The following is a 115,343-nucleotide window of genomic DNA, read 5'->3' on the forward strand; positions in this document are numbered from 1 at the left end:
CGGTAAAATTCACGATAGCGGGCATCACCGGGATAGCCGGATTCAGCACTCCATACTTGTTGGGCAGACTCCATATCGCGCGCAAAGGCGGCCACGCCGGTTTTCGGGCAGTATACAGGGGCATAGATGCCGTATTTCGGGCGCGGAGTACCATGCAAGACACCGTGTGATTCCATAAAGTAAAAGCGAATGCCTTCATCGCGCAAGAATTTATCGTCTCCGGGGTTGTAGGCACATTCACCCAACCAAATACCGCGAGGACTTTTGCCAAAGCGTAAGCGGTAGTCATTAGCGGCGATTTTTACTTGGGCATTGACGCTTTCTTTATGCACCATCAAAGGCAAATATCCGTGTGTAGCACCACAGGTAATGATTTCCAATTTGCCCATATCTTGGAATTTTTTAAAACCTTCCAATACGTGGCAATGGTACACGTTTTCAAAGAGGTGTTTGAAGCGGCGGAATTTGTCCAAATACATATGGGCGACGGCTTCAAATTCGGTTCCTTTAGTGCGTTCAATTTCTTTTTCAGAAAGTTCTAAACGTTGGTTTAAGTAATGTTGAAAACGGCTGATTAAAAGCGGGTCGCTCATCATATTGCACAAAGGCGGCGTGACGGACATTGTTAAGCGGAAATCTACCCCTTCGGCCGTCAAGTTTTCAAACACATTAAGCAAGGGAAGGTATGTTTCTACCATCGCTTCATAAAACCAGTCTTCTTCCAAAAAGTCAGGATATTCCGGATGTTTGATAAACGGTAAATGAGCATGTAAAACAAGTGCTAAATAACCTTTTTCTTGTCCCATAATTATTTCCCCTGTTCGCGCGCGGCTTTGATATGTACTTGACGCGTTTTGGTACCGGCTTTGTTAGAAGCCTTGATGGGCAAATCCAACACTGCGCCGGCAGGCAAGGCCTGACGCAAAGAGAATTTGCCGTTTTGTAATTGGATTTCTTTTCCGTTGATAGTGACAAAGGCATTCGGAGAAGCAGAACCGTATACGATAATTTCGCAATCGGCCTGCAACCAAATATCTTCATCTTCTTCGGTCTGTACGGCAGCCGGAACGGTATGCAAAGCAAAAGAAGACCAAGAACTCATAGCAGAAGAAGGTGCATTACCGGCTCCGGCCAGTTCGGTCAATCTCCAGCGTTGGTCAATTACTTGCATAAGTTCGCTGGCACCGATGCCAATGCGGTCTGCACCGGAAAGTTGCAACAACTTAATAAAATCGCCTTCCACACACATCCATCTGTCATCTACCAAGTCAGACACTTTGCCCGGAGGCAAGGTCATTTGGTTGCTGCGAGTAAGTAAAATAAATTGCCCTTGCGCAGTGATATAACCTAAATCAGCGATATAACTATGTCCCGGCTGAGGGGCATGAATATACCAACTGCCGGCTTCAAAAATAACGTTCATGTCATAATAAGCGCGGGAGTTGGTGCCATCAAAATATTCCACTCCGGTGACATCGTGCAAACGGATAACGGCGCGAGATTGGTCAATTACTTGATGCCCGTATTGAGCGCGCACATAATCAAAAGTTTCGTGCGTAATTTCCCAGAACAAAAACAACCAAGAAGGATCCTTCGGTAATAAATAACTTTCCGTAGTACCGTATCCGCTCGGGATATCACCCAATTCTTCCGGTACGGTGGGCCGCACTTGATGAAATGCAGCAGAAGATAAATTTTTCTCCATATCAAACCTCAACCTATATAATATTTATTATGTTCTATTCTATTTTACCATTTTTGGAGGGTTTATAGGATGTTTTTGGACCTAATAAAAACTAGGACCGCAAAAGGATATTTGTATTTTGCCAAACTTCTGCAAACAATCGCGTAAAATTTATGGCAAAAGATAAAAATTTATGTAGAATAAAATCAGCGGGTTCTTTGTGATGAACCTTAGGAGGAAAATCATGAAAGCTCTTTGCAAAACTCAACCTGCCAAAGGTGCGCAGTATATTGATGTAGACATTCCTAAAATAGCCAAAGATGAATTATTGGTAAAAATTTATAAAACTTCTATTTGTGGTAGCGATATCCCCGTTTATAATTACACGGGCTGGGCTCCGCAACGCATTCCTATTCCGTTTATATTCGGACATGAATTATGCGGAACCGTAGTGGAAGTGGGCGAAGCGGCACACGGATTTAAAAAAGGAGATTTTATCTCTATTGAGTCACACGTCTGGTGTGGCTATTGTGACCAATGTCGCAGTAATCACCGCGACGTATGTGCCAACAACAAAACTATCGGGCTGGACCGTCCCGGCGGTTTTGCCGAATATGCTGCCATTCCGGCCAGATGCGGGTGGAAACACAAAGACGATTCTTTAAAAGATATTGCTTCTATTATGGAACCGTTGGGCAATGCCGTATATGCCACGTTAGCCAATGATGTAGCAGGCAAGGTGGTGCTAATTACCGGTTTAGGAGCGCAAGGTTTATTCTCTGCCAATGTAGCCAAAGCCTGCGGTGCGGCTAAAGTAATCGGTACGGAAACTTCCGCTTTCCGCAAAAAATTAGCCGAGCAAATGGGAGTAGATGTGGTCATTGACCCCAGCGAATCCAATGCTTTGGAGAAAATCTTGAAGGCTTCCGGCGAAAACAGAGGGGTGGATATCGTGATTGAAATGTCTGGTCACCCTGCCGGCATTGATTTGGCTTTGCATGCCATTAAACCGGCCGGTCACTTTGTGGCTTTCGGTTTACCCGGTGCTCCGATTACTATTGATTATTCCAACTTAATCGTTTTCAAAGGAGTGCAGATACAAGGGTTGACGGGTCGTCAGATTTATGACAGCTGGACCACGATGGATGCCCTGCTTCGCAGCGGCAAAATTGATCCGCGCCCCGTCATTACTCATGAATTTGAAATGAAAGATTTTGAAAAGGCTTTCGCCGCTATGATGGACCCGGAAAGAAAATGCGGCAAAGTAATTATGATCCCGTAAGGAGAAAATATGAACGAAAAATTTAATTTTTTGGACGAAGAAATTTCTAATTTAAAAGCAGAAAATCGGTTAATCAAACTACATATTTTAGAGTCGGAGCAGGCCCCCGTAGCCACGATTGACGGCAAAAAAGTGGTCAACTTAACCTCCAACAACTACCTCAGTTTAACCACGCATCCGAAAGTAAAACAAGCCGCCATCGAAGCAGTGGAAAAATACGGCATCGGTACGGCTGCCGTACGTACTATTATCGGTACGATGACGATGCATGAAGAATTGGAAAGACGCTTGGCCGCATTTAAATCAACGGAAGCGGCTTTACTTACCCAATCTGGTTTTACTGCTAATACGGCCACTTGCCAATGTTTGATGACCAGCCCGGAAGACGTGTTAATTTCTGATGAATTAAATCATGCTTCTATTATTGACGGCGGCCGCTTGGCAAAGGCTAAAAAGAAAGTCTACCGCCATAGCGACATGGCTCATTTAAAAGAAATTTTGGAAAGTGATGAGGTAAAGCATGCCCGTCGCAAACTGTTGGTGACGGACGGGGTGTTTAGCATGGACGGAGACGTTTGTAATTTGCCCGATATTGTGGAACTGTGTGATAAACACGGTGTAATTACCATGATTGACGATGCTCACGCTTCCGGCGTACTCGGAGAGCATGGACACGGAACAGTGGAACATTTTAAAATGCAGGGAAAAGTGGATATCCAAATCGGTACTTTGTCTAAAGCCTTTGCTGCCGTTGGCGGATATGTGGCGGGCCCGCAGAAATTACGTGATTATATGATTTCTACTGCTCGTCCGTTCTTATTTTCCAGCTCTCAGCCACCCTCTGTGATTGCCACTTGTCTGGCGGGATTAGACGTTATTGAAAACGAACCCGAACGTTTGAAAAAATTGTGGGAAAATACCCGTTATTTCAAAGAGGCTTTGACGAAAGCCGGCTTTGATACCGGAAATAGCGAAACACCGGTCACCCCCGTTATGGTAGGAGATAGTGCCAAAGCGCAGGAATTGAGCAGACGTTTGTTTGATGAAGGGGTCTTTGCTTTGGCTATCGTATTTCCGACTGTACCGCGCGGCAAAGAACGCTTGCGTACGATTGTGACGGCCGGACACACGAAAGAAGATCTGGAGTTTGCCGTTGAGAAATTTACCAAAATCGGCAAAGAAATGGGTCTGATTAAATAAGTAAATTTATAAGTGGATAAAGGAGTACAAAGATTTTTCTTTGTACTCCTTTTCTTTATTTCTAAAAATACATTCAAAATGATAAAATAAGCGTATATTTAGGAGAGGGTATGAAGAAAGGAATATATGCTTTTTTATTAATTGTGCTACTGATTGTCTTCGGAATATGGTGGTTTGCTGTCGGAGAAAAAACGCAGCTCATCGTTGCACCAAGTCATCAAAAATTAAAAGTAGTAGCTTCCGGCTATGTGCCTTATGATTTAGCGCGCCAAATAGGAGGCGATAGGATAGAACTGTCCCAACTCATTGCTGCCGGTACGGAGCCGCATCATTTTGAGCCGACGCCGGGCGATATTATCAAAGTAAATCATAGCGATTTGTTTATCTATGTTTCCAAAGAGTTAGAGCCTTGGACACAAGATATTTTAAAAGGTATGCCGAGTGTGTCTTTTGTAGAGAGCGGTCCTTTGTTTGAAGGAGAAGATCCTCACGTATGGATGACACCGTACGGTGCTTTATCCATGTCTGAATCAATTTTGGAGGCTTTGATAAGAAAGGATCCCAAAAATAAATCTTATTACAAAAAGAATTTTAAGAATTTTGAAGAACAAATCCAATCTCTGCATGCTGCCTTTAAACAAGGTCTTTCCTCTTGCCAGAGTCGGGAGATGATACATATCGGCCATTTGGCTTTTGCTGCATTGGCAAAGGATTATGGCCTTAATTTACATGCTTTGACAGGCACTTCTCATCAAAGCGAACATTCTGTGCGTAAATTGGCCGGTTTAATCAAATTGATTAAAAAAAATCAAGTAGGGGCCGTTTTTACCGAAGAGATGCTTTCGTCGGATTTGGCAAATACCGTTTCTTTGGAAACGGGTGTACAAATTTTACCGCTTTATACCGTTCATGCTGTAAGTAAAGAAGATTTTTCTCAACAAAAAACATATTTGGAGTTCATGAATCAAAATTTAACAAATCTGCAAACGGGGTTAAGATGTCAAGCGTTATAGAAATCAAAGATTTGTCCTTTCGCTATAGCCATGCTTGGGTGTTGGAAAATATTTCGGCCGATATTCAATCCGGTGATTATGTAGGTATTATCGGTCCCAACGGAGGCGGAAAAACCACCCTGCTGAAATTAATTTTAGGATTAGAAAAAGGGAAAGGCAAGATAAAACTTTTTGGTACGGAAATAGAACGATTTTCCGATTGGAAAAAAGTGGGATATTTGGCGCAAAAAAGCCCCATAGCGCAGGCGCGTTTCCCTATTTCAGTAGAAGAAGTGGTGCTGATGGGATTATGTTATGACGGAAAACATAAAGAGGCTACCGCCGATAATTTAAAGCAGGTTTATCAGGCATTGTCTATGACACATACGCTTGATTTGGCAAAGCGGATTTTTGGTCATTTATCCATTGGCCAACAGCAACGGGTTTTGTTGGCACGTGCTTTGGTTAGTAAACCGAAACTTTTGATTTTAGATGAACCTTCTGCCGCTTTAGATGTAGATAGTCGGGATTTATTTTTTGGATTATTGGGTGAGTTAAATCAAAATTATCATGTCACTATTTTGCTTATTACCCATGATACCAGTGAAGTAGGAAAATATATCTCTAAGTTTATGTACATAGATAAAGAATTGGTCTTTTTAGGAGATAAAGAGCAATTTTGCCAATCTCAAAAAGTGGCCGAAAGACTGGGCCGCTTTGCTCAGCATACCATTGACCATTTGCACAATCAGGGGCATTGTCCGTTGGGGTGCGACTGTGCCCACTCGCAGGAGCCGGCACATCATCAAGCCCAACACGGGGCGGAGGCTTTGCATGTTAAGTGAGTTTATTAGTTATGGCTTTGTACAACGCGGGCTTTTGGCCGGCTCCTTGGTGGCGGTGGTATGTGCAATACTAGGGGTGTTTTTAGTATTGAAAAGACTCTCTTTAATCGGTGATGGTCTGAGCCATGTCTGCCTGACGGGAGTGGCATTGGGTCTTTTGACGCAAAACAATCCTTTATATATGTCTATACCGGTGGTTTTGTTGTCTTCTTTGGGCATTGTAAAGATTATGGATAAGGTTAAAGTGTATGGTGATGCGGCTATCGGTATTGTCAGCGCGGTTGGGTTGGCGGTGGGAGTGATGATTACTGCGCAGGCCGGTGGATTTAATGCTGATTTATTTGGTTTTTTATTCGGCAGTATTTTAACGGTTGGTAAGACGGAAGTTTTTTTATGTGCGGTGCTGCTGGTATTGTTGTTATTATTCTTATTGTTTTTTTATCGGGATTTGATTGCCGCCTGTTTTGATGAATCTTTCGCTCACACACGAGGCATTTGCGTTAAACATTTAAATATGGTGCTGATTTTATTCACCTCCGTAGCGGTGGTGTTGGCCTTTAAAGTGGTAGGGATATTTTTGATTTCTGCATTGATTATTTTGCCGCCTGTTTCTGCATTAATGTTGGCCAGAACCTTTAAGCAAGTGTTGATATGCTCGGTGGGGGTGGCTTTGTTAAGCGTGTGGAGTGGAGTATATTTGTCTTTTGTTTTTAATATTCCGTCAGGTGCTACCATTATTTTGATAAATTTATTCTTTTTGGTGTTAAGTTTTATATATTCCAAATTAACAGCGATATTTGGAAAAGCGGGAGAACAAAATGCTGATTAAAAAAACAGATTTGCCTCTGGTGCTGGCCGAACTTAAAAAATTATATCCCAAAGTCATCATTCCGCTTAAGCATAAAAACGCATGGGAACTGCTGATGGCGGTGATATTATCAGCTCAATGCACGGATGAACGTGTTAATCAAATTACGCCACATTTATTCAAAGCCTATCCTACTGCGCAAGACTTAGCCGCGGCAGATATTAAGGAGGTAGAAAAAATTATTCACTCGGCCGGTTTTTATCATAGCAAGGCTTTGTCTTTGATAGAAAGTTCTAAGCGTATTTGTGAAGTGTACGGGGGGGAAGTGCCTCAAAGCATGGCAGAACTTCTGACCCTGCGCGGTGTGGCGCGCAAGACGGCAAATGTGCTCTTAGGCGATTATTTTAATAAACCAGAAGGCGTAGTGGTGGATACTCATGTAAAAAGACTTTCTTTTCGTTTGGGTTTTACGCGCCAAACCGATCCTGTTAAAATAGAGCAGGATTTAATCAAATTAATTCCCAAAGATAAATGGCAATGGATTGGAATTGCGCTTATTTTACATGGCAGAAGTATCTGTCCGGCTCGCAAACCTAATTGTGAGGCTTGTTCGTTGAAGTTGTACTGTCCCAAAAATGCAGTGAAGTAAAGATTTTTAGTAAAAAACCCCCGCTGTAAAGCGGGGGTTTTGATTTTTAAAACTAACTTATTTGCCTAGCAAAGCCAACAATATACCGGCCGCTACGGCACTGCCGATTACACCGGCCACGTTCGGACCCATGGCGTGCATCAACAGATAATTGTTTTTGTCATATTCCAAACCGACTTTGTTGGAAACGCGGGCCGCCATCGGTACGGCAGAAACACCGGCAGAACCGATAAGCGGGTTGATTTTTGTTTTGCTGAAGCAGTTCATCAGTTTGGCCAACAACACGCCGGAAGCGGTGGCTGCAGAGAAGGCGATGATACCGAGCAACAAAATACCCAAAGTTTCCGTGACTAAGAAATGGTCGTATTGGAGTTTGGAACCTACAGACAAACCGAGCAAAATCGTCACGATATTGCAGAACTCGTTTTGCAAGGTTTTGGAAAGTCTTTCCGCTACGCCGGATTCTTTGATTAAATTGCCAAATGTCAACGCACCGATTAACGGAGCGGCAGAAGGCAATAAGAAAGCGCACAAGAGCAAAATTGCCAACGGGAAAAGGATTTTTTCGCGTTTGGACACAGGGCGCTGTTGCGTCATGCGGATTTTGCGTTCTTCCGGAGTGGTCAAAAGTTTCATGATGGGCGGTTGAATGACCGGCACCAAAGCCATGTAAGAATAGGCCGCTACCGCGATAGATCCCAGCAAATGAGGTGCCAGACGTGAGGTAAGGTAAATAGACGTCGGGCCGTCAGCACCGCCGATGATACCAATAGAGGCTGCTTCTTTTAGACCAAAGGCAAAGAGTTGTTTGTCGCCAACATAAATATACCCTAAGGCTACAGCACCGATGAGGGTGGCAAAGATACCAAACTGAGCCGCACCGCCCAAGAGGGCCATTTTCGGGTTGGCAATCAAAGGACCAAAGTCCGTCATCGCGCCCACTGCCATAAAGATAAACAACGGGAACAAGCCGGAATTGATACCAAAGTTAAACACAATGCCCAAGAACCCGTTCGGGCCGGCGATTTCTTCGCCGGCGAGCATGGGGATGTTGGCCAACAGGCCACCGAAAGCGATGGGAATTAACAAAAGCGGTTCAAACTGCTTTTTAATACCCAACCATAAGAGGAAACAACACACGGCAATCATGACGACTTGTTGCCAGCAAATCATGTAAAGACCGGTGGTTTGCCAGATTTGAGAAAATGCTTGCATTAAATCCATAGCAGGCCTCTCTTATTTGATTTCCGCCAAGGCATGACCGGTTTGCACCTGATCACCTTGTTTGACGAGGAAATGTACCGTTCCGGCAGCAGGAGCGCTGACAGGGGTTTCCATTTTCATGGCTTCAAGCACCAAGACTTCTTGGCCTTCGGATACGGTTTCACCGTCTTTAACGCTAAAGCGCAACACAGCACCCGGCATGGGAGCAGATAACGTGGCGCCGGCACCGGCAGCAGCCGGTTTGGCGGCTTGAGCATCAGCAGCGCCTACACCGATGGTGTAGCGTTTGCCGTTGACTACGGCCACATTGTCTCCTTCAAAAGATACATTGTAATCTTTGCCTTCTACGGTCACTTTGCAAGCATCGCAGTTAGCGGCAGCAGCGGCTTTGGCCTCTACTTTGCGTACGCCGTTTACTTTGGCTTCGCCTTTGAGGTACATTAAGCCTTTGTCACCGCAGGTAGCCACGATGAAAGCATTTTCTTCGTTGACGGGTAAGCCGGCTTCTTTGAGTTTTTCTTCCGCCACTTTGAGGCCTTTTTTCGGGTTGGCATCATTGAGTTCGAGCGGAGTTTTGGTGGTGGGTTCTAAGCCTAATTGCTCAGCAGCAATTTTGACCACGTTGGCATCCGGTTCCACCGGAGTTTTGCCAAAATAGCCCAAGACCATTTTGCCATAACCGTCGGTAATTTTCTTCCAGGGACCAAACATGACGTTGGCATAGGCTTGTTGGAAGTAGAACTGAGAAACGGGGGTGACGGAAGTGCCGAAACCACCCAATTTTACACATTCGCCCATCGCTTCTACTACTTGGGGGAATTTGTCAAAAGTACCGTTGTCGCGCATCATTTGCGTATTGGCAGTCAAAGCACCGCCCGGCAAGGGGGAGAACGGAATAATCGGGTTGACTTTGGTGGCCTCAGGCGGCAAGAAATAGTCTTTCATGCAGTCGCAGAACACATTTTCTGCTTCTTGAATTTTCTTAGGATCAATGTCTAAGGTATATTCGCTTCCGCGCAAAGCATGCCACATGGTCAAGATGTCCGGTTGGCAGGTGCCGCCGGAAACGGGCTGCATAGAGAGGTCCAAAGAATCGGCACCGTTTTCAATAGCAGCTAAACAGCAGGCAATAGCGTTGCCGGCGGTTTCGTGCGTATGGAAAACGATTTTGGTACCTTCGGGTAAAAGTTTGCGGGCCATGGCAATTGTGCGACCAACGGTCACCGGAGTAGAGGTGCCGGAAGCGTCTTTAAAGCACACAGAATCAAACGGTACACCGGCATCTAAAATGGAGCGCAATACTTTTTCGTAAAAAATTTCGTTATGGATTTGACCGGTGGTATCCCAGCCGGGAGCCAAAGACATCATGCTTACGCAGACTTCGTGTTTAAGGCCGGCTTCATGAATGCATTTACCGGAGTAGATGAGGTTGTTGACGTCGTTTAAAGCATCGAAGTTGCGAATAGTGGTGGTGCCATGTTTTTTGAAAAGTTGAGCATGGGCTTTGATTACATCGGAGGATTGGCTTTCTAAGCCTACTACGTTTACGCCGCGTGCCAAAGTTTGCAAGTTGGCATCGGGACCGGCGGTTTTGCGGAACGTGTCCATCATGTCAAAGGCGTTTTCATTGCAGTAGAAGTATAAAGCCTGAAAGCGCGCACTGCCGCCAAATTCTATGTGGTTGATGCCGGCATGTCTGGCAGCTTCCACGGCGGGCATAAAATCTTTGGTGAGTACGCGCGCACCATAGACAGATTGAAAGCCGTCACGGAACGCGGTGAGCATAAAATTAACTTTTTTCATATGTTTTCCTCGTTTAATTATTTACCTTGAAATCTCTTCGCCGCCGCAATGGCAATGGCCACTAAGGCGTTATCCGCACTGGCGGCCGCCTTTTGTTGGGGCACTTGCTGCGGGAAATATTTTTCCATCACTTTTACCAGCAGACTCATGCCGTTCATAATCCATATCATTACAAACAGGAATACGAACACGGTGAGCGTCCCGATAATAGTGATGTATACGCTTGACATCATTAGATTTTCTGCGTTCATACCATCATATCTCCTATTGATATTTCTATAAATCCTTCGGGGGTTTGTAAAACCAATTTGCCCTCGGGGGAAATCGTTTGTACCGCACCTATTACATTTTGCGCGGTATTTTTGATTTGTACCTTTTTTCCCACATAAGGAAAAAAGTTTAAATACTCATTGCGTATAAATCTAAATCCGCACTGTAATAGTTCTTCGTATTTATCGAAGAAACGGTTTAATATATCTTGTAAAAGAGCATCTTCGTTTGTGTGTATGTTTTGTAATGCCAGTGAGGTGGCAGGTTGACCGACATTTGCCAAGTCCTGCTGAGCGATATTTAGCCCTACTCCAAGCACCAATCCTTCAAAGCCTTTTGGACTAAAAAGAGCCTCGCTTAAAATGCCGCAAATTTTCTGGCTATGGACTAATACGTCGTTGGGCCATTTCAAATGGCTTTCAGCCCCCAACTCACGCAAAGATTCGCACACGCATAGGGCCATCAGCTGTGTGAGATTGGGCAAAAAGTCGGTTTTTTGAGGCTTGAGTAAGAGTGAAAAATACAGCCCGCCTTCTTGGGAAATCCACTTACGGTCTAAACGTCCGCGTCCGGCAGTTTGTTGCCGCGCGATAATGACGGTTTGGTCGGCTAACAAAGAACAATTACGTTTTGCGTAAGCATTGGTAGAGTCTAGCACGTCAAAACGAAGAATTTGCATATATCATATTTTACCAAATTACAAGAGCAAGCGCAGGCTTTTAAAGGATAGAAAAGTATAATTTTTAAAGTTTGTCAGATTGGCAGAGGTTATTTTTTATGTGCAGTAAACAAAATAGCCGCTATCATGCTGGCTGGGTCTGCTATGTTTTTGCCGGCAATGTCAAAGGCTGTGCCATGTGTGGGGGACGTGCGCAAAAACTCTAAACCGGCCGTAATATGAACAATCGGCTCTTTGGCGGCTAGTTTTAATCCCAAAAGGGCCTGATCATGATACATACACAAAATACCGTCAAAATTTCCTTTTACGTGTTTGTCCCATAAACTGTCAGTGGGATAAATCCCCTGTATGTGAATGCCGGATTTTTGCAGCGTTTTGATGGCCGGTAAAATGATTTTATTTTCTTCATTTCCAAAGCGGCCATTATCTCCGCCATGCGGATTTAAAGTACTTACGGCAATGTGCGGATTTGAAGAATTTAAGCGTTTCAGTGCTTTGGCAAAATCTTTTCCGGCTTGTATGATGCGGGCTTTGCTCAGAGTATTGGGTAAATCTGCAATGGCAAAATGTTCCGTGACTAAGGCACAACGTATTTGACCGCTGACAAACATCATCAAAGCGGTTTTTCCGTAATATTCGCGCAGAAACTCGGTATGTCCTGTAAAGTGCACCCCTGCTTTAGCCCAGCTTTGTTTGGAAACGGGGGAGGTGACAACCGATGTTTTGTGTTTGTGGGCCAATTTACAGGCAAGTTTTAAGGCTTTGAAAGAAATGTCTCCTCCCCATCGGCTGGGTTGGACAGTGGCAGGTTTTTCATATACAGATTCTATGGGAATAAGCCCTGCTAAATCGGGTGTGAAACCTGCTTTATACAAAGTGGTCGGCTCGCCAATTACAATGGGGGTGCAGGCTTTTTGGACGCGCTTATCCCGCAGGGCTTTGACAGTCACTTCCGGTCCAATGCCCAACGGTTCTCCTGCAGTAATAAAAAGAATGGGTTTTTGTTCTTTCATGCTACATAAAGGCGGTCGCGCAGGCAGCCGCCTTTTTATCTGGAAAATTATTTCTTTTCTTCTTTTACTTCGCTTTTACTTTCTTCTTTTTTGCCTTCTTTAGCAGTATCTTTTTTGTCAGATTTTTCAGTGTCTGCTTTGGCCGATTTTTCTCCTTCTTTTTTGGCTTCGGCGGCGGCACGTTTGGCTGCTTCGGCTTCGATTACTTTGTCTACCTCAAAGGTTTTGCTCACTTTGATATCGGCTTTATCGGCCAGTCCGTTGACATATTCCATCATCGCGGTTTGGATTTTGTTTTGAGCCACATATTGGGCTAAATCTCCTGCGATATCTTCAAAAGAAACTTCTTTTTCGGCACGTTTTTCTTTTACTTTGATAATATGCCAACCTACTTCTGTTTTAATCGGGGTACTGACTTTGCCTACCGCTAAGGTAAAGGCGGCATTGTCCACTTCTTTCGGGGCGATGCCTTTGATTAAAATCATATCTCCTCCGCTGGCTAAAGCGGCTTTGTCTTCGGTGTATTTCTTTACAGCGGCAGAGAAATCCATTCCTCCGTCCAATTCTTTTTTGATTTGTTTGGCTAATTCTTCTTTTTTCTTGGCCTCTTCGGCTGTCATGTCTTTGGTAATGGATAAATAGATGTGTCCCACGCGCACTTGCTCAGCAGTTAATTGTTTGAGTTTGGCGGCAATAAGTTGCGCTTCACGCAATTTGGCAGGATCTTCTTTTTCCAATTTTTTCAAGGCTTTGGTGTTGTTTTTAAGAGCCGCTTCTACATTGGAGTACAAAGCCTTTACGTCTGCTTCTTCCACCGGTTTGACGGTAGATTGCACCTGAAGTTCTAAAAGTTTTTTAACAGAAATATCTTTTTTAATTTTATTTTTATAGGCCTTTAAACTCATGTGTTGTTTTTTGAGTGCTTCATTAAAGCGTTTGTCTGCACCTTTCGGGTCTTGTTTGCCATTTTCGTCAATGACAAAGCGTGCTTTAATTTCTGCCAAACCGGCATCTATTTCAGAGTCTTTGACTTGAATTTTGGCCTCTTCGGCTGCTTGATACAAAAGTTCTTTAGAGATTAACTCTCTTAATACTTCTTTTCCCAACATATCTTTAGCATAAGGTTGCTCTAAGATTTGCGGTGCGGCTGCTTGATATTGTTCGATGACTCCTTCGTAATAAGTGTCATATTCAGAAGATAATACCGGACGTCCGTTGACGGTGGCCACAGACGCGTCCATCACTTTGGCTTGTAAGCCCGCTGTTAAGCATACCCCCAACACGGGCAAGAGAAATTTACTCATCTTGTTCATAAATAACCACCTTGTATTTATTTTGTAAAGCATTCAAAGCCGCATCTATTTTTTGATTTTCCAAAATAGTACGGATACGCGGAGCCGCATCTTTTAGTTTCAGACGCCGTTCTCCCGTTTTCATTATTATATGAAATCCTTGTGTTGTTTTTACAAAGCCCTGCACTGAGCCGGTGGAAGAATTGGCGGCAATTACTTCTAACTCTGGTATAAATTCGCCCGGCATAAAAGAAATTTCTTTCCCGTTGCTTTCTTCGGGGGCTTTGGAATATTGACGATCTAACTCTTTCCAGCGACTTTTGGAACGTTTTAATTCTCGCCAAACGGCATCGGCTGTTTCAGCATCGGGAATGATGATTTGCTTGATTGTCATTTCATAAGGGTATTTGTCATAATACTGGGCGATTTCTTCTTCCGAAACGGAGATGATGCCCTTTTCGCGCATATGTTCTTCCCACATTCGGTTAAGCAAATCGGAAGAAAAACTAAAATAAATTTCTTTTAATTGTTCGCGTTTGTCTTCCAATGCGGTGAGGTAAAAATCTTCTTTATCCAGGTTTTCTTCTTTGGCATCTAAGGCAATTAATTGTTCTCTGGCAAGCACGTGGATAAAGTTCTTTCTTCCGACGGGAGTTTTGGCATATTCTTGATCTTCTGTCGGCAATACGGCCAAGCGTTCTTCCAATTGACGTTGAGAAATCTGTACGGGGCCGACCTCCGCTACAATGATATCTTTAGGGGGGGCTGTTTCCAAATCGGCTTCAATGTCTAGGGCTTGAGATTTTTTACAAGCCGTTAATAAAGAAAGTGCAAAAAATACAAATAAAAATTTCTTCATATCTATACTATAGCATTTTGCGGTTTTATTACATGCTCAAAAAATGTAATTATTTGCTCAGCCTCTTGTACGGAGTCTTGTTGTTTGTCTAAGGTAATGCGAAGGCCATCTCCGTTTTTTGATTTGATGAACTGTACGCGAGGTCCATAGTTTTGGAGTACTAGGGCCGGCAAATCGGGAGGCATTTGAAAGTCTGAGGTGAACAAAAACTCCAATCCTTGAGGGGTATATTCCAAGTGGTAAATGCGCAATAGTCCTGCGCGGCGGGATAATTGTAAAATCCTGTTTAAATTGAGCAGTTCCTGCGGTACGGGCCCGGCAAAATCCGACAGTTTGTGCAGAATCTGTGCAGATCTTTGTTCATCGGCAGCCATCAATTCTTTGTAATATTTCAAACGTTCGCTATCATCGGGCAAATAATCCGGAGAGATATAAGCGGGTATAGGCAAATTGATCGTAGCACGAATCGTGCGTTCTGTTTTTTCTCCTTTAAGTTTTTTTACTTCCGCCGCTACTAAATCGCAGTACATATTCAGCCCCACTTCATTTACGTATCCGTGTTGTTTTACGCCTAACAGTTCCCCTGCTCCGCGTATTTCCATATCGCGCAAGGCTAACTTAAAGCCGCTGCCCAAATCACTAAATTCCATCAGAGCCGATAAACGTTTTTTGGCTTCTTCCGTCGGGTCTTTTTCTTTAGTTGCTTTATAGGGCATGGCTAACAGCTGGGCATAGTTTTCTTGTTCTTGAGGCTCTTTTTGCTTAAACAACCAATCCGGATGGAAAAGATAACAATAGGCTTTTTGATCTCCACGTCCGATTCTGCCACGCAGTTGATATAACTGCGCTAGTCCAAAATTTTGGGCATTTTCCACAATTAAAGTATTGGCATTGGTAATATCTAAGCCGGATTCAATAATGGTGGAAGCCAGCAAAATATCATATTTTCCGTTATGAAAATCCCACAAAGTTTGCTCTAATTCGCTTTCTTTCATTTGTCCATGTGCCATGCAAATTTTGGCCTGAGGCACTAATTGTTGTAAAAACAAGTAGCGTGATTGCATGCTTTGCACGCTGTTGTAAACGTAATATATCTGTCCGCCGCGTGCCAACTCTTGGCTAATGGCAGAAGCGGCCACCTCATTATTCCATGGACAAACCACCGTTTTGATCGGGGTGCGACCGCGAGGGGGAGTGTCAATAAGCGAAATATCTCTTAAAGATGAGAGTGATTGATTTAAAGTGCGCGGAATGGGGGTGGCGCTGAGCATTAAAGTATGCACCCCGGCACTTTTGGCTTTGATTTTTTCTTTTTGTTTCACACCAAAACGATGTTCCTCGTCAATAATCACAAGCCCCAAATCATGAAAAGAAATATCTTGAGAAAGCAAGCGATGGGTGCCGATGATGATATCACAAACACCGTCTTTAAGTTGCTGGATAATTTCTTTTTGTTCTTTTTTGGTTTGAAAGCGGCAAAGCATTTCTATATTAACGGGAAATCCTGCCATACGTTTGCGAAATGTTTTGCAATGTTGGTCTGCCAAAATAGTGGTAGGAGCAAGCATCATTACTTGTTTTCCGCTCATTACCGCATGCAGTGCTGCCCGCATGGCCACTTCGGTTTTACCAAAGCCAACATCTCCCACCAATACGCGGTCCATAGAGCAGGCGCGGCTCATATCTTTTAGCACGTCTTCTATGGCTTGGGTTTGACCGGGAGTTTGTACAAAAGGGAAAGAGTCGGCAAATTCTTTTTCAATACGTTGGTCTCCGGTTAAGGCTTGTGTGCCGGCGGCTTGACGTTGAGCCTCCAATTTTAAAATTTCTTTGGCTGTTTTTTGTGCTTCTTCTTTTACACGTTTTTTGACGTCTTTCCACGCAACGCCGCCTAATGCAGATAAAGCCGGTGCCTTGCCTCCTGCCCCGATATATTTTTGTACTCGGTTGAAATCATATATCGGCACGTACAACTTACTCCCGCGTCTATATTCGATAATAAGACAATCGGTAGGATTTTCCTCTTTATCCATGACTTCAAGGCCCAAATATTTACCTATACCGTGATGTTGGTGCACCACATAATCTCCGGCGCGCAATTCTTTAAAACGTACCTTTTGGGCATTCTCTAAGGTAATATTTTTCAAAGAGGAAATAGGGCGGTAGCGCCTATTTAGAATATCTGCAGAAGTGATAAAAGCAAATTTTTCCTGCGGACTATAAAAACCTTGTGCGAGCGGAGAAATAATAAGCGGTAAATTTTTTAAGTGTTTATAATCCTGCATAATTTCTGACAGGCGGTCCAATTCTCCTCTATTTAAACAAGAAACAGTGACACCGATGCCCTGTTTAAGCAAAGAGGCAACCTCTCTGTCTAAAAGAGAAAAATTGGCATTAAACTCAATGTTTGATTTAAACAGGCAGTTTTGACCTTGCGCCATAGGAAGCAAAGAAAAAATGACGGCCTGTGGATAAATGGAGAAATTAAAATCTCCATCGGGTTGGTCAAAAATATATTGAGCATTTTTTACATAATCTGCCAAAGTGGCGGGAGTATGTTCGAAGGACAAAGAAACAATGGAAATACGGTCTATATGTTTCTGTGTGTTTTGTGTGTCAATGTCAAAAGCACAAATGTTTTCTACTTTGTTCCCAGAAAAATATAAACGAAAAGGAAACTTTTCTCCTGCCAAAAATAAGTCCAACACGCTGCCACGTACGGCGTATTGGCCGGCGATTTCGGTGTAGTCCTCTCGGGTGTATCCGCGATATTGCAAAATATCCAGCAAGTCGTTTCTGCGCAGGGAATCCCCGCATTGAATGGTAAAGGTGTTGGCTTTAAAATCTTTTGGCGTGGGCAAGGGTGTTTGCCAATCTTTATACTGTGCCATTAAAGCAAAAGGCTTTTGGGCGGTGATTAAGCGATGCAGAACAGCCATTTGCCCCGTTTTTTGTTCCGGAAAAGAAAGCAATTCTGTATCGGAGGGGGCAAAGTGTTGTAAAGATGACTCAAAGGTATCTGTTTGATGATGACTTAAATAGACAACACTTTTCCCTAAACGTACAAACTGTTTGCAGACAAAATAACCGGCTGCGGCTGCATTGGGTAAGCCGTAGTAAAAAGTGGGAGATGAAGTGTGCTCTGTCATATGTATATTGTAGAAAAAAAGCCCGTCTTTCGGCGGGCTTTCTAAGGATTAGAAACTAGTGGGGGCGGTGCCTTTTTTGAAGGCTTCCAAAAATTTATTAGGATCGGTAGGCGTGGCCAACCTGCCCGTATTGGGGTTGATGTAAGAGAAGGAAATTCCTTCCGGTACAGTAAAATCGTCGGCCGGTTCATCTTTTAAGATTTCGGCCATGATTTCTGCCCACCAACGCGCGGTGGTGCTACCCGTCCAATTATATTTTTCTTGGGAGGTATCATCATCGTACCCCATCCAAGCGGCGGCAGAAGTGTAGGGTGTCATTCCCACAAACCACATATCGCGGTGGCTTTGGGTTGTGCCTGTTTTGCCGGCTACGGGGCGTTTGAGGACTTTAACGGAAGCACCGCTGCCGCGTTCTACTACCCCTTTCATCATGTTGATAAGAAGATAAGAATCTTGTGGAGAAAATACGGCTCTTTCTTCCCCGATGTGTTCTTCCAACAGGCGTCCGTTGTGGTCTTCTACCTTTTCAATGTAGTAATTATCCGTATGGATACCGCCGTTGGCAAAAGTGGTTAAAGCGGCCAAATGTTCGTCCATATTAATAACAGACACTCCCAACCCCAATGCCGGAACTGAAGGCAAAGGAGCAGTGAGGCCGGCATGGCGCGCTACTTCAATAACTTTGCGCGCTCCAATAGCATCGATTAGATTAACGGCTACAATATTTTTAGATTTTTCCAAAGCGCGGCGTAATGTAATCCAGCCGTCATTTTTACCGCCGTAGTTTTGTGGTACCCATACATTAAAGGCCTTGCTGGCAATAAAAGATTGGGCGGCTAAATCCAAAGAGTATAAATCAGCATTTTCATCAAAGGTATGCCAATTCCGTCCGTCAAAATAAAACATGGTAGGTAAATCTTTTACAAGCGTGGCGGGAGTGTATCCTTGTTGTAAAGCAGCCATCCATACGTATGGTTTGAAAGAGGAGCCCGGTTGACGGCGTGCTTGAGTGACGCGGTTAAATTTGCTTTCGCTAAAACTGCGTCCACCCACCATGACGCGCACTGCACCTGTTTTTACGTCACGAACCATAAAAGCCCCTTGTAAACGCGGATATTCCAAACGCTCTTGCAGTTCTTCCGGATTTACATTCTCTTGATTGATGAGTCTGGGATCAGCCTCCGGATCGTTGGGGTCTATTTCTATCCCTAATCCTTTTGCGATGACGGCATCAAACTCTAATAACTTTTTATTCAAAATTTCTTCGGCGAAGGCTTGTTGGTCGATATCAATAGTGGTATAAATATTCAGCCCGCCTTTCCACAATGTTTCCGTACCGTACTTGGGTTCTAAAATGCGACGAATATGCTCAATGAAATATAAACCGGGTTTGTCCCCTTGTGCAGCAGGGGCTTTTTCCGGCAGGATTTCTGCTTTGGCTTTTTCCAAATCTTCGGCAGTGATATAGCCTTGTTCATGCATGACTTGCAAGACAAGGTTTCTACGTGCTTCGGCACGTTCGGGGTTGGCAAAGGGATTGTAATTGCCGGGTGAAGGAATAAGACCTACCAGCATGGCAGCTTCGCCGGTGGTCAGTTGGTCTAAATCTTTATCAAAATAACGTTTGGCGGCGGCCTTAACACCGTAAGCGCCGCTACCTAAATAAATTTCGTTTAAGTATAACTGCAGAATTTCCGGTTTGCTGAAGCGATGTTCAATTTGTACGGCCAGCACAATTTCACGAATTTTACGAATAATTTTTTTCTGCTGAGTCAAAAAGACACCGCGCGAAAGTTGCTGAGTCAGAGTAGAGCCACCCTGCTTGGCGCGACCGGTCATAATATCATGAAAAAGTGCGCGCAAAATACCGCGTACGGAAAAGCCGGCATGTTTAAAAAAGTCCCTGTCTTCCATCGCTACAACGCCGTTTTGTAAATCTACGGGGATTTCTTCTAAGGGGACCATGCTGCGTTTTTCAATAGAAAATTCGTGAATAAGTTTGCCATTTCTGTCAAAAACCTTGCTGGTTAAAGAGGGGGTATATTCTTCCATTTCATATACGGGCGGAATTCCGGAAAAAATATAACGCATAAACACTGCGCCGCCTATAATGGCCACAAAAAGGCCTAACAGTACGCAAAAAAGGAAAAATTTAGAAGTTAAAAATTTCACGATAATCTTCATTCCATCATTATAGCAAACTTGTTTCTATGGGTGCTTTCAGACACATTTAACAGAAAAAATAAAAATAACCCTTTTTATATGTTTGTTATTTTTTATTACTTTGATATTTTTAGAGGATGAAGTTCATTTTGTTATTTCAAGAAAGATTTGAATGTAAGAAGAAGAAAGCGCTTCTTTTAACGAAAAATAACAAAAAAATGATTTTGTGGAAAAGGAATAAAAAATAGTAAAATCTAATTATCACGTTTCTGCAGGAGAGGGTGATATGTCCGAATTGAAGAAAAAATCAAAAAGCTGTATGTATGTTTGTCCGGCCGAGTGTGCGGAAACGGCAGCTTTTGTAAATTCTTCCGATATAGCAAATTCCGTTGGAAAGCAGGGAATGGCGGGATATGCTTTGGCCTATATTGCCGATTTGCAAACAAAACATGTTTTTATGTTTGGTACTCCTGCCGGTACTCACGCTCACGTACAGGTGGACCCCTCCCAACCGGTGCACCAGCAAGCTCATGAAAGAGCCGCAAGAGGAGAAGTGGTGGAATATGAGTGGAGCATTTGCGAAGTTGCAAAAACCTGCTTTTTTCAATCTGTGCTTTTTCCGTTAAAAGACGTTTCCGGACAAGTAGGAAGCGTGTTGGGGCTTGTAAAAGATATCACTTTTTTGTCCACATCTTCTGCGCTTCCCCGTTCATTTAAAGAAGGAGGGGGGAAGACTTTTTCTCAAATTCTCTTGGCTGCCCGAGAAGAAGAAAAACGTAAGATTTCTTCTGCGTTGCATGATGAAATCGGTTCTGCGGCCGTTATTTTAACGTCTTTGTTGAGCATGGTCAAACAGAGCGTGCAGAACCAAGATCAAGCGCAGGCGATAAAAGATATTAATGCTTTGGATAAGCAGATTAAAGATTGCATAGAGCGTGTTAAAAATATTGTGGTTAGTTTGCGCCCTCCTAATTTAGAGGCCATCGGCTTGGAAGATGCCTTGCAAGATTTGTTAAGTAATGTGACTCAATATAAAGAGATTAAACATTCTTTTAAATGGGAAACGGCAGATCAAAGTTCTATTTCTGATGAAGTAAAAATTGTGTTGTATCGCGTAGCGCAGGAAAGTTTGAATAATATTGTCAAACATTCCGGCGCCACGAAAATAGATGTAAGTGTGAAGTGTTCATTAAGAGACATAACCCTCAAAATAAGCGACAATGGCAAGGGATTTAAACCTTCTAAGCAACGTTCTATTAAACATATAGGGTTGCTATCCATGAGAGACAGCGTGGCTTATTTGGGTGGTAAATTTACGATAAAAAGCGAACCGGGCAAGGGGACGGTTGTGACGGCCAAATGCCCGAAAATCGTTTATGGGGTGAAAGATTATGAGTATAAAAGTGGTATTAGCAGATGATCATGCCATTGTGCGTGACGGGGTACGTGCCGTTTTGGAGAGAAAAGGCAAAGATATGCAAGTTGTGGCGGAAATCGCCAACGGAAAAGATTTGGTGGAGTGGGCTGCTAACAATCAGGCCGATGTCTACGTGGTAGATATTTCTATGCCTATTTTAAACGGTATTGAATCGGTGCAGCGCTTAGTTAAAAATAATCCGGATACCAAAGTGGTGATGCTTAGTATGTATGATGACAGAGTATCCGTAGAAAAAGCATTAAAAGCCGGAGCAAAAGGATTTATCGTTAAAGTGTCTACAGCTGATGAAATTGTAGATGCCATACGGGAAGTGGCCGGCGGACGTTTCTATTTGTGCAGTAAAGTGTCCAAATACATCGTGCAAGGATTTTTGGGCAAAACATCTTCTCGCAAACGAGATGTGACGGGCTTAACTCCCAAAGAAAAAGAAGTGTTGCAATTGATTGCCGAAGGATATAGCAGCAAGCAAATTGCCAAGACTTTTAATTTGTCTTTAAATACCATTCACGTGCACCGCAACAATATTATGAAAAAACTTGGCATTCATAAACAGGCCGAGTTGGTGCGCTATGCCATTAAAGAAGGCATTGCTCAATTATAAAAAGGAGTTTTATGCGTATTATTGCTGGTACGGCTAGAGGGCGGAGAATTTTTTCCGTTTCTAAGAATTTGCCGGTAAAACCTATTTCAGACAGAATTAAACAATCTGTATTTGATATTTTGCGCCCCCGTATTACGGGGGCCATGTGGTTGGATTTATTCGCTGGTACGGGCAACGTATCTATGGAGGCTTTGTCTCGCGGAGCTGCAAGAGTGGTCAGCGTAGATAGAGAGCCGGCCTGTATCAAAAACATTCACCGCAATTTGAAACATTTAGGTTTTGAGGATAGGGCGCGGGTAATTCGGGGTGATATTTTAAAACCGCTTGATTATCTGCTTTCTTATAGTGACAATGAAGGCTACGATATTATTTTTATGGGGCCTCCGTACCGCGACCAAAACAACAAAATGTTGGCCTTTTCAGAGCCTGCTTTAAAAAATGTTGCGGCGGCCAAACTTTTAGCTCCCAACGGAGTTATTGCGTTGCAAACGCACAAAACGGAAGAGTTTGCCGTACCGGAAGAATTGGAACTTTATCGTGTAGAAAAATACGGCGACACCTTAGTGCATTTTCTGCGTTATAAGGCGGGTTGATTATGTATAGTGATGTGCATGAACTGAACTATTCTAAGGTCAAAACTTATTTGGAATGTCCGCTTTTATACAAATATAAATATATGGACGGACGAAAGGAAGGTTTGGTGCCGGCATCTTCTTTGGGGGTGTCTATTCATCGTGCTTTGGAGGAATATCACCGCAATAGCAATGATCCGTCCGAAATTTTGTCTTACTATGATGATTGCTGGTTAGGCGCAGGCTACAAGAGTGCCGGCGAGCAAATGGAGTATTATCTCAAGGGTCAAAAAATGCTGGAACGTTATGCCGAGCATGAATATCAAAGAGAAACCACGGTAGACAGTACAGAACGAGAGTTTATTTTTCAAGAAGGGAAATGGACTTTGCGAGGCAAGATAGACCGCACAGACAAGCATCCGGACGGTTCTTGGGAAGTGATTGATTATAAAACAGGTGATGATATTGATTTTAATGCCAAAATTACCGACTCGTTGCAACTTGGCATTTATGCCATAGGTGCGCAGCGGGCCTGGAACTTGAAAAAGGGAAAAGCCACTTTTTACTTTACCGCTTTTGACAAAAAAATCAGTGCTCCTTTTGAAGATTTTGACGAAAAGGCTATTTTGGCTAAATTTATTGAAGTGGGCGAAAAAATAGAGGCAGGATTATTTGAGCCGGATTTATCTTATTGTCAAAATTGTGCATTTCGCAACCGTTGCGAGAAATCTTCTTGTCCTGATCCGGAACCGGAAGGACCCGATTTCAGCGGCAATAATCCCGCTTAAACTACAAAGCACCCATTCGGGTGCTTTTTTTAGGATTTAATAGGTTTTTGTATTAGGAATAAACTTAGAAAAATGAAACACAAGCCTAGAATTTCATTTCCATTTGCAATCCGTTGTAAGAAAATAAAGTCACCCAACATGGCAATAACCGGAGAAAAATAGGTGACGGACGCCATACGGGTGGCCCCCCACCGTTTGATTAAGGCAATCATAAGTAAAAAGGCAATGGCGGAAGAAAAGACACCGGCAAAAAGAATAGAAATGATTACTTTTGCTGAAAAATCGGATATTTGTGGCGGTGTTTCTAAGCCCAAAGCAAGCAGTAAAAGCACAATGGCAGAAAACAAATATTGATGGAAAGTGTTTGCTTCTAAAGAGGTGCTGTGATTATCTACCATGATTTTTTTGGTAATTACATTGCCTAGTCCATAAGATAAAGACATTAAAAAGAAACCTAGACAACCGTACAACAAAGCAGCATCTGTTTTTAAGACCAAAGACGGCCACGTAATACACAACATACCCATCAAACCAAACAGTACTCCGAATGCTCTGCGCCAAGTAAAGCGGTCCACTCCTTTTAAAATAATGGCTCCGGCAATAAAGGACCAGATGGGCGTTGTTCCATTAAAAATACCGCCGATAGTCGGAGCTACAAAACGTTGGCTCCAAGAAGCCGCCGCAAAAGGGAACAGAATCAGCATAAAGCCAATCACCCATGGTCTCCAGAGTTGTTTGAGGCTGATGCGTAAGTCTTTACGTTGAAAGCCGTATAAGACGGCAAAAAATAGAAAACCGGCTAACACACGCAAAAAAGTACACCAATAGGGGGGAATGACATCTACAATGTTTTTGGTAGCCAAAAAAGCCGTTCCCCAACACAAAGCCAAACAAAATGCCAACAGATAACTCATATTAAACTCCTTTATCGAAAATACCAAAATAAAATAAATAATCCCAACAATAAGCGATAGATAACAAAAACGTTGAAATTATGTTTTTGAATATATTTCATCAATCCGCTGATTACCAACAATGCCCCCAAAAAAGCACTGACAAATCCCCAAATCAGCGGGGCAGAAATATCTGCTATAGACAGGTGGGTCATTTCTAGCAGAGCCGCTCCGCCGATGACGGGTGCGGAAAGTAAAAAAGAAATGCGTGCGCTTTGACTGCGTGAAAACCCCAAAAGCAAAGCCGCTGTAATGGTGATACCGCTGCGTGATACTCCCGGCATCAAAGCCAAAGCCTGCGCACAACCGATAATAAATAAATTTTTGCCAGAAAGCAAAGCGGTGTTTTGAGCAGAAACTTTCCGGTCTGCCCACCATAAAAGAACGGCAAAAAACATCAAACAACCGGCAATAGAAATCGGCGAGCGGAAAACTGTTTCTACTTGTTTTTCAAAGAGCAGTCCTGCTATTGCAGCAGGAAGTGTGGCCAAAGCCAACAACCATAGTGTTTTGCCTTGCTCACTAAAAGGTTTGCTCAGACCGTTTTTGATTAATATTATCCAATCTTTGGCAAAGTACAACAATACCGCCAACAATGTAGCCAAGTGCAATAATACATCAAAAGAAACCCCTTGATAGTCTTGCCCTCGAAAAAAGGGCAAAAGGACCAAATGGGCCGAGCTGGAAATGGGGAGAAATTCCCCCAATGCTTGTAAAAGGCCTAATAAAACAGCATCAAAAATAGTCATTTATGCTCCTGCAACAAATTGAGGATTTGAAAAATCTGTCACATCAAAAATCATGTACTGGCCCGGTTCAAAAGCGATATATTCATGGCATAAAAAACCAGCCAATATGCTGATATTAGGGTTATGCCCGACCATAAGCAAACAGTCTTTTTCTTGCAAATGGCGTTGAGCCAAATCCCAAAGTCCTTTTGCGCTTAAACGTCCGTCTAAATAGTTTTCTGTTTGAAAAGCAATCTGCAATACTTGTGCGATGATTTGCGCCGTTTGCTGCGCTCTTAATAAAGGACTGGCTAAAAACAAATCCGGTTTGATATTTTGAGTCATCAAACAATGGGCCGTAGATAATACTTTTTCCCTTCCTGACGGCAGAAGCGGGCGGGAAAAATCCGTTTCGGCATAGGGAGCGGCTTTACCATGACGTACTAAAATGAGTTTTTTCATATTTTTTAATTTTTTGCGCTCCACAAGTGGGAAAAATGCAATAATGTATAAAACTTCTTATTAATATAGCATTTTATGAAGCTATTTTATGCACCGCTCCGCGCCTTGGAGCAGAAATTTATTGAATATATCCTTAACTTGCAGATAGGACCGGAGCAAGGGGGATTGGTTTTGTGCCCTTCTCAACGAGTAGCGAGTTATTTGCAGGGATTATTGCTCAAACATAAGCCCGTAATCGGTAATTTGGCCTTTAAAACGATAGGTCAATTAATGAAAGAATTAGATCAAGAAAATATTCCGAATCGCAAACCGTTATTGCCGGCAGACCAATTACAAGATTATTTGTTAAAAAAACTGCTTTTGCGCCCCGATCTGAACCGTTATCCTCCCACTCCCGGTATTATTAGTGCCTTAAAATCTTCCTTGAGGGATTTGGCCGACGCCTTGGTGGAGCCGGAAGTTTTGTACGAACATTGGCTCTCTTTGCCGGAGTTTTCTTTGATGGAGGAACAAGCGCATTTAAAGTGGTTGCTGGATATATATCGTGCTTATTTGGGAGAAATGGACAAAATATCCAACTATCGCTCTTATGCTCAATACTTTTCCCAAGTGCTTCGTGCTGCTGAAAATTCGGCCTATTTAAAAGGATTTAAACAAATTATCGTGTACGGTTTTTATGAGTTTACGGGCCGACAGTTAGAGTTGTTTAACGTTTTACGCCGAAATTATGCTCTTTCTGTTTTCTGGGTTTATGCTCAGCATCCGGCTTTTGCTTATGGTAAAAAATTCTTTGAAAGTAATTTGTTGGGGCTGGCTCAAACGGTAGAAGAAGTGAATGAAAATTGGGCTGAGTTGGCGTGTAATTCTGCGGCAGAATATTTATTTTCCGGACGGGAAACAGAGAAAACGGTAGAAAACATGCAAATAGTTTCATCTCCTGATTTGGAAGGGGAGTTGTTTTTTGTTGCTAAAGAAATGTTGCGCCTGCATGAAGAAGAAGGCATCCGTTATGAAGATATGGCAGTGACGGCACGCAGTTTGGACCCGTATAAAAATTTATTGCCGGCTGTTTTTAAACAAAATCTTATTCCGTTGAATGCCTCTTTTTCTCAGCCGGTATCTGCTTATCCGTTAGGTGTGTTTTTGCATAATTTATTGAATTTGTCGCGCAGCGGTTTTGGCAGGGAAGAAGTGCTATCTGTTGTGCAATCCCCTTATTTTAAACAGAAGAATAATTGGCGTTATTTGGTGTTTGAGTGCCAAGCACAACGAGATTTCTCGCAATGGGCAGATTTGTTGCGTCCATCATTACCTCATTATGATGCTTCTTTTTTGAAATGGTTAGAGCAAACCAAAGCCAATTTGGAATTTTTAGAAACATCATTAGATTGGGAATTGCTGTGTAAGCACGTACAGACCTTCTTAGAAAAAAATATTGATTTTTCTTCTTTTTCCGCTCAAGAACATTTGATTTGGCGTCAGTGGGAGCAAGGATTAAAGAGTTTGCTTCGTTTTTCATGTGTATCCAAACAAGCAGATAAAAATGAATTTTTAGACGAATTAATGTCTATGTTTAAGCAACTTGGCATTCATGAGGTGATTCAAACTTCAGGCGGTGCGACGGTTGTTGATGTAATGAATTTGCGTGGGTTGAGTTTCAAAGTTTTATTTGTGTTGGGATTAAATGAAAAGAAATTTCCTCAAGTTTTGCGCGAAGACCCGATGCTGAAAGATTATTACCGCCGTATTTTGCGGGATCAGTTGGGGTATTGGATCAATCAAAAAATGGAACGTTTTGATGAGGAGAGATTACTCTTTTTCTGCACGATAGAAGCAGCCAAGCAAAAAATTTATTTCTCTTATTTGCGTTCGGACCAAGACGGAAAACCGATGATTGTTTCCGGTTATTTGGCAGAAATTGGCCGCCTTTTACAGATTCCTTTGGAAAGTGAAAAAATAAAATTTATTACTGCGCGCAAAACACAACGCCTAAAACAAGTTAACCCAACTTTTTTAACGCAAAAAGAGGTGACTTTACTGCTGGCTACTCAAAATGCTACGTCAGAAGAATATGAGCAAACGGGGTTATTAAGTAAGGAATTGGAAAATTGCTTATTTGCGGCAAGGCAGGTGGCTGGCATCGGAGCAGGAAACGCCTATGATGGATTGGTGAAAAGTGGTGCAGATATTTTTCAAGCGCAAAATACGGCAGGTTTTTCGCCGTCTGCGTTGAAAGATTTGGCTCTTTGTCCTATGAAATATTTTTTTAACAAGGGGCTTGGCTTGCGCGAACGGGAAGATGTTTTTAGCCGCAGCGAATTGGCGGCTAATTTGCGCGGGGATATTTATCACGAGTCCTTGATGGACTATTATACCCTTTTGAATCAGCAAGGCTTGACAGGACAATTGTTTGAAACGGCTTTAAAAGAAAGAGTCTGCCAAAGTTTACAAAATCATTACGATAAAAACAGTTATAAATGGTTTGGGATATATCCTGTTATTTGGGATTTAATTTTAACCGATATTCAAGAAAAATTGGCTTGCTTTGTAGTAAAAGATGCCGAATATTTGAAAGGCTTTGTTCCGCAAATTTTTGAAACGTCATTTGAAAAAATCTATGCCCCTTCACCTCAACTTCGCCTTAAATTAAAGGGAACGGTGGACAGAATAGATATTGATTGGAAAAACAAAAGATTTCGTGTTTTAGATTATAAATCCAGTCTTTCCGGCAAGAAAGGCCTAGCGGAGATTATGTTTAAACAGGTGATTTTGCAACCGTTTATTTATCTGATTTTGGCATCGGAACAACCTCAAACGAAAGGTTTGCAAAAAGACGGTGCCGCCCTGTTGGGTATTAACAAGGGGTATGCTCGTCAAGAATTATCACAAAGCGATTTTGAGAACATTTCTTCCAAAGCGGCGGATTTTTTCTCCCTGCTTATGAAATTAATTGTATCCAGTTGCTTTTTTATCAATCCTTCCGATCATTGTCAATACTGTGCTTATCAAGCCATTTGCCGAAAGGATAATTTTCGCAGTTTATTACGCTCACGCCATACCAAAGAGTTCCATTTATTGCAGGAGGCCAAGCAATGACCATTTTAACGGAAGACCGGTTTCGTGTTAGGACTCATTTGGGTGTAAATATGGTGGTGGAAGCCGGTGCCGGTACGGGGAAAACCACCCTCTTGATAGATCGTTTATGCTTTGCATTGTTGGCGCAAGGTATTGCCGCGCCGAGATTGGTGGCTCTTACATTTACGGAAAAAGCAGGAGCAGAAATCAAAACCCGTTTAATTAACAAATTACAGGCTGTTTTGCGTGCATTGCGAACTGAACAACCGGAGGAGACCCTGCAAGTTTTGTTGGAACATTTTGCCATTTCTAAAGAGGTTATTTGGCAACGGGCGGAAGCAGCTTTAAATCAATTGGACCGTAGTCCCATCGGTACGATACATTCTTTTTGCTCCGAAATACTGCGTTCTTATCCGCTGGAGGCAGGACTGCCGCCGAATGCGGATATTGATAGCGGCCCCAGAGCAAAAGGCATTTTTGAAGAAGAATGGTATCGTTTTTTGGACCAAGAATTAGGGCTACAGTCTACACGTGCTGCCAAGTGGAAAGAAATTTTGCCTCATATTACTTTAAACGATCTTTGCCAATGCGCGCGCCAAATGTGTAGTGGTAAAATCGAACAGTATGATTATTTTTCTCAGAAAGAAAAAATAATGTTAGTTTGTCAGGAAAGTGCCAAACAAGCCCAATATTTATCGCAAGCATTTTTGGAAGGCAAGAAAAAACCTCGTGCGTTAGAATTGGCTTTACAACAGGCTCAACGCAGATTTCTGCAGGCAGCACATTGGTTGCAAACGCAAGAGTTGCCGGAAGAAGAAAAAACAATATCCGTCGGAAGTGTACCTACTAATTGGGAACAGGAAAGTGTAGAAAAAGCACGCGCTTTATTGCGCTTTTCAGCGGCGGTAGATCCTTTTGTTCAACAGCGTATTTTAACTGCTTACCAATTATTGGCTCCTTTAGTTCAAAAAGTGCGTGGCCGATGCAAGGCCGAAGGAATTTTAAGTTTTGATGATTTAATTATCAAAACGCGGAGTTTGCTTAAAAATAATTTGCAAGTTCGACGGAAATTACAAGAATCCTTTGACGTATTTTTTATTGATGAATTTCAAGACACCGATCCTGCTCAGGGAGAATTGTTATTGTTTTTAGCAGAAGAAAAAGGAAATGGCGCAACAACCTGGCAAGAGGTAAAATTGGAAAAAGGAAAACTTTTTGTGGTGGGAGATCCCAAACAATCCATTTATCGTTTCCGCGGTGCCGATATTACGGCTTATGAATTATTTACAGACCTTATTTTAAAACAAGGTGGAGAAAAAGCCTATCTGCGTCAAAATTTCCGAAGTGAGCGGGAAATTGTGGCCTTAGCTAATGACGTGTGTTCTGTAGTAATGGTGGAAAAACCAGCTTTTCAACCTTTTTACGAGCCCATTTTTACCGCCAAACAAGATCTTTCTGCTGCGGCTGAATTGGTATTGATAAAAAAGAGCGAAGATTTGTCTGCCGAGGATTATCGTGAAAATCAAGCACGTTTTATTGCCTCCTGGATTGAAGAAAACGTGGGCAAAATGAGCCTGCGTGACGGACGGAAACTAAGTTATAAAGATATAGTCTTACTTTTTTCTTCCCGCACGCAGTTGACTCCTTATATCCATGCTCTGCGTCGATCCAATATTGCGTTTTCTATAGAAGAAGACCGAGATTTTTATCATCGGCAGGAAGTGAATGATTTGTTAAATTTGTTGCGTTGTATTAATGATCCGGAAGATAAAATAGCCTTAGCCGGAGTAATGCGCAGCCCGCTGGGAGCCTTAACGGATGAAGAATTGTATCAGGCTTATAAACGCCGAGAGCAGGATTATCGAATGCCCAGCGAAAATGAAAAAGTAGAGCAACTGTTTAGTCAACTTCGTTATTTTTCTGCTTGTGCCGGCAAAACCCCTTTACCTCAATTTTTAAGAGAATTGTTGGAAAAAACCTTTTTATCAGAAGTTTCCTGCATTGCTTACGACGGAGAGAGAAGCATTGCTACATTAGAAAAAATAGTGTCTTTGGCTGAGGGCCACTCTTTAGAAAAACCCGCTACTTTGGGGCAATTTTTAAGCAGAATTGATGAGTTGATGCAGCAAGAGTTAAGTTGGTTGACGGCTTTATCTGAAAAAGAAGCCACCGATGCTGTCAACATTATGACGGTGCATAAGTCAAAAGGGCTTGAATTTCCGGTAGTCATCTTGGCCGATATTTCTAAGCAAGAGGCGTCTTCCAACAAAAAATCCGACTATTTATATTCTTGGCAGTATGACTTGCATGGTTTGAGAGTCGGGAAGTATCCGGATATGAACTTGGCATGGTTGGAAGAAGAACAAATTTTGCATGCTCAATGCGAGCAAGTGCGTCTTTTGTATGTGGCTTTGACGCGTGCCCGAGAAAAAATAATAGTGGTAGGAAATGAAAAAAGCGAAACGAAAACAACGGCTTCCATGTTTATGAAAGCGGGTCGCTTTCCTCAAGAAGATCAAAAAGAAACAATTTTAGGATTAGAAGATGGTTTGCGTGTGCGTTATGAAACCCCACGCAATCCGGCTACATTTATTTACCAGCAAAAAACGGATATATTATCTCCTGAGAACAAACTTTTACTTCAGCATTGGCCGTCTGCCTATGAGAAACGTCAAACGCAATACCAACAGCACTTACAGCAGATATTGCCGCAAAATCCATCAGACTTGGCAGATGCGCGTTTGCAAGATCAAGATGCGATGGATTTGGGTACGGTCATTCATACCGCTTTGGCTCATATTTGGCAACAAAAAAAAGGAGTCGAAGATGCTATTTATTGTGCTTGTATGAGTCTGGATAGGGCAGATTTGATCTTTCCGGCACAAAATATTTTAAAGCCTTATGTTCAATCGGATCTTTTTGATACATTGAGATCTATGAAAACATGGGGAGTGGAAATGCCGTTTTTTCAACGTCTTGAGCAAGGCACTTTACGCGGGGTAATTGATTTATTGTTAGAGGATGATAAAGGATTATTGTGGGTAATAGATTATAAAACAGACCAAATCTCAGAAGAAAACCTTATACAAAGCGCCCAAAAGTATGCCGCGCAATTAAGTGCATATAAACAGGCAGTTGAGGCGTTGTATCCCTCTAAAATTGTGAAAAGTGCAGTAATTTTTGTGCGAAATATGAAAATGATAGAACTCTAAAATTGGTAAAATTTAATAAATATCTTAGGAGGATGTATGTTTAATAAATTAGGACAATTGAAAGATTTGTGGAATTTGAAAAACCAAATCCAAGAAATTAAAAAACGCTTGGATAATATGGTAATTAAAGTGGATAGTCCCAATCATATTTTTGAAGTGACTATTTCCGGTTCTCAAGAAGTTAAAGAAGTAAAAGTAAATGAAAATTTCAAAAGTTTTTCTCAAGAACAATTGGGCGAAGAATTAAAAACGGTTATTAATAAAGCCATACGCGAAAGCCAAGCCTTAGCGGCTCAAGCGATGGGCAACATGGCCGGCGATTTGCCTAACGCTTAATATATTTATGACTGCGCCGCTCTCTATAGCTTGTGAAAAAATATCCTCTTTAGTGTTGGGTACGTGGGCTTTGGGCGGCGGCAGTGATTGGGGGGAAATGCCTGTGGCAGAGGCCCAACAATTACTGTATGCAGGATTGGAAAAAGGTATTTATCAGATAGACACATCGCCTGTATATGGTTGGGGTGAGTGCGAGAAAAGGTTAGCAGAAATAATAAAGCCTTTCCGTCAGCAGGTGTTTTTAGCCAGCAAGTGTGGGATTTGTTTAAACAAATCTAACCGTCCGGATCATGATTTAAGCCCCGCTTCTATCATTAGCGAATGTGAAACTTCTTTAAAACGTCTTAAGACCGATTATTTGGATTTATATCAACTCCATTGGCCTGATGTTAAAACTCCGCTAGAAGATAGTTTGTCTGCTTTAATTCGTTTGAAAAAAGAGGGAAAAATTCGTTCCATCGGTATATGTAATTTCCCATTAGCGCTTTTGCAGAAGGCCTGTCAATGCGCGCCTATTGAGTATGTGCAATATCAACTGTCTTTGTTGGCTGCTTATCCAACGGAAATATTGGATTTTTGTTCTCAAAATAAAATTGCTTTTTGGGGATATGGCGTATTGGGCGGAGGTATTTTAAGCGGTAAATATCAAAAAGAGCCTAATTTCCGGCGCGCAGATGCCCGTAAATATTTTTATCCGTATTACACCTCAAACAGGTTTATAAAAGCGCAAGAAACGGCAAAACGGGTAAAAGAAATAGCTGCTAAAAAAGGCATTTGTGCCGCAGCGGTGGCCTTATCTTGGGGGCTAAAACAATCTGGAGTCAGAGCCATTATGTTCGGGGCGAGAAATAAGCAGCAAGTGCTGCAAAATATACAGGCTTTAAAAGTTGAATTAACCGATGAGGAAAAGGAGTTTTTACAACATGGGTAAGGTGGAAGAAATTGTTAATTACTTAAATGCTATTTTGCCTGAATTGGGGGTTAATAAACAACGGGAATTATCTCGTTTGATTTATGAAATCTGCAAGCGGGACGGAATTGCTGCAGAAGAAGCATTGCCTGTAGAAAAAAACCTGAGTTTTGAACGGGCCAAAAAAATATTGCTTAAAAAACGCTATCCCTGTAGTTTTTCCACCGCTGCCAAAAGTGCATTTTATTTGCCTAAGTTGGAGTTTGACCCTGCTCAAAAGGCTGATTTACAAGAAAAACCTTTTTCTCCCAAACATGTTTATATCGAAAATAGTGTAAAAGACTCCGCTTTAGCGCAGCGCGCTAAAAAAATGTTTCCGCAGGCGGAGTTTTATGTTTGGGACGGTAAACAAAAGGTAGGTTCTGCTTATTTTTCTCGTCGAACAGATACATTGCTTATTCATCAAGAAAAGTATGATTTTTTAAAACCATGTCCCTGTTCTCAAGGGAATGCCGGTTGTGGATATAATTTGATTAATCTCGGTTTTGGTTGTCGTTTTGAATGTGAGTATTGTTTTTTGCAACAGTATCAAAATTTACATGCGGTTTTATTACCGGCTAATGTACAAGATTTTTTGGATAAAATTGATCAAGCCCAATTTAGAAAAGGTCCTTTTGATCGTGTGCGTATCGGAAGCGGTGAGTTTACAGATTCTTTGGTTTTTGATGAACTGACCCAATACAGCCATGATTTGGTGCCTTTTTTTAAACAAAGACCGCATTTGCAGTTTGAATTTAAAACCAAAAGTACCTGTATTAACGGACTATTAAAAGAGGGGGGTGCTGAAAATGTGGTAATCAGCTGGTCTGTAAATGCACCCAAGTTTATAGAACAGGTGGAGCATTTTACCCCGTCTTTAACGCAACGTTTATCTGCAGCTAAGCAGGTGGCTCAAGCAGGGTATAGACTTGGTTTCCATTTTGATCCGGTCGTTCCGTTTGAAGGGTGGAAAGAGGCTTATTTAGCCGCCGCAGAACAAATAGCGGACAGTGTACCAAATGAAAAAGTGGCTTGGATTAGTGTTGGGTTATTGCGTTTTTCCAGAGAATTGAAAAAAGTGGTAGAGAATAGATTTCCCGAAAATTGGATTCTAGACGGAGAGTTTCTTTTAGAGTTTGATGGGAAAATGCGTTATCCGGAATCTTTGCGCCAAGAAGCGTATGAATTTTTTATTGCCCATCTGAAAAAATTATTTCCTCAAACAAAGGTATATGTTTGTATGGAGAAACCGCATATTTGTTCTTGCAGTTTATAAAAAACCCCGAGTTATGCTCGGGGTTTTTTTTAGAAAATATTTTATTTTATTAATTTGTTGATTTCGTCGCGGTATTGATCAGCCAAAGTGTCGGAATAACCGCCCCAAAATTTCACTAATTTGTGTTTGCCGTTGAAGAGCATAATATGCGGAAATCCTTGTACCCCTAAATCTTGGGCGGTTTGGCGTCCGTTATAAAGAATTTTGCTCTTTAAGTTGTATTGTTTGATAATTTCTTTGACTTTGGCTTCGTCAGAATCTACGAAAACACCTACCACTTCTACTTTATCTCCAAATTCTTTGTTGGCTATTTCCAAAGCGGCCAAAGATCTTTTACACCAGCCACAATAGCTGGCCATTACAGCGATCAAGATGGGCTTTCCTTGTTGTTCGGCAGAGGTCCATACAGTTTCTTGGCCGGCAACAGGCAAAGAAACATTAATTTGCGGCGGTTGCGGTACTTCTACGCAAGCACCAAGCAGCATAGCAGCAGACAACGTTAAAAATAAGGCTTTTATTTTCATATTCTCCCTCTAAAAGTAAGATACTTACATTGTACTTAAAATAAGAGCAATAAAAAAGTGTTTTATCAAAAAAATTGTCTAATAAAAACCCCTACTTTTTGAAGTAGGGGTTTACTTTAGTTATTTAACGACCTGTTAAAATATGCCAAATAGAAGTTTTAGAAATCTTAAATTTGGGAAGTATTTTTTGGCGGAGCTGTTCTAAAGAAAGGGTTGGATATTCTTTGCGCATTTGCTTAACGTAAGCGATTTTATCCGGACCAACCAAATAATGGCGGGCCAACGGATGCTTGTCAGATGAAGTTGCGTTTACGACTCTTGATTTCCAAACAGCCATCAAGGAACGAGAAACACCATATTTCTCATTCATTTTTTTCCAACCATGCTTTTGGTAATATTTCCAAATAGCTTCTTTTTCTTCAAGGGTTCTAATGTTGTATTTAGTCATACGCATAATATATAAATTTTTAAAATTTTTGTAAATGATTTGTGGTGTGCAAAACTTCTATCCAAAGTTTTTTCTGCTATGCGCGGTGGCAAAGGTAGTTTTTGAGAATAGGTGATTGGAGTACGATGTAAGAAAAAGTTTATATAAACAAAGATGGAGAGAGTTTGACAGAAACAAAAAAGCACCTTTTCAGATGTAATATTTTGCCGACATAGAAGTGAAAAGAGGCCTCTTTTGGATTCGTTTATAGAGCGTGCTAAAGAGATACGGATACTTTGACAGCTACCGGCAAGGTCATAAGGTGTAGCTGGCCTTTTACATAGTCACCCGATAAAACAGAGACGGTCAAAGGCAATAACAAAGTTTTTAGTTTCATTACAATTTCTACTTTTTTAGATTTTGCTCTGCTATTACGCAAATCCAAGGTACAATTTGAAGAATATATAAGGTCCAAAAAATTCTTATTATAATTGTGAAGAAAGTATATGGGGCAAGACACCACGAAAAGATGATAAAAGACAAAAGAGCCAATCCATGTATGGTAGCTGCTACATTCAGATAGGGTAGAATATCTTTTGTAGGAATCCCTTTTCCTGCATACACGGTGCTGATAATCGCGATATAAGAGGCTATGACAAACCAACTGCCCCATATCAAAGTAATTCTCCATAAAGAAAGCCCGTCCCACCCCCACGCGACGGCTTTATAGCCAAGGTATGCGATTAATGCAGCCGGAAAAATATTTAATAATAAAGCGAATCGTACAGTTTTCATTGCAAAAATCAGGATTTATTGTGAACAGTAGTTGCAAAAAACCACCTTTTCAGGTGGTTTTAATATTTTACCGGGGAAGGGACTTGAACCCTTAAGCCCGTGCGGGCAATAGTTTTTGAGACTATCCTGTATACCAATTCCAGCACCCCGGCATGAAATCTATATATTTATTTTAACAAATTTTTTTACAAAAGGGAAGTATTTTATAAAATTTTTTTGTTTTTTCTCAAATACCCCATTTAAAAGCGGGGTATTTGAGAAATATTATCACTAAAAACGCAACATAGAGGTATATTCTTTGAGACGTTTTTCAATTTCGCCTTCTTTAATGGAAGCCAAACGTTTGACGCTGAAAGATTCAATAGTGAAAGAGGCCATCACATTGCCAATCATCATCGCACGTTTGATGGCAGATAAAGTGTCCCACTTGCGCAGACTGGCCAGATAGCCCGTTGCTCCGCCGCCAAAAGTATCTCCGGCACCGGTAGTATCGTACACATGCTCTAACACAAAGGGAGGAAACTGTACAATGCCTAATTTGCTGACCAGCATAGATCCGTTGGGGCCTAATTTGATAATAACATGCTTGGCTCCCAATTTAAGAATCTTTTTTCCGGCGGTAATTAAATTATACTCTCCGGTAAGTTGACGCGCTTCGGCTTCATTCAAAAAGAATAAGTCGGTCTTTTTCAATACTTTGAGCAGGGCTTCTTTGCGCGAGCTAATCCAATAGTTCATGGTGTCACAGGCCACCAATTTAGGGTTTTTAACCTGCTTGAGTACTGATAGTTGAAGCTCGGGATCAATGTTAGCTAAGAAAACCGCTTTTGCATTTTTTTGTTCTTCAGACAGAACAGGATTAAAATCCTGAAAAACATTTAAATCCGTAAAATGAGTGGTGGCATTTTTGAGGTCTTTATCATAACTTCCGCCCCAATGAAACGTCTTGCCTTCTTTCACTTCAAGTCCGGAAATATCTACTCCGCATTTTTTAAACGGAGCCTTGTCTTGTGTCGTAAAATCTGTACCGACTACCGCCACAATGTTGGGGAGTGCAAAATAGCTGGCGGAAATGGAGGAGTAGCTGGCAGCTCCGCCCAATACGCGCTCGGCTTTGCCATGCGAGTTTTCTACAGAGTCAAAAGCTACAGAACCTACTATGAGTACACGATTTTTCATTATTGTTCGTCCAAGAAAGTTCTGATTTCTACACGGTTATTAAAATCATCAAAGAAAGCCTGTTGGGCCGTTTCCATTTTGGTTTCAAATAACTGTTTTTCGAAATCTTTTTTATTTTTTTCAAAATTTTTCATATTGCCGTTTTGGGTCAAATAGGCAAAGCGCACTTCTTCCGGCGTGAGTTTATAAATGGAGTACAAAGCCATGCGGAAGCGGTCGGCCAATTTGCTGCGTCGAAATTGTTCTTCAAACTGAGCCGGCGTGACACCCAACTGATGTTTAACGGCATATTCATAGGCGGCTTTATTAAATTTTCCATCTTGGTTAAACTGCGGGAAAGAGTGAATATCCAAAGCCACTTCATAATCTGCCACCGCCAGACCAAATTCTTGGGCAGCTTGATTTAAAATTTCTTCGCTGATTAATCCTTTCAACACTTCTTGATTGAGCCCTTTCATCATATTTTCATCTACATCTACGCCGTTGTTGCGCAAAAGGCGGGCTTGGGCATCGGCCGCTTTAAACAAATTGCGGAAAGTGATTTTGGTATCACCGACGATAGCAGCTGTATCTTTAAAAGAACCTCTTTGGTACGAGTCTAACCCAATATAGGCGATACTGCCGATGAAAAAGCCCAAAGTAATAATTAAAATGGCCTTTTTATATTTGATGAGGAAAGATATCATTTATTGACTCCTTATTCTTTATCTTCTAGTTCTGCAGAAGTTTTTTCGGCACCGCCAATCTTGCACATTCCTTCAATGCGGCCCCCTTCTTCTACAATCATTTTTTGAGCGCGGATGTCACCTTTAATGGCGGCTTTTCCCAATACTTCTAACATTTCGGCACAGACGTTTCCTTCAATATCTCCTCCGCATACAACCGTTGCGGCCGTCACGTCTCCCACGATTTTTCCGCCTTCTCCAACGATTACTTGACGGGCATTATCTACCGAACCTTCCAATTTACCGTCTACGCGCAAAGAACCTTGCACACTTAACGTACCTTGAAAGTAGCATTCCGCACTGACGATGGAAAAATGTTCTCCGGATGCGAAATCAGAATCTTTTTTCAAAAAGCTCATGGCTTCCTCCTAAATTTATTTAAAATAGTTTCTCGGATTGACGGCTTGTCCGTCTTTCCATACTTCATAATGCAAATGAGTACCGGTGCTGCGGCCGGTCGTACCCATAAAGGCAATAATTTGACCGCGCTTTACCACTTCTCCCGGTTTTACTTTAATGCCGGTAGCATGGGCATAAAGCGTGGAATAACCAAATCCATGATCAATAAGTACCGCTTGGCCATAGCCGTTTACCCAGCCTGTATGACGCACCACGCCGTCAGCCGTAGAGACGATGGGACTATCGGGCTTTCCGGCAAAATCCAAGCCTTTGTGCATGCGTCCCGTCGGGCGGCCAAAAGGATCACGCCGATATCCAAAACCGGAACTAATACGAGAAGAAGACGGACGAATGGAAGGAGTGGAGTTTAAGCCTTCTTTTTGATTGGCAAAATACCACGCAATTTCTTGGAAAGAGGCCAATCTTTCTTCCGCCGTTTCCTGCATGCTGTCTATATATTTTTCAAATTCTTCCGTATCAAACTCTTTTAAATCACTGCCAAAAAGTTGCTTGGCGCGGTCATCTTCTTTTTGCTTCTTATCTTGCAAACCTTTGGGTAAATTAATAAATTTTCCACCGGGCATTCCTAACATTTGTCGCATTTGTTGTTCGGTTGTTTGTGTCAAAGATAAATATTTTCTTCCTCGTTCTAATTCGTCGGAAATCAGTTGCATTTTTACACGCATTAATTTGTTGTCGGCCTTCGTTAAATGGTAATCATAGGCCTTACTCCACAACCAAAGAGACCCCAATGTAAAAAGAGCCCAAAGCGCAATAAAAATAACAAAAGTCAGCCCGGTTAGTTTTATCTTTTTAGACGAACCCGCACGAGGCATGATAATTATATCTACCCGATCACTTAAAAAACGGCTGATAGCATTGGTTTTTTTACCCATTACTTCCATTCTATCATATTGTAGAGGCGGAGGGGAATTTAGTGTTGGGAATATTCTTTTTGATAGAAGCTCAAAATGCCTTGATATAAAGTATCGGCCAAAATTTGTTTCCCTTTATCGCTTAATACCCATTCTTCTTGTTCGGGTAAAATCGGAAAAGCGTTTTCCACTAAAATACTGGGAATTTCTGATATGCGCGGAATAAAAAAGACATCATCGGCAATTAACCCATTGTCCGGCAACGGCACATATTTGTTAAACGATTTGTAAATGCTTTCGGCTAAATCAAAAGAGTGCGGATAGGTGTAATAGACAGAGTACCCGCGCGGGGCTGCCAAAGGGTTGCCCGTATCATGCAAAGCATTGTAATGCAAACTGATGAAAATATGCGCTTTTTCTGCCATCGCTTTTTTGTATCGTTCTGTTAAACCGATGAAATTATTGCCTTCGCGCGTCATGATGACGGTGGCACCGGCTTTTTCCAATTTGGCTTTTATACTTTCGGCCAAAGGCAAGGTTAATTCATATTCCAAGAATCCGGAAGGAGTCACCACTCCGTCATAAGGATTGGTACGTTTGGGACTATGACCGGCATCTAATAAAATACGTGCACCTTTTAGCGGATAGGCATCCGTGGCGCAGATAGTGGGGCGATGGTTTAAATCCAAGACAAAGTCTGTCCCTTCGTATCGGTAGGAATGTCCCCAAAGCAATCCGGCCTTAAAATACAAAATGAACTTAACTTGATTCTCCTGCGGTTGAGTCCACTCTATTTTTTCCAATAAAGCCGAAGTGGAATCAAAATTGAAATTTTCTTCAAAGTCCGCCGTATAATAAAAAGACAACTCTAAGCGATTATTAAACTCTTGTACATAAATGGGTACTTGTTTTTGAGAGGTCCAGCGAATTTGCGTTTTTTCAGGATAAGAAATAGCGTCCATTTCTTTCAATACATTGTTTTGATAGCGGTCTGGAGAAAATAGTTTTAACTTTTTTTCCTCCAGCCAAGCAGATTCCTCTGCTGATAAACGCAAGCGATAAAGTCCATTATCCCTTCCATCAATCAATACTTCTCCGAAGGCGCGGTAAAAGGGATAGAGACTCCCTTGATAAACGGGTATTTGGCGTAGTTTTGTGGCAGAATCTTTTACAAAAGCGGGTTGCAAAGGGGTGTCAGGATCCAATATTCTTATTTTTTCTTTTGCCACAATTTTTGCCTTAGTTTTACTTTTTTTATCGTACATGCTGTAGCTGACTTTGACGGAACGAGGGTTTTGATGTTGATGAATGGAAAAACGCGCCTGATATAAACCCGGCTGCCGAGAACTTTCTTTTAATTCTATACTTTTTCCATTTTTAAGACCGTAAAGGTGCGCTTTGACACAAGCACCGGGTGTGCCTCTGGCAGATAAAAGCAAGGTGTCTCCCGGCAAAAACCATGCCGGCTTGGAAGGATATATTTCTTGAGGGTCAAATTTGGCTCTGGCCTGAAATACTTGAATAGGGGTGCCTGCTACTACAATATTACGTTGTGCTTGATAGGTCTTTCCTTCGCTTTGGGCGGTTAACAGAAATTGAAAATTTCCTTGTTCTACAGGTAAAAAAGTCAAAAAGGTGCCATTTTTGTGCAGGGGCACATCTACTCCGTTGATCTGCAAAGAGGGAGATTTTAGATTGATTTTTCCGAATAAATAAATGTTTTTGGCCTCTTTCGGCAGAATGGCTTTTTCTTGCGGATGCTGTACAGTGATGGGGGCATTGCGGGTGGAGTCTGATTCTGTAGCCGGCAAATAAGGAGCCACCGGCAAAATTTCGGCTTTTAACGGGTTAAAAAATAAAAATAAGAAAATACTATAAAAAAATATTTTTTTCATTGTATAAAAATGATAACATAAATCTATGACTACGCGCGAGGACGTCGTTTCTTTTATAAACGACTATTTACAAATATCCAATGTGCCCGACAGCAGCCTTAACGGTTTGCAGGTGGAGGGACGGGATACGGTGCAAAAAATTGTCTTTGGCGTGTCTGCTAGTTTGGAACTTTTTAAAAAGGCCAAACAAGCGGGTGCCGATATGATAGTCGTGCATCATGGGTTATTGTGGGGAAAAGAACAAGCGTTGGTGGGTCCTTTTGGCCGGCGCGTTGCTTTTTTATTGCAAAACCAAATTAGTTTGCTGGGCTACCATTTGCCCTTAGATAAACATCCGGTCATTGGACATAATGCACTTTTGCTGAATAGTTTGCATGCTCAAAATGTCCGTTCGTTTGCTGCTTATCATGGACAAGAAATCGGTTTTTGCGGGGAGATTGAACCGCAAAATTTGAAAGATGTTGTCGCACAACTAGAGCAAACTTGTCAAGCGCATGCTTTGACATTGCCATTTGGAAAAGAAAAAGTGAGCCGTGTAGGCGTTGTAAGTGGCGGTGGCTGGAGTATGTTGCCGGACGGAGTGAAAATGGGGTTGGATTTGTTTATTACGGGAAGTATGGATGAGCCTGCACAGGAAATTTGCCGAGAAGGCAATATAAACGGTGTGGCTCTGGGGCATTACAACTCAGAAAAAATCGGAGTGTGTGCCTTGATGGATTTGGTGGCGAGCAAGTTTGACGTAGAAGTAGAATTTGTAGATATTAAAAATCCTCTTTAAATGGAGAAAGAATATGGCAGAAACGAAAGATTTGTTGAAAAAAATAGATACCTATCGTGATTTTGTAATTGATATACAGACCAAAATGACCGCCTGTCCCGCAGTCAGCCCGGAGGAGGGTGGCTTGGGTGAAGCGGCCAAAGCGGAAGTATTGTTGGCTACGCTGAAAGAAATGAAATTTGACGAAATTAAAGTAATTAATATCAAAGATCCCAAATCTCCCACCGGTGTGCGCCCCAATATTATTGCTAAATATTATGGTCAAAACCGCAAGAAAACTTTTTGGGTAATGGCCCATATGGACGTAGTGCCGCCGGGTGATTTGTCTTTGTGGAAAACCGACCCTTATAAAGCGGTGGTGAAAGGCGATAAAATCTACGGACGCGGTACGGAAGATAATCAACAGGGAATAGTGTCTGGTTTATTGGTAGCCAAAGCGATGATGGATTTGGGCATTCGTCCGTCTGTGAACTATGCCTTATTATTAAATTGTGATGAAGAAATGGGTAGCAACTACGGTATCGAACCGATTCTTAAAAAACACGCCAAGATTTTTGGAAAAGATGATAGTTTTATGGTGCCAGACGGCGGTTGTGCCACCGGTGAAATGGTGGAAATTGCCGAAAAGAGCCAATTGTGGTTGAAGTTTACCACCATCGGCAAACAAACCCATTCCTCTACTCCTGCCAATGGCAACAATGCTTTTATTGCCGGCAGTCATTTGGTAGTGGCTTTAGACGAATTGCATAAAAAATTCCCGAAAAAGGATAAACTTTTCGACGTGCAGGAAAGTATTTTCTGCCCTACCAAAAAAGAAGCCAATGTGCCCAACATCAACAGCATTCCCGGTACGGATATTTTCTACTTAGATTGCCGCGTGTTGCCTTGCTATACGTTGGAGAAAGTGTTGGCCGAAATTAAGAAAATCACTCAAAAAATTGAAAAGAAGTTTAAAGTGAAAATTAAAATTGAGGAAGTATTGCGCGGTGTTTCTAAACCTACCGATAAAAAGGCACCGATAGTTTCTTTGGTGGCGCAATCTGTAAAGGCCGTTTATCGCAATAATCCCAAAATTCAAGGTGTAGGTGGCGGAACGGTGGCAGCTTCTTTGCGCAACGAAGGCTTCCCCGCAGTGGTATATTCTAAGTTAGATGAAACCATGCACCAACCTAATGAATTCTCCAGCATTAAAAACACGATGGGAGATGCCAAAGTGTTTGCTTTGGTGGCTATGGGTTTGAAATAGGAAACGGTTTATGAAGAAAGGCTTTACGCTGTTGGAAATCCTGATTACCGTTGTTTTGTTTGGTGTGTTGCTGAGCTTTACGGTGCCGAAGTTTTTTTCTTTAATCCATAAAGCACAAGAAGGAAGCACCAAACATGAATTGGTAAAACTTCGTACGGCCATTGCTGCTTATTACGGAGAAAATCAGGGTGTGTATCCCACCGATGATTTAGGTTCTTTGATTCCCCGATACATTGAGTCTATTCCACAGGCCAATGTGCCGGGGTTAGAGCCCAGCAATCGAGTGAGTGCAGGAAATTATGAAACTGCTTTTACAAAAACGGGCGGTTGGGCCTATGTCAACGATCCGGTAGATCCGCGTTTTGGGGATATTTTTGTAAATACGGATAAAGAAGACAGCTACGGTAAAGCCTGGCATACACACTAATTTTATGGTCCCTGATAAAAGATCAGGGACTTTTTTTGTAAAAAAGGAGAAAGAATGGAAAATTTGATTTTGCTTTTTTCAGGAATTTTTGGCCTGATTATCGGAAGTTTTTTGAATGTTTGTATTTATCGTATCCCGAAGAATAAATCCATTGTGTGGCCTGCCTCTTTTTGTCCTAAATGTGGCAAACACATTGCTTTTTATGACAATATTCCCGTACTTAGTTATTTAATTTTGTGGGGGAAATGCCGCCACTGTAAGGCCTCTATCTCCTGCCAATATCCTATTGTGGAACTCTTAACGGGTCTTTTGACTGTTTTGTTTGTGTGGCGATGGGGTTTGACCCCTTGGACGGGAGTGTTGTTGGTGGCTGTATATAGTTTAATTATCTTGTCTGTGATTGATCTGGAGTTGATGATTATTCCGGATCGTTTTTCCTTAGGTCTGATTGTGTGGGGCTTGGCATTCTTTTGGCTAAATCCCAACTTTGACGGTACTCTTTTGTCTTGTTTTTTACAAAGTTTAATAGGGGCTGCTGTAGGCTTTTTTGGTACGTTGGCAGTAGCTTTGCTCGGATATGTATTATTTAAAAAAGAAGCTATGGGCGGCGGTGACGTGAAATTAATGGGGGGAATCGGTGCGCTGTTAGGTTGGAAAGGGGTGATTACTACCATTATTTTTGCTTCCGTTTTAGGTCTTGTTTACTCGGTCATCTTGATGATTTTTAAAGGGAAAGGAAAAGGGGACGCCATTGCTTTTGGTCCTTTTTTAAGTGCCGGTGCCTTGATTAATATGTATTATTTGGTGTTGCCGGAAATGTTGGCTATACAGATATAAAATATAACAGAAACAAAAAGCCCCTGCAAACAGGGGCTTTTTTTATGAAAAAAGAGTTATAAGCAAACTAAATATTCGGCTAATTTTTCAAAGGCTTTGGCGCGGTGACTTATTTTGTTTTTTTCTTGTTCGGTCATCTGGGCCAGCGTTTTATCGGTTCCTTCTACCACAAAAATAGGGTCATAGCCAAAACCGTTTGTTCCGCTATATTCACATCCGATCCGACCGTTTAAAATGCCTTCAAAACAGATAGATTTCCCTTGAGGGTCTGACAGGCAGGCAATCGTACAAAAATGCGCCGTACGTTCACTTGTAGCAAGTCCTTGCAATTCTTGTAATAATTTGGTGTTGTTGGCTTGGGTATCGGCTGTAGGGCCGGCATAACGAGCGGTATAAACTCCCGGTTGACCGTTTAAAAAATCTACGGATAATCCGGTATCATCAGAAATAGCCCACAAACCGGAATGTTGAGCCGCGTAAACGGCTTTTAATTCAGCATTTGCTTGTAATGTAAGACCGTCTTCCGGAGGAAGAACCGGCCCTTCTATTTCTTGTAAGGATACATAATCAATATTCTCCCCCTTCTTGGTTTGATGGGGGAGAATATTCATAATTTCTTGAAACTTATGCTTGTTTCCGGTAGCTACCAGTATTTTCATTGGATTTATTATCTTCTGCTCAAATCTCTTTGTAGCTGTTGTTTGTTTTCATGAGCATCAAGGCTTTGTTTGATAGTTTGCTCAATAATATTTAAGCCGGTTTTATAAGCAGAAAACATATCCTTTTCGCTTAACCATTCATAAACGGAATGGACACGTTGTTGCCCTGTCCATAACCCCATACCGGTAATGCCGTGTCTGGCATTCATCATGCCGGGAGTGATGCCTCCGCGCACTGTAATAAAACGGGGGGTGACTCCTGCATCGGTAGCGGCTTGCGCTACAATATTTTTGGTCAAAGGGTGCATTCCGTCAGCTAAGTTTTTGTATTGGCTGGATTCGTCTATCAGTACTTCATTTTTAGTGCCATATACTACGTTTACGTGGTCAATGGCAGATTGTACTAAGTCTTTCATGCGGCTCCATTCATTATCGGTAAAGAAGCGGGCATAACCTTGCAAACGCAGCGATTCCGCTTCGTCTCCCGGTTTAATATCGTGGGCGGCAAAACGGATATAAGGTTCTCTGCCGGAACTTTGATTGGGTTTTAAATCGTTAGCTTGGTTGATTTGTTGTAAAAAAGCACCTAAAACTTCGGAAACTTCTAATCCGTTTTGGGAAGCGGCCTCCGAGGGGTGAGCGGCACGTCCGCGCAAGGTCACCACGAAACCTTTGGCTGTAAAACTTTCTTCCATGATTTCTCCGTCTACCTCTCCGTCAAAATCGTAATAAATTTCAGGTTTGAAATAATCAGTATCTACGCGATGAGCGGCCAAGCCTACATCTTCGCTGGGGACCAACATAAATTGCAATGTGCCATGTGCCATTTGGGGATTTTCGGCTAAGGTTTGGATAAGAGTGACGATGATGGCAGTGCCTGCTTTGTCATCTGCTCCTAAAATAGTGGTGCCGTCTGAAGTGACGATGGTTTGACCGACTAATTGATTTAAATAGGTGTCGGAAGATTGGGGATCTAACACGATACCGTTTTCTTCATTGATGACTACTTTGCCACCCTGATAACTTCTGATTACTTGCGGCTTAATGCCTTTGCCCGGAGCTTCGGGGGTGGTATCGTAATGAGCGCTCATGCCCAATACGGGGACGGTGGCTGTTAATTTTTCTGGAAGGTTAGAGGGGAAATGAACATAGATGTATTTATCTTGAGAAAAATGAATAGAAGGTTTATCTTGGGAAAAGTGAATAGAAGATTCTGCATTGTTTTTGCTCAAAATGCCGCTGATTTCTTGGTACAAAAGTTCGCCCGCTTTGGCTACATCTTCGCTCATGACCCAATCTCCATAAAACTGGCCGTATTGGCTTTGGCTATCCACTTGTACATATTCCAAAAAGCGGTTCAACAGCAAGGAACGATATTTATTGGGTTTTACCGGCGTAAGAGCAAAAACATTGCCGCTACAGAAAATTACGGACAATATTAACAAATAAGAAACAATTTTTTTCATTTTATTTTCTCCTAAAAATCTTCACTGAAAAAATCCTTACTATCATTGTACGAATCTGGTGGGTTTTACACAAGGGTCATTGGACCTAGAAAAAAAATAGGCCCTAAAAACCCCGCTTTTATGCGGGGCTTTTGCTAGAAGTTAAGGTTGAGGTTTTGTTTCCAGATTCCAATAGGAAGTGGTGGTGAGTAAAGTGCGTAAAGAAGCCTCCATGATGTCTATATCTGCATACTCAAGTTGGCTATGTGGGTTAAACATTCCGGCAAAAATATCTGCCGTAGGCAAACCATTAAAAGATAAGAATATGCCGTCTGTTTCTCTACGTGCCGAAACTCGTTTTGGGGTCACTTCCTCTTTAATCATCGCTTGTTCCAATATCTCAATAACTTTTGAGGGGAGTACCTCTTTTACATTCTTGTATTGGTCTTCAAACGAAAGTTCGGTTCCGGTGTTTTTAGGATTTAAGGCTTTAACCGTTTGGAATGTTTGTTTTACAATTTCCGTAAGATCGGTCAGTTCTTCATCGGTAAATGCTCGAATCGTTCCTTTTACCACACTTTGATTTTCTTTGGTTTCAATGGAATTGACGAAAACGAATCCTTGTCTGCCGGAGGTTGTTTCAGGCCGGCGATGGCGTGGCAACAAAGTGTGAAAGTCAGAAGCCATGAGCACGTTGTCTGCAAAGGAGGAATTCATGGCAGAACCGGCATGTACACCGCGTTCTCCGTTAAATACAGCGGTAAAAGAACGGCCGTTAAAATTCTCCACAGTCGTCTCTCCCAAATTTCCACCGTCTACGGTATAAGCATAATCGGCATTTAAATCCGTCAAATCTATCGTTTTGATACCGGTAGAAATTTCTTCGTCTGGCGTAAACGCAATTTTGATGGGGCCATGTTCAATGCTGGTATTTCCCAGTAAATAATCAGCAAAAGTCATAATGATGGCGATGCCGGCTTTGTCATCTGCGCCAAGCAAGGTGCCGCCGGAAGCAGTCATGATATCATGACCGCGTGCATGCAAGAGCTGAGGGCTGTTATATTCTGTTAAACGCAAGTTTTGGGCTTGGTTTATTACGATATCGCCCCCTCTGTATTTGCTATGAATCTGCGGTACTACATTTTTGCCAGAAGAAGATGCAGAGGTGTCTAAGTGGGCCAAAAAAGCAAGCGTGGGTGCCGGTTTGGTGGTTGTGGCGGGAATTTCGGCCGTCACGATACCGCTTTTGCTGATTTTTACATTTTTGGCTCCAATACTTTTCAGTTCTTTCGCCAAGACCTTTCCAAAGGCAAGTTGTCCTTTGGAGGAAGGGACTTTGGCAACATCTGCATTGGAAGTGGTGTCATAGGTGACGTATTTGCTCAGTCTTTGGGAAAGAGCGGTTTTGGCGCTTTGTTTGTTATAGCGCATAACTGCTTTCCAATTTTGTTGTGCTGCCGCACATAGCGGCAACACAACACAGACAAAAAGCGAGAGTAGTTTTTTCATTCTGACTCCTTAGGCTAAATCAGCCAAAGCGGCTTGAGCTTGCGCCAGCAAAGTCTCGGCAGCAGCCAATTCTGCTTTGGTTTTATCAATTTGTTCCTGAGGAGCGTTTTTGATAAAGTTTTCTTGTGACAGGCGAGCTTTGCGAGAAGCAATGTTGGCTTGTGCCGCTGCCATATCTTTTTCCAAGCGTTTCTTTTCTTTATCAAAGTCAATCAAGCCGGTTAAGGGCACATAAATGGCAATCTTGCCAAAAGTAGCCGTAGCCGTTTGCTTGGGTTTTTGCTCATTAATGCCAATCGTTAATTGGTCAATTTTTGCCATTAATTTAATATAAGGAGCATGGGCTTTGACCGTGGCCAACTCTTCCTCATTTTCGGCGGATAATACGGCATTAATTTTTAAACCCGGCGGTACATTAAACTGTGCACGAATGGTGCGGATTTCTTTGGTAATACCCTGTACCGCTTCCATTTTTTTGACGGCTTGTGTGTTTTGTAAAGCAGCATCAAATTCCGGATATTTTTGTTGGAGTAAGAATTCTCCTTCTTCTGCCACATAGGGGCGTAAGCTGGAGGCAATTTCTTCCGTAATAAAAGGAATCAACGGGTGTAAGGCTTTTAATGTGCCGTATAAAATGTTTACGCACAAGGCCATAACATATTGTTTTTCTTCTGTTTGGAAGCGTTGTTTGGCCAGTTCAATGTACCAATCACAAAAATCACCCCACAAGAAGTGATAGAGCGTATTGGCAGTGAGGGCCAAGTTGTATTTTTCAATGCCTTCTCTGGCAGTTTTAATAGCGCAGACATAGCGGTCCAAAATCCATTGATCAGCCAATTCTTTGGCTTGTGTCGGCATGGCTAAAGGCCCCTTGATGCCTTCCATATTCATTAAAATAAAGCGAGATGCATTATAAATTTTATTGCAGAAATTGCGCGCACCGGTGATGCTTTCTTCGGCGTACGGAATATCTTTGCCCGGTACAGCCTGCATAAGCAGAGAAAAGCGCACAGCATCGGTGCCGTATTTGGCCGTCATGTCTAAAGGATCAATAACGTTGCCCAAAGATTTAGACATTTTCTTCCCGCGTTTATCGCGCACAATACCATTTAAAAATACGTCTTTAAAAGGTAATTTTCCTTTAAATTCCAAACCCATCATCACCATACGGGCGACCCAGAGATACAAAATTTCATATCCGGTCACCATAGAGGTGGTAGGATAGAAATAGTTAAGATCTTCGGTTTCTTCCGGCCAACCAAAAACCGATATCGGCCATAAAGCGGAGGAGAACCAAGTGTCTAATACGTCGGGATCTTGGACGAAATGAGTACCGCCGCAAACGGGGCATTTTTCGGGAGAACCGAAAGAAACTATCGGTTGAGCTCCGTCTTCAAAAGAAACTTTGGTTAATTGTTCATTGCCTTGTTTGTCTGTGGCAAAGGTTAAGCCTTTTTCACTACAGTGGCGGCAATACCATACCGGAATGCGGTGTCCCCACCAAATTTGACGAGAGATACACCAATCCTGAATGTTTTTGAGCCAATTGACAAACGGCGTTTTCCAACTAGCGGGGTGGAATTGCAATTCGCCCGATTCTGCCGCTTCAATAGCCGGAGCAGCCAATTTATCCATTTTGACGAACCATTGTTCGCTCATAAACGGCTCAATGGCGCTATGGCAGCGGTAGCAGGTAGAGACGGCATTGTTATACTTTTCTTCTTTGACCAAGAGACCGGCTTCTTCTAAATCTTTAACGGTTTCTTTGCGGCAGACTTCGCGGTCCATACCCAAATATTTTTCGGGGCAGTTAATCATTTTACCCTTATCGTTGATGACCACCATGATAGGCAGGTTGTGGCGTTGGCCTACTTCGTAGTCGGTTGCGTCGTGGGCCGGCGTAATTTTAAGAGCACCGGTACCAAATTCTAATTCTACGGCTTCATCGGCAATAACGGGGATGGCGCGGTTTGCCAACGGAATAATTACTTTTTTGCCGACTAAATCTTTGTAGCGTTCATCTTTGGGATTAACAGCGATGGCAGCATCGGCATAAATGGTTTCGGGGCGGGTAGTAGCGATAACAATACCTTCGCTGCCGTCCTCTGCTTTGTACTGCAAATGCCAAAGTTTGGCGGATTGTTGCTCATGTTCTACTTCAATATCAGATAAAGCAGTGGAACATCTTACACACCAGTTAATCAGGCGTTTACCGCGATAGATGTAGCCTTTTTCCCACAAGCGTTTGAAACATTCATAAACGGATTTGGCGCGTTTTTCGTCCATCGTAAAGCGGAGATTTTCTTTGGAAAGATCCAAACTCCAACCCATCTTTTTAAACTGATTAAAAATAGCATTTCCGCATTCGTTGTACCAATCCCATACGGTTTCTACAAATTTTTCGCGGCCTAAATCATGACGGGTTAAATGTTGTTCTTTAGCCAGTTTCTTTTCAATCACGTTCTGTGTGGCAATACCGCCATGATCGGTACCGGGCACCCAGTAGGCCTCTTCTCCGAACATACGATGAGAGCGGATTAAAGTATCTTGTAAGGTATCATTTAAGGCATGACCCATGTGCAAAGCACCGGTAATATTGGGAGGGGGAATAACAACGACAAAAGGTTTTTTATTCTTATCTACTTTAGCGGTAAAGAGTTTGGCTTCCTGCCATTTGTTAATTAATCTTTCTTCCACTTCTTGTGGTTCATACGCTTTAGGCAACATAATTTTTCATCGGTTTTTAAAATTACGTGATGTGACTTCACGCGCAACCTACCTATATTTTAGCACTTTCAAAAGAAACTAATCATTTTTTGTCTGGTAAAAAAATAACATTTATGTAAAAATATAAGTATGAAAAAAGAACAAGAACCTAAAAAGGAAGTAATAGAAGCCGAAATCTTAGATGAAACCGGTGTGCCGATAGCGGTTTCACAACAGCAAGAGAATCCTCGCGCAGAGTTTTGTCAGGCGCGTGCAGGGTTTTTGACGGGTTTTGTTGCTTTGGCATTTAGTTTTATTATGATGCTTCTGATGGCTGTAGTGACGCTGTTTATTATCTTTCCATTGATGCTTTTGGGCCGTTTGTTGGGATTGCAAATAAAAACTTTTCGCCGCTAATTCTAGACGGTAATTTTTATTTTATTTTTCAAATGCTTTTTAATTTGATATAATTTTTAGGTGCTCTTTTTGCACGTCCGATTTTGGAGAGGTGGCCGAGTGGTTTAAGGCACAGTCCTGGAAAGACTGCATACGGGAAACCGTATCGAGAGTTCGAATCTCTCCCTCTCCGCCATTTAAAACACCCGAAAGGGTGTTTTTTTCTGTCCAAAAATCCACTCATTATTATATAATGCAGGTATCCCACTCTATCATAAGGAGAGAATATGGAAATATTGGACAAAGCAGATATCGGTGTTTTTGGTGGATCCGGATTTTATAGTTTTTTAACCGACGTGGAAGAAGTAAAAATTTCCACCCCGTACGGAGAAACCAGCGACAGTGTTTTTATCAGCAAAATCGGTAATCATCGCGTGGCATTTATGCCGCGTCATGGCAGAAAACATACCATTCCTCCCCACTTGATTAACTATCGGGCCAATGTGTGGGCGATGAAACATTTAGGTTGCAAAAGAGTTATTTCTCCTTGTGCTGCAGGTAGTTTGCAAGCGGATATAAAGCCGGGTGATTTTGTAATTTGTGACCAATTTGTAGATTGGACTGATGGCAGAAAATCTACTTTCTTGGAAGGCCCGTTTGTTCAGCATCCTTCTCCGGTGGACACCTATTGTCCGCAAATGCGTGCGGCCACTAAAGAAACGGCTAAACAACTAAATATCCATCTGCATGAAACGGGTACGATGGTGGTGATTAATGGGCCACGTTTTTCTACAAAGGCCGAGTCTTCTTTTTTCACCAAACAAGGTTGGCATGTGATCGGAATGACGGCTTTTCCGGAGAATTATCTTGTGAAAGAAATGAATATGTGCCCTTTGAATATTTCTTTAATTACCGACTATGATGCCGGTATCAACGGAGATATGCCGCCGGTATCTCATGAAGAAGTGTTGAAAGTTTTTAATAAAAATGTAGAAAACTTAAAAGCATTGCTTTTTCAAATGATTGAAAAATTGCCGGCAGAAGTTTCCGCTTGTCAGTGTGCATCTTCTGTACAGTTGGATTAATTTTTAGCTCTGTTAAGAAAAGCCTTGAGTAAAACAAGGCTTTTCTTTTTTGCTCTAATGAGTGTTAATTTATATAATGAAGAAATAGGACTTTGTGTACAGAAAAAATTATGATTTATACAGTGACTTTTAATCCTTCTTTGGACTATGTGATGTTTGTTCCTCAGTTGCACGTGGGTGAAGTAAGCCGTGCTCAGCGCGAAAGTATTTATCCCGGCGGAAAAGGAATCAATGTGGCCGTAGTAATGGAGCAGTTGGGGTTTGCCTGTACGGCATTGGGATTTGTGGCCGGATATACCGGTCAAGCCATGCTTTCTATGATTAAAGGGCATGTGTCAAATACTGATTTTATTGTTCTTCCGCAAGGGCAGAGCCGTATTAACGTAAAAATTAAATCTACACAAGAAAGTGATGTAAACGGTTGCGGACCGAAAGTATCGCAAGAAAATTTGGAAGAATTACAGCAACGTTTGGATTTGTTGAACAAGGGAGATGTTTTGGTCTTAGCCGGTGCAGTGTCTGCCGGTTTGTCTACGGATACCTATCAAAATATCTTGGCTCGTCTGGAGCAAAAAGAGGTGCTGTGTGTAGTGGATGCAACGGGCGATTTGCTGAAAAAATCTTTAAAATATAAACCCTTTTTGATAAAGCCCAATGCGCAGGAATTGGCGGATTTGTTTGGGGTTTCTTTGCATAGGCAAGAAGATATTATCTTCTACGCCAAAAAAGCACAAGATTTAGGTGCCAGAAACGTATTGGTTTCTTTGGGGGCCGAAGGGGCTTTGCTCGTGTGCGAAGATGGCACCGTACATACTTGTCCTGCCGTAAAACTGACAGGGCCGGTGGTAAATTCCGTCGGTGCCGGAGATAGCATGGTGGCCGGATTTTTAGCGGGTTGGTTGCGTTGCCAAAATTATGCCAAAGCCATGACTTTAGCTTTATCTTGCGGTGCTGCTTGCGTGATGAAAGAGTGGCTGCCCGAGAGAAAAGATATTCAAAATTTGTTAGATAATGCACAAGATTATTCTTTGTAATACGGAGAAACGATGAAAATAACCGATTTATTAAAAGAAGGTTCTATTTTGTTGGGAGCGCAAGTAGGTTCTAAACAAGAAACGATTGAACAAGCCGTCAAACTGATGAGTGCCAACGGCAACGTAAAAGATGAGGCTTTGTATAAACAAGCCGTATTAAACCGTGAAGAACAAAGCAGCACCGGTGTGGGGGAGGGAATTGCTATTCCGCATGCTAAAACCTCCGCTATTACGGCACCGGGCTTGGCTGCTATGACTGTTCCGGCAGGGGTAGATTATGATTCCTTAGATGGTGCGCCGGTTCATTTAGTTTTTTTGATTGCCGCACCCGAGAGCGGTGAAAACGCACATTTGGAAATTTTGAGCCGTCTTTCTACGATGTTGATGGACGAAACCTTCCGCAAAGATTTGTTGGAGGCTCAAGACAAAAAAGATTTTTTAAATATTATTGATCGTGCCGAAGCCGCCACTTTTGCGCAGGAAGAAGCCCAATCCTGTGAAGAAAAAACAGGTTATGATGTGTTGGCTGTCACAGCCTGCCCTACGGGTATTGCTCATACTTTTATGGCGGCAGAGGCTTTGGAAAAAGCCGCTGCCAAAGCCGGTATTTCCTTGAAAGTGGAAACCAATGGATCGGCCGGTATTAAAAATGCTTTAACGGCTCAAGATATCGCCGATGCAAAAGGCATCATCGTAGCAGCCGACAAAGCGGTAGAAATTAACCGTTTCAACGGAAAAAGAGTGATTTTTGTAAAAGTGTCTGAAGGCATTCATCGCCCTGCGGAACTTTTGGAACAAGCCATGCATGGCCAAGTGCCTGTTTTTCAGGCAACTGCCCAAGCGGTAGAAGCAACTAACGGCCCTAAAGATAGCGCATGGCGCAAAATTTATAAATATTTGATGAACGGTGTTTCCCATATGTTGCCTTTTGTTATTGGTGGCGGCATATTGATTGCTTTATCTTTCTTGTTCGATAGTGCCAACGCCGGTACGCCACAATTCGGTACGGGAAATCCTTTATCTTCTTTCTTTAATCAAATCGGCGGTTTGTCTTTCGGTATGATGTTCCCTATTTTAGCGGGATATATCGCTATGGCTATTGCTGACCGTCCTGCTTTGATGCCCGGTATGGTGGGTGGCTTTTTGGCTAAGACGGGGTTGTCTCTTACTTTGCCTCAAGAATTATGGCAGCCCTCCGGCTTTTTAGGTGCTTTGGCGGCGGGTTTTTTGGCGGGTTATTTGATGTTGGCTCTGCGCAAATTGACCAGCCGTTTGCCTGCTTCTTTAGAAGGTATCAAGCCGATGCTCCTGTATCCGTTCTTGGGAATTTTGGGCATGGGGGCTATCATGGTTTTTGTGGTTAACCCTCCTATGGCTTGGCTCAATACCGGTATGAATGAATTTTTGGCCAGCATGAGCACCGGCAGTAAAGTGTTTTTGGGCCTTTTGTTAGGCGGTATGATGTCCGTAGATTTTGGTGGTCCTATTAATAAAACGGCTTATGTGTTTGGTACGGCTTCTTTAGCCAGCCAACAATATGACATCATGGCGGCCGTCATGGCCGGAGGTATGGTGCCTCCGTTGGCGATTGCTTTGAGCACGCTTTTCTTTAAAAACCGCTATACTAAAGCAGAAAGACAAACTACAGCCAGCAATTTTGTGATGGGCTTTTCGTTTATTACAGAAGGTGCCATTCCGTTTGCTGCCGCTGATCCGTTGCGTGTTATTCCTTCTTGTGCCATCGGGGCGGCCGTAGCCGGTGCGTTGAGTATGTGGTTTGGCTGTGGTTCTCCGGCTCCTCATGGTGGTATTTTTGTGGCAGGAGTTATGACTCATGCCGGATACTTTTTGGTTTCATTACTGGCAGGGTCTTTGGTAGGTATGTTCTTGTTGGCTTTACTGAAAAAACCGCTTCCGGTAGAAAAATAAATTTGTAAGGAGATATATTATGAAAGAATTCAGTTATGTAATTCAAGATAAAGATGGTATCCATGCTCGTCCTGCGGGTGTATTGGTGAAATTAGCCAATGGTTTTAAAAGCCATGTTTCTATTTCTAAAGCAGAGAAAAAAGGTGATTTGAAACGCATTTTTTCCGTTATGGCTTTGGGTGCCAAACAAGGCGATACGGTGACTGTTCGCGTAGAAGGTGAAGACGAAGAACAAGCATCCGTGGCTTTAGAAGAAGCTTTGAAAAAGAATTTATAAGCATGAAAGAACTGCAAGGAACGGGCGTTTTTAATGGAGTAGTAGTCGGTCCGGTGTATTTTTATACGCCGGGTCGTTGTGCTGTGTCTGATGAAAAAGTGACAGATGTAGAGCCGGAATTGGCCCGCTTTGAAATTGCCCGCTTGCGGGCGCAACGCCAGCTAAAAAATTTATACGATCAGGCTCTTGCTCAAGCCGGCGAAGAAAGCGCCGCCATTTTTGATATACATCAAATGATGCTCGATGACCAAGATTATATTGATTCTGTACATGGTCTTATCGAGAAAGGGCATGATAATGCTGCTCGTGCCGTTCAAAAAACGGGGGCCCGTTTTGCACGTGTGTTTTCTGAAATGGACGATGAATATATGCAAGCTCGTTCTGCCGATGTGTTGGATATTTCTCGTCGTGTTATTCAGATTTTATGCGGAGCAGAGGGGGAGACGCCGGGATTGGAAGTGCCTTCCATTATTCTTGCAGATGATTTAACGCCCAGCCAAAGCATGCAGTTTGAGCGAGAGAAAGTATTGGCTTTTGCCACTGCCAAAGGTTCTGCTTGCTCTCACATGGCCATTTTGTCCCGTACCAAAGCCATACCGGCTATTGTCGGATTGGGAGAAGAAGCCAATGCCCAGTGGCATGGAAAAACCGCTATTTTAGACGGTGAAAAAGGCCTTTTGTTAATTGAACCGGATGAAGATACGTTGGCTCAAGCAAAAGCCAAAATACAACAACAAGAGCAAGAGGCTAAAGAGTTGGAAGCCCTGAAAGGGACGGAAGACCGCACCCATGACGGACGGGAGATAAAACTTTTTGCTAACGTGGGGAACGTGGAAGAATTAAAAGATGCTTTAGCCCGCGATGCGCGTGGAGTGGGGCTTTTCCGTACGGAATTTTTATATTTGCAATCTTCCGATTATCCTTCGGAGGAGGAACAATTCCGCGTCTATCGTCAGGCGGCACAATTAATGAACGGAAAGAAAATTATTTTCCGGACATTGGATATCGGTGCCGATAAGAATGCTCCTTATTTTGATTTACCAAAAGAAGACAACCCTGCCTTAGGATTGCGTGCGGTACGCTTGTGTTTGGCCAGACCGGATTTGTTTAAAACGCAGTTGCGTGCTTTATTACGTGCGTCTGTTTACGGAAATGTGTCCATTATGTATCCCATGATTACTTCTGTTTCTGAAGTAATGCAAGTAAAGGAAATGGTGGGTAAGGTAAAAGAAGAATTACGCGCCGAACAAGTGCCTTTTAATGAGCATATAGAAACAGGTATTATGATTGAAACACCGGCGGCGGCTTTGGTTAGTGATGAGTTGGCCCCCTTAGTGGATTTCTTTAGTGTCGGAACGAATGATTTGACGCAGTATACTTGTGCTTTAGACCGTCAAAATCAAAGTTTGGACCGTTTTTTAGATATTCATCATCCGGCTGTTTTGCGCTTGATAGAATTGGCTGCTAAAAATGCCCATGCAGCCGGAAAATGGATTGGCATTTGTGGTGAGTTAGGCGGAGATTTAACGCTGACGGAAACTTTCCTTAAAATGGGAATTGATGAATTATCCGTATCTGCGCCGAAGGTATTACCACTGCGCCGTAAGATACAAAGTTTGTAATTGTATATAAATCAAAGCCCCGTATAAAGCGGGGCTTTTTTATGAACCTAAAAAAGGTGTTTTTCCGCGAATGGTTTGAAAGAAGGCCGTCACTCGGCTATCACAACGAATGTCGGAAAGAGAAATTTTCCGTTTTAAACAGACCCCTTCCAAAGAGCGGCAGCGACTCAGTGCCACATAGGTTTGACCCGGAGCAAATGCGCCTCGCCCAATGTCTAAATAAATCCCGTCAAAGGTAAGTCCTTGACTTTTATGAATAGTAATAGCCCAAGCCAATTTTAAAGGATATTGCTTAAAGAAACCATTTGTTTTTGGTTCTAATTTTTGTTTTAAAGCATTGTAGACATATTTCACATCTTCCCAAAGGTGAGGCTCTACCTGATAGATATTTCCTTTGAGTTCTACTTTAATAAAATCTTCTCCCAAGTCATAGACGGTGCCGATATCTCCGTTTACCCAGTAATCTTGCGGATGATTGTTGAGCATCATAATCTTTGCTCCGCGTTTTAGACGCAGGCAATATTCCGCCGGTACGGCCTTTTTTTTGAAGGTTTCGTCTACTACGGCTGAATAAACAAATTCCTTTCCGCTAAGTCTTGCCAAATAGTTGTTATTCCTCCAAGAGGCCCCCTCATTGGTAGGCGATAAAATAATAGCATTGTCTAAATCAGAGGGTTCTTGTTGGTTGATGCGAGAATTTAATTTCTCGTCTAACTCTACTTGGGATACTTTATTTTCTCGTATTTTATTGAGTAAATAAGCAAAACTCTTATCACCTTTTTGACGGAAAATGCGCTGCAACTCAAAGACTTCAATTTTGGTTTCTCTGACTACGCGTGCGTCAAAAAAATATGGGCTTTGATAAATACTATGAAAGTAATCAAACAATCCTTCAGAGCGGTTTTCTTCTACCGGAGGCAGTTGGAAAAGGTCCCCAAACAAAATAATTTGTTTACCGCCGAAAGGTCTATCGTCGTGTGTGGAGATGCGCAAAATATGGTCTATCGCGTCTAAAAGGTCAGCCCGCAGCATGGAGGCTTCGTCTATAATAATAGTATCGATGGCTTCTACAGTACGGCGGGGCAACTTTTTAAGATTTTCTAAATCCAGCAAATTACCCGGTTTTAAATGAAAAAAAGAATGTACCGTTTGCCCATGTACATTAACTGCAGCAATCCCTGTGGTGGCCAATATAACGGCATTTTTAGAGGTATTACGCGCAAAGAATTTAAGCAAAGTAGTTTTGCCCGTACCGGCTTTACCTGTAATAAAAATAAGCGGATAAATCTCCGCTGGTGCTTCTAAAAGGCAAAGGCCATGTTTAAATTCATCAGTTAATTCTATGTGTTCATGGGGAGCGCAGGATAAAGTCATATTTCTATTATACTATTTGTGTTTGTGAGGCAAAAATAACAAAATAGTTCGTTTTTTAAGTGAGTGAGAGTTTGCTATTATATAACTATGAATGAATCAGTTTTATGTGCGCTTTTTCTTAGTTTTTTAGCTGGAGCAGCCACCAGTGTGGGAGGACTGCTTTCTTTCGTCGTTAAGAAAAATAATTTTGCAGCGCTGGCCTTAGGGTTGGGTTTTTCTGCCGGAGTTATGCTATATGTTTCTTTTATGGAAATGATGCCGGAGGCTAAAAGTTCTTTAGTCAATTTGTATGGAGAAAATGCTGGCGCGTGGTTGAGTGTGGGGTTATTTTTTGGTGGGATAGTTTTGGCTTGGTTAATAGACCGTTTTATGCCCTCTCATCATATTGAAGCAGATGCTTTGGAAAAGAAAAATAAACTCAAACATTTAGGCCTTTTTACGGCAATGGCATTGGCTATTCACAACTTTCCCGAAGGCTTGGCTACTTTTATGGCTTCTATGGAAAATATCACACTGGGTATTTCCATTGCCGTAGCGGTGGCGGTGCATAATATTCCCGAAGGAATTGCCGTTGCGTTGCCTGTTTATCATGCTACGGGCAGCAAAAGCAAAGCTTTTTGGTATAGCTGTCTTTCAGGCATGGCGGAGCCTTTGGGGGCTTTGCTTGGATTTATTATTTTTCGTTCTATTCTGCATGGAGCTGCTTTTGGCGTGATGTTTGCCATGGTGGCCGGTATCATGGTGTACATTTCTTTAGATGAACTGTTGCCCACTGCTCACGAATATGGTGACGGGCATCGGGTGATCTGGGGAGTTATCGGCGGAATGATGATAATGGCCTTGTCTTTGCTAATTTTTTAACATTTTGTGATACTTTTCTTTTTTTCGGATAATATTAAGTGAAGGAAACTTAAAACCGGAACTCAAATTTATGAATTTTGATGAAGTTTATAATCGTTTGTTTAAAGCGGTGCTTGCCTATGTAAGAGGACGGCTGAATTGTCAGCAAAGTGCAGAAGAAGTATGCTCTTTGATTTGGCAAAAAGCATGGGACAAGCAAGAGCAATTTAATCCTGAGAAGGGAATAGTGGACCAATGGATTTTTGGTATTGCCCGTAATGAGGTTAATAAGTATTTCACCATTTGGCGTATTAAGCGATTTTTTTCTTTAGCCGAAGAAGAGGAAAATTTGGTTTCAGCAGATCCCACTCCTTTTGAAATAATGGAACAAACGGAAAAAAATGCTATGCTGCTGCAGGCGTTTTCTCGGCTAAATCCACGGGAGAGAGATTTGATTTCTTTAAAATATTTTGCTCATTTTAATAACCGTCAAATTGCTCAAATGAGCGGACTAAGTGAAAGTAATGTAGGAACCATTTTAAATCGGGCTATACAAAAATTACGGGTTTATATGGAGGCATTATGAAGCTTTCAGAGGAAAAATTAGCCAACTTATGTCAAGAGATGGACTTAGATCCACAATGTCATTTGCAATACAAAATACAAAATCAGATTTGCGCAAAAAAATATTCTTTTAAAAGAAAAACGGTATGGGCGTGTTCGGCAGTTTTAATGGCGGTTTCGGCAGTACTGTTCTGGTGGCCGCGTACGTCTAGTCCATATTTGCCGGATCCGGCAGAGTTTAACCGGAAGAACTTTGCTTTTTATAGAGATCTGGCTTTACCCGGACAAGATTTGGGGATATCCTATGCGGATTTTACTCAAACGGTCCAATAAAGGAGAATGTTATGAAAAAAGTATTATTTTCGCTTTTATGCGTTTGTGTGTTGAATACGGTTTCTTTTGCCCAACGGGCAGATTTGCAAAAAATCCGTGAGGAAAGAGATCAAAAAATTTCTGAAATCACAGCAGAAGTACGTGATATAGAGGCGCGTTATTGGGCTAAAAGTGTTATTAATAAGACAACAACAATGGGAGAGTTGGAAAATTCTTCAAAAAATTGGTTGGGCGCGCCCCAAGAGCATGCCCGCTTGTTGGGTTTGATTAGAGAATATGTAGCCAACGGAAACACTCATATTACGGCGCAGGAATATGAAATGTTAGATGAGAATAGACGCAGAGTAAGGGAATTTTTGAATAACGGAAAAGAAAATCCTGCCGCTCGGATTTTGGCAGAGCGTAATCAAGAAATTAGCCGAATCTCTCAGCCGGTTGCGGACATTGAAGCGCGTTATTGGGCATGGCGTATAGCAAAGGTAAAAGATATTACGTTTGAAGATTTTGCCAGCAACGCACAAAAATGGGTGGGGGAAAGAGGCACTAACCAACTATTAATAGAGAAAGTAGAAGAAAACTTAAAGTCGGGTAATACCGCAGCATTGACCAAAAAAGAGCAAAAAAAATTGGACAAATCCAAGCAAGCAGTGAAAAAGTTATTTAAATAATCAAAACAAACCCCCAGTTAATTTGGGGGTTTGTTGCATTAATCTTTCAACTCTGTTCCTTTTAAAATTCGCCACGCGGCAATAATGCGGTAGGCTTTGAGTTTTTCTTCCATTTCTTTTTGTTGTTGCGGGGAAAGAGGGGGAAAATGAGCATCTAATAACTCATACTCTTTTATATTATGTGTACCCAAGGCATATGGGTTAATCCAATTATAAGTATGCAACCCTAGTGTTTGTCGGGATAAAATATCCTCTCCCAAAGCATAATAAGGGGTTCCTTTCGGCAGTATTAATTCTAAAACGGTAGCGGCAATATCCATGTGGCTGGCGGCAGCATGAGCAGGCAACATTTGTTTGGAAATTCCTTTTCCAAATATGACCAAAGGCACAGACAAACGTTCGTAAAGAGAAGGATTGTCTTTCAAGGTCCAACGTGCGGCATGGTCTCCTGTGATAATAAAAAGGCTGTCGGGATATTTTTCGTACATCTTTAAAACGAAATCCGTTAAGTGATGATCTGCATATTCAAAATGTTGTAAGCGTTGGAGAAACAGATTTTCATCGGAAATATCGTCAGGAAGAAGTTTCTTAAGTTCTTTTTCGTCCGTCAGTTCTTTTTCCTTTTTTGTGTCTAAAGTGTAAGGCGTGTGATTGGTGCTGGTAAGGATTAAATTAAAAGAAGGTTGCGGCGTAATTTTTTGCGCCGCATTTCTGAGCATCGTTTTATCCTGTACCCCCCACACACTTCCTTCTCCACCTAAATCGGCAAAATAAAAAGATTCGTCCATTTTTTGATGTTTCATGAAAGGACCAATATTTTCCCAAGATGGAAAACCACCATAGAAGAAGCGGGTTTTATAGCCTTGTTTTTTAAGTTGCACCGAAAGGGCAGTTTCGTAAGGTTCTTGGGCGGTAGGGCGATTGGCAGTCAGCAAATTAATCTCCGGCATTCCCAATAAAATGGAAGTGATGGCAAACATCGTTCCGTTGGAGGCAGGTAAAAACTTGTCAATCAAAATAGCATTCTCTTTTTGCAAAATGGATTGAATCCCTTTGGAAATAGGCAAATGACGGTAGTTTTTTAATAAGGGCCAAAGCATATAGTTTTCCGCTACAATGACGAAAATATGCTGTGGTTTTTGGATTTTGGCTCCTTGTGCTTTTTTTTCTAAAAAGGGAATCAAAGAATCCTCATTATACTTATCCGTACCTAACAGGTAGGCGGCTGCTTTTCTCACATCTTCAGCGTTGATATCGGCTGACATTTTGGCAAATTGCTTATAAATACGGCTGGCTTTGTAAAGGGCTTGTATGTCATCTAAAATGGCTTCGTTTAGCAGGTGTTGACTCATGCGGGCGGCATTTTTCCAGTAAATAGAGCCATTGAAATCAAAACTGCCTCCTCTGCGTACAAATACAGCAGCGGGAACCAAAAAAATACAAATCAAAACCACATATAAGGTTTTTCTTGCAGAGGCGGCACATTTTTCTCCCAATTTTTTGCCAAAAATCAAAAAATATTTAAGAATAAAGCAACCTCCGGCCGCTTGTAAAAGAGCCACCAAAGATCGGCCCAGCGCATGATGTTGGTCAATGGCTGTCATCACAATAGCCCACATATCATCGTGTACGGTATTGAAGATAAAAGGACTAAAGGCATTTTGAAATTCTTGGTAATAGGCTAGGCGCGTTTGAAATAAAAAGGCAAAAATTAAAATAACAAAACTACCGTATAAAAAACGGAATTTATTGGCCTTGTAAGAGGGGAAAATCTGTTTAAGTAAAGTGCCCAATACAAATGATGGCAAAAAGAAAGCACCTGCCGTTTTAAGTCCGATACGTAGACCATACCACATGGTGAACAGAATATCCTGTGGCGTGGTGGTGGCTAGCAGTTGATCTCTAAAAAGAAAGATAAATGCAGCCCTGTATATAGACAACATAAAAAGCAAGAAGATGAAAAACAAAGCATCCTGTGCAAAGTTTTCCAAGAAAGAAGAACGACGAGAAAAGTTTTTTTTCATAGACTTCTTTTTATCAGGATCTAAAAACAGAACTGTCCTTTTTCATAAATCAATACTTTTTTGCCGTTTTTAAGCATGGCATGTACAGTTTTATTTTCCGTATTGATTAAATCCCAGTGTAGGGCTGATTCGTTGTAGCCTAACTTTTCTTTAAGTTTTTTATCAAGTTTGCTCATATCTGCGGCATAAGTGTCGGCATAACTTGAGCCTACGGCGACGTGACAATTGCCGTATTTCCCTCCAAAGTTTTCATCAAACAAAATATCAGCCATAAATTTATCAATTTTGGAAAAACGTCTGTCGGTTAACGAAAATTCTCCTATTTGGGCGGCTCCGCGGTCCATATCCAACATTTTACGCAAATAATTTTCACCTGCTTCGGCGGTTGCTTTGATGGCTCTGCCGTTTTTAAATTCAAGGCGAACGCCTTTTACATAGTTGCCCGTACGGTAAGAGGATAAATCTGCAAAATACACCCCTTTCGTTCCACGCCAATCAGGGGAAGTAAAAATTTCAAAAGAAGGAATATTATTTCCTCCACCTGAAATAAACTTTCGCTTTTCTCCTAACAAAACTTCAAAATCCATATTTGCAGATTGCACATGAAGCGTATTAATTTTAAGACCATTTAACCATTGTCCGATTTCCGTAATTTGGGCCATGACTTCTTTCCATTTCTTTACAGGATCCTTTTCATTTAAAAAACAGGCTTTGGCAATTTGTCCGGCATATTGTTTAAGCGTGAGGCCTGCTTTTTGAGCCAATTCCTCGGTAGGATAATTGCACAAAGTCCAAGAAAAAAGACCGGCTTGTTCGGTTTTATCCAAAATTTCACGCAGGCTTTTGCGCGCTACGGCAGCGGTGCCGATTCTGGTGGGATTGACGGTTTTTAGGGCGGTCAAATCTTCTGGTGCGTGCAGGGCGATCAATCCATTTAAAGATTCCTGAAAAGCCTCCTCCCCTGCAGTGATATGTTTGAGTTGCTTATCATCTGCTAAAGTATAAAAGCTGCGTTGAATTTCTTCGGGCAGAGTAGTTCTGACGATAGGCAAATATTTTTTACTTAATAATCTTTCATAAATAGCATGTGCCAACGGTAAGGCGGCTTTGTCATAACGGACTAACACTTGATCATACTTTTTAAATTTTCCTCCGCGTCTGGCATTTTCCATCGCCCAAATCATAACATCGGCATATTTTGCCAATTGTGTTTTTGTAAAAATCATAACTTCCCCCTTTTCTGCGTATAATGTTATAATAGCAAATATAGGTTGTGAGGCGAAAAAAATGAAAAAAATATTATTTTTTACCGTTTTGTTTTTTGGTTTTGTGCCACTTTGGGGCGGAATCTCTCCAAAACCGGAAATGGAGTTTTCTTTTCAATATCAAATACCGCAAGCACCGGCTATTCTTCCTGCTACGAGCGAACAAATCCAATGCAAAGACAACCAATGTATCGGGCAAGAGCCGTTGGGAGTGTATGGAATTCAAAAATTGTATTGTAAGCAAAACGGTTGTTTTTCAATTGCTTACGAATATGCTCCGTTTCAAAAGTTGATTGTTGATTTTTCCGACGGGGTCAAAAGAGAAAGTAATGTTTTTGCCACACCTTCAAAATTAAGAAATAGTTTTGTGGTGACGGTAAGAGAAAATGATTTGTTGGTTTCTCCGTCTTCTCAGCCTCAGAAATTCAATGCACTGTTGCGTGCTGATGCATGGGCTTCTTTAATTATCATATTACTTATTGAATTGATAGCGGCCTTTGCTTATCTATTTTATACGCAAAAGAGTTATCGTGTGCTTTATTCTGTGATATTGGTCAATTTGATTACAATGCCTCTTTCTTGGCAAGTTTTGGCAAAAGTAGTGACGGTTCCTACCTTAATTTGGCTTTTTAGTTTGGTTTTTGAAGCCTTTTTTATATGGTTATTTAACAGAAAAACACTTACACTGCGTAATGCCTCTATATTAAGTTTGGCTATCAATGTAAGTAGTTATTCGGTAGGGATAATGATTTCTTTTTTGATTGCGCCTTATTTGTTTTAATGATAAAAAACCCCGCCTTGGCGGGGTTTTTTTATCAGAGATTATAGACTTTTTTGATACAGACGGTATCGTTTTGTCTGGCGGCAGCCGGCTTCGGTCATGGCGCGGATAATACCGTCATTATCCTCTAAAATCCAAGAAAGTTCTGCTTCGTCCCAAATGGCTACCCCATAATCTACGATATGTTTGATCAGCACCAAATCAATGCCTCTTTTACGGTAGTTGGGGTCAATGCCCAGCATAATTAACCGCGCATCGCGAATTTTGGGCCATTTGAGCAAGGCTTTTACAGTGCGGAAAGGATTACACAAAGTGCCACGTAAAATTTGAAGCACGTGGTTCATATTCGCAATAGCAATATAAAATCCGGCCGGTACACCATCTACTTCGGCTATACAGGTGCCTTCCGGCTTTACAATCCATTTTAGTTCTTCTACCATATCCTGAATTTCCTGTTCGGAAATGGGGGTGTGTCCCCAATTTGCGGCCCAAGCATCATTATAGATTTTACGAATGATAGATGCTTCTTGCTTTAAATTTTTAAGGTTTAATCGGCGCAGGGTAAGCCCCTTTCCTCGTGCAGCGCGTGCGACAATTTTTTCAAATAGAGGGGAGAATTTGTCTTCTTTGCTGCGGTGAAAAGCCAGCAAATCTTTTACTTTACTAAATCCCTCTTTCTCAATTAACTCCATATAGTAAGGGTAATTGTAGGGCATCATGATAGAGGGCATAGCGTCAAAAGAGTCGGTCAATAAGCCATATACATGGTTGCTGGAAGGATTAGCCGGCCCGCGTACGGCCTCAACTCCTTGAGCGCGGAGCCATTTTTCACCTTCTGCAAACAGAGCATGTGCTACTTCCTGGTCATGGATGGCATCAAAAAATCCGAAAAACCCGATATTTTCTTTTTGATACTCATTGTACGTGTCATTAACCAAAGCACATAAGCGGCCTGCCACTTCACCGTCTTTGTACGCGAGCAGCAGTTTCCTTCTGGCGTGAGTCCAGAAGGCATTTTCCGGTTTTAAAAGTTTTAGGGTATCGGCTTTTAATTCACCCACCCAGTAGGGGTTGTTTTGATACAACCGGTAAGGAAAATGAATAAAAGTTTTTAAATCTTTTTCGGCGTCTTTGATGACTATTTGACTCATATCTTCTCCAAAAAGAAAACCCCTCCGACAAGAGGGGTTTTGTAAAAGACTATTTAATAATGCCGATGGCACGACCCGCTTGGGCAAAGGCATCGATGATTTTTTGCACGTGTTCATCCGTATGCGTGGCCATCAAGGTTAAGCGCATTAAGGCTTTTCCGGGAGGAACGGCCGGGCTGACTACCGGATTGGAGAAAATGCCGAGTTCATGCAAGGCTCTCCACATACGGAAGCAGTTTTCGTTGCTGCCCACATGTACCGGAATGACCGGCGTGGTGCTGGTGCCTAAATCATAGCCCAAGTCACGCAAGCCCTTTTTCAAATTATCCGTCATGCGGAATAAATTATCGCGGCGGGAAGTATCATTTTCAATAAGTTCCAACGCTTTATTAATAGAAGCCACAGAAGCCGGAGGCAAAGCGGCGGAGAAAATTTGACTGCGTGCACTGTGACGGATGTAGTGGATAATATCAGCATCACCGACCACAAAACCACCTACAGTCGCGAAGGTTTTGGAACAGGTGCCGACCACCAAATCCACTTCGCCGTTTTCTAAACCAAAGTGTTCACAGGTACCGCGACCGGTTTTGCCCAAAATACCGGTGGCATGAGCATCGTCTACAATAATGCGGGCGCCGTATTTTTTGCCGATTTTTACAATTTCCGGCAAGGGGCAGATGTCCCCTTCCATACTAAACACACCGTCTACAATAATGAGTTTACCTGCTTCTTCGGGCAATTTGGCGATAACGCGCTCTAAGTCGGCCGGATCATTATGTTTAAAGCGCACCATTTCACCATCGGAAAGTTTTACGCCGTCTAAAATGCTGGCATGGTTCAACTTGTCTACAATGGCGTAATCCCCTTTTTTCAAAAGACAACTGACAACACCCAAATTCATTTGATATCCGGTGGAAAAGATAAGTCCGGCTTCTTTACGTTTGAAATTGGCGATGCGTTGCTCTAATTCATCTTGGGCTTTGGTATTACCATTTAAAAAGCGAGAACCGGCACAACCCGTACCATATTTAAGGGCTGCTTCGGAGGCTGCTTTTTTCATTTCGGGATCATTGGCTAAGCCTAAGTAATTGTTGGAGCCGGCCATGATGTAGGTTTTTCCGTTTAAGACGATTTCAGGCCCTTGAGCCGATTCAATCGGTTGAAAATAGCCGTAAATGCCCATGCGCATGGCTATTTTGGCATCTTTAAAGTTTCTGCATTTTTCAAAAATATCAGACATGTTCTTTTCCTTTTTGTACAAAACTACTTTTGTACTTTCTTAATAATATTAGTAGTAGAGCGTCCTTTGAGTAAGGCAAAACGCACTACTTTTTTTGCAAATTCACGACCCACGATTTCACTGGGTTTATAATCTCCGCCTTTGACTAATACATCGGGGCGGACAGATTTAATAAGGTTGTAAGGGGTGTCCTCCGTAAAAACAGACACCGCATCCACAGATTGCAATGCCGCCAATACAAGCGCGCGGTCAGATTGTTTATTAACCGGACGAGTGGGGCCTTTTAAACGGCGGACGGATTCATCGCTATTAATACCCACCACCAATACGTCCCCTTTGCTGCGAGAAAACTCCAACACGCTAACATGTCCGGCATGTAAAATATCAAAACAACCGTTTGTAAATACAATCTTTTTGCCGGCTTGTCGTTGTTTCTCTACCCAGTTGGAGAGTGCACGACGGCCTAAAATTTTATTTTTTGCTTTCGTCATTTTTTTCCGCCGTTAACATTCTTTCAATGAGTCCCGTATCCATATTTCCGGCAATAAAATCTTCATTTTTCAAGATTTTCTGGTGAAAGGGAATCGTGGTTTTTACACCGGAAATTTTAAATTCGCCCAAGGCACGTTCGCTGCGTTTTAATAATTCTTCGCGATTGGGGGCAGTGACAATTAACTTGGCAATTAAACTGTCATAATAACTGGGAATGGTATATCCCGTATACATATGACTGTCTACGCGAATGCCCAAACCGCCGGAAGGAATCCATTCTTCAATCGTTCCGGGACAGGGGGTAAAATTGTTATCGCTATCTTCGGCATTGATACGATGCTCCACCACATGAGCACGAACAACAGAGGCCTCTTGTTGTGTGATGGAAAGGGGCATTCCTTGTGCAATTTCAATTTGCAATTTTACTAAGTCTTGCCCACATACTTCTTCCGTCACGGGGTGTTCCACTTGAAGGCGAGTGTTTACTTCCATGAAATAAAAGTCTTTATTGGGGGCCATTAAAAATTCGACGGTTCCTACCCCATGATAGTTGGCGGCTTTGACTAATTTAACGGCCGCTTCCTGCAGTTTTTTGCGTACTTGTGCAGTGACAAAAGCGGAGGGGGATTGCTCCACCAATTTTTGATGTCTTCGTTGCATGCTGCAGTCACGCTCGGCAAAAGCAACAGCATTTCCGTAATTGTCTGCGGCTACTTGCACTTCAATATGGCGCGGATTTAATACTAACTTTTCAAAATAAACGCGATCATCGCCAAAATTGGCCTTTGCTTCGCCTTGAGCCGTTTTCATCATTAAGTCCAAATCTTTTTCAGACAAACAGGCGCGCATGCCTTTCCCGCCACCGCCCAAAGCTGCTTTAATCATGATGGGATAACCGATTTTGCGAGCGACTTCTTTATAATTTTTGCCCACCACACCGTCTGAACCCGGTGTAATGGCCACCCCACCTTTAATGGCTATTTCTCTGGCTGTACTTTTTACACCCAACATGCTGATAGATTTGGCAGTAGGGCCGATAAAAGTAATACCGGCTTTGGTGATAGCATCGGCAAAATCTGCGTTTTCAGATAAAAATCCATAACCGGGGTGAACGGCATCGGCCCCTGTTATTTTGGCAGCCGTCACTACGGCATCGATATTTAAATAACTCAAAGAAGAAGGGGCCGCCCCGATGCATACTGCTTCATCGGCCATACGTACGTGCAGGCTGTTTCGGTCCGCTTCGGAATAAATGGCTACTGATTTGATCCCCATTTCTTTAAGGGTACGAATCACGCGTAAGGCGATTTCTCCGCGATTGGCAATCAATACTTTTTTAAAAGGTTTAATGGTAATTTTAGCCATATTGTCCTCTAGGGTTCAATAAAGAAAAGAGGTTGGCCAAATTCTGCAGGCTTGCCGTCCTCAATGGAAATAATACGCAACACTCCGGACACGGGGGCAGGGACAACATGTTTCTCAAAGGCACTTTCAATCAGGCCTAAAGACTGCCCTTCTTTGACGTTTTGCCCTTCTTTTAAAGATAAATTTTTTCCTTTGTCAGCCCCATGATAGATGCCTAAGGCGGGAGCCGTCACTGCCGTTAAATGACAAGTAAATTTAGCAGGTTCCGGCAGTGCTTGCCGAGTTTTAATCTCAATGCAATTATGATCTTTTTGATAGCAAAACTCGGCCAAATCGGTCGTTTTAAGCCAGTCGGTAATTTCGGTAATAAGTTTGGTGTCCATATATACCTCGCTGCGGCTGTATAAAATTGATTACTTTTATTTTAGCATTTTTGAACTTGTCGGTGGAAATCTCCCCTAAAAAAACTAATCCTTTTTTTCTCTTTCGTAAAAGAAAAGAGATTTTTATACTTAGGTAAAAAGGGGGGAGTATGCAAATGGCAAAATTGATAATGTGGTTGTTTATCTGTCAGATTCCGGCTCTGGTAGGCATGGGAGCCGTGCGGGGAAACATGGATTGGTATCATGCGTTGAGCCAACCCATTTTTGCACCGCCGGATTGGACTTTTTCGGCTGTATGGGCCATTTTATATGTGCTGTTGGGGGTGGTTGGGTATTTGATTACGCGTGACGGTATAAATTACAATAATCGCCTTACCGTTATTTTGTTTGTGGCACAGTTAGTGATTAATGCGTCTTGGACACCGATATTTTTTGGCCATCAGGAAATCGGCCTTGCATTAATCATTTTAAGCATCATGATTTTTTTAACGGTGTGGTTAATGAAAAAATTGTGGGCGCCGCAACATCAGGCCTTTTGGCTTATGCTTCCATATGGGTTGTGGTTGTGCTTTGCCTGGTGTTTAAATTATGCGATATTGGTATTAAACTGATGAAAAGGCCCTCTTAACGGAGGGCCTTTTTAAGTGAAGCATTATTTTTTGGTGTTTTTGTATTTACTGAATAAATCAATTCCTAATTTCATGGCTTTGTAAAAAGTACTGTCCAAAGCAGAGGAAACATTGTGCAACAGGTCAAAAGTGCTTTGTGTTTTTTCCACATTCTCTGCCGCCAATATACTCAGATACTCCACCGATTCGGCGGTTCTTTTAATTTGTAAAAGTGTCAAAACCGCGTAAATGACCAGCACCACAAAGGCGCAAACGGCAATTAATGTCATGATTTGGTAAAAGTCCATATTCTCTACCCCCTTTTTCTTTCATTAAACAAGTTTACGGGATTTTGGTCAAGGCAAAAATAGGATTAAAAAGGTATAAAACGCTTGATCTTATTTTTGCGGCAATTCCACAAAAGTGACAGATCGTCCGTTTATAGAAGTGATCATGGCCTTGTGCCCGCTTTTTAATTGAACGCGCATTTGCGGTGTCCCTTCGGCAATTTGATCCAACAAGAGATTTTGCAGATAACCGATATGATCTAATATCTTTTGGTCTTTCGGATTTAAAAACAGAACTTGTTGATAATCTTCCAATGCTCCTATTAAATCGTTCATCTTCTTTTTGATGTCTGCACGCATACCATAACAAATCGGCTGATTGGGGGCTTTTTCAACGGCTTTGTCTGTGCAGTTTAAAGCCTCCTGATATCTTTTTTGCAAATAATAAATTTCTCCCATATCCAAAAAGCCCCCGATGTAATTTGGATTTGTTTCTACGGATTTTTGATAATCTTGCAAAGAACCCTCTATATCTTTCAGCCCGCGTTTTGATGCAGCTCTTTGGGCATAATAAATTTCTCTTGCACTTTCTCCGGCCAAAGTAATGGCTTGTGTGCAATCTTCCACCGCTTCTTGATACATTTCCAACAAATGATATATGCATGCTCTTTTATAATATAGTTCGGGCTCTTTTTCGCATACGGCAATCGCGCGGGAATATCCTTGCAAGGCCAAATCATAATTTCCCAATACTTCGTTGGCATATCCCCATAATTGATGAGGCTCCGGATTAAGCGGGGCTAACGCAGATGCTTGCTGAAGCAGAGTTTCAAACGAAGTTTTGCATAAGTCTTGCGGTTCGGATTTGTTCCATAGAATAACTGCTTTTAAATAATAAAATTGTGCCGTTTCGGGATAAATTTGCAATGCCTTGTGGCAAAGTTGTAAGGCTTTATCTAAATCGTTTTCCATTAATTTTTCAATTTCAGAAATATAATTCTGTTCGGACATTTTCTGTTTCTCCGTAAAATTTATTTTTCGATTTATATATAAGGGGCATTGTATAAAATTTCCATAAAAAAAGAAAAACTTGACAGGAGGCTAAAATAAATAGTAAAAATTCTTAATAAGAGAAAAAAGAGAACATATATTTTAATTTTTTGAAGGAAATTAAAATCTGATTTCTCCGACGGTAAAAAATAAAAAATAGTTGCCCGAAAAAAATGTTTTTAGACGTGATTTGCATTTTTGCTTTTATTATGTAAAAATTTTATTGTCGCAGTTTTTTCAAACTTTGCGACCACTCAACTCACAGGAAATAGATCATGGAAAACGTAGAAGTAATTACTAATATCGTCAAAAGAGACGGTACTATCCAACAATTTGATTCTAAAAAAATTACCAAAGCCATTGCTAAAGCTGGGGAAGTGACGGGCGAATTTGATATTGAAACGGCTAAAAAACTAACCATTCGTGCCATCAATATTATTCAACAACTTTATTCCGACACGACCCCTAACGTAGAAAACGTACAAGACATTGTGGAAGATGTATTGTTGACATCCAATTATCACAAAACGGCCAAAGCCTATATTTTGTACCGAGACCAGCATGCACGTATCCGTGAGATTTCCTCTAAATTTAACGTGGACCTGGTGGACCAATATTTGCAACAGTTGGACTGGCAAGTAAAAGAAAACAGCAATATGGGTTATTCTTTACAGGGGCTCAATAACTATATTTCCTCTGAAGTGAGCAAAATTTATTGGCTTAATAAAATTTATCCGGAAAAAGTCAAACGCATGCATAGCGAAGGCGATATTCACTTGCATGATTTGGGTTTGTTAGGTGCCTATTGTGTGGGTTGGGATTTGCAAGATTTATTGTTAAACGGTTTTACCGGTGTAGTGGGCAAAGCCGAAAGTAAGCCTGCCAAGCACTTCCGCACGGCTTTAGGCCAAGTGGTCAATTTCTTTTATACCTTGCAAGGCGAAAGTGCCGGTGCACAGGCATTCTCCAACTTTGATACTTTGTTGGCTCCGTTTATTTATTATGACGGATTAACCTATGAAGAAGTAAAACAAGCCTTACAAGAATTTTTGTTTAACGTAAACGTGCCGACCCGCGTGGGTTTCCAAACGCCGTTTACCAACTTAACTTTAGATTTGAATGTTCCTTCTTATTATAAAGATCAGCCGGTAATTATCGGCGGAAAATTGATGGACAAAACATACAAAGAGTTCCAAAACGAAATGGACCTCTTGAACCGCGCTTTCTGCGAAGTGATGCTTGCCGGTGACGCCAAAGGCCGTGTGTTTACGTTCCCGATTCCGACCTACAACATTACCAAAGATTTTGATTGGGATAACCCGAAATTGACCCCGTTATGGGAAATGACGGCTAAGTATGGTATTCCGTATTTTGCCAACTTTATCAACTCGGATATGAACCCCGAAGATGCTCGTTCCATGTGTTGCCGTTTGCGTATTGATAACCGCGAATTGCGCAAACGCGGAGGCGGCTTGTTCGGTTCTGCTCCGTTAACGGGTTCTGTGGGTGTGGTGACAATCAACTTGCCACGCTTGGGGTATTTATCTCAAAATGAAGAAGAATTCTTCAAAAACTTATTAGACCGCATGGAAACGGCCAGAGAAAGTTTGGAAATCAAACGTAAAGTCATTGAACGTTTCACGGCGGCTAACTTGTACCCGTATATGAGCTTCTATTTACGCAGCGTCAAAGAACGCTTTGGCAAATATTGGACCAATCACTTCTCCACCATTGGTTTGGTGGGCTTGAACGAAGCCGCCATCAATCTTTTTGGAGAGGATATCGGAACGGAAAAAGGACGTGCTTTTGCTGAAAAAGTACTGACCTTTATGCGCGAGACATTGGTTCGTTTCCAAGAAGAAACGGGTAATAATTACAATTTGGAAGCCACCCCGGCCGAAGGTACCTCCTACCGTTTGGCCAGATTGGATAAAGAACATTATCCGGAAATTATTTGTGCCGATGAGTCCATGTATAAACAAGGCCACCCGCCTTTTTATACCAACTCTTCCCAGCTTCCGGTCAATTACACCGATGATGTATTTGAAATGTTAGACCTGCAAAGTTCCATTCAGGCTAAATATACCGGTGGTACGGTGCAACATATTTTCACGGGTGAGCGTATCAAAGATTTAGAAGCCATGAAGAAGTTTATCAAAACCGTCTGCGAAAGATATGTTTTGCCATACTTCTCCATCACACCTACGTTTAGCGTCTGTCCTAAATGCGGATACATTGAGGGGGAACATTTTGAATGCCCGAAATGTAAGTCCGAACGGATGCAGGAGTTGGAACGTCAGGTCCGTTTATTAGAAGAGCAACTTTATAGCAAATAATCTATAGTTATTGCTTAAAAGTCCCTTTTTAGGGTTAGTGTCTAACCCTTAAAAAGCAGTTCGGCTTTGTGTCATAAATGCTAAAATATGGATGTTCTGCCGAACAGAAGTAAAAGTCTAGGAGAGTTCCCATGACCGCTGAAGAAAGAAAAATTGTTGAAAATAAAATCTCTGAATTAAAGAAACAAATGGCCGATGTGCACGGTTCTAAATGTGAAGTTTATTCCCGTGTGGTCGGATATCTCCGCCCGGTGCAAAACTGGAACAAAGGTAAAAGAGAAGAATTTACCATGCGTAAGACCATGACCAATGTGGATTCTTGCTCTTGCGGTTGCTAACTTTTTACGTTTTTAGCCTGATATGAAGATTGGGGGTTTGATTAAGTTTACGTTGATTGACTATCCGGGCCATGTGGCGGCGGTGGTGTTTACGCAGGGCTGCAACTTTCGGTGTCGGTATTGTCATAATCCGGAACTTGTCTACCCCCATCTTTTACAATCATCCGTTCCCAAAGAGGATATCCTTTCTTTTTTGCGTAAACGCAAAGGTACGTTGGAAGGGTTGGTGATTACCGGTGGAGAGCCCGTCTTGCAAGCGGGATTAATTGATTTTATGGCAGAAGTAAAAGCCTTAGGATATAAAATCAAGTTAGATACCAACGGTACCAGGCCGGAAGTATTACAAGAAGCTTTAGACAGACAATTGGTGGATTTTGTGGCGATGGATTTAAAAGCGCCGCTAGAGAAGTACTCTTTAATTACAGCAGTGGAGTTCGACCCGAAGATTATCCGAAAAAGTATGGATATGATTATGGCTTCAGGTGTGCCGTATGAGTTTCGCACGACTTATGACAAAGAAGTGCTGACGGATGCAGATATCCAGGCCATTTCCGACAGTGTCGGAGGGAAGAACTATCGTGTGCAGGAGTGTTTACCGGTAAAAGAGAAGTCGGCTTTAAAAGTCCTGCACGGTGAAGTGTAAACTGAAATCTTACCATAAGATCTGGCAAATTTAAACCGTTCCGAAAGGAGCGGTTTTTTATTATTTTAAGGAAAAACAGCTTGGCAACAAAGTAAAAACTCCTCATCTAAAAGATATCTTTTAAAATTATTAAAAGTTCTTCTTCGTCAGATTAAAACATTTGGAAAATGATAGGGAATTTCTGGGATTGGTAAAAAATCAAAAACCCGCGGTGGGGGTTGTCCGCGGGTCTAATTCCGGTTTTTCCGAGCGTTGGAGATACGCTTGGAAAAATCAGGGGGATACCAGTTTCTCCTCATCAGAAAACTCATCTCCCTCTGCCTTATGCCTTGCCCGAGCGGGCAAGTCCCCCAAGGCCAGAAATCTTTGCTATACCACTATTATAAAGGGTTTATAATCCATCTGCAAGCCCTAAAAAGTAATTAGATGAGAGAAAGTGTCCGTCGGTTTGCTGACTTCGTTTTTTTCGGAAAAACTTTATATGTAGATTAAAGAAGAAAAAACAGCCGAAAATATTTTCGGCTGTTTTTAAATCAAAGAATCTGCTATTTCCCTTCCGTGACCCGTTTCCAAGCGTTTTCAAAGTCTGTGGGAACAGGAGCCTCAAATTTCATAGAACGTCCGTTTAAGGGGTGTTTAAACTCTAAACGGCGTGCATGTAGCATCAGTCTGTCGGCTGTTGCACCTTTATACAACCAATCTCCCAGTACAGGATAGCCCAGCCAACTTAAATGTACGCGTAATTGATTAGTGCGCCCCGTACGCGGGAAAAGCTCTACGTAGGTAAATCCGTTTTTGCGCTCTAATACATGATAATCGGTAATCGCTTCGCGGCCGACATCAGAGGCTTTTATTTTGCCACCTGCTACACGCCCGATAGGTACATCAATCGTGCCGTTATCATCGGGGATTAATCCACAAGCAATAGAGTGGTATGTTTTGTTGACTTGGCGACTGGCAAAAAGTTCCACCATTGCCTCTTGAAATTCTTGATTTTTGGCAATAAGCATTACGCCGCTGGTTTCGCGGTCCAAGCGGTGTACCAAACCCGCGCGGTCTATATTTGAGTCAAAACCTTTTGGCGGATTGGCTAAAATGATAGAAACCAATGTTTCTTCAGAGGCGAAAACAGCTTCCGGATTTTCTTCCCAAATGGGACTTTGCGGATGTACCAACATACCGGCAGGTTTATTGATGACAAAATAATCTTTTCCGTCTGCAATAATCAAATCTGACAGTTTACTTTTGTGGTCTTGTGCGCAAGGCATTTCTATTTCCACTCTTTCTCCTTCTTGCAAAGGCCAAGATGGTTTTACGTTTTTTCCATTGACGGTAATTTTGCCGTCTTTAATCATTTTTTGCACCAAAGCACGCGAAAACTCAGGCAATTCGTCTGTCGCAAAAACATCTAAACGTTTGGAATAACCGACAAAATCTAAAATTTTTTTCTCAGCCATTTTTTTTATCCTTTTTTAAAAATATCCATACGCAAATCACCAGCAAAACTGCCGTAGCGGAAATCAACTGTGAGGGGGAGAGCCCCAGCCAGAATCCTCCGCGAAAGTCCCCGCGGAAAAACTCTATCACAAAGCGTATCGTGCAGTATCCCACAATATAAGCGGCCAATACTCCGCCGTTTTTATGCGGTTTTTTATAATAATGTTGTAATATAAAAAATAAAATCAAATTGGCCACCACTTCATAGAGTTGAGTGGGGTGTAAAGGCGTGGCTTGAAACTGGGGGGGAACTAAAGTGTGCGGATGGGTAAAACTTACGCCCCAAGGCATTTGGGTCGGTTTTCCGAAACAACAACCGGCCAAAAAACAGCCGATGCGTCCGATAGCATGCCCTAAGGGTAAACCCACCACAAAAAAATCAGCCGTTTTTAAGATGGGCAGATTCTTTTTTTTCATGTAATAGTACAGAGAAATCATGGCTGTTATGGCCCCGCCCAAGAAAACAAACCCGTAGCGGAAATTTTGGATAATGTATAATAGCCGCTCTGTAGTAGTGGCACCCATTTCTTGCCAAGATAACAATATATACAAAATCTTACTGCCGGCCAAAGCCCCCACAAAGGCAATGAAAATAAGATTCCAAAAAGTATCTTTATCTAACTTGATAAAATGCAGGCGCTTGAAAAGATAAAAAGAGGCAATCATATAGGCCAGTGCGGTCATTAAACCGTAGCTGGCAAATTCAAAAGAGCCTATTTTAAAAAGAATGGGGTGCATTACTGTATTACCTTTTCATCTTTGATGGCATTTCTCATAAAAGGGTTATGAATGCGTTCATAACCGATATAACTGGAGCATTTTCCACCGTAGCTATGTCCTGCAAAAATCTGTGTGTCTTCCGGCAGTTTGGAAAGATTGAGTAAACTTTTACGCATTTGGCGCGGATCAGAAGAGGGCAAATCTACTCTGCCGCAAGCTCCCGGAAAAAGGGTGTCTCCTGTAAAAAGGACATTGCCGATTTGCAGACAAACACAACCGGCCGTATGTCCGGGTGTTGGAATAATATGAATATCAAAGTGGCCGATTTTTACATTTTGTTCCCCATTATAGGTATGCAACACTTCTTGTGGCAATCCGCTTAAAGCTGTATCTTGTTCTTGTAAATAAGCCTTTAATCCATGATTTCGAAGCAAGGTTTCGCAGTCGCGCACGTGGTCGAAATGTCCATGCGTAAAAAAGACCGCCAAGAGGCTTAAGTCTTTTGTTTTTAAGGTATGTTCTATAAAATTCATATCCCACGCAGGGTCTATTAAAATGGCTTCTTTTCCTTGCGTGAGCAAATAAGTACAGTTGGCCATAGGGCCTAATTCCAAGACATCAATATTCATAAATGTTCCTATTTGTTTTTAAATCTAAACTCCCTTTCTCCAGCGGCGGACATGTGATATTTTACCCGCGCTAAGCGCTCTATATGGGCCGGATTTTGTTCCTGTAGAAGTTTTTGTTCGGATTTTAATTCTTCATATTTTTGGTCTAATTGTTCGCTGAGTTTTGTAAGACGATTAAGTTCCATTTTATTATGAATCAAATTTACAAAACTGTTTCCCAAAAACCACACAACCACTGCAATCACCCCTATGATGATTAGCAGTGGTTTTTTGTTTCTTTGTATGGTATCTAATAAATCATTCATTTTTTAAAAACGCTATCTTTGGCGTAGGACGCTTTTTTGCCAAGTTCGTGCTCTATTTGGAGCAGGCGGTTATACTTGGCAGTGCGTTCTGCGCGTGCAGGGGCACCGGTTTTAATGGCACCTGCATTGGTGGCTACGGCCAAATCGGCAATAAAACTGTCTTCCGTTTCTCCGGAGCGATGAGAAATGATACAGCCATAATCGGCTTTTTGGGCCTGCAAAATCACATCTATCGTTTCTGATACGGTACCGATTTGATTGGGTTTAATCAAAATAGCATTGGCGGCTTTTTGCTCAATACCCATCGTTAAACGATGTGGATTGGTGACGAATAAATCATCTCCCACCAGTCGGATTTTTGAGCCTAATTTTTGTGTAATATAATGCCACCCGTTCCAATCGTCCTCTTGCAAAGGGTCTTCAATAGAAACGATGGGATATTTCTTACACCAACCTTCATAAATTTTGCTCATTTGCTCAGAAGTGTAATCTTTTTTCTCAAAATGATATTTGCCTTTTTTATAGAATTCACTGGCGGCGCAGTCCATCGCTAAAGATATGTCGGTATGTTTTGCTTTTTTGCAAGCGCTCACTAAGGTTTTTAATACATCTTCGTGCTTGGCAATTTTCGGAGCAAAACCTCCTTCATCTCCTACGGCAATAACTTGACCTTGTTTTTTAAGAATTTCTTTTAAAGTTTGATATGTTTCCACCGCCGCTTGTAATGCCTGAGAAAAAGTTTTACTCTGTGTGGGAACAATCATAAATTCTTGTACGTCTAAGCCGGAATCGGCATGTTTTCCGCCGTTAATAATATTGAGCATTGGCGTAGGTAAAATATATTTTTTGGCGGTTAAACTGTATACGTGGCGGATATGCTGATACAACGGTCTTTTGGCACTCAAAGCGCCGGCGCGCAAAACTGCCATAGATACGCCCAACATAGCATTAGCCCCTAATTTACTTTTGTTGGCGGTGCCGTCTAAAGCCTGCATGCGGTCATCTACCAACCGGATATCATCAACTTCAATGCCGGCAATGCATTTGGAGATTTTTTGAATATTGCTGACGGCTTTTAATACCCCTTTTCCACCGTAGCGGGTGCCCCCATCACGCAGTTCCCACGCTTCGTGAGAGCCTGTGCTCGCACCACTGGGTACCATGGCTGAGGCTGATGTGCCGTCATCTAACACTACATCAACCGCCACTGTAGGAAACCCACGTGAATCCAATACTTCCCGTCCGATTACTTTTTTAATTTTAGACATACTCTCCCCCTATTAGTTGACAGACTAAACGATACTGTCTATAATTTTTTTGCCTTCCTTAATTAAAGTGGCAGGCAGTTTTTCGTCCGGAGCTTCTGCGTACAGACGAATGCGTCGCTCAGTGCTGGAAGGACGAATAGCCAACCAACTGCCACCTTTTAAAATAAACTTAAACCCATCGGTGGAGTCAATGCGCCACACAGAGGTTTTGTTGATGGATAAAGGGGGTTTGATATCCAAGCGTTCCATGATGCGGTTGATTTCGGTTTCAGTTTTGGGGATACTGACCTTTTGATCATACATGGGACGATATTTTTTGTAGAAATCTTTACGCAACTGTTTGAGCGTTTTTCCTTCTACTGCTAACATATCTACAATGAGAAAACAGGCCAAAAGGCCGTCTTTGTCGGGGATATGATTGGCTACGGCAATACCGCCGGATTCTTCCACACCCATGATGTATTGACCGGTGGTCATCAATTCGGTGATATATTTAAAACCCACCGGCGTTTCGCGAATCATCAATCCATGCGCTTTGGCCACTTGATCAAACAGTGTAGAGGTAATGACACTGCGTACGGCACGGCCTTTGAGTTTTTTGTTGCGGACCATGTGATCTAACAGCATGGGGCCTATTTCGTTGGGGGAGACCCATTCTCCGTCAGAATCAATCAAACCAAATTTGTCGCAATCCGGATTGCAGGCAATGCCTAAATGCATTTTTTTGGAAACTACGAGCTTTTTCAAATTTTCCAAACTGACAGGACCGGCGTTTGGCACTTTTCCTCCGAAAAGGACATCTGTTTTTTCATTAACGGCTTCCACTGTGACACCACATTTTTCAAGCGGTGCGCGAAAATAATATTGAGCGGTACCAAAAAGAGGATCTAATGCGATTTTGAGTTTGGCTTTTTTAAGTGCTTTTTGATCTAAGAGTTTTTCTAAATGAGTTAAGTACTCTTTTTTGAGCGAACCGGTGGGGGAGACCGCTTTGTTAAGATGGTCAAACTCTGTAGAAGATGCTTTCAGAAGTTGAGAAGATGCGCTTGGGGTGCGTTTTTCAATATCTTCTACGATTTCATTGTTAGCAATACCGCCATAATAGGCAATCCACTTCAAGCCACAGACATGGTAGTCTGCTTCACTTCCGGTGATAACAATAGCCCCTACTGCCGCTTCTTTTAATACGTTCCATTCCGCTACGGGAGTGGGTAAAGGCTCATCGGCCATTTTTACACTGATGCCGTTGGCCAACAGGGCATTGGCCGCTATATAAGCAAATTGTTTGGAAAGAAAACGAGTATCATATCCAAGAATCACAAGCGGTTTTTTGGGCTTTTTGCCTAAATCTTGGCAGTGTTTTTGATAACCCGTACCCTCAAAACCATAGAAAGAGTTTTCCAAAACATGGTCGGAAATCCCAAAAGCCAAACGTTGTACAGATTGGGCGGTTAACCCTTCTGCGATAACGGCTCTAAAGCCGGAAGTGCTAAATTTAATATCTTCGCTCATAGTGCAGGTATTATACTAAAAAAAAGGCATTTTTTCACTTTTTCTTACCTTATAATGCAAAAAAGAGGCTTATAAAAACCGAACTGCCCCCAAAAATGATAAAATAATGCTAACTTCATTTAGGAAAAAAGAAATGAATTTTGAATACGTTAAACAATTTGTTAAAGATGCCGGTTTGCCCAATTACCGCATTTCTCAGGTAAAAGATGCCGTATATAAAAATGGGATTTCTTCTTGGACGGAGGCTACTACCCTTCCGGCCGATTTGCGCGAAAAATTGGAAAAAGAGCGTCCTATTTTAAGTTTTACCGTCAAGAAAATGGTGTTTTCGGAGCAGGACCGCGTGGCCAAAGCACTTTTAAAACTTAAAGACGGCCTGCTGATTGAAACAGTTCTTTTAAAACCGCATGACGGTTGGAGTGTTTGTGTATCGACGCAAGTGGGTTGCGCGATGAAGTGCAGTTTCTGCAGTACCGGACGTATGGGTTTTAAACGAGATTTGACGGAAGAAGAAATAGCTGATCAGGTGCTGATGTGGTTTCAGTATGTAAAAAAAGAAAAAATCGGTGATCGTATTTCTCATGTAGTATTTATGGGAATGGGAGAGCCGTTGGTTAACTACTTAAACTGTGTCAAAGCAGTGCAAAATTTGACCAATCCCGATTTCTTGAATATCGGTGCGCGTCATATTTCCATTTCCACTTCCGGCATTGCAGACAAATTGCATAAATTGGCGGTGGATTTGCCTCAAGTTAATTTGGCAGTCTCTCTGCACAATGCCGACAATGATGAACGCAGTAAACTGATGCCCGTAAACAGACGCTATGATTTGGAAGAATTGCAAAAAGCGCTTGATGAATATTTGGCTCTGACGGGAAGACAAGTGTTTTTGGAATATGCCGTTATTGACGGAGTGAATAACAGACCGGAGCATATTCGTAAATTGGGCAAATGGATCAAAGATAGTAAGTTTAGTTATTTGCTACACGTTAATTTGATTGCTTGTAATTTGGGGCGCGGTTGCAAAACCGATGATCGTGCCGTTCAGGAAATGGCCGAATCTTTAAAAGCCATGAATATCGGTGTGACGATTCGTAAAAGTATGGGCAATGACATCAGTGCTGCTTGTGGGCAATTAGCGTCTAGAAATTAGGAGGAAGAAATGAAAAAAATATTTGTTTTATCGTTTTTTTGCACATTATTGAGCGCTTGTGCTACTTTAAATCAAGCCAATTTGGATTGGATTCCCATAGGGCCGGAGTTTGAGCCGACATTAGCAGCAGATATTGAAATTTTTACCGATAGAGACCAAATCCGTCGTCCATACGGCAACTTGGGCCTTTTACGTATTAAAAATTTAGAGCCGGATCGGGACAGTTTAAAACGCGGTGTACAGCGCGGGCGGAAGTTTGTGGCTTCCAAAGGCGGTGATGCTATGTTTTTGGGACAGTATAACAGTGGCGAAGACGGAGCCCCCAACCCGAAGGTGACTCTCATTATTTATGCCCTGAAATATGGGGATAATTTAACGGAAGCGGATAAAAAAGCCATGCAAGATTTTGAAGTGGAAGCCGCTTTGAATAACAGTATCGGTTTTTAATATGCAGAAAAAGAAAGCAATTGTTTTATTTTCCGGCGGATTAGACAGTACCACCTGTTTGTACTGGGCTTTAAATCAGGGATATGAGTGCGAAACTTTAACCGTTTCTTATGGCCAAAAACATGAGAGAGAGGTGCGTGCCGCCAAAGAAATAGCCAATAAACTCGGCGTGAAACAACATTTTGTGACACTTGATTTTCCGTGGCTTTCCAGCAGTTCTTTGGTGGATAGTAAACAAGAAATACCGGATTTGCCTATAGAAGAAATAGAAAGCGGCAAAATCCCTTCTACCTATGTGCCGGGCAGAAACTTGGTGTTTCTCTCTATTGCCGCTTCTTTAATGGATTCTTTGCATGCCGATGCAATCGTGGCAGGACCAAACGCGATTGATTTTTCCGGTTATCCCGATTGTACCCCGATGTTTTTTAAGTCTGTAGCAGAAGCCATTAACAGAGGTACGGAACGAGGAGTAAATCAAGGTGTGGAGGTGTTGGCACCGTTGATGGACTTAAGTAAGGCCGATATCGTAAAACTAGGCCATAAACTTGGGGTGCCTTTTGCGTTAACCTGGAGTTGCTATAATGGGGGGGATAAACCTTGCGGTTATTGTGACTCTTGTAAATTGCGTGCTCGTGGTTTTGCAGAAGCCGGTGTAATAGACGAATCTGTGAAATAAGGAGAAAAAATGAAAAAAATATTTTTAATTTTTTTGTTTTCTTTGATAGGTGTTTGTTTGCGTGCGAATGAAACCCAACAGATCCAAGAAGAAAAAAAGGATCCTGCCGTTGTGACACAATCACAAAGAAAAAAACTATTTAAACAACGCAATAAAGAAATCCGAAAATTGGTTAAAAAATATCGCAAGGCATCTGCAGAACAAAAGTCTCAAATTAAAACCCGTTTGTCAGAAATTGTTTCTCAAGCGACGGATGAAAGTATAGCGTGGTCTAAAGAGCGTATATCGGCAGAGAAAGAAAACTTGCTCCAATGGGAGAAAAAACTGCAAGAACAAGAGCAACATTTGCCCGAAGTAAAGGCACGTCGTGTAGACGAAATTTTAAGCGGAGAGGCTGAACGAAGGCATAAATTGGCCAAGAAACGTTGGAAAAAAGAACTCAAAGACCGCAAACAAAGAATGAAATAATTTAAAAAACCGCGCTAAAAGGCGCGGTTTTTTGATGAGGTGATCCTTCTAAATCAGGGAGAGATACCAGTTTGTCCTCACCAGCAAACTCATATCTCCCCTGCTCCCCCGTTTATCCCCTGATCGGTTGCGTCCTTGCGCGCAACATTTTGGCTGAAATCAATGCTGTGGACGAGGGTTCATATCATCAGTATAGCAGAAAGGAAAATATTTGCAAGAATCAAAAATTAATTAGATTAAAATAAAAATCCCCTGCTTTGAGCAGGGGATTTCTTGATATATCTTAAAATAATCCGGAACTTTCTAAAGCATTGAGTGCTTGGGCAATGTCACTCACCACAATAATAAAGCGTGCGTGGCCATGATTGCAACAGGCCCCGTAAATGGTGGTGATATTGATATTTTTCTTGTGAAGCACATCTCCGATATCCGTCACCACACCCAAACGGTCCGGCGTTTCTATACAAATGGCGTCTGTTTTTACGCTGGTATATCCGGCTTTTGTTAACGCATGGCTAACATTGGAATTATAATTTACGGCAGCGCGCACAATAGCGGAATCAAAACGAACGTCCTGAGAAATGGCAATCATATTCGTTTTTTCCTGCGTGAATAAACTGGCAAATTTTTTTAATGCACCCGGTTCATTCGGTATAAAAATACTATATTGTTTGACGACACTGATAGACATGATGTAATCCTCTTATCAAACCTGTACTTCCATAGGCGAAGCATTTTGATGTTCGCCGCATGCATCTTCTTTTATTATATCAAACATTTCGTGATGGATTTTACCATTTGTTGCTAAAGTTTGACGTCCGAAATCTTCCAATAATTTCCACTTTTTATTTTGATAGTCCGTCACTTTGCCACCGGCTTCTTCTAAAATCAGTTTTCCGGCTGCGATGTCCCACGGATTTAAAGAGTCTTCCCAATATCCGTCAAATCTCCCTGCCGCTACCCAACACATATCCAGCGCAGCTGAACCTAAGCGACGAATATCATGACATGAAAGGATAAATTTTTCAAAACGGTTTAAAAGAGATTTCATGCGTTTTTCTCTAACATAGGGAAAACCGGTCACTAATAAAGCGTTTTCTAGTTTTTTAACAGATGAAACGTGTATTTTTTTACCGTTTAAGCTGGCCCCTTTCCCTTTGCGAGCTAAAAACATTTCGTCCATGCACACATCGTATACTCCGCCTAAAATGATGTCATTTTTATAAGCCAATGCTACCGAAACGGAGAAATGTGGCATACTGTGTGCAAAGTTGGTGGTTCCATCAATAGGATCAACAATCCATTTATAATCCGAACCGGTATTTTTTAAACCGTTTTCCTCTGCTAAAAAATCATGATGGGGAAAATTTTTTTTAATGATTTTTAAAATAGCATTTTGACAGGCCACATCTGCCTGAGTGACCAGATTGGCTTTGGCCTTAAGGTCAAAGCCCACTTTGCCCAAATGACGGCGTGCTATTTTGCCGGCTGTTTGCAAACATTCTTTTAATGTGTTGAATTCCTGGTTCATTTTAATTTTAAGATTTCGGTTGATTTTAATTTTTCTTCCAAATACAGCATGGCTTTGCAGTCATCTTCGTTGTACATGAGTACTTTATTAAGCAGTTCCTCATTACCTGTTTTAAGCCAATTGGTAAAATAAACCATACTGTCCATTGCACCACAATCATCTTGTCTCCAATTAAAGCCAAAAGCTGGTGCCGCCGCTTTTAATGAAAAACTTGGAGCCGGCAGATAGAAGGCTTTTTGCGCAGCCACTTTTAAATCAAAACACAGGCTGACCAAACGGTTAAGTTTTTGTTCGTCATGTTTGTTTTCTTGGGCCATTTTTCGCATTTTTTTGGCTTCATATTCCGTCCAATGATAGAGGACAGTATTGTCGGGATCTTTTATATAGTCGTAAAACTGTTCAAAAATCTTAATTTCTTCTTGCGGTGTCTTGGCTACGAAAGAAACATATTTGTCTTCTTCTTTGTCCCAAAGACCAATTAAGTACACAAAAGAAACATTATCTTTGGTAAAGGTTTCAGTGGCTTCAAAATCAAAGTATAAATTATGTTTTTTAGCAGGTGGGGGAAAATGCCCCTCCTCTTTTAGTACCGGTTTATTATGCAAATAAGCAACAGAATTGTAATAAGCATCGGTGGCAAACGGTTCTTCCAACAGAGTGCGCAATTTTTCCAATCCGAAGCGGGCTACGTCATCGGTCGTGTTCATGCCGTAAATGCGCAGACATTGACGCATTTCGGCACTTAAAGCAGGCAACATTTGCAAATCTTTACTTTCCGCCACTACCTTGTTGGCATATATACGCCAGGGCGGATTGGCAGCTTTGGGTGGCTTGTGTGCTTCGGGGCGGACTTTGCCGCTGGCAATCATGCCAAAGTAGTTTAATTCACGCAATAGCCTCTGTTCGTGATCTAAATAATCCACTTGCACCGTTTTGGTTTTTAATTCCACTCTGGTATACCGGCAGGTATATTTTTGAATATCGGATAAAATGTGATTAAGTAAAGAAACTTGCAATGCGTAGTGCTCTTTTAAATCATGGGCACGTTTAAACTGAACAATGCGGTAATGATACGGCCCGAAGATACTTTTTCCCTCATCAATGCGCTGTAAAAGATTGATACTTCCGTATACGTTTTGCGGCAAATTCCATAAAACGGCATTGGCGATGGCCGGCTTTCCCTCTGCCATAGCGCGTAAGGTGTATTTAAATCGATCCGTTTCATTTTCGGCACGAATAAATTCCACACCCGGAAAATGGTTTTTAATCCAAATATCGCGGTTGTTTCTATCTGTGCGAACTTTTAAATTTTCATAACGGTTTAATTCGTGAACGGCACTTGCTTGCGGAGCATGAAAGGAACACCAAATACCGAAAGGGTCTTCTAATAAAGAAAACATTTTTGAAGCATTAAAATCGGTCTTGTCCGGAGCTCGTCCGGCAGAAAATTGGTCAAAAAGAGTGGTAATTAAGGTTTCGTCCATTACTTACATTGTATATCTTTTTGATGTTTCTTGCACTTTCTGTGCTTTGCAAGTTTGCAAAGAGAGAGAAAAAATCTCCTTTTCCATATAAAATATGATAATATAATGTATATGCTAAACGCTTTACTTTTTCAATTAATCGGATTTGTCGTGTGTTTTGTTTTGCTGTTTTATTTTACGGCAAAATATCGTGCCGCATTGGTACGTGAAACGGATTTGGATTGCCCGGTAGAAGATTTGACGGTGATGACGGTGGCAAAACCTGCCTTTGCTTCTCGCGCTTCGATTTTGAGTTCTTTGCAAAATACATCTGCCTTGGAAGTGGCTGATTTGAAAGAAAAAGTGAAAGAATTGCATTATCGTTTAGAAGAACAAAAATTAGCGCAGGATAAAAATAATGCCGAAATGGGCAAATTGGTAGCCCGTATGGAACAGCGCATTTCCACTTTTGAGCAAGAATATATCACAAAATTGCAACCGACTTTGCTGAGTCTGATTGAAGAATTGGAAAATATCAAATTATCGGAAAAGAAAGAAAAGTAAAAAAGGTGCCGATTTTGCAAAACCCGCTTTTTAAAAAGCGGGTTTTTTGTTTTTGTGTTTTAAAAAATAAGTTCAAAAAAATAAAATCTAATTTGTTGACTTAATTTTTGGAAAATAAAAAATTTAAAAAAAGGTTTTAAAATGGTCTTGTATCCCCCAAATTTAATATAATATATCCATATATAGAGTTTTACCAAAAACTCGGGAGACAAAATGAACAATAAAACCAAAGAGCCTATTGCTATCGTCGGCATTGGCGCCATCATGCCCGGAGCTTTAAGTAAAGACGAGTTCTGGAACAACATTCAATCTGGTAAATATTGCATTACAGAAGTACCTAAATCTTATTGGGATCCTGCTCTTTTTTACAGCCCCGATCATAAAGCCGAAGATAAACTTTATTCCACCATCGGCGGATTTATTCCTCAAGAATTTAAATTTAACTCCATTCAATACCGCATTCCACCTCAAATTGCCAAGCAAATGGATACGGTACAATGCTTAGCCATTGAAACCACCCGCATGGCTTTGGAAGATAGCGGTTATGATAAAAAAGAATTTGATCGCAACCGTTGTGCCGTTATCGTGGGGAACTCTTTAGGCGGTATGAAAAATGAAAAATCCAATACTCGCTTAAACAAGCCGTTCTTTTATGAAATTTTAAAAGAAACCCAAGTTTACAAATCTCTTACACCGCAAGCCGAAAAGCAGATGATGGCGGAAATGGACGAAAGTTTCCGTCAGAAATACACGCCGATTACCGAAGATACTATGCCGGGAGAATTACCCAATGTTATCGCCGGTCGTTTGGCCAATGTATTTGACGTGCACGGTACCAACTTTACCGTAGATGCTGCTTGTGCCACTTCGTTGGCTGCGGTGGATCAGGCCGTTAACGGTTTGCGCGAAGGTAATTTTGATATGGCCATTGTGGGTGGTGTAGATCAGATGATGTCTCCCTCTGCTTACATCAAATTCTGCAAAATCGGTGCCTTATCAGAAAAAGGTTCGTGTCCCTTTGATGCCAAAGCCGATGGCTTTGTAATGGCTGAAGGTGCCGGTACGGTGATTTTAAAACGCTTGAGCGATGCGGTAAAAGATGGCGACAAAGTATACGCCGTTATTCGTGCCGTAGGTGCTTCTTCTGACGGAAAAGGTAAAGGTATTACCGCTCCGAACCCGAAAGGGCAAAAAATTGCCGTCGAAAAAACCTTTGAACAGTTAGATTATACTCCGGGTGACGTGGGCCTGGTGGAAGCGCATGGTACCAGCACTCGCGTAGGCGATGCGGTGGAATTAAATGCATTGTATGAAATTTTCTCCCCGTATGCTAAACCGGGCACCATCGGTTTGGGCAGTGTAAAAAGCCAAATCGGTCATGCCAAAGCCGCTGCCGGTATTGCTTCTTTAATCAAGACTTCTATGGCCTTATATAATAAGGTACTGCCTCCTTCTGTAAATTTTGAAACCCCGAATCCGACGGTAGATTGGGCCACCAGCCCTTTCCGCGTGATTACCAAGGCCGAAGAATGGACCACCGATAAAGTGCGCCGTGCCAACGTATCCGCTTTTGGCTTCGGAGGTACTAACTTCCACGTTGCGTTGGAAGAAATGAATGACGGACTTTTGAAAAAGGAAACCGAAACCAAAGTCTGCTGTGAAAAAATTTCTACCCCCGTTGTTGAGGAGAAATCTGTAATGAATAGCAACAATTATGAGCTGCGTGTTCCGGGAGAAAAAATACAAGGTGATGTTTTGACTTTCTCTGCCCCGACCAAGCAGGAGTTGTTTAATGAATTGGGCAAAGCCGTTTTGGCCATTAAATATGACCCGACTTATTTACCCTCAATTTCCTATCAAAATCATATTCAAAAACCGCAAAAATTTGCTGTTTCCATCAATGTGGAATCGCCGGAAAAATTGAAAGATAAAATTGAATTTTTCATCAAAATTGCCAGCGGTCAAGACGTATGGAGTCAAGATTCCTTATATTTGAAAATGAAAGGAATTTATCCGTTTACTCCTAGTGAAATCAAACCGAAAGTTTGTTTTATGTTTCCGGGACAGGGCTCTCAATATGTAGATATGATGAAAGATTTGGCCTCTAAATATAAAGTGGTGCAAGATACTTTTGACGAGGCTGACCGCCATTTGATGAATATTTCCGGTCAAAATTTAACCGATACTTTGTGGAGTAAAGCTGGCGAAACCAAAGAGCAAATTGCCGCGCGTGAAGAAGCTATTCGCAAAACGGAAATGACGCAGCCTGCCATGTTGACGGCGGATATTGCCATGATGCGCTTGTTGTCTTCCTTCGGTATAAAACCCGATGTGGTAATGGGGCATAGTTTGGGTGAATATGCCGCTGCAGTAGCTGCCGGTATTTTTGATTTTGAAAATGGTTTAAAAGCTGTTTGTACACGCGGTAAAGTGATGTCCGAAATCCGCGTTGAAGATAATGGTAAGATGGCCTCTGTGGCTGCTCCGGCTGAACAGGTGGCTCCGGAACTTAAACGTATTAACGGTTATGTAGCCGTAGCCAATAAAAACTGCCCGACTCAAACCGTTATTGCCGGTGCCAGCAAGGCCGTTGATGATGCTATTGTTATGTTTACCAATATGGGCATTCAAGCGGTACAGATCCCTGTTTCCCATGCGTTCCATTCCGAAATTATCCGCCCTGCCATGCCGCAGTATCGTGCCTTCTTGGATACGTTAGAGTTCCACTCTCCCAAAATGCCGATTACCACGAACGTGACGGCGGAATTCTATCCCAATGATCCGGAAAAAATTAAGGATTTGATGGTGACGCAAATTGCTCATTCCGTAGAATGGATTAAACAACTCAAAACCACTTATGAATCCGGCGTTCGCTTGTTTGTGGAATGTGGTCCCAAACGCGTGCTTAGTGCTTTAGCCACCAACACCTTATCTGATAAAAAAGATATTCGTGTATTGGCTTCCAACCACCCGAAAAAGGGCGGTATTACAGAATTCAACGATTTGTTTGCTAATTTGATTTCCTCCGGCATTGCTATTGATTGGACCGGTACGGATATGGCAGGCAACAATTCTTGCTATAACCCGGCCTTTGCTAAATGGGTGAACCCTGCCACCACTGTATCAATTGAAAAAGTGCAAACTCCGGCGCAAACTCCTGTCGAGGAAAAACCTTGCCAGACACAAGCCAAAGACGCTGTCTGTTATCATAAAGATATTGTTATCAGCGGTATTTCTGCGGGTGGTCCCGGTAGTTGGGATAAAGTATTTCGTGAAGGAATCTTAGACGAAATTTTATCCGGTCGCAATATGATTGAGTCCGTCAGCCCGGAAATTCAACAACAACAAATTGATAAACATGTAGAGTTTGTTGTTAAATCACCAGACGGTAATCATCGTTTTGAACGCTTAACTTCTCCGACTCAGGCCATTAAATTAGCTGCCAAAGGCGGTGCTTTTGACCTGGAAAAAGAATTTGGTTTACCTGCCAAATGGGTGCGCTCTATGGATCGCAGTTTCCAATTGGCTATTGCTGCGGGTATTTTGGCTTTGAAAGATGCCGGCATTCCGTTGGTACTCTATTACAAACCTACCTCTACGGGCGGTTATTTGCCGGATCGTTGGGGCTTGCCGGCGGACATGATTGATGAAACGGGTGTAATTTTTACCTCCGCATTCCCCGTAGCCAATAGTATGATGGGGGATTTGACCAAACGGGTGTCGGGTCTGCTCAACAATAAAACGGCCAAAGAAGTTCGCGCTTTCTGTGATAAATTTATTGCCCAAATTTCTGACCCTGCTTTAAAAGCGGAGATTGAAAATTGGTATAACGAAAACTTTAAAGACAAGGAAGTAGAACCGCAAGCCTTTACTTCTGAATTTATCTTGAAAACCATTGCGATTGCTCACTCTCATTTCTGTCAATGGATTCGCGCTCGCGGACCAGCTACGGCAATGAGTGCTGCTTGTGCCTCTACTGCTCAAGCCATTGCAATTGCTCAAGACTGGATTAAGTTGGGCCGTTGTAAACGTGTGATTGTCATCAGTGCCGATGATATCAGCAATGATAATGTGGCTGAATGGATTTTGACGGCCTTCCTCGCCTCCGGTGCTGCTACAACCGAAGCCGAAGTGGCCAAAGCCGCTTTGCCGTTTGATCGTCGCCGCAATGGAATGATTGTAGGTATGGGTGCGGTATCTTTGGTGGTAGAAGAAGAAGCAGAAGTTATTAAACGCGGTATGAAGCCACTGGCCAAATTGTTAAATGCAGAAATTGCCAATAGCGGTTTCCATGTGACTCGTATCGACGTAAACCACATGGCTCAAGTCATGGACCGTTTGGTAGCTACGGCTGAAAAAGAATATGGCTTAAACCGCTCTGATATCGCTAAACAATTAGTATTTATTTCTCATGAAACCTATACTCCTGCTCGTGGCGGTTCTGCCAGCGCGGAAGCTTATGCGTTAAAGAGCACTTTTGGTGCGGACGTGGGTAGCGTTATCGTCAGCAATACCAAAGGTTTTACCGGTCACTCTATGGGCGCCGGCTTGGAAGATGCTATCGCCGTACGTTGCTTAAATACGGGCCTTGTACCGCCGATTGCCAATTTCCAAGAAGCTGACCCCGAACTTGCCGGAATTAATTTAAGCAAGGGTGGTCATTATGATTTTAAATATGCCTTGCACTTGGCGGCCGGATTTGGCTCTCAAGTAGGTATGACCTTGTTGGAAAGATCTTGGCAAGTGGGACAGGATCGTATCTCCGATGCCGCGCAGCATCAATCTTGGCTGAAAGAAATTTCCGGACAAGAAGATCCTGTATTGGAAGTAGTACAAAATACCTTGCGCATTAAAGATAACTATAAACACGGTGTCAAACCGGCTTTAGTGATGGAAGGATCCCAAGCTTTTGTAGATAAAGTAAAGCCGGCCAAAGCTGTTGCTTCTGTAGCGCAAGAGCCTGCGGAGCAAGCCGCCCCTGTACAAGCGGTAGCGGAGCAAGCCCCTGTGGTGACTGCTCCTGAAGTTGCCCCTGCTGCGGTGGTAGAACCTGTGGCAGTCTTACCGAGCCTGACAGAAGAAGACGTGACAAAAGAAATTTTGAACATCGTCTCCGAAAAGACAGGGTATCCGGAAGACATGTTGGACTTAGATTTAGACATGGAAGCGGATTTAGGTATAGATACGGTTAAGCAAGCAGAATTGTTTGCGATTATGCGTGAGAAATACCAAATTGCCCGTCAAGAAGGCGTGCAATTAAAAGATTATCCGACGATTCGCTCCATCATTAAATATGCTTTAGCCAATGCCGGTCAAAGCGCCGAGCAAGTGCCTGCGGAGCAAGCCGCCCCTGTACAAGCGGTAGCGGAACAAACCCCTGTGGTGACTGCTCCTGAAGTAGCCCCTGCTGCGGTAGTGGAGCCTGTACAAGCCCCTGTGGCGGAAGTAGCCCCTGCTGCTAAAGCCGTAGTTGCTTTAGATGAAGCTACAGTGACGAAAGAAGTAGTGTCAATGGTGGCTGAAAAGACAGGGTATCCGGAAGACATGTTGGACTTAGATTTAGACATGGAAGCGGATTTGGGTATAGATACAGTTAAGCAAGCAGAATTGTTTGCTGCTATGCGCGAACACTATGCCGTCGCGCAACAAGACGGTATCCAATTAAAAGATTATCCGACCATTCGCCATTGTATTAAGTTTGTATTAAGCAGTACGGCAGTCAACCAATCTTCCGTAGCGGAAGAAACGTCTGCGGTGACGGAAGCTCCCGTTGAGCCGACGCTTGCTCAATCTGCGGTGACGGAAGAAGAAAATGCTTTGCCTGTTATCAAAGTCACCAAATTAGCCGATGCCGTACCGGCGGCTGATCAGGTGAACAAACCTTCTGAAGAAATGTTGACCACCAATCCGACAGGTGAAATTAAGGAGAACACTTCTTTGGCCGAACGTCCGGAACGGGAAGGATATGCCGGAGAACACTGCCACGAAAAGAAACTGCGCAGTGTGACGGTGGTGGCCCCTGCTCCGTTGACAGAACGTGTCAATCGACATCTGTCTAAAGATCGTACCGTACTCATTTTTGCAGATAATTCTCAGCTGATTAAGGCTTATCAAGAAGAATTTAAGGAATTAGGGGTTAAAACGCACGTATTTACCACCCTTAAGACCCGCAGCAAAAACACGACGATTGTAAATTGGGAATCTTATGAAGAAACGGAAGCAGCGTTGAAAGAATATGCTTCCGAAGATCCGAACATTCAAGGTATTGTATATTTGTTGGGTGCCAGCGTGAAAAAATTTGACAAAAAAGTTAGCACGCATGGTGAACTGACTAAGTATGTCATGCCTTTGTTTATTGCTTTGCGTGTTTTTGAACGTGCGATGAGCAACCGTACCGATGCCGATACCTTCTTTGTGGTAAATACCAAAATTGACGGCAACTTCGGCTACACCACCAAAGATGAGTTTAATCCGATTACCGGTGCTTTGTGTGGAGGGATGACCTGTTTCCGCAAAGACGTTTACGAACGTACGGGTGCTTTGGGTAAACTCTTAGATTTTGAAAATACGGCTACCCCCGATGAAATGGCGCAAAAAACGATGGAAGAAGTATTACATGGAGATATGCGCTTGATGGTGGGTACTCGCGGTGGAGAACGCAGCACTATTTTATCAGTGCCGGTGCGCTTGGACCGCAGCGTAAAACGCTTTGACTTAGCTGGCAAAACAGTAATCTTTACCGGTGCCGGACGCGGAATCGGAGCGATGTTGAGTCAAAAATTGGCCGCTCAGTACAAGAGCAAAATTATTGTCTTGGATATTATTGAAATCCAAGAGAAAACGCCTCTTTGGGCTTCTATGAATGAGGCAGAACTGGCCGCATTGAAGAAGCAAATGTGGGAAGAATTAAAAGCCGATACGACTCAAAAAGCAACACCTGTTTTGTTGGAACGTGCTTTTGGTAAAGTGAAAGATTCCATTACCTTATACAATAACTTGCAGAAATTGCGTGAGTTGGGAAGCGAAGTGGAATATTACCATTGTGACGTGTTGAACAGCTCTATGGTTAAAGAAGTCTGCACCAAAATCAAAGCCAGAAATGGCCGCGTGGACGGACTGATTCACTTTGCCGGTTTGGAACGCTCTAAACTGATTTATGACAAAGATCCGGCCGAATATTACCGCATCTTTGACGTAAAAGCCAGCAGCTTTGTGACGTTCTTGGAAAATAATATCGTTCGTAATGGCGGCTTCTTTGCTTTTGCATCTTCTATCGCCGGTAAATACGGCAATTTGGGACAAAGCGATTATGCCTCTGCCAATGATTACTTGGCCAAGTCCGCACTTTCTTTGAGCAATCAGGGCTATCGTGCTATTTCTGTGGCGATGAGTGCTTATAAGAATGTCGGTATGGGTGTAAGAGCCGGTGTGGAAACGTTCTTGCGTTCCAACGGAGTGGATTTTGTAGATCCCGAAGACGGTATGCAAATTTTCTTAGATGAAATTGTATACGGAGATGTGCCTGAAATTGTATTGACGGGCTCTTTGGGCCTGTTGGATTGGGACCATCAACTTCGCTTGGATATGGACGAAATCGTGCCTCAGGGGGGAAATAATACCCCTGAGTCTGACGATTCCGATAAAGGAAACGGTGGTCCTTCCGCTCCGGTAAAGAGCGAAGAAACGCCTGCTGCTATTCAACCGGATCCTAGCAAGGCCAATCATTTTTTGAGCAAGGTCGTTTCTCAAACCGATCAAGAGATTCATACGGAAAAAGAATTTAATTTAGAATCGGACCCTTATTTGGCTGATCACGCCATAGAAGGTACTCCGTACGTGCCCGGAGTGATGGGGATAGAAACTTTTGTTGAAACGGCTACTGCTTTGAGCGGTCAGGTACCGCAAGGGTTGAAAGATGTGCATTTCTTCTTGCCTATTAAACTTTTGCGTAATCGTCCGCAAGCAGTGCGTGTAATCGGTAAAAATGAAAACGGTGAAATTTCTATGGAAATTGAATCCGACTTCATTAACAGCAAAGGTATTAAAATGGGTAATACCCGCCGTCACTTTACGGCTAAATCTTTAGCAAGCGGTTTTGTGTCTACGTGGAAGGAAGTTAAAGACCAGATTCAATTAGACACGTTGGCTTTGCCGCAAATCAGCAAAGAAGAAATTTATAAAAAATATTTTCATGGTCCCAGCTTTCAGGTATTAGGCGGCATTTTAAAAGCCGATAAAGAAAGTTCTTTGGCGCTCTACAACACGACGCCGCGCCCTCAATGGAGCGATGCAGAGAAGACCTTGTTGGCCAATCCCATGCTTATTGAAGCGGCTTTCCAATGTTGTGGATTTAGAGATATGGCCATTGAAAACAAGATGACCTTGCCCGACGGTATCAAAGAAATAGCCGTTTTCCATCGGGAAGTTCCTCCTCAAAAGTTATACCTTTATGGCCGTTTTAAAGGGTTAACTGCTGATGGAAAAACCTTACATGATGCCTATGTCTTTGACGAACAAGGCAATGTGTGGGTGGAAATACACGGTTATCAGGCCATCGGCCAATAATGAATTACCAAACGCAGTTTGTTAGCATAAAAGACCTGCCCCCAGCCGACTCTTTTTTATCCTGTTCGGAGAGCGCTTATTTGCAAACGCTCCGTGTAGAGAAACGAAAGGGAGATTGGCTTGGGGGCCGGTTTGCGTTAAAAGTGTTATTGGCGCGTCAAAGCGGTTTTTTGCCGGTATGCAGTTTGCCGGATCAGGGGGGAGAAATAAAAAAGATAGAAATGTCTGAGGCCGCCCTTCATATTCTCAAACAAATAGATATCGTCAAATTACCCAGCGGTGCTCCGCAAGTGTTTGTAGGTTCTGTGCCGGACGCACGCAGTGTGAGTATCAGTCATTCCAATGGTTGGGCGGTGGCGGCTGTATCAGATCCACAAACCTATTTGGGTATTGATTTGGAGAAGATACAAACGCGTAGCCGCGTATGGGCGGAAGAATTTTTCTTAGAAGAAGAAAAAGGACCTGCTACCGATGAACACTTAACCAAAGTTTGGACACAAAAAGAAGCCGTCTTAAAATTGTTGGGGCGTGGGCTTTCTTTAAATATGCGTGAAATTATTTTGATCAATAATGAAGTTCGTTTAAAGGGTCGCGCATTGCAAGTATGGCAGTCTTTGCAATCGCCGCATATTGTACTTAACTCAAACCGTTTTGACAATGATTTTATTTTTACCACAGCCTATGCCGTTGCTCCGAGTGCTGTGAAGTTTGCTAGAATATAAGTTAACGGAGGGCGTATGATAGAACTTTTTGATAATCCCAGAGAGGATAAAAAATCCGATCGTCCGGCTCCTAAGAGCCTTGTAAAATTCCGCCAGATTTATCAGGACGCGATGGCAGGCGCGGGTGAAGAAAAAAATAAAGCCCAAAATGCCAAAGGCAAATTTACCGCTCGAGAGCGTTTGTCTTATTTGTTAGACCAAGACAGTTTTTTTGAAATTAAAAGTTTGGTTGAAAGTAATTGCCATGATTTTGGTGTGGCCGATAAACATATTAAAGGTGATGGCGTAATTACCGGTTTCGGCCGTATTAACGGACGTCCGGTGGCTATCTTTGCCCAAGACTTCCCACAACTGGGTGGTTCTTTGGGGTTGGCCCATGCCCGTAAAATTGCCGATATTATGGATAAGGCTTTGGAAGCTAAAATCCCCGTTATCGGACTTTTAGACAGTGGTGGTGCGCGCATTCAAGAAGGGGTAGAAAGTTTAAACGGATATGGGGAAATTTTTTACCGCAATGTAAAAGCCTCCGGCAAAATTCCGCAGATTTCCGTTATTTTAGGGCCTTGTGCCGGTGGTGCTGCGTACTCTCCGGCTTTGACGGATTTTATTTTTATGGTAGAAGGTATCAGCCATATGTTTATTACGGGGCCGAACGCCGTAAAGGCCGCCACCGGAGAAGAAGTGGATTTTGATACTTTAGGTGGCAGCAAACCGCATAGCGAAAAGAGCGGAGTGTGCCAATTTGTGGCTAAATCCGAGCAAGATTGTTTCCGACAAGTGCGCGAACTACTGAGTTTTTTGCCCCAAAATAATGAGGAAAAAGCCCCTTCCGAAACTACCAGTGATATCGTGGACAGACCCGTACACGTATTGGAGCGCGTTTGCGAAATGGACCCTAAAAAGGCTTTTCGCGTGCATCATATCATTTGGCGTTTGGCCGATGATTTCGGTTTCTTTGAAATTCATCAAAACTTTGCCAAAAATGTGGTGACGGGCTTTATCCGTATGGGCGGAGAAGTGGTGGGCGTAATTGCCAATAATCCGGACTACTTAGGCGGTGCTTTAGACAGCGATGCTAGTGATAAAGCAGCTCGTTTTATCCGCTTCTTAAATGCTTTTAATATTCCTATATTAACATTGGTGGATACCGGCGGTTATTTGCCCGGTGTGCAACAAGAACATGGCGGTATTATTCGTCATGGAGCAAAACTTCTGTATGCCTATGCAGAGGCTACGGTACCCAAAATTACTTTAGTCTTGCGCAAAGCCTACGGCGGGGCTTATATTGCGATGGGCTCTAAGTTCTTGCGCGGAGATTTTAACTTTGCCTTCCCCAGCGCAGAAATTGCTGTAATGGGTCCGCGTGGCGCGGTGGAAATTTTATATTCCCGCGATTTGAAAAAAGAAACGGACGAGCAAAAGAAGGAAGAATTGAAACAAAAAATGACGCAAGAATATTCTGACAAGTTTGCCTCTCCGTATCAGGCCGCTTCTAACGGTTCTATTGATGAAATTATTGAGCCGTCCGAAGCGCGTAGCAAAATCATTAATGCCTTGCGCATTTTGAAGAATAAACGGGACCCGAAAAATCATACCAATACGGGAAATATTCCGTTGTAAAATATAAATACTATAAACCCCCGCTTATAAGAGCGGGGGTTTGTTGTTGTAAAGGCAATATTTACAAGCGCGAACGAAAAGAAAAAATAGTATCATATTGTTAGTAAGATTTTCTGAGATGATTTGATAGAATATAACTATGCAACACGAAACCCTGGACAGCGTAAATGAATATTTTAAACACTTGGGCCAAATCACACGGGAGATGAACCGTGAGGAAATGTCTGCGCTTTGGACACAGATTAAAAAGGGCAATAAAGACGCCAAAAACAAAATGATGGAAATGAACTTGCGTCTGGTAGTTCCGACGGCAAAACGTTTCCAACGGCCCGGTATGGAACTGATGGATTTGATTGAAGAAGGAAATTTGGGTTTGTTGCAAGCTATTGAGAAATTTCAACCAGAAAAGGGATATCGTTTTTCTACTTATGCTGTATATTGGATTGAGCAGTATATTCGCAAATATATTGAGGAACAATCCGGCGCGATTAAAATACCTTCCCATGCATGGGGAAACTTAAAGAAATGGTTTAAGGCTTGGAATAGTTTAAGAGAGGAAAACGGAAGGGATCCTTCTTTAAGCGAAATGGCAGCAGAGTTAGATTTAAGTGCTCGTCAAGTTAAAGCCATTATGGATACATTAAGCGCGGCAACAGGGGTGGATTCTTTGACCTCTGTCGTCGGAGAAGAAGACGAAATGACATTGGAGGATAAACTAAGTGATGACGGTAAAGGAAATCCGCATGATGTTTTTCTCCGTTCGGAAAATGCCCAAGTTTTGCAAAAAAGTTTGCTGGATTTAAATGATAGAGATAGAGAAATTTTAACATTGCGTTTCGGCTTGATTGATAATGAACCCAAGACACTGGGAGAAGTGGCTGAAAAAATGGGGCTTTCGCGTGAGCGTGTGCGCCAAATAGAAGAACGTGCTGTTAATCATATGCGCAAAGCAGCCAGAAAAGCCGGTTTGTTGGAGGGAAATCATGAAGATTGCCGCACGCGTAATTTACATGCCGGTTTATCTTTTAAGCCAAAAACCAATATTTTGGGCGAAGTGGTAGACCGTGGACCTTTGGCAAGGCTTTTGAGAAAACAGGCGGCGGCAAAGGAAAAACAAAAGAAAACAACCTCTACAAAGAAGACTGCCAAAAAAACAAGCAAACCCAAAAAAACAACGATTCGTTGTAAGAAATCTAAAAAATAATAAAACCCGCGTGTAAACGCGGGTTTTATCTTTAAAATACGCCCCCGGCGGGAGTCGAACTCGCAACCTTCTCCTTAGGACGGAGCTGCTCTATCCAATTGAGCTACAGAGGCTTACTGTCTATATTTTAGCAAGTTTAAAGGCAGAGGCCAACTTTTCTAATTAATTTATCTTTCTTTTAAAAAGAGTAAAAGGGCTTATCCTAAGTCATATACAAATAAAAGGGGGGGATATTATGTCTTTTATAGATTTAATTAAAAAACGCCGTTCTCGTTATCTATTAAATTCTAAAATTCCTATTTCGGAGCAGGAATTAGAGAAATTGATACAGAGCTGCATTAAATATACGCCATCGGCTTTTAATAGTCAAAGTGCCAGAGTGGTACTTTTGTTGAAAACGGCGCATAAATTATTGTGGGACTTAACATTGGAAAAACTGCGTTCTTTGGTGGCGGCAGATCATTTTGAGCCGACCCGAGAGAAAATAAATTCATTTTCTAAATCCTATGCAACGTTGCTTTTTTATGAAGATCAAAGCGTGATAGAGCGGCTGAAAAGCCAATTTCCCGCTTATAAAGATTCTTTTGACGAATGGTCAGTAGAGGGCAATGCCATGTTGCAATTTTCTATTTGGACGGCTTTGGCGGAAGCCAAAATAGGGGCATCTTTGCAACATTATAATCCCATTATTGATGCAGAGGTAGCGGCTGCTTTTCATATTCCAAACAACTGGAAAATGGTGGCTCAAATGCCCTTGGGCGGTTGCATGGGGGAAGAATCGGAAAAAACATTTTTTCCGATATCTCAAAGATTTCGAATAGAAAAATAAATCTCTCTTTTGTTGTGTAAATACTGTGGCAAAAATGGCTTTTGCCAGATGGAATATGATAAAATTCCTAAAGTAAACATAACTTTATTAAAGAGAGAAACCGGATGAAAAATTTGAAAAATTTTGCCTTGCTTCTTCTGTTTGTTTGTATAGGAGGAGGGGCAAGTTTGTTGTTCGGGCAAGACGTTTCCTTTGACTTGCAAAATTACCACTTATATATTCCCTATGCTTTTTTAAATGGAAGATGGGCCATAGATATTATTCCTGCCGGGGCTTTGCATAGCTTCTTTAATCCTTTGTTAGATATTCCTGCTTTTTTGATGTATTATCACTTAAATGATTGGCCTCATTTAACGGCTTTTTTGTTGGGGGGTTTTTATGGAATATTCTTGTTTATTATTTGGAAACTGATTCCTCTTATTTTTGAAGATCAGGATTCAAAAAATATTCTTTTCCGTATAATCGTGTTGTGTTTTGCCGCCAGCGGCATGGCGACTCTTTTGCAAATTGCCCGAAGCAGCAATGAAATACAGACCTCCCTTTTGGGACTTTTGGCTTGTTGGTTTTTATTTAAAGGAACAAATCAAAAATTAAATTTTCGTCTAGGTTATCTGATGGCGGCTGCTTTTGTGGTTTCTTTGGCGGCAGGATTTAAATATACGGCAGCTCCATCTATGTTGGGTATAGGACTGGCCTGTTTGTTTGTTCTTATTAAGAGTAAAGCCTCTTGGAAAAACTATGCATGGGTTATTTTATCTGCCGTAGTGGGGATATTGTTGGCAGATGGGTTTTTTATGTGGCATAAATTTCAGACCGTACAAAATCCTCTTTTTCCTTATTTTAACCATATATTTCAATCTCCTTATTTTAATCAGGATTTCTTGCCCAATGGTATGGGCACCCCTCAAAATTGGAAAGAGTGGCTTTTTTTGCCTTTCTTGCGTTATCAATTCCGCATTTTGGAATATCGGTTGGATTTCCGTTTGATTTTGGGGCTGGTGTCTTTTTGGGTGTTGTTGACGACTTCTTTTTTCTCTAAAAAAGAAGAATGGTATAAACCTTCTGTATTGTTGTTATGTGTTTTTTGCAATACTTATATAGGCTGGGTATTGTTGTTTGGGAATATGCGCTACGTTGTATTTTTAGAAGTCATATCCTCTTTATTGTTTGTTTTGTTGATGCGGCGTTTTATTTCCGCTCGCTTTACTACATTGATTGTGGCTTTGGTGGCTTTGGGATTAAATGCGCAACCTTTGCCGGAGTGGCATAGACAAATTTTTGCCGAAAAAAATATTGTTTTTACCCAAGAGCCGAATATTCCCGACAATTCTTTTGTTTTGATTGGCGGACATCTTTCTTTTTTGGTTCCGTTTCTTAATCCCAATGCTCGTTATGCAGGGGGGATTTGGTTTCCGCCGGAAGAATTTGCTCAACGACCTTCTGGGGACGGAATCATATTAAATTGGTTGCAAAGAAATGATTATAAGCACAATTTTGCCCCCATTATTGTAGAAGAAATGAAAAAACATGAGGGGCCCGTATATATTTTAATTCCATCTGAAAAATGGCTTTTGGATAATAATTTCTGGTCTAAATATTCCATCCGAGTAGATGAAAACCCGAATAAGTGTCAATATTTCCAGGTCTCTTTAGATGCTATTTATAACGGTTTTTATATTTGCGAAGTTCAAAAAATTTCTTAGGGGAAACTATGTTTACAAAAATAAAATTATGGGTGTTTAAATATGAAGTCGGCCCTTTATTAGCCTTTATTTTTTTGGGGGGATTTTTAAGTCTTTTTTTGGGACAAGATATTTCTTCCTATACAATGACGAACAAACTTTATCCGCCGTACGCCCTTTTAAACGGCAGACTTTCCATAGACTTTTTGGTCGGAGGTGTGGGGACTTTAGGTCAAAATCCGCTGCTTTTATTACCGTATTATGTAGTTTTTGTACTTTTAAATTCTTACTCCAAATTATCCATGTTTTTGCTGGGAGTGCCTTATGGATTGATGGGCTTTTTTGCTTATAAAATTTTAAAAAGTCTAAAGGTTTTTACAACCAAAAAACTCTTTTTTGTCATATTTTTGCTTGTTAGCATCACCTGTCAGGCCACGTTAAATCAAATCGGTAAATCGGGAGGGAATTTATGGCTAGCTGTTTTGGAATTGGCGGCGGTTTGGATTTTCTTCTTTTCTTCTCTAAAAATTTCTACAAAATACAAACTAGGGTTTTTTATCGCTTCCTTCGGAGTGGGGTTGCATGTATCGGCCTTACCGTTATGGGTAGCGATGTTGGCTGTTATTTTGTTTAAAAAGACGGAGCAGAAATGGAGTTTGTTGGCAAAGGCCCTTTTATATAGTTTGTTAGGATTCCTTTTGGGAATAATGCCCCTGTTGTGGTATAGTTGGCAGTCTGTAGGAAGCCTTGAGCCTGCTTTTAATGCTTTAATACCGCAAGGTTGGCTATTTCCAAAGTCATCCCTCGCTAACCCTTTTGAAAGCCCTTTTGGATGTATTGAGTGGCTGTTTTTGCCGTTTGTCAGAGTATTTTATGGCTTAGATGGGTATTTGTTAAGTGCCAGCATTGCCGGAGGATTGCTGGCGGCCGTACTGCTCATTGGAAAATCTTATTTAGGTACTGCTTGCGAAAGAGCGGAAGAAAAGCAAAATTTACTTCCCTGCTTGTATATTTGTATGTATGCTTGTTGGTTATTGGCTTTTCGAGATGCGGCTAGCTCTATTATTTTAGAGGTTTTGGGTGTATTATTGATAGGTCAATGTCTTTGTTGGCTTTTTGGTGATTTGGCTACCATATGTATAGCAGTGTGTGGTTTTTGGTATGTTTTTCATCCGTCCATTTCTCAAGACAGACAAGGCGTGGAAAAAGAAAACTTCTATTTCTCTCAAAAACCTGCTTTAACGGATAATTCATTGGTGTTATTGGCCGGTCATATTTCGGATTTGGTTCCTTTTTTGCCCTCAAATATTACCTATGTGGGGGGGGCTTGGTTTGATGAAAAAGATTATGGGGAGAAAAATCAATTTTTTGTGCAAAGATTTAATACACTGCCCAGCGGATATTATTCTCATCAGTTTGATGAGAAAATCAAAAATAAAATAGAGCAACATCAAGGAGATATCTTTGTGTTATGTCTCAAAGATGATATTGTGGAAAACGCAAAAACGTGGTCAAGATACGGTGTTGCTTGGAAAGATACCAAAGAGACGTGCCAACAATTATATCCAAATTCCACTTCGTCTGATCCCTATCTTTTGTGTCGGGCTGAAAAAGCAGAAAAGAAATAATTATTTTGCTTTTTGAATCAATTTCAATTTCTTTTGAAATCGTTTGACGTATTGGGGGCGAATCTGGCGGATTTGATTTTCCATCCACTGTGGGTCGGCCCCATAAGAAAAGAAAGGCATGACCACGTCTGCTCCGGCTTCCAAAGCCTTATTCATACGCCAACCTATCGTTTGGGGATTATAACCATTGGCTGATTGCATATTTAAAGCGTCCGGCATAATAATGCCGTTGTAGTCTAGTTCTTTACGGGTAAAGCGATAAAACTCGGGCGAGTAAGTGGAAATATTATGCTCGTCTAAGGCTGTATAAGTGGCATGAGCGGTCATTAAACAAGGATATTGTTTTGCGTTGGCAAAAGGCTTGGTATATTGCGTGCGCAAGGTTTTTAAATCGGCTGTAATTACTTGTTTGGCTACATGAGGGTCAAAAGCAGTAGAACTGCCGGGAAAATGTTTATAACACGGCATAATTCCACCATCTGCGATTCCTTTGGCAAAAGAATCTGCCAATAAGGTAGAAATTTTGGGGTCTTCCGAGAAATAACGGCTTCGTCCATATACTTCATTGTTTTCTGCGGCTTCTGCTAATGGAGCAAAAACTACATCAATAGATAAATTTTTAAGTTCGGCCGCTGTTTGTAAGCCATAGTCATAAACGTCGGCGATAGCCTTTTTTAAATCTTTTTTGGCTTTGTCGCCAAAAGACTGCGGAGAAGGGGCCTTGAATTTGGGATTAAAGTGTTTAATCCTGTTTACACCGCCTCCTTCCTGGTCTAAGAAAAAGAGGAAATCGTCTCTTTCTAAAACTTCTTCCAATTCTTTTCTCAAATCGGGCAATTTAAGGCCTTTGTGAATGGGAATGCTCAATAAAAATCCGTAAGGATTAATATTTCTAAGGTATTGTTTATCCGATTCTTCCAACGGATAGCGATTTACCAATAAAATTACCGGAAAAACATCTTTTTTTTGTGGTAAAAATTTGTAAGATAACCCTAATAACAGAGCTAAAATCAGACCTGCTTGAACGATTCTTTTGTAGAAAGGAAAAGAAGATTTTTTATTCATAAATATATACGGTCAACTTCTTCTGTCAATGGCATAATAACTATGCTCGTGTTGTTTGGCCAAACATTTTAGTTCACTTCCGATATTGCTGACTTGGGCAAAAGAAGTGAGGTCTTTTAAAGAATTGTGTACAATTCCGATGCCAATAGACAAGAAATTAAACTTTTCTGTTTCTCCTTTTCTATTTACGGAAAGCATAAAGCCTTGTTGTTGGTCATTTTCATTGTAAAATGTAGGGGCAATGGCCGTCATGGCATCTACGATTTGTTGTGCGATGCTTTCGGCATGTTCCAATTTGCAAACAATAATAAAATCATCTCCGCCGATATTACCTACAAAAGAGGTAGGGTCTTGTTGTGAGGCTTCCACCAATATTTTGGCGGTACTGAGCAAAACCTTATCTCCTTCTCCAAATCCGTATTTGTCATTAAAAGCCTTAAAGTTATTTAAATCGCAATACAATACGGCAAATTTTCGGCCGGAACTAATTTCCTGTTCGATACGAGCCTGAATGGAGGGATTTCCCGGCAGTTTGGTTAAAGGATTGGAGTCCATCTTTTGTTTGTTTCGCTTGAGCAAAAGTTTCACGCGGGCCACCACTTCGTCGGCATCGGCCGGTTTGGTTAGATAATCGTCAATGTCCAAACCCAACCCCTGCATTTTGGTTTCCTTATCGGTGACGGCAGTAAAAATAATAATAGGGGTTTGTATATATCCGGTGTGACTGCGTACGTCCTGCACTACTTCAAAACCATTTTTTTGAGGCATTTCATAATCTAAAATAAGCAAATCGGGATTTTCTTTGTAGGTTTTTTCTAAGGCTTCTTGTCCGTTATCGGCGGTAATTACCGTAAATCCGGCCTCAGTCAAAATCTCTGATACCAACATGCGAATGGCGGCATTATCATCTGCCAATAAAATTTTTGCTTTAGGTTCCATATTTAGTCATTAAATAAAATCCGTATCAACAACGCAAGTGAAATTAAGAAAAAAATCTTCTTTTAAGATTGTTATTTTCATATAATAATCCTTATGACTGCAGCAATTTTGTTTATTGGTATCGTACTTTTTTTAGGGCAGGTGTTTTCTTCTTTGTTTGCAAAAACACGTCTGCCTGATGTTTTGCCATTAATGCTTTTAGGTATGTTAATGGGGCCTATAACGGGGCTTGTTCGGCCGGAGGATTTTGGCCATGCCGGAGAAATTTTTACTACTTTGGCACTGATTGTGGTGCTTTTTCAAAGCGGTATTGAACTAAAAATACTATCCTTGCGTGGAGCGATGGGGCAAGGTTTTTTGCTTACGACGATTGCTTTTAGCATTTTAACAATCGTTTTGGCATGGGTTGCGCATTTAACCTTAGGTGTGCCCCAATTATATGCATTTATTATTGGAGCCATTGTGGCTGACAATTCTACAGCAGTGGTGACACCTCTGTTGGATAAACTTAAAATTTCCCCTCAGACTCGTGCTATTTTGTTTTTAGAAGCCAATTTAACGGGTGTTTATTCTATTGTGTTGGCTTTGGCCTTGTTGGGAATAGCCGTAAAAGGAGGGACTTTTACACTGCAAGGAGTGGGGCTGGAAATTTTGCAATCTTTTGCCATCGGCCTTATGCTCAGCATAGTCGCCGGATTATTTTGGATGCGTATTCTAAATAGAGTTCGCAGTTTGGAAAATGCGGTTTCTTTGACTTTTGCCTTTGTTCTTTTAGTATATGGATTAAGTGAGTTGGCCGGTGGAGACGGCGCGATTGCTACCTTAACTTTTGGTGCAGTAGCCGGTAATATGCGTTTGTTGCGTAGATTGTGGCTTAAAAAAGTCAGTTTTAATGCTTTGACGCTTAATAATGGAGAGAAAAGTTTTTTTGAAGAGGTAGAATTTATTTTTAAAACCTTGTTTTTTGTCTATATGGGTATTTCTATGCGGATAGGAGAAATCCATTTGCTTGCTTTGGGTTTGTTCTTTTCGTTGGCAAAAATCTTGGTGAGGGCTCCTTGCGTAAATTGGTGTGTCAGCAAAAAAATTACTCGCAGTGACTGTTCTGTCATTTTAGCCATGTGCCCTAACGGATTGGTAAGTGCCGTATTGGCGGCTATGATTGCCCAACACCTTCCGGAAAATGGTCGTGTGATACAAGATGTTATTTATTCGGTCATCTTTTTTAGTGTGATGCTTTCCAGCCTGATGTCTTTTAGAATAGAAAAGGGGGGATTGCTTTGGATAGGAGAGCACTTTTTCTTGCGTCATTGTCACTCCAAAATACAATCGCTACCTTCTGAAGAATCGGTAGAAAATAATATCGCTACGGACGATACACAAAAGTAAGCAGTGCATCTTTGGTGTGGTCCCTGCGGTAAGAGAAAAATTTGAGTTTATCTCCGCAAGTACATAGATGCGGAAATTGCATGTCTTTTTCTTCAATTCCTGCCGATAGTAATTGACGGGTAATGGCTTTGTTCAAATCCACATAAAGTTTGCCTTCTTTTTTAATAACGCAACTATCAAATTGTTCTGCCACATCGCTCTGTACCTCAAAACAACAACTTTGAATGTGAGGCCCTACCCAAGCCGAAATTTTCCCTTGAGCACCTTGTTTTTTCATTTCCAATACCGTTTTGGCCGGAAGTCCGGCCACTACTCCGCGCCAACCACAGTGTGAAAGGCCTAATACTTCGGCTTTTTCGTCCCATAAGACAAGAGGTACACAATCGGCTGTTAAAATAGCTGCGCCAAAGCCTTTTCCTTTTATTACCCAACCGTCTGCTTCAGCCAAAGGAGCAGACTGTATTTTTTTTACATCTTCCGAAGAAACAACACAAATCAGGTTATCAGCGTGAACTTGTTTGAATCGCAAAATGTTCTTTTCGTCGATACCCAAGCGCTCAAATAAAGCGTGTGTGCTTTCGGCAAGGCGCATATTGCCTAAATCACGGTCCGTAGTGCCATGAATAACACCCAAAGATAGAAGACGAGGGTCAGAGTAGAGTTTCATAATTAATTTAATTTTTTAAGGTAAACTTGTTTTAATTCTCGGCCTAAAATATGTTTGGCTAACCGTTTAAAACGGGTGGGTGCATCGCTGGCATAAATTTTGAGGCTGCCTCTGCCTTTTTTGTTTAATTGCTGCGTATTGAGCAGGCGCGTTTTCACTTCTTCTGCCAACACTTCAGCGGCATCTACCAGCTGAATGCAATTGCCTAATACTTTTGAAATTCTTTTTTTAATGACAGGATAATGCGTGCATCCCAATATAACGGTATCTGTTCCGCTTTTGATAATGGGGGCTAAATAATCGGCAATAATGGCTTCTCCGCCTTTTTTATGAATCCAACCTTCTTCAATAAGAGGTACAAACAAAGGGCAAGCCTGTTGAGTGATTTTTAAGCGTTTATCCAACCTTAACAATTCTTTAGGATAGGCTTTACTGGAAACAGTTGCTTCTGTGGCCAGCACAGCAATTTTGCCTGTGCGGCTGCTTTGTACTGCCTTGAGCGAACCCGGTTTAATTACACCGATAACGGGTACGGATATTTTTTTCTGTAAATCAGCCAATGCCAAAGCAGAAGCGGTATTGCACGCCACGACAATGAGTTTTACTTTTTGATTTTCCAAAAAACGAGCAATATCTAAAGAAAACCGGGAGACAGTCTTCTTTGATTTAGAGCCATAAGGAGTGTTGGCGGTATCGCCAAAGTAAATATATTTTTCTTTGGGCAATACGCGAGTGAGGGTTTTTAAAATGGTTAACCCTCCCAAACCGGAATCAAAAATACCAATGGGTCTGCTATTCATTATTAATATTATAGTAAATATGCTGTAGGATACGAAGCGAAAGTGACAAAAAGGGGGTAGTTTGTGCTAGAATATGAATATGCTAAGAAAACTCTTTTGGTTTATCTTATTGTTAACTTTGTCTATCGGCGCTTTTGCATCTACATCGACGCAAGGGGCGGCTCCGTTGTTGGTTGGGGGAAACTTTTCTCAAAGTACCAACACTTCTCAGCGAGTGATTTTTGATCAAGCTACGCGTGACGAAGAAATAGCCAAATTAAACGAGCGTTTGAAAAATAAAGATTACGTTGGCACCACTACTCGTATTAATGAGTTAGTTTCAAAAAATTTTTTAGATAAACGTTTTTATTTGTTGTTGGCTATTGCTTATGACGGAATGAAACAATATGAAGATGTGATTTATTCCGCCGGTGAGGCTATTGCCGTCGCTCCGCAAGATTCGCGCGCCTATATTTTGCGTGCGCAAGCCTATTTGAACGAGGGTGATTATGAGCGGTGCCGCATCGACGTAAATAAAGCATTAAAACTAAATCCTAAGTCTCAAATGGCGTTAAAAATAAAGAAGGATTTAGATGAGAAAACAAAAGCCCAATTTGCTCATAAGCCTGTTGTCCAAAAGAAATCTTCTCCTTCAACGCACTGGTTGGTAGTTTACTTTTTGGCAATCGTAGTGGCGGTGATTATCTTTATATACTTGCGTTATGAAGATTTGTTCCGTCATGGTTCTAAAACGGCCTATAGCCGCAGAGAAGTGGAAGTTAAAGAGCAATATGAGTTTTTGCGCCAAATAGGGGAAGGCGGCATGGGGAAAGTGTATGAGGCTTATGATAAAGTGCTCAAACGAAAAGTAGCCATCAAACGTGTCCGCCCTGAATTGGTACGCAGTGCCTATATCAGAGAACAATTTTTGGCAGAAGCCCGCATGGTGGCTTTATTGCGCCATCCGTGTATTGTAGAAATTTATACGGTTATTGAGTCAGAGAGCAGTTTATATTTGGTATTTGAATATGTAGACGGGCAAACTTTAGAGACTCGTTTAGACATCGATGGGCGTATCCCCTTTTCTGAGGCGAAACAAATTTTTGATTATGTATGTAGAGGCTTGCATTATGCCCACTCACAGGATATTATCCATTGTGATTTAAAGCCGGGTAATATTATGATTTGTGAGAATGGTTCAGCCAAGGTGATGGATTTTGGTGTGGCCAAAAAGTCTATGGAAGAAGATACCGGAGCGCGTACGGTGGCCGGTACGCCTGCGTATATGGCGCCGGAACAACAGAAAGGCTTTATGCGCAAACAATCTGACGTTTATTCATTGGCTTTGTGTTTGTATGAGGCTTTGGTAGGACAAGTGCCTTGGAGTGTGAAAGGCTTTGATATTGCTACCAAGCGGGTTTATCCTCCTTCTCGCTTAGTACCCGGAATTCCGGTGGCTGTAGATCGCTTGCTGGAAGATGCCCTGCGGGAAGACCCTAAAGAGCGTATACAGAGCATTGATGAATTTTGGTCTCGCTTGAATGCCATTAAACCAATGCCCGATGAACATTTAGAAAAGACACATTATTAAAAAAACCCCGCTTTTGGCGGGGTTTTTTACAGATTACCAATTTTTATGCCGCCAGTATATCATAACCAGCCATACAGACACTAATCCCAGACCCATTAACATCCAGAAAGCATCGGGGTGATGCTCCAAAGGCAAGGCCACATTCATACCGTAAATACTGGCAATCAGTGTGGGAACCATTAAAGAAATGGTAATAATATTTAATTTTTTAATCAGCAAGTTTAAGTTGTTGCTGACAATGCTGGCCCGTGCTCCCAACATCTGGGCTAAAATGTTGGAGTGAATGTCAGCCTGAGTTTTACATTGCAGGTTTTCTACGATAATATCATCTAACATTTCCCCATCGTTTTCATCAAAACCAAAACGAGAGGCCAAAGTTCTCATCTTTTCAAACACAAAGCCGTTGGCAGTGATGGCTTCAGCATAATACACCAAACTCTTTTCCAGGCTAAATAAGTTTAGCAAATAGGTATTATCCATAGATTCATTCATCTTGTCTTCAATTTCTTCTGAAATTAAATGGATAATGCGCAAGTGTTCAATATAGTGAGAAATGGAGTTGTATACCAATTTTAAAAATACGTTTTTAATAGAATCTACCTTTTGAAAACGTTTTCCAACAAATAAAGGAATATCTTCTGCCAAGACTACAACCAACTTATCTGCAAATAAAAAGGTGCCTACAGAGGCAACTTTAAACTCCAGTTGGTCTTTGCCGGAATAATTTTTGGGACGTTTATAAATCATTACCGTATGTTCCGGTTCAAACTCCAAACGAGGTAATTCATCCGGGTCCAAAGAAGATGCTAAAGTATGTTCATCAATTTGAAAATCACTTACTAAAAAACGTTGTTCTTCAACTGTTGGATTGGTAAACACATACACCTGTGCTTTTTCGTCTTCAGTCACGCACAGTTTGCGGTCCATAATATTATATTTTGTCAGCATATAACACCCGCTAAAAAAAGTTTCTTTTTATATGATAACACCTCGAGGGCAGATTGTAAAGTTTTTTCTTATTAGGGTGTTTTCGGCTCTGTATTTGCTATAGTATAAATATATTTTAAGTAGAGGTTTGATTATGAGCATTCTTTTTCCCAAAAAAAACAAGGTGAAATTAAAAGAACTTTCCGGTGCTAAAACATATTTGAAACATTTAAAATGTGATATTAAACTGCCTACGAAAGCGATTGTTTGTCCTCTTTCGTCTTTGACAAAGTTTGCTTTAAGTCAGGCTAATTTTAAACATTATAATTGTGAAGCCGATATTTATGTGGATGAAAAGAAAGGTTATTGTTATGTGACGGGGTTTGGGGTGGGAGCTCCGGCGATGGCAATGGCATTGGAAGTATTGATTGCATTGGGGGTTAAAGAGTTGGTGTTGATGGGAATTGCTGGGTCTTTGCAGCCGGAAGCGGTGGCGGCAGACTTGGTTTTGTGTGATGGAGCAGTGGCCGATGAAGGGATTTCCAAACACTATGTGCCGAAAGAAGTATTAAAACCTTCCGCTTCTTTGACTAAAAAATTGGGAGCCGCACTGAAAAAAGAAAAGTTAGACTTTCATGTGGGCCCTACTTGGACAACGGATGCCATTTTCCGTGAAACGGCGGAAGAAGTGGCCCACTATCAAAAGAAGAATGTTTTGACTGTAGAAATGGAAGCCTCTGCTTTTTTTGCCATTTGCGAACAGAAAAAAGTGAAAGCAGCAGCAGCTTTTGTAGTTAGCGATGAGTTGTACCGCCTTAAATGGGAGCCTCACTTTGGCGAAAAACCTATTTTCCAGCATTTACATGCCTTGTATCACACTGCTGTTAAAATGTTGACCGGAAAATAAACAGTATTTAAATACAAAACACCCCGTCAAATGACGGGGTGTTTTGGTAAGAAAATTTATTTTTTCAAAAGAGCTTGTGTGAGTGCTTGTGAAAATTGATCTGCGCAGGAAGTGCCTTTCCCTGCGCAATCATTTCCGGCCAAAAGAGCGGCTATTTCGGCAGCCGGCTTGCCTTGTACCAATTTGCTGATTGCCAACAAATTGCCGGAACAACCTCCTAAAAATATAACTTGTTTTATTTTGTTTTCTTCGTCTAATTCAAATTGAATTTCCTGACAACAAACCCCTTGTGTGCGGTAATAATACGTCGGCATAATAGTATCTCCTATTTTATTTTCACCATTGTATCAAATCTCATATCAGGAAGGGTTTGTGGCACCGGCATCCTTTAATATTTTAACAATAACCATATTTCCTATTTCTTCCGCAAATACTAAGCGCTCATCCCCTCATTTTCTTTTTGACTATTCTTTTCTAAAGAATCGGCAGAAAATATCATCTTTCCACCTAAGCCTAATAAAGTTGCAGGTAAAATGATCAAACAGATATTTCGTTTATACATGGTTATTTCCTGAAAAACATATCAATGTTCGAATATTATTTTCAATAAGATTTTGATTGTTTTTGGTTTTAAAGAGAATTGTTTGAAAAGTCTTATTAGTTAATCTTTTAATCGAAACTTCTCCATAAATTATATTAACTTGATGTGCAAATAATTTCTTGTAAAAGTTATCGTGTTTCCAGCAAATATATCGCATTAAATATTTTCTGAAGAATGAAATTGTAGCAACCTAATTATAAATGAAAATGAAGGTGTGTCTGTTGGAGTAATATTAAAAAATTGTGATATGTGTTTAAAAGATATATAATAAGATGAAGGTATTTATTTACCTTTATTCTATAGAATTCAGAGGAAAAAAATATGAAAAAAATCGTATTGTTAGTGATGGCTTGTGCTTTCATGACTGCCTGCATGGGTACCCGCGGTACCATCGGTGGTAAAAAAGTATGCACCAACGATTATTTGTTGGGCGTGTTGTCTATCAGCGAATTAGTAGACCCCTGTGGTAAATAAATAATTCTGTTTATGAAAAGTGCCCCGGTGTAATGCTGGGGTGCTTTTCTTATCGTTTAGAAACAAATACTATGAAAAAGTTTTTTTATGTAGGATTTTCCTTTCTTTTCTTATTAGCTTGCCAAGTTGGTAAACAAGCAGCGCATCTAAACAATGCAGAAGAAGCGCATAAGGTTCTTTCGGATTATTTTTTATCTGATCCTCAAGCCGGAAAAGCATTTCCTTATTTATCTCAGTGCAAATTGGCCCCTGCACAGCCGAACCCTTCTCAAAAAAATTTGGATGCTTCTAAAACGTATGTTTGTTCTGTTGAACATACTGATAAACGACGTTATATTGCCGTCGTGTCGGTGGATCCTTTATTGATAAGTGAAGTGGATTATTATAAAAGATCGGCTACAGAGTTTGTGTATATTGCACTTTTATACTATGATCAAGATAAGAAAAACTTAACCGGTACCAAACTCTTATTTAATATATACAAAAATCGCGTAGAAAAACAGACGGACGTAAGCGCTGGATCTTAAAGAGAAATTCTTTGATAAATAAAATCCCTAGAACTTTTTGGTTCTAGGGATTCAGTATGGGGTACCTTAGTGGAGTATATTTATGATTATTTTTCCACTAATATTATTTATTGGGAAGCCCTGCTTGTACGACGTGAAAAAGTGATGAGAAATGGAACAAAAGGTCCATCTTATGATTTTTTGACAATGGCTCTTGAGCGCTAATTTTTGCCTTCCGCTAGAACTTTTAGCCAGTTTTGCTAGAACTAGCATCTAAGGCCCTATATTATATGAGAATGAGTAAATATAACCTTCCTGTATAATGTTTAATAAGAATATAGGTCAGAAATTACGAAAAAAGGAGTAATTATGTAAAAAACGATAAAATTCTAGCCGCCAATAGTGGTTATGTTCCGCTTGCCAAAAAGAAGGAAACTAGGCGAAAGTACGCCGAAGGACATTATCAGATAATAAAAATAAAAATCTAACTTTAAGAAAAAAGCCCTAGTTGGAAAAATTTTTCAGAAATTTTACTCCAAAAGCCCCTATTAAAAATTTTTTCAGATTTTTAGGGGCTTTTTTATATATGTATATGATTTGCTTTGCGAATGGGGAAAATACTTTTCCCGACACGTTTTTGTCGGGGAATTGAGCACTTTTTATTTTAAAACCTTTTGGGCAGGAAAGAATATAACCTCTTTACCTGTTCATCAGTCAAAAGCAAAGAATCCCGCCTTAATGCTTCAAATTTAGGGGTATGATCCACATTAGGCAGATATAGCCCTGTATGTAGTAGCCACGCTACGATATTTTAAATGGATTTATTTTTATACTCCTAGTCATTACTTCTTAAAACAACTCCAAATAGAATCCACGTAATCGCCTTTGCTTTGTGCTACGGAATTATTTAATGTCGTAAAGTAATCCTCCCGTTTTTAGCGGGAGGATAGGAAGTATGAACAATAAAAATACACCCCCATTTATTCATAAGGGGAGTGTTTTTTAGTCAACTAATCCGTATAGCAATTAGAACTACTTATACACAAGCTAGAGGAAGAGGTGGATACTGGTAAAGCTACTTTACACATTTTAGCTCCCCAGTCAGAAAAGGGGCTACAGACTTTCTTATTATCCCTTATTGACAACCAATATTCCCAGGAACCTCCCTTCTCTCGAACTGCTATAAATCCGGCATCCTTATAGCTACTATCAGTATAATAGTAAAAGCCATTTCTCCTCAAATTAGATTGGGCATAACCAAACGCATTTTCGGGAATACCTCCGCCAGTTGCGACAGAACCATCCTCGTTAGTAAAAGAAATGGTCAAATATTCCAAGGGATAGGTTACTCCGTTTGTCCCCATTTCCATATTTTTTATGGCTTGAGCTGTTTTAATGGCTCCCAACGTTGTCCATGCTTCAGAAATACGAGCCTTTTCAACTGCATTTTGATATTTCGGCAAAGCAGTCGCAGACAATATTCCAATAATAAGAACAACCACTAATAATTCTATTAGCGTAAAACCTTTTTTATTCATAATAATCCTCCTAAGTAAGTTGCTCGTAATAGTATACTCTTTTAAAAGCAACTTTCCATATCTTTTTATTAAAACCTTCTTGTAGAGCTTTTACAACAAAACAAACGGCATACTACTCAAAGCAGGCAAAAACAATGTTAAATTACCTCTATTATATCAAAAAAAGGGTCAAGCGTTTATTATTTGTTCTTTTTTTCAATCAATAAACAACACCTTTTTCTATGCCGTTTCCTTGCTAATTCAAACAAAAAAAGTTTCCTCTTTCTGTGCCGTTTCTCCGCCCTTTAACCCGTCTATAAAATTCTTAGTGAGAAGCGTGGATTTTATGAGTGTAGGGTGGCGGTCTTTTTGCTTCTTTTTCTGCCGACAGAAAAAGAACCAAACTTCCCGCCTAAAAACGGTTAGGATATACTATAATAAAGAAAACTGCACAAGGATCTTTCTACGCCTGAAACACTAACCGTCTTTTCCCCTTTAGCAGGACAAGCCGTATCGTTAGAGCAAGTGCCCGATCCCGTTTTCTCCGAAAAAATGCTGGGAGACGGTATAGCCATAGAACCTTCCGAAGGGATTTTGTATGCTCCTTTTGATGGTAAAATTATTAATTTTAATAAAGCCCTTCACGCTTTGGTTATTGCCAAAGATAATTTTGAGCTTCTCATCC

General features: G+C 41.6%; 103 protein-coding genes, 3 tRNA genes and 1 pseudogene (2 of these 107 only partly in view). 53 read left to right on the top strand and 54 right to left on the bottom strand.

Annotated features, from left to right (window positions below; translation table 11 throughout):
- Positions 1-806, bottom strand: the start of a protein-coding gene (locus IKL48_05450) for a DUF1957 domain-containing protein (protein MBR3604096.1). Its footprint begins 820 nt before the window's first position; the window shows 806 of its 1,626 coding nt (coding positions 1-806); the start codon lies at positions 804-806; its stop codon lies off the left edge, out of view.
- 2 nt (positions 807-808) lie between these two features.
- A complete protein-coding gene (locus IKL48_05455; protein ID MBR3604097.1) occupies positions 809-1,705 on the bottom strand; it encodes a DUF4912 domain-containing protein in 897 nt (298 codons plus the stop codon).
- A 223-nt stretch (positions 1,706-1,928) separates the two neighbouring features.
- On the opposite strand from IKL48_05455, the gene IKL48_05460 reads away from it, so the two are divergent.
- The 6 genes from IKL48_05460 to nth all read left to right on the top strand — a co-directional run bounded on the left by IKL48_05460 (position 1,929) and on the right by nth (position 7,460).
- Positions 1,929-2,966: an alcohol dehydrogenase catalytic domain-containing protein gene (locus IKL48_05460; protein MBR3604098.1), complete on the top strand. Its 1,038-nt coding sequence runs from the start codon at positions 1,929-1,931 to the stop codon at positions 2,964-2,966.
- A gap of 9 nt (positions 2,967-2,975) precedes the next feature.
- Positions 2,976-4,166, top strand: coding sequence for a glycine C-acetyltransferase (locus IKL48_05465; protein ID MBR3604099.1), 1,191 nt, complete (start codon positions 2,976-2,978; stop codon positions 4,164-4,166).
- Between the two features lie 110 nt (positions 4,167-4,276).
- Complete coding sequence (locus IKL48_05470) at positions 4,277-5,179, top strand: zinc ABC transporter substrate-binding protein (GenBank protein MBR3604100.1); 903 nt, start codon at positions 4,277-4,279, stop codon at positions 5,177-5,179.
- Complete coding sequence (locus tag IKL48_05475) at positions 5,164-6,003, top strand: metal ABC transporter ATP-binding protein (protein ID MBR3604101.1); 840 nt, start codon at positions 5,164-5,166, stop codon at positions 6,001-6,003. Before IKL48_05470 ends, IKL48_05475 begins: the two co-directional genes overlap by 16 nt.
- Complete coding sequence (locus tag IKL48_05480) at positions 5,993-6,832, top strand: metal ABC transporter permease (protein ID MBR3604102.1); 840 nt, start codon at positions 5,993-5,995, stop codon at positions 6,830-6,832. Before IKL48_05475 ends, IKL48_05480 begins: the two co-directional genes overlap by 11 nt.
- On the top strand, positions 6,822-7,460 hold the full coding sequence (gene nth / locus IKL48_05485; protein MBR3604103.1) for an endonuclease III: 639 nt from the start codon (positions 6,822-6,824) through the stop codon (positions 7,458-7,460). Before IKL48_05480 ends, nth begins: the two co-directional genes overlap by 11 nt.
- Before the next feature lie 57 nt (positions 7,461-7,517).
- Here nth and IKL48_05490 read toward each other — a convergent pair whose 3' ends face one another.
- The 9 genes from IKL48_05490 to IKL48_05530 form a co-directional block, all read right to left on the bottom strand.
- Positions 7,518-8,684, bottom strand: coding sequence for a sodium ion-translocating decarboxylase subunit beta (locus IKL48_05490; protein MBR3604104.1), 1,167 nt, complete (start codon positions 8,682-8,684; stop codon positions 7,518-7,520).
- Between the two features lie 12 nt (positions 8,685-8,696).
- Positions 8,697-10,487 (bottom strand): hypothetical protein, encoded by a 1,791-nt coding sequence (locus tag IKL48_05495; GenBank protein MBR3604105.1) that lies wholly within the window; start codon positions 10,485-10,487, stop codon positions 8,697-8,699.
- A gap of 17 nt (positions 10,488-10,504) precedes the next feature.
- Positions 10,505-10,738, bottom strand: a complete 234-nt coding sequence (locus IKL48_05500) for an OadG family protein (protein MBR3604106.1) — start codon at positions 10,736-10,738, stop codon at positions 10,505-10,507.
- Complete coding sequence (locus IKL48_05505; GenBank protein ID MBR3604107.1) at positions 10,735-11,436, bottom strand: biotin--[acetyl-CoA-carboxylase] ligase; 702 nt, start codon at positions 11,434-11,436, stop codon at positions 10,735-10,737. Before IKL48_05505 ends, IKL48_05500 begins: the two co-directional genes overlap by 4 nt.
- A gap of 89 nt (positions 11,437-11,525) precedes the next feature.
- Entirely contained in the window at positions 11,526-12,449 is a 924-nt protein-coding gene (locus IKL48_05510) for a 4-hydroxythreonine-4-phosphate dehydrogenase PdxA (protein ID MBR3604108.1), read from the bottom strand.
- 47 nt (positions 12,450-12,496) lie between these two features.
- A complete protein-coding gene (locus tag IKL48_05515; protein ID MBR3604109.1) occupies positions 12,497-13,762 on the bottom strand; it encodes a SurA N-terminal domain-containing protein in 1,266 nt (421 codons plus the stop codon).
- Positions 13,746-14,600, bottom strand: a complete 855-nt coding sequence (locus IKL48_05520; protein ID MBR3604110.1) for a peptidylprolyl isomerase — start codon at positions 14,598-14,600, stop codon at positions 13,746-13,748. The genes IKL48_05515 and IKL48_05520 overlap by 17 nt, the downstream gene beginning before the upstream one ends.
- A gap of 2 nt (positions 14,601-14,602) precedes the next feature.
- On the bottom strand, positions 14,603-17,749 hold the full coding sequence (locus IKL48_05525; protein ID MBR3604111.1) for a DEAD/DEAH box helicase: 3,147 nt from the start codon (positions 17,747-17,749) through the stop codon (positions 14,603-14,605).
- A 48-nt stretch (positions 17,750-17,797) separates the two neighbouring features.
- Positions 17,798-19,933 carry a PBP1A family penicillin-binding protein gene (locus tag IKL48_05530; GenBank protein MBR3604112.1) on the bottom strand — a complete coding sequence of 712 codons (2,136 nt, stop codon included), beginning with the start codon at positions 19,931-19,933 and terminating at the stop codon, positions 17,798-17,800.
- A gap of 265 nt (positions 19,934-20,198) precedes the next feature.
- Between IKL48_05530 and IKL48_05535 the strand changes: the two genes are divergently transcribed.
- Genes IKL48_05535 through IKL48_05550 form a run of 4 tightly spaced genes read left to right on the top strand, consistent with a single transcriptional unit; the run spans position 20,199 to position 23,311 of the window.
- Positions 20,199-21,332, top strand: coding sequence for a sensor histidine kinase (locus IKL48_05535; GenBank protein ID MBR3604113.1), 1,134 nt, complete (start codon positions 20,199-20,201; stop codon positions 21,330-21,332).
- Positions 21,304-21,951, top strand: coding sequence for a response regulator transcription factor (locus tag IKL48_05540; GenBank protein ID MBR3604114.1), 648 nt, complete (start codon positions 21,304-21,306; stop codon positions 21,949-21,951). The genes IKL48_05535 and IKL48_05540 overlap by 29 nt, the downstream gene beginning before the upstream one ends.
- An 11-nt stretch (positions 21,952-21,962) precedes the next feature.
- Positions 21,963-22,544 carry a 16S rRNA (guanine(966)-N(2))-methyltransferase RsmD gene (gene rsmD, locus IKL48_05545; GenBank protein ID MBR3604115.1) on the top strand — a complete coding sequence of 194 codons (582 nt, stop codon included), beginning with the start codon at positions 21,963-21,965 and terminating at the stop codon, positions 22,542-22,544.
- Between the two features lie 2 nt (positions 22,545-22,546).
- Positions 22,547-23,311 carry a PD-(D/E)XK nuclease family protein gene (locus IKL48_05550; protein ID MBR3604116.1) on the top strand — a complete coding sequence of 255 codons (765 nt, stop codon included), beginning with the start codon at positions 22,547-22,549 and terminating at the stop codon, positions 23,309-23,311.
- Positions 23,312-23,340: 29 nt separating this feature from the next.
- Here IKL48_05550 and IKL48_05555 read toward each other — a convergent pair whose 3' ends face one another.
- Genes IKL48_05555 through IKL48_05565 form a run of 3 tightly spaced genes read right to left on the bottom strand, consistent with a single transcriptional unit; the run spans position 23,341 to position 25,454 of the window.
- Positions 23,341-24,225: a DMT family transporter gene (locus tag IKL48_05555; GenBank protein MBR3604117.1), complete on the bottom strand. Its 885-nt coding sequence runs from the start codon at positions 24,223-24,225 to the stop codon at positions 23,341-23,343.
- Between the two features lie 11 nt (positions 24,226-24,236).
- Complete coding sequence (locus IKL48_05560) at positions 24,237-25,013, bottom strand: undecaprenyl-diphosphate phosphatase (protein ID MBR3604118.1); 777 nt, start codon at positions 25,011-25,013, stop codon at positions 24,237-24,239.
- The gene (locus IKL48_05565) at positions 25,014-25,454 is read right to left on the bottom strand and encodes a histidine phosphatase family protein (protein MBR3604119.1); all 441 of its coding nucleotides are present in this window, start codon (positions 25,452-25,454) and stop codon (positions 25,014-25,016) included.
- A 75-nt stretch (positions 25,455-25,529) separates the two neighbouring features.
- Here IKL48_05565 and IKL48_05570 point away from each other — a divergent pair, with 75 nt between their 5' ends.
- From IKL48_05570 to IKL48_05590, 5 genes are read left to right on the top strand one after another with little or no spacing between them, the layout of a single operon-like run.
- Positions 25,530-28,550, top strand: a complete 3,021-nt coding sequence (locus IKL48_05570) for an exodeoxyribonuclease V subunit gamma (protein MBR3604120.1) — start codon at positions 25,530-25,532, stop codon at positions 28,548-28,550.
- The gene (locus IKL48_05575; GenBank protein MBR3604121.1) at positions 28,547-31,741 is read left to right on the top strand and encodes a UvrD-helicase domain-containing protein; all 3,195 of its coding nucleotides are present in this window, start codon (positions 28,547-28,549) and stop codon (positions 31,739-31,741) included. The genes IKL48_05570 and IKL48_05575 overlap by 4 nt, the downstream gene beginning before the upstream one ends.
- A 36-nt stretch (positions 31,742-31,777) precedes the next feature.
- Positions 31,778-32,077, top strand: a complete 300-nt coding sequence (locus IKL48_05580; GenBank protein MBR3604122.1) for a YbaB/EbfC family nucleoid-associated protein — start codon at positions 31,778-31,780, stop codon at positions 32,075-32,077.
- Positions 32,078-32,084: 7 nt separating this feature from the next.
- Positions 32,085-33,008 (top strand): aldo/keto reductase, encoded by a 924-nt coding sequence (locus IKL48_05585; protein MBR3604123.1) that lies wholly within the window; start codon positions 32,085-32,087, stop codon positions 33,006-33,008.
- Complete coding sequence (locus IKL48_05590) at positions 33,001-34,302, top strand: hypothetical protein (protein ID MBR3604124.1); 1,302 nt, start codon at positions 33,001-33,003, stop codon at positions 34,300-34,302. Before IKL48_05585 ends, IKL48_05590 begins: the two co-directional genes overlap by 8 nt.
- A 41-nt stretch (positions 34,303-34,343) precedes the next feature.
- Here the strand turns inward: IKL48_05590 and IKL48_05595 are convergent, their stop codons facing one another.
- From IKL48_05595 to IKL48_05635, 9 genes are all read right to left on the bottom strand, one after another.
- A complete protein-coding gene (locus IKL48_05595) occupies positions 34,344-34,826 on the bottom strand; it encodes a TlpA family protein disulfide reductase (protein ID MBR3604125.1) in 483 nt (160 codons plus the stop codon).
- Positions 34,827-34,950: 124 nt separating this feature from the next.
- Complete coding sequence (locus IKL48_05600) at positions 34,951-35,274, bottom strand: hypothetical protein (GenBank protein MBR3604126.1); 324 nt, start codon at positions 35,272-35,274, stop codon at positions 34,951-34,953.
- A gap of 384 nt (positions 35,275-35,658) precedes the next feature.
- Entirely contained in the window at positions 35,659-36,048 is a 390-nt protein-coding gene (locus IKL48_05605) for a hypothetical protein (GenBank protein MBR3604127.1), read from the bottom strand.
- 68 nt (positions 36,049-36,116) lie between these two features.
- Positions 36,117-36,200, bottom strand: a tRNA-Leu gene (locus IKL48_05610).
- A 118-nt stretch (positions 36,201-36,318) separates the two neighbouring features.
- Complete coding sequence (locus IKL48_05615; GenBank protein MBR3604128.1) at positions 36,319-37,227, bottom strand: bifunctional hydroxymethylpyrimidine kinase/phosphomethylpyrimidine kinase; 909 nt, start codon at positions 37,225-37,227, stop codon at positions 36,319-36,321.
- Positions 37,227-37,913, bottom strand: coding sequence for a SurA N-terminal domain-containing protein (locus IKL48_05620; GenBank protein MBR3604129.1), 687 nt, complete (start codon positions 37,911-37,913; stop codon positions 37,227-37,229). Before IKL48_05620 ends, IKL48_05615 begins: the two co-directional genes overlap by 1 nt.
- Before the next feature lie 11 nt (positions 37,914-37,924).
- Positions 37,925-38,311 carry a polymer-forming cytoskeletal protein gene (locus IKL48_05625; protein MBR3604130.1) on the bottom strand — a complete coding sequence of 129 codons (387 nt, stop codon included), beginning with the start codon at positions 38,309-38,311 and terminating at the stop codon, positions 37,925-37,927.
- A 15-nt stretch (positions 38,312-38,326) separates the two neighbouring features.
- A complete protein-coding gene (locus IKL48_05630) occupies positions 38,327-39,247 on the bottom strand; it encodes a M23 family metallopeptidase (GenBank protein ID MBR3604131.1) in 921 nt (306 codons plus the stop codon).
- Positions 39,248-39,285: 38 nt separating this feature from the next.
- Complete coding sequence (locus IKL48_05635; GenBank protein ID MBR3604132.1) at positions 39,286-41,121, bottom strand: N-acetylmuramoyl-L-alanine amidase; 1,836 nt, start codon at positions 41,119-41,121, stop codon at positions 39,286-39,288.
- Between the two features lie 25 nt (positions 41,122-41,146).
- On the opposite strand from IKL48_05635, the gene IKL48_05640 reads away from it, so the two are divergent.
- From IKL48_05640 to IKL48_05655, 4 genes are read left to right on the top strand one after another with little or no spacing between them, the layout of a single operon-like run.
- Positions 41,147-41,899, top strand: coding sequence for a Nif3-like dinuclear metal center hexameric protein (locus IKL48_05640; GenBank protein MBR3604133.1), 753 nt, complete (start codon positions 41,147-41,149; stop codon positions 41,897-41,899).
- Between the two features lie 13 nt (positions 41,900-41,912).
- On the top strand, positions 41,913-43,145 hold the full coding sequence (locus IKL48_05645) for a M20 family metallo-hydrolase (protein ID MBR3604134.1): 1,233 nt from the start codon (positions 41,913-41,915) through the stop codon (positions 43,143-43,145).
- A 10-nt stretch (positions 43,146-43,155) separates the two neighbouring features.
- Positions 43,156-43,572, top strand: a complete 417-nt coding sequence (locus IKL48_05650; GenBank protein ID MBR3604135.1) for a type II secretion system protein — start codon at positions 43,156-43,158, stop codon at positions 43,570-43,572.
- A 54-nt stretch (positions 43,573-43,626) separates the two neighbouring features.
- On the top strand, positions 43,627-44,409 hold the full coding sequence (locus tag IKL48_05655) for a prepilin peptidase (protein ID MBR3604136.1): 783 nt from the start codon (positions 43,627-43,629) through the stop codon (positions 44,407-44,409).
- A gap of 56 nt (positions 44,410-44,465) precedes the next feature.
- On the opposite strand, the gene rdgB is transcribed toward IKL48_05655, so the two are convergent.
- From rdgB to IKL48_05675, 4 genes are all read right to left on the bottom strand, one after another.
- Positions 44,466-45,068, bottom strand: coding sequence for an RdgB/HAM1 family non-canonical purine NTP pyrophosphatase (gene rdgB, locus IKL48_05660; GenBank protein ID MBR3604137.1), 603 nt, complete (start codon positions 45,066-45,068; stop codon positions 44,466-44,468).
- Between the two features lie 8 nt (positions 45,069-45,076).
- Positions 45,077-46,534: a M20/M25/M40 family metallo-hydrolase gene (locus IKL48_05665; GenBank protein MBR3604138.1), complete on the bottom strand. Its 1,458-nt coding sequence runs from the start codon at positions 46,532-46,534 to the stop codon at positions 45,077-45,079.
- A gap of 141 nt (positions 46,535-46,675) precedes the next feature.
- The gene (gene pepT, locus IKL48_05670) at positions 46,676-48,022 is read right to left on the bottom strand and encodes a peptidase T (protein MBR3604139.1); all 1,347 of its coding nucleotides are present in this window, start codon (positions 48,020-48,022) and stop codon (positions 46,676-46,678) included.
- A 9-nt stretch (positions 48,023-48,031) separates the two neighbouring features.
- Positions 48,032-50,749: a valine--tRNA ligase gene (locus tag IKL48_05675; protein MBR3604140.1), complete on the bottom strand. Its 2,718-nt coding sequence runs from the start codon at positions 50,747-50,749 to the stop codon at positions 48,032-48,034.
- Between the two features lie 129 nt (positions 50,750-50,878).
- Here IKL48_05675 and IKL48_05680 point away from each other — a divergent pair, with 129 nt between their 5' ends.
- The 7 genes from IKL48_05680 (at position 50,879) to ptsP (ending at position 57,071) form a co-directional block, all read left to right on the top strand.
- On the top strand, positions 50,879-51,145 hold the full coding sequence (locus tag IKL48_05680; GenBank protein ID MBR3604141.1) for a hypothetical protein: 267 nt from the start codon (positions 50,879-50,881) through the stop codon (positions 51,143-51,145).
- A gap of 85 nt (positions 51,146-51,230) precedes the next feature.
- Positions 51,231-51,320: transfer RNA gene (locus IKL48_05685), tRNA-Ser, on the top strand.
- Between the two features lie 91 nt (positions 51,321-51,411).
- The gene (locus tag IKL48_05690) at positions 51,412-52,209 is read left to right on the top strand and encodes an S-methyl-5'-thioadenosine phosphorylase (GenBank protein ID MBR3604142.1); all 798 of its coding nucleotides are present in this window, start codon (positions 51,412-51,414) and stop codon (positions 52,207-52,209) included.
- 110 nt (positions 52,210-52,319) lie between these two features.
- On the top strand, positions 52,320-53,243 hold the full coding sequence (gene pfkB / locus IKL48_05695; protein MBR3604143.1) for a 1-phosphofructokinase: 924 nt from the start codon (positions 52,320-52,322) through the stop codon (positions 53,241-53,243).
- 12 nt (positions 53,244-53,255) lie between these two features.
- The gene (locus tag IKL48_05700) at positions 53,256-55,172 is read left to right on the top strand and encodes a PTS sugar transporter subunit IIA (protein ID MBR3604144.1); all 1,917 of its coding nucleotides are present in this window, start codon (positions 53,256-53,258) and stop codon (positions 55,170-55,172) included.
- 19 nt (positions 55,173-55,191) lie between these two features.
- Positions 55,192-55,449 (top strand): HPr family phosphocarrier protein, encoded by a 258-nt coding sequence (locus IKL48_05705; GenBank protein ID MBR3604145.1) that lies wholly within the window; start codon positions 55,192-55,194, stop codon positions 55,447-55,449.
- Positions 55,450-55,451: 2 nt separating this feature from the next.
- Positions 55,452-57,071, top strand: coding sequence for a phosphoenolpyruvate--protein phosphotransferase (gene ptsP, locus IKL48_05710; GenBank protein MBR3604146.1), 1,620 nt, complete (start codon positions 55,452-55,454; stop codon positions 57,069-57,071).
- A 39-nt stretch (positions 57,072-57,110) separates the two neighbouring features.
- On the opposite strand, the gene IKL48_05715 is transcribed toward ptsP, so the two are convergent.
- Positions 57,111-58,445, bottom strand: coding sequence for an AAA family ATPase (locus tag IKL48_05715; protein ID MBR3604147.1), 1,335 nt, complete (start codon positions 58,443-58,445; stop codon positions 57,111-57,113).
- 87 nt (positions 58,446-58,532) lie between these two features.
- Here IKL48_05715 and zupT point away from each other — a divergent pair, with 87 nt between their 5' ends.
- The 4 genes from zupT to IKL48_05735 all read left to right on the top strand — a co-directional run bounded on the left by zupT (position 58,533) and on the right by IKL48_05735 (position 60,850).
- Entirely contained in the window at positions 58,533-59,306 is a 774-nt protein-coding gene (gene zupT / locus IKL48_05720) for a zinc transporter ZupT (protein ID MBR3604148.1), read from the top strand.
- Between the two features lie 70 nt (positions 59,307-59,376).
- Entirely contained in the window at positions 59,377-59,871 is a 495-nt protein-coding gene (locus tag IKL48_05725; GenBank protein ID MBR3604149.1) for a sigma-70 family RNA polymerase sigma factor, read from the top strand.
- The gene (locus IKL48_05730; GenBank protein ID MBR3604150.1) at positions 59,868-60,182 is read left to right on the top strand and encodes a hypothetical protein; all 315 of its coding nucleotides are present in this window, start codon (positions 59,868-59,870) and stop codon (positions 60,180-60,182) included. The genes IKL48_05725 and IKL48_05730 overlap by 4 nt, the downstream gene beginning before the upstream one ends.
- 11 nt (positions 60,183-60,193) lie before the next feature.
- Complete coding sequence (locus IKL48_05735; GenBank protein ID MBR3604151.1) at positions 60,194-60,850, top strand: hypothetical protein; 657 nt, start codon at positions 60,194-60,196, stop codon at positions 60,848-60,850.
- A 38-nt stretch (positions 60,851-60,888) separates the two neighbouring features.
- Here the strand turns inward: IKL48_05735 and IKL48_05740 are convergent, their stop codons facing one another.
- Both IKL48_05740 and IKL48_05745 read right to left on the bottom strand, forming a co-directional pair.
- The gene (locus IKL48_05740) at positions 60,889-62,874 is read right to left on the bottom strand and encodes a sulfatase-like hydrolase/transferase (protein MBR3604152.1); all 1,986 of its coding nucleotides are present in this window, start codon (positions 62,872-62,874) and stop codon (positions 60,889-60,891) included.
- 20 nt (positions 62,875-62,894) lie between these two features.
- The gene (locus tag IKL48_05745) at positions 62,895-64,097 is read right to left on the bottom strand and encodes an aminopeptidase (protein MBR3604153.1); all 1,203 of its coding nucleotides are present in this window, start codon (positions 64,095-64,097) and stop codon (positions 62,895-62,897) included.
- 64 nt (positions 64,098-64,161) lie between these two features.
- Here IKL48_05745 and IKL48_05750 point away from each other — a divergent pair, with 64 nt between their 5' ends.
- Positions 64,162-64,920 carry a hypothetical protein gene (locus tag IKL48_05750; protein MBR3604154.1) on the top strand — a complete coding sequence of 253 codons (759 nt, stop codon included), beginning with the start codon at positions 64,162-64,164 and terminating at the stop codon, positions 64,918-64,920.
- A gap of 41 nt (positions 64,921-64,961) precedes the next feature.
- On the opposite strand, the gene IKL48_05755 is transcribed toward IKL48_05750, so the two are convergent.
- The 5 genes from IKL48_05755 to IKL48_05775 are packed head-to-tail and all read right to left on the bottom strand — an operon-like array spanning position 64,962 to position 69,551.
- Positions 64,962-66,071, bottom strand: a complete 1,110-nt coding sequence (locus tag IKL48_05755; GenBank protein MBR3604155.1) for a GNAT family N-acetyltransferase — start codon at positions 66,069-66,071, stop codon at positions 64,962-64,964.
- A 49-nt stretch (positions 66,072-66,120) separates the two neighbouring features.
- Entirely contained in the window at positions 66,121-67,311 is a 1,191-nt protein-coding gene (locus tag IKL48_05760) for a pyridoxal phosphate-dependent aminotransferase family protein (protein ID MBR3604156.1), read from the bottom strand.
- A 23-nt stretch (positions 67,312-67,334) separates the two neighbouring features.
- Complete coding sequence (rfaE2, locus tag IKL48_05765; protein MBR3604157.1) at positions 67,335-67,802, bottom strand: D-glycero-beta-D-manno-heptose 1-phosphate adenylyltransferase; 468 nt, start codon at positions 67,800-67,802, stop codon at positions 67,335-67,337.
- Positions 67,783-69,159 (bottom strand): acetyl-CoA carboxylase biotin carboxylase subunit, encoded by a 1,377-nt coding sequence (accC, locus tag IKL48_05770; GenBank protein ID MBR3604158.1) that lies wholly within the window; start codon positions 69,157-69,159, stop codon positions 67,783-67,785. Before accC ends, rfaE2 begins: the two co-directional genes overlap by 20 nt.
- A gap of 17 nt (positions 69,160-69,176) precedes the next feature.
- Positions 69,177-69,551 carry a hypothetical protein gene (locus tag IKL48_05775; GenBank protein MBR3604159.1) on the bottom strand — a complete coding sequence of 125 codons (375 nt, stop codon included), beginning with the start codon at positions 69,549-69,551 and terminating at the stop codon, positions 69,177-69,179.
- Positions 69,552-69,706: 155 nt separating this feature from the next.
- Here IKL48_05775 and IKL48_05780 point away from each other — a divergent pair, with 155 nt between their 5' ends.
- Positions 69,707-70,162, top strand: a complete 456-nt coding sequence (locus IKL48_05780; protein ID MBR3604160.1) for a tryptophan-rich sensory protein — start codon at positions 69,707-69,709, stop codon at positions 70,160-70,162.
- Positions 70,163-70,203: 41 nt separating this feature from the next.
- Here IKL48_05780 and IKL48_05785 read toward each other — a convergent pair whose 3' ends face one another.
- A complete protein-coding gene (locus tag IKL48_05785) occupies positions 70,204-70,467 on the bottom strand; it encodes a hypothetical protein (protein ID MBR3604161.1) in 264 nt (87 codons plus the stop codon).
- Between the two features lie 90 nt (positions 70,468-70,557).
- Complete coding sequence (locus IKL48_05790; GenBank protein ID MBR3604162.1) at positions 70,558-71,457, bottom strand: tetratricopeptide repeat protein; 900 nt, start codon at positions 71,455-71,457, stop codon at positions 70,558-70,560.
- 314 nt (positions 71,458-71,771) lie between these two features.
- Here IKL48_05790 and IKL48_05795 point away from each other — a divergent pair, with 314 nt between their 5' ends.
- The 3 genes from IKL48_05795 to IKL48_05805 all read left to right on the top strand — a co-directional run bounded on the left by IKL48_05795 (position 71,772) and on the right by IKL48_05805 (position 74,813).
- Positions 71,772-73,832, top strand: a complete 2,061-nt coding sequence (locus IKL48_05795) for a ribonucleoside triphosphate reductase (protein MBR3604163.1) — start codon at positions 71,772-71,774, stop codon at positions 73,830-73,832.
- A gap of 131 nt (positions 73,833-73,963) precedes the next feature.
- Positions 73,964-74,170: a hypothetical protein gene (locus tag IKL48_05800; protein MBR3604164.1), complete on the top strand. Its 207-nt coding sequence runs from the start codon at positions 73,964-73,966 to the stop codon at positions 74,168-74,170.
- Positions 74,171-74,192: 22 nt separating this feature from the next.
- On the top strand, positions 74,193-74,813 hold the full coding sequence (locus IKL48_05805) for an anaerobic ribonucleoside-triphosphate reductase activating protein (GenBank protein ID MBR3604165.1): 621 nt from the start codon (positions 74,193-74,195) through the stop codon (positions 74,811-74,813).
- A gap of 545 nt (positions 74,814-75,358) precedes the next feature.
- On the opposite strand, the gene IKL48_05810 is transcribed toward IKL48_05805, so the two are convergent.
- The 6 genes from IKL48_05810 to IKL48_05835 are packed head-to-tail and all read right to left on the bottom strand — an operon-like array spanning position 75,359 to position 80,744.
- Positions 75,359-76,270 (bottom strand): RluA family pseudouridine synthase, encoded by a 912-nt coding sequence (locus IKL48_05810; GenBank protein ID MBR3604166.1) that lies wholly within the window; start codon positions 76,268-76,270, stop codon positions 75,359-75,361.
- Complete coding sequence (lgt, locus tag IKL48_05815; GenBank protein MBR3604167.1) at positions 76,263-77,048, bottom strand: prolipoprotein diacylglyceryl transferase; 786 nt, start codon at positions 77,046-77,048, stop codon at positions 76,263-76,265. The genes IKL48_05810 and lgt overlap by 8 nt, the downstream gene beginning before the upstream one ends.
- Positions 77,048-77,659, bottom strand: coding sequence for an MBL fold metallo-hydrolase (locus IKL48_05820; protein ID MBR3604168.1), 612 nt, complete (start codon positions 77,657-77,659; stop codon positions 77,048-77,050). The genes lgt and IKL48_05820 overlap by 1 nt, the downstream gene beginning before the upstream one ends.
- 8 nt (positions 77,660-77,667) lie before the next feature.
- Positions 77,668-77,964: a septum formation initiator family protein gene (locus tag IKL48_05825; GenBank protein MBR3604169.1), complete on the bottom strand. Its 297-nt coding sequence runs from the start codon at positions 77,962-77,964 to the stop codon at positions 77,668-77,670.
- A complete protein-coding gene (gene eno, locus IKL48_05830; protein MBR3604170.1) occupies positions 77,961-79,232 on the bottom strand; it encodes a phosphopyruvate hydratase in 1,272 nt (423 codons plus the stop codon). The genes IKL48_05825 and eno overlap by 4 nt, the downstream gene beginning before the upstream one ends.
- Before the next feature lie 24 nt (positions 79,233-79,256).
- Positions 79,257-80,744 (bottom strand): hypothetical protein, encoded by a 1,488-nt coding sequence (locus IKL48_05835; GenBank protein MBR3604171.1) that lies wholly within the window; start codon positions 80,742-80,744, stop codon positions 79,257-79,259.
- 133 nt (positions 80,745-80,877) lie between these two features.
- On the opposite strand from IKL48_05835, the gene rlmN reads away from it, so the two are divergent.
- Genes rlmN through IKL48_05855 form a run of 4 tightly spaced genes read left to right on the top strand, consistent with a single transcriptional unit; the run spans position 80,878 to position 83,488 of the window.
- Positions 80,878-81,897 (top strand): 23S rRNA (adenine(2503)-C(2))-methyltransferase RlmN, encoded by a 1,020-nt coding sequence (gene rlmN / locus IKL48_05840; protein MBR3604172.1) that lies wholly within the window; start codon positions 80,878-80,880, stop codon positions 81,895-81,897.
- Between the two features lie 9 nt (positions 81,898-81,906).
- The gene (locus tag IKL48_05845; protein ID MBR3604173.1) at positions 81,907-82,344 is read left to right on the top strand and encodes a hypothetical protein; all 438 of its coding nucleotides are present in this window, start codon (positions 81,907-81,909) and stop codon (positions 82,342-82,344) included.
- Position 82,345: 1 nt separating this feature from the next.
- On the top strand, positions 82,346-83,020 hold the full coding sequence (gene queC / locus IKL48_05850) for a 7-cyano-7-deazaguanine synthase QueC (protein MBR3604174.1): 675 nt from the start codon (positions 82,346-82,348) through the stop codon (positions 83,018-83,020).
- 9 nt (positions 83,021-83,029) lie between these two features.
- The gene (locus tag IKL48_05855; GenBank protein ID MBR3604175.1) at positions 83,030-83,488 is read left to right on the top strand and encodes a hypothetical protein; all 459 of its coding nucleotides are present in this window, start codon (positions 83,030-83,032) and stop codon (positions 83,486-83,488) included.
- A gap of 283 nt (positions 83,489-83,771) precedes the next feature.
- Here IKL48_05855 and IKL48_05860 read toward each other — a convergent pair whose 3' ends face one another.
- Genes IKL48_05860 through IKL48_05870 form a run of 3 tightly spaced genes read right to left on the bottom strand, consistent with a single transcriptional unit; the run spans position 83,772 to position 86,503 of the window.
- Positions 83,772-84,179, bottom strand: coding sequence for a hypothetical protein (locus IKL48_05860; protein MBR3604176.1), 408 nt, complete (start codon positions 84,177-84,179; stop codon positions 83,772-83,774).
- Positions 84,180-84,194: 15 nt separating this feature from the next.
- Positions 84,195-85,019, bottom strand: coding sequence for an inositol monophosphatase (locus IKL48_05865; protein ID MBR3604177.1), 825 nt, complete (start codon positions 85,017-85,019; stop codon positions 84,195-84,197).
- A complete protein-coding gene (locus tag IKL48_05870) occupies positions 85,016-86,503 on the bottom strand; it encodes a TM0106 family RecB-like putative nuclease (protein ID MBR3604178.1) in 1,488 nt (495 codons plus the stop codon). Before IKL48_05870 ends, IKL48_05865 begins: the two co-directional genes overlap by 4 nt.
- 111 nt (positions 86,504-86,614) lie before the next feature.
- Between IKL48_05870 and IKL48_05875 the strand changes: the two genes are divergently transcribed.
- The 5 genes from IKL48_05875 to IKL48_05895 all read left to right on the top strand — a co-directional run bounded on the left by IKL48_05875 (position 86,615) and on the right by IKL48_05895 (position 99,157).
- Positions 86,615-87,046 carry a hypothetical protein gene (locus tag IKL48_05875; GenBank protein ID MBR3604179.1) on the top strand — a complete coding sequence of 144 codons (432 nt, stop codon included), beginning with the start codon at positions 86,615-86,617 and terminating at the stop codon, positions 87,044-87,046.
- Positions 87,047-87,259: 213 nt separating this feature from the next.
- Positions 87,260-95,611 carry an SDR family NAD(P)-dependent oxidoreductase gene (locus IKL48_05880; GenBank protein MBR3604180.1) on the top strand — a complete coding sequence of 2,784 codons (8,352 nt, stop codon included), beginning with the start codon at positions 87,260-87,262 and terminating at the stop codon, positions 95,609-95,611.
- 80 nt (positions 95,612-95,691) lie between these two features.
- Positions 95,692-96,333 carry a 4'-phosphopantetheinyl transferase superfamily protein gene (locus tag IKL48_05885; protein MBR3604181.1) on the top strand — a complete coding sequence of 214 codons (642 nt, stop codon included), beginning with the start codon at positions 95,692-95,694 and terminating at the stop codon, positions 96,331-96,333.
- 15 nt (positions 96,334-96,348) lie between these two features.
- The gene (locus tag IKL48_05890) at positions 96,349-97,953 is read left to right on the top strand and encodes an acyl-CoA carboxylase subunit beta (protein ID MBR3604182.1); all 1,605 of its coding nucleotides are present in this window, start codon (positions 96,349-96,351) and stop codon (positions 97,951-97,953) included.
- Between the two features lie 139 nt (positions 97,954-98,092).
- Complete coding sequence (locus tag IKL48_05895) at positions 98,093-99,157, top strand: sigma-70 family RNA polymerase sigma factor (GenBank protein ID MBR3604183.1); 1,065 nt, start codon at positions 98,093-98,095, stop codon at positions 99,155-99,157.
- 39 nt (positions 99,158-99,196) lie between these two features.
- On the opposite strand, the gene IKL48_05900 is transcribed toward IKL48_05895, so the two are convergent.
- Positions 99,197-99,270 (bottom strand) — tRNA-Arg (locus IKL48_05900).
- Between the two features lie 122 nt (positions 99,271-99,392).
- On the opposite strand from IKL48_05900, the gene IKL48_05905 reads away from it, so the two are divergent.
- From IKL48_05905 to IKL48_05915, 3 genes are all read left to right on the top strand, one after another.
- Positions 99,393-99,986: a nitroreductase family protein gene (locus IKL48_05905; protein ID MBR3604184.1), complete on the top strand. Its 594-nt coding sequence runs from the start codon at positions 99,393-99,395 to the stop codon at positions 99,984-99,986.
- A gap of 104 nt (positions 99,987-100,090) precedes the next feature.
- A complete protein-coding gene (locus IKL48_05910; protein MBR3604185.1) occupies positions 100,091-101,689 on the top strand; it encodes a hypothetical protein in 1,599 nt (532 codons plus the stop codon).
- 8 nt (positions 101,690-101,697) lie between these two features.
- Positions 101,698-103,296, top strand: coding sequence for a hypothetical protein (locus tag IKL48_05915; protein ID MBR3604186.1), 1,599 nt, complete (start codon positions 101,698-101,700; stop codon positions 103,294-103,296).
- Here the strand turns inward: IKL48_05915 and IKL48_05920 are convergent, their stop codons facing one another.
- The gene (locus IKL48_05920) at positions 103,297-104,361 is read right to left on the bottom strand and encodes a glycoside hydrolase family 3 protein (protein MBR3604187.1); all 1,065 of its coding nucleotides are present in this window, start codon (positions 104,359-104,361) and stop codon (positions 103,297-103,299) included.
- Positions 104,362-104,373: 12 nt separating this feature from the next.
- Complete coding sequence (locus IKL48_05925; GenBank protein MBR3604188.1) at positions 104,374-105,300, bottom strand: response regulator; 927 nt, start codon at positions 105,298-105,300, stop codon at positions 104,374-104,376.
- Positions 105,301-105,393: 93 nt separating this feature from the next.
- Here IKL48_05925 and IKL48_05930 point away from each other — a divergent pair, with 93 nt between their 5' ends.
- The gene (locus IKL48_05930; GenBank protein MBR3604189.1) at positions 105,394-106,689 is read left to right on the top strand and encodes a cation:proton antiporter; all 1,296 of its coding nucleotides are present in this window, start codon (positions 105,394-105,396) and stop codon (positions 106,687-106,689) included.
- Here IKL48_05930 and IKL48_05935 read toward each other — a convergent pair.
- Positions 106,667-107,356 (bottom strand): polyphenol oxidase family protein, encoded by a 690-nt coding sequence (locus IKL48_05935; protein ID MBR3604190.1) that lies wholly within the window; start codon positions 107,354-107,356, stop codon positions 106,667-106,669. The two genes, IKL48_05930 and IKL48_05935, sit on opposite strands and share 23 nt — an antisense overlap.
- 2 nt (positions 107,357-107,358) lie before the next feature.
- Positions 107,359-108,156 carry a glutamate racemase gene (locus IKL48_05940; GenBank protein MBR3604191.1) on the bottom strand — a complete coding sequence of 266 codons (798 nt, stop codon included), beginning with the start codon at positions 108,154-108,156 and terminating at the stop codon, positions 107,359-107,361.
- 79 nt (positions 108,157-108,235) lie between these two features.
- Between IKL48_05940 and IKL48_05945 the strand changes: the two genes are divergently transcribed.
- Positions 108,236-109,726: a protein kinase gene (locus IKL48_05945; protein ID MBR3604192.1), complete on the top strand. Its 1,491-nt coding sequence runs from the start codon at positions 108,236-108,238 to the stop codon at positions 109,724-109,726.
- Positions 109,727-109,759: 33 nt separating this feature from the next.
- On the opposite strand, the gene IKL48_05950 is transcribed toward IKL48_05945, so the two are convergent.
- The gene (locus tag IKL48_05950; protein ID MBR3604193.1) at positions 109,760-110,653 is read right to left on the bottom strand and encodes a magnesium transporter CorA family protein; all 894 of its coding nucleotides are present in this window, start codon (positions 110,651-110,653) and stop codon (positions 109,760-109,762) included.
- Between the two features lie 154 nt (positions 110,654-110,807).
- On the opposite strand from IKL48_05950, the gene IKL48_05955 reads away from it, so the two are divergent.
- Positions 110,808-111,560, top strand: a complete 753-nt coding sequence (locus IKL48_05955) for a nucleoside phosphorylase (GenBank protein ID MBR3604194.1) — start codon at positions 110,808-110,810, stop codon at positions 111,558-111,560.
- A gap of 56 nt (positions 111,561-111,616) precedes the next feature.
- On the opposite strand, the gene IKL48_05960 is transcribed toward IKL48_05955, so the two are convergent.
- Positions 111,617-111,874, bottom strand: coding sequence for a TIGR03905 family TSCPD domain-containing protein (locus tag IKL48_05960; GenBank protein ID MBR3604195.1), 258 nt, complete (start codon positions 111,872-111,874; stop codon positions 111,617-111,619).
- A 608-nt stretch (positions 111,875-112,482) separates the two neighbouring features.
- On the opposite strand from IKL48_05960, the gene IKL48_05965 reads away from it, so the two are divergent.
- Together IKL48_05965 and IKL48_05970 are read left to right on the top strand one after the other, a co-directional pair.
- Positions 112,483-112,635: a hypothetical protein gene (locus IKL48_05965; protein MBR3604196.1), complete on the top strand. Its 153-nt coding sequence runs from the start codon at positions 112,483-112,485 to the stop codon at positions 112,633-112,635.
- Between the two features lie 71 nt (positions 112,636-112,706).
- Positions 112,707-113,162, top strand: coding sequence for a hypothetical protein (locus tag IKL48_05970; GenBank protein MBR3604197.1), 456 nt, complete (start codon positions 112,707-112,709; stop codon positions 113,160-113,162).
- A gap of 1,394 nt (positions 113,163-114,556) precedes the next feature.
- Here IKL48_05970 and IKL48_05975 read toward each other — a convergent pair.
- A pseudogene (locus IKL48_05975) lies at positions 114,557-114,679 on the bottom strand (prepilin-type N-terminal cleavage/methylation domain-containing protein).
- 426 nt (positions 114,680-115,105) lie between these two features.
- Between IKL48_05975 and IKL48_05980 the strand changes: the two are divergent.
- Positions 115,106-115,343, top strand: the 5' end (the start) of a protein-coding gene (locus tag IKL48_05980; protein MBR3604198.1) for a PTS glucose transporter subunit IIA. It continues 311 nt past the right edge of the window; only the first 238 of its 549 coding nucleotides appear in the window; the start codon lies at positions 115,106-115,108; the stop codon falls past the right edge of the window.

Source organism: Elusimicrobiaceae bacterium (genome assembly GCA_017520185.1).
GTDB lineage: Bacteria > Elusimicrobiota > Elusimicrobia > Elusimicrobiales > Elusimicrobiaceae > Avelusimicrobium.

Excerpts from the sequence above, each read along its gene's own strand:
- IKL48_05455 (MBR3604097.1), bottom strand. The coding sequence starts at position 1,705 with ATGGAGAAAAATTTATCTTCTGCTGCATTTCATCAAGTGCGGCCCACC.
- IKL48_05460 (MBR3604098.1), top strand. The coding sequence starts at position 1,929 with ATGAAAGCTCTTTGCAAAACTCAACCTGCCAAAGGTGCGCAGTATATT.
- IKL48_05465 (MBR3604099.1), top strand. The coding sequence starts at position 2,976 with ATGAACGAAAAATTTAATTTTTTGGACGAAGAAATTTCTAATTTAAAA.
- IKL48_05470 (MBR3604100.1), top strand. The coding sequence starts at position 4,277 with ATGAAGAAAGGAATATATGCTTTTTTATTAATTGTGCTACTGATTGTC.
- IKL48_05475 (MBR3604101.1), top strand. The coding sequence starts at position 5,164 with ATGTCAAGCGTTATAGAAATCAAAGATTTGTCCTTTCGCTATAGCCAT.
- IKL48_05480 (MBR3604102.1), top strand. The coding sequence starts at position 5,993 with ATGTTAAGTGAGTTTATTAGTTATGGCTTTGTACAACGCGGGCTTTTG.
- nth (MBR3604103.1), top strand. The coding sequence starts at position 6,822 with ATGCTGATTAAAAAAACAGATTTGCCTCTGGTGCTGGCCGAACTTAAA.
- IKL48_05490 (MBR3604104.1), bottom strand. The coding sequence starts at position 8,684 with ATGGATTTAATGCAAGCATTTTCTCAAATCTGGCAAACCACCGGTCTT.
- IKL48_05495 (MBR3604105.1), bottom strand. The coding sequence starts at position 10,487 with ATGAAAAAAGTTAATTTTATGCTCACCGCGTTCCGTGACGGCTTTCAA.
- IKL48_05500 (MBR3604106.1), bottom strand. The coding sequence starts at position 10,738 with ATGAACGCAGAAAATCTAATGATGTCAAGCGTATACATCACTATTATC.
- IKL48_05505 (MBR3604107.1), bottom strand. The coding sequence starts at position 11,436 with ATGCAAATTCTTCGTTTTGACGTGCTAGACTCTACCAATGCTTACGCA.
- IKL48_05510 (MBR3604108.1), bottom strand. The coding sequence starts at position 12,449 with ATGAAAGAACAAAAACCCATTCTTTTTATTACTGCAGGAGAACCGTTG.
- IKL48_05515 (MBR3604109.1), bottom strand. The coding sequence starts at position 13,762 with ATGAACAAGATGAGTAAATTTCTCTTGCCCGTGTTGGGGGTATGCTTA.
- IKL48_05520 (MBR3604110.1), bottom strand. The coding sequence starts at position 14,600 with ATGAAGAAATTTTTATTTGTATTTTTTGCACTTTCTTTATTAACGGCT.
- IKL48_05525 (MBR3604111.1), bottom strand. The coding sequence starts at position 17,749 with ATGACAGAGCACACTTCATCTCCCACTTTTTACTACGGCTTACCCAAT.
- IKL48_05530 (MBR3604112.1), bottom strand. The coding sequence starts at position 19,933 with ATGAAGATTATCGTGAAATTTTTAACTTCTAAATTTTTCCTTTTTTGC.
- IKL48_05535 (MBR3604113.1), top strand. The coding sequence starts at position 20,199 with ATGTCCGAATTGAAGAAAAAATCAAAAAGCTGTATGTATGTTTGTCCG.
- IKL48_05540 (MBR3604114.1), top strand. The coding sequence starts at position 21,304 with ATGAGTATAAAAGTGGTATTAGCAGATGATCATGCCATTGTGCGTGAC.
- rsmD (MBR3604115.1), top strand. The coding sequence starts at position 21,963 with ATGCGTATTATTGCTGGTACGGCTAGAGGGCGGAGAATTTTTTCCGTT.
- IKL48_05550 (MBR3604116.1), top strand. The coding sequence starts at position 22,547 with ATGTATAGTGATGTGCATGAACTGAACTATTCTAAGGTCAAAACTTAT.
- IKL48_05555 (MBR3604117.1), bottom strand. The coding sequence starts at position 24,225 with ATGAGTTATCTGTTGGCATTTTGTTTGGCTTTGTGTTGGGGAACGGCT.
- IKL48_05560 (MBR3604118.1), bottom strand. The coding sequence starts at position 25,013 with ATGACTATTTTTGATGCTGTTTTATTAGGCCTTTTACAAGCATTGGGG.
- IKL48_05565 (MBR3604119.1), bottom strand. The coding sequence starts at position 25,454 with ATGAAAAAACTCATTTTAGTACGTCATGGTAAAGCCGCTCCCTATGCC.
- IKL48_05570 (MBR3604120.1), top strand. The coding sequence starts at position 25,530 with ATGAAGCTATTTTATGCACCGCTCCGCGCCTTGGAGCAGAAATTTATT.
- IKL48_05575 (MBR3604121.1), top strand. The coding sequence starts at position 28,547 with ATGACCATTTTAACGGAAGACCGGTTTCGTGTTAGGACTCATTTGGGT.
- IKL48_05580 (MBR3604122.1), top strand. The coding sequence starts at position 31,778 with ATGTTTAATAAATTAGGACAATTGAAAGATTTGTGGAATTTGAAAAAC.
- IKL48_05585 (MBR3604123.1), top strand. The coding sequence starts at position 32,085 with ATGACTGCGCCGCTCTCTATAGCTTGTGAAAAAATATCCTCTTTAGTG.
- IKL48_05590 (MBR3604124.1), top strand. The coding sequence starts at position 33,001 with ATGGGTAAGGTGGAAGAAATTGTTAATTACTTAAATGCTATTTTGCCT.
- IKL48_05595 (MBR3604125.1), bottom strand. The coding sequence starts at position 34,826 with ATGAAAATAAAAGCCTTATTTTTAACGTTGTCTGCTGCTATGCTGCTT.
- IKL48_05600 (MBR3604126.1), bottom strand. The coding sequence starts at position 35,274 with ATGACTAAATACAACATTAGAACCCTTGAAGAAAAAGAAGCTATTTGG.
- IKL48_05605 (MBR3604127.1), bottom strand. The coding sequence starts at position 36,048 with ATGAAAACTGTACGATTCGCTTTATTATTAAATATTTTTCCGGCTGCA.
- IKL48_05615 (MBR3604128.1), bottom strand. The coding sequence starts at position 37,227 with ATGAAAAATCGTGTACTCATAGTAGGTTCTGTAGCTTTTGACTCTGTA.
- IKL48_05620 (MBR3604129.1), bottom strand. The coding sequence starts at position 37,913 with ATGATATCTTTCCTCATCAAATATAAAAAGGCCATTTTAATTATTACT.
- IKL48_05625 (MBR3604130.1), bottom strand. The coding sequence starts at position 38,311 with ATGAGCTTTTTGAAAAAAGATTCTGATTTCGCATCCGGAGAACATTTT.
- IKL48_05630 (MBR3604131.1), bottom strand. The coding sequence starts at position 39,247 with ATGGGTAAAAAAACCAATGCTATCAGCCGTTTTTTAAGTGATCGGGTA.
- IKL48_05635 (MBR3604132.1), bottom strand. The coding sequence starts at position 41,121 with ATGAAAAAAATATTTTTTTATAGTATTTTCTTATTTTTATTTTTTAAC.
- IKL48_05640 (MBR3604133.1), top strand. The coding sequence starts at position 41,147 with ATGACTACGCGCGAGGACGTCGTTTCTTTTATAAACGACTATTTACAA.
- IKL48_05645 (MBR3604134.1), top strand. The coding sequence starts at position 41,913 with ATGGCAGAAACGAAAGATTTGTTGAAAAAAATAGATACCTATCGTGAT.
- IKL48_05650 (MBR3604135.1), top strand. The coding sequence starts at position 43,156 with ATGAAGAAAGGCTTTACGCTGTTGGAAATCCTGATTACCGTTGTTTTG.
- IKL48_05655 (MBR3604136.1), top strand. The coding sequence starts at position 43,627 with ATGGAAAATTTGATTTTGCTTTTTTCAGGAATTTTTGGCCTGATTATC.
- rdgB (MBR3604137.1), bottom strand. The coding sequence starts at position 45,068 with ATGAAAATACTGGTAGCTACCGGAAACAAGCATAAGTTTCAAGAAATT.
- IKL48_05665 (MBR3604138.1), bottom strand. The coding sequence starts at position 46,534 with ATGAAAAAAATTGTTTCTTATTTGTTAATATTGTCCGTAATTTTCTGT.
- pepT (MBR3604139.1), bottom strand. The coding sequence starts at position 48,022 with ATGAAAAAACTACTCTCGCTTTTTGTCTGTGTTGTGTTGCCGCTATGT.
- IKL48_05675 (MBR3604140.1), bottom strand. The coding sequence starts at position 50,749 with ATGTTGCCTAAAGCGTATGAACCACAAGAAGTGGAAGAAAGATTAATT.
- IKL48_05680 (MBR3604141.1), top strand. The coding sequence starts at position 50,879 with ATGAAAAAAGAACAAGAACCTAAAAAGGAAGTAATAGAAGCCGAAATC.
- IKL48_05690 (MBR3604142.1), top strand. The coding sequence starts at position 51,412 with ATGGAAATATTGGACAAAGCAGATATCGGTGTTTTTGGTGGATCCGGA.
- pfkB (MBR3604143.1), top strand. The coding sequence starts at position 52,320 with ATGATTTATACAGTGACTTTTAATCCTTCTTTGGACTATGTGATGTTT.
- IKL48_05700 (MBR3604144.1), top strand. The coding sequence starts at position 53,256 with ATGAAAATAACCGATTTATTAAAAGAAGGTTCTATTTTGTTGGGAGCG.
- IKL48_05705 (MBR3604145.1), top strand. The coding sequence starts at position 55,192 with ATGAAAGAATTCAGTTATGTAATTCAAGATAAAGATGGTATCCATGCT.
- ptsP (MBR3604146.1), top strand. The coding sequence starts at position 55,452 with ATGAAAGAACTGCAAGGAACGGGCGTTTTTAATGGAGTAGTAGTCGGT.
- IKL48_05715 (MBR3604147.1), bottom strand. The coding sequence starts at position 58,445 with ATGACTTTATCCTGCGCTCCCCATGAACACATAGAATTAACTGATGAA.
- zupT (MBR3604148.1), top strand. The coding sequence starts at position 58,533 with ATGAATGAATCAGTTTTATGTGCGCTTTTTCTTAGTTTTTTAGCTGGA.
- IKL48_05725 (MBR3604149.1), top strand. The coding sequence starts at position 59,377 with ATGAATTTTGATGAAGTTTATAATCGTTTGTTTAAAGCGGTGCTTGCC.
- IKL48_05730 (MBR3604150.1), top strand. The coding sequence starts at position 59,868 with ATGAAGCTTTCAGAGGAAAAATTAGCCAACTTATGTCAAGAGATGGAC.
- IKL48_05735 (MBR3604151.1), top strand. The coding sequence starts at position 60,194 with ATGAAAAAAGTATTATTTTCGCTTTTATGCGTTTGTGTGTTGAATACG.
- IKL48_05740 (MBR3604152.1), bottom strand. The coding sequence starts at position 62,874 with ATGAAAAAAAACTTTTCTCGTCGTTCTTCTTTCTTGGAAAACTTTGCA.
- IKL48_05750 (MBR3604154.1), top strand. The coding sequence starts at position 64,162 with ATGAAAAAAATATTATTTTTTACCGTTTTGTTTTTTGGTTTTGTGCCA.
- IKL48_05755 (MBR3604155.1), bottom strand. The coding sequence starts at position 66,071 with ATGAGTCAAATAGTCATCAAAGACGCCGAAAAAGATTTAAAAACTTTT.
- IKL48_05760 (MBR3604156.1), bottom strand. The coding sequence starts at position 67,311 with ATGTCTGATATTTTTGAAAAATGCAGAAACTTTAAAGATGCCAAAATA.
- rfaE2 (MBR3604157.1), bottom strand. The coding sequence starts at position 67,802 with ATGACGAAAGCAAAAAATAAAATTTTAGGCCGTCGTGCACTCTCCAAC.
- IKL48_05775 (MBR3604159.1), bottom strand. The coding sequence starts at position 69,551 with ATGGACACCAAACTTATTACCGAAATTACCGACTGGCTTAAAACGACC.
- IKL48_05780 (MBR3604160.1), top strand. The coding sequence starts at position 69,707 with ATGGCAAAATTGATAATGTGGTTGTTTATCTGTCAGATTCCGGCTCTG.
- IKL48_05785 (MBR3604161.1), bottom strand. The coding sequence starts at position 70,467 with ATGGACTTTTACCAAATCATGACATTAATTGCCGTTTGCGCCTTTGTG.
- IKL48_05790 (MBR3604162.1), bottom strand. The coding sequence starts at position 71,457 with ATGTCCGAACAGAATTATATTTCTGAAATTGAAAAATTAATGGAAAAC.
- IKL48_05795 (MBR3604163.1), top strand. The coding sequence starts at position 71,772 with ATGGAAAACGTAGAAGTAATTACTAATATCGTCAAAAGAGACGGTACT.
- IKL48_05800 (MBR3604164.1), top strand. The coding sequence starts at position 73,964 with ATGACCGCTGAAGAAAGAAAAATTGTTGAAAATAAAATCTCTGAATTA.
- IKL48_05805 (MBR3604165.1), top strand. The coding sequence starts at position 74,193 with ATGAAGATTGGGGGTTTGATTAAGTTTACGTTGATTGACTATCCGGGC.
- IKL48_05810 (MBR3604166.1), bottom strand. The coding sequence starts at position 76,270 with ATGGCTGAGAAAAAAATTTTAGATTTTGTCGGTTATTCCAAACGTTTA.
- lgt (MBR3604167.1), bottom strand. The coding sequence starts at position 77,048 with ATGCACCCCATTCTTTTTAAAATAGGCTCTTTTGAATTTGCCAGCTAC.
- IKL48_05820 (MBR3604168.1), bottom strand. The coding sequence starts at position 77,659 with ATGAATATTGATGTCTTGGAATTAGGCCCTATGGCCAACTGTACTTAT.
- IKL48_05825 (MBR3604169.1), bottom strand. The coding sequence starts at position 77,964 with ATGAATGATTTATTAGATACCATACAAAGAAACAAAAAACCACTGCTA.
- eno (MBR3604170.1), bottom strand. The coding sequence starts at position 79,232 with ATGTCTAAAATTAAAAAAGTAATCGGACGGGAAGTATTGGATTCACGT.
- IKL48_05835 (MBR3604171.1), bottom strand. The coding sequence starts at position 80,744 with ATGAGCGAAGATATTAAATTTAGCACTTCCGGCTTTAGAGCCGTTATC.
- rlmN (MBR3604172.1), top strand. The coding sequence starts at position 80,878 with ATGAATTTTGAATACGTTAAACAATTTGTTAAAGATGCCGGTTTGCCC.
- IKL48_05845 (MBR3604173.1), top strand. The coding sequence starts at position 81,907 with ATGAAAAAAATATTTGTTTTATCGTTTTTTTGCACATTATTGAGCGCT.
- queC (MBR3604174.1), top strand. The coding sequence starts at position 82,346 with ATGCAGAAAAAGAAAGCAATTGTTTTATTTTCCGGCGGATTAGACAGT.
- IKL48_05855 (MBR3604175.1), top strand. The coding sequence starts at position 83,030 with ATGAAAAAAATATTTTTAATTTTTTTGTTTTCTTTGATAGGTGTTTGT.
- IKL48_05860 (MBR3604176.1), bottom strand. The coding sequence starts at position 84,179 with ATGTCTATCAGTGTCGTCAAACAATATAGTATTTTTATACCGAATGAA.
- IKL48_05865 (MBR3604177.1), bottom strand. The coding sequence starts at position 85,019 with ATGAACCAGGAATTCAACACATTAAAAGAATGTTTGCAAACAGCCGGC.
- IKL48_05870 (MBR3604178.1), bottom strand. The coding sequence starts at position 86,503 with ATGGACGAAACCTTAATTACCACTCTTTTTGACCAATTTTCTGCCGGA.
- IKL48_05875 (MBR3604179.1), top strand. The coding sequence starts at position 86,615 with ATGCTAAACGCTTTACTTTTTCAATTAATCGGATTTGTCGTGTGTTTT.
- IKL48_05880 (MBR3604180.1), top strand. The coding sequence starts at position 87,260 with ATGAACAATAAAACCAAAGAGCCTATTGCTATCGTCGGCATTGGCGCC.
- IKL48_05890 (MBR3604182.1), top strand. The coding sequence starts at position 96,349 with ATGATAGAACTTTTTGATAATCCCAGAGAGGATAAAAAATCCGATCGT.
- IKL48_05895 (MBR3604183.1), top strand. The coding sequence starts at position 98,093 with ATGCAACACGAAACCCTGGACAGCGTAAATGAATATTTTAAACACTTG.
- IKL48_05905 (MBR3604184.1), top strand. The coding sequence starts at position 99,393 with ATGTCTTTTATAGATTTAATTAAAAAACGCCGTTCTCGTTATCTATTA.
- IKL48_05910 (MBR3604185.1), top strand. The coding sequence starts at position 100,091 with ATGAAAAATTTGAAAAATTTTGCCTTGCTTCTTCTGTTTGTTTGTATA.
- IKL48_05915 (MBR3604186.1), top strand. The coding sequence starts at position 101,698 with ATGTTTACAAAAATAAAATTATGGGTGTTTAAATATGAAGTCGGCCCT.
- IKL48_05920 (MBR3604187.1), bottom strand. The coding sequence starts at position 104,361 with ATGAATAAAAAATCTTCTTTTCCTTTCTACAAAAGAATCGTTCAAGCA.
- IKL48_05925 (MBR3604188.1), bottom strand. The coding sequence starts at position 105,300 with ATGGAACCTAAAGCAAAAATTTTATTGGCAGATGATAATGCCGCCATT.
- IKL48_05930 (MBR3604189.1), top strand. The coding sequence starts at position 105,394 with ATGACTGCAGCAATTTTGTTTATTGGTATCGTACTTTTTTTAGGGCAG.
- IKL48_05935 (MBR3604190.1), bottom strand. The coding sequence starts at position 107,356 with ATGAAACTCTACTCTGACCCTCGTCTTCTATCTTTGGGTGTTATTCAT.
- IKL48_05940 (MBR3604191.1), bottom strand. The coding sequence starts at position 108,156 with ATGAATAGCAGACCCATTGGTATTTTTGATTCCGGTTTGGGAGGGTTA.
- IKL48_05945 (MBR3604192.1), top strand. The coding sequence starts at position 108,236 with ATGCTAAGAAAACTCTTTTGGTTTATCTTATTGTTAACTTTGTCTATC.
- IKL48_05950 (MBR3604193.1), bottom strand. The coding sequence starts at position 110,653 with ATGGACCGCAAACTGTGCGTGACTGAAGACGAAAAAGCACAGGTGTAT.
- IKL48_05955 (MBR3604194.1), top strand. The coding sequence starts at position 110,808 with ATGAGCATTCTTTTTCCCAAAAAAAACAAGGTGAAATTAAAAGAACTT.
- IKL48_05960 (MBR3604195.1), bottom strand. The coding sequence starts at position 111,874 with ATGCCGACGTATTATTACCGCACACAAGGGGTTTGTTGTCAGGAAATT.
- IKL48_05965 (MBR3604196.1), top strand. The coding sequence starts at position 112,483 with ATGAAAAAAATCGTATTGTTAGTGATGGCTTGTGCTTTCATGACTGCC.
- IKL48_05970 (MBR3604197.1), top strand. The coding sequence starts at position 112,707 with ATGAAAAAGTTTTTTTATGTAGGATTTTCCTTTCTTTTCTTATTAGCT.